Here is a 115,343-nt window from a genome sequence, read left to right on the forward strand (position 1 = left end):
AGCTCGGCGACACAGAACTCCGCGACCAGCGGGCAGCCTTCGCCGGCGATGGGTTCCTCGTGCTCGCAGCCGGGGACCGTGAACGCCGCCGCAGAGTGGATCGACTCGGGCGGGTGGAGGTCGGCCCACCGGGCGGCGAGGTCGAGCTGATCGGCGGCTGCGCGGTTCTCGGTGGCGCGGCGCTCGCGCAGGGCTGACAGCAGCTCGGAGGCGGTGAGGTCCTCGACCTCACCTACCTCCTGAACCTGCTGCAGCGTGTCGATCATGTGTTCGATCTTACGGAAGCCCACCGACAGTCGGCCACGACCGGAACGGGACCTGTGGAGAGGTTCGCAGGCGCCGGGTGAGGCTGCTCACCGCACCGTCGTTGCGGGTCCGCACACGGCGAACCGGCATACTCACGGTGCGATGACCACCACCGAATCCGAGACCCCCGCCGTCGAGACTCCCGCGCCGCTCCAGGTCGCGGTCGTCACGCTCGGTTGCGCGCGCAACGAGGTCGACTCCGAGGAGCTGGCCGGGCGCCTGGAGGCGGGTGGCTTCGTGCTGGTCGCCGACGCCGAGGACGCCGACACCGTGGTGGTCAACACCTGCGGTTTCGTCGAGGCGGCCAAGAAGGACTCCGTCGACACCCTGCTCCAGGCTGCGGACCTGAAGGTGGAGCACGGTGGCCGGGCGAAGGCTGTCGTCGCAGTCGGCTGCCTCGCCGAGCGCTACGGCAAGGACCTCGCCGAGTCGCTGCCCGAGGCCGATGCTGTGCTCGGCTTCGACGACTACCCCGACATCGCGGCCAAGCTGCGCGCGATCGTCGGAGGCGAGGTGCACCACCCGCACACGCCGTCCGACCGGCGCCGGTTGCTCCCGATCACGCCGACCGAGCGCGACGCCTCCACCATCTCGGTGCCGGGCCACCAGGTCGAGGTCGCGGACGTGACCGACATCGGTGCCGGCGCACCGGCGACCGGACCCCGTGCCGTACGCCGTCGCCTCGACGCCGGCCCGATGGCACCGCTCAAGCTCGCCAGCGGCTGCGACCGCCGATGCTCGTTCTGTGCGATCCCGAGCTTCCGCGGCTCGTTCGTCAGCCGTCGGCCGAGCGACGTCCTCCAGGAGGGCCAGTGGCTGGCCACGCAGGGCGTCAAGGAGCTCTTCCTCGTCAGCGAGAACTCCACGTCCTACGGCAAGGACCTCGGCGACCTGCGGCTCCTCGAGACGCTGTTGCCCGAGCTGTCCGGCATCGACGGCATCGAGCGCGTACGCGTCTCCTACCTCCAGCCCGCCGAGACGCGTCCAGGCCTGATCGAGGCCATCGCCGACACCCCCGGCGTCGTGCCCTACTTCGACCTGTCCTTCCAGCACGCGAGCGCCACGGTGCTGCGCCGGATGCGGCGCTTCGGCGACCCCGAGAGCTTCCTCGACCTGCTCGAGCGGATCCGGTCGCAGGCCCCACTGGCCGGCGTACGGTCCAACGTCATCGTCGGCTTCCCCGGCGAGACCGACGAGGACCTGCAGACCCTGTGCGACTTCCTCGAGGCCGCCCGGATGGACGTCACCGGCGTCTTCGGCTACTCCGACGAGGACGGCACCGAGGCCGCCGCCTTCGCCGACGACCTCAAGCTCGACGAGGACGAGATCCGCGCCCGCACCGAGCACGTGACCGCGCTCGTCGAGGAGCTCAACGCCCAGCGGGCCGAGGAGCGCGTCGGCGAGCAGGTGGTCGTGCTCGTGGAGTCCGTCGAGGACGGCACCGTCGAGGGGCGCGCCGCACACCAGGGGCCTGAGGTCGACGGTACGACGTCGCTCACCGGCGCCGGTGACGCTCGCGTCGGCGACCTGCTGGCTGCCACCGTCGTCGGGACCGACGGCGTCGACCTGATCGCGCGAGTGGACGGAGCGACCGGATGACCGACCCGATCAGCGAGCCGACCAGCACGGAGCCGCGCCAGGTCTCGAACTGGAACATCGCCAACGTGCTGACGGTGCTGCGCATCGCGATGGTGCCGCTCTTCGGCTGGGCGCTGCTGCACGACGGCGGCGACGACCCGCTCTGGCGCTGGGTGGCGTTCGCCCTGTTCGCCGTCGCGATGATCACCGACAAGATCGACGGCGACCTCGCCCGCAAGCACGACCTCATCACGGACTTCGGCAAGATCGCCGACCCGATCGCGGACAAGGCGATTACCGGCATGGCCTTCATCGGCCTCTCGCTCGTGGGCGACATCTGGTGGTGGGTCACGATCGTCGTGCTGCTGCGCGAGTGGGGCGTGACCCTGCTGCGGCTGTCGGTCCTCAAGTCGGTCGTCATCCCGGCCGCGATGAGCGGCAAGATCAAGACCGTTCTCCAGGCCTTCGCGCTCGCCGGTCTGACCTGGCCGCTGCCGCACGGCGACGCCCACGGCGGGGCCTTCGACTTCTGGCCCGGCCCGCTCGGCGAGGTGCTGTTCTACATCAGCCAGGTCGCGCTCGCCGCCGCCGTCGTCATGACGATGTGGTCCGGCTGGGAGTTCGTCCGAGAGGTCCGCAAGCAGCGTCCGCGCGTGGGCTGACCCCACGGAGAGTTCGCGGAGCGGCCACGCCGGGTTCACGGGGCAGGGGTGGGCACAGCGCGAGCCGTGGGTGATGATGCCTCGGTCACGTCCCCTGAACCCTCGGAGTTCACATGCGCTCATCCGCGCTCGCCTCGCGGCGTCGCAGAGGCCTGGCCAGCACACTGGTCGCCGCCCTCGTCGCCACCCCGCTCGCTGCCACCCTGGCCTCGCCCGCTGCAGCTGCGGCAGCCATCCCCATCGCCCAGGTCCAGGGCACAGGACCGGCGTCACCTCTCGTCGGCACCACCGTCACGACCCGTGGGATCGTCACCGCCGCGTACCCGAGCGGGGGCTTCTTCGGGTTCAACATCCAGACGCCCGGCACGGGCGCGGCGAACATCGACCTGGGAACCCACACGGCATCGGACGGCCTGTTCGTGCGGCAGACGACCGGCAGCGTCGCGACGACCCCGGGCACCTACGTCGAGGTCACGGGCACCGTGTCGGAGTTCGCCGGCGCGACCCAGGTCAACGTCGCGCCCGCCGGCATCACGGTGCTGGGCGACACCGTCCCGCCGGTGGTCACGACCACCACGGCGACCTGGCCCCGGTCTGCCGCCGCGAAGGAGTCGCTCGAAGGCATGCGATATCGCCCGACCGGCGACTTCACCGTGTCCAACACGTTCTCCACGAACAACTTCGGCGAGGTAGGACTCGCGCAGGGTTCCCAGCCGCTCATCCAGCGCACCGAGGTCGAGCTGCCTGGCCCGGCCGCGTCGAGCCCGACCGAGGCGGACAACCTGGCCCGGGGAGTCGTCCTGGACGACGGCGCCTCGACCAACTTCCTGGCCACGTCGACGAACCCGTCGGTGTGCGGCAGCCGCCCCACGCCGTGCCTGTCGAACGGCGCCCTCACGCCGCCGTACATCTCCACCACGGCGCCGGTGATCGTCGGCGCAAAGGCAACCTTCACCAGCGACGTGATCTTCACGGAGGGCGGCGTGCCCGCCTCGCCGACGTACCGCTTCCAGCCGCTGACGACCGTGGTCGGCCCCGGCAACGCCGGCGCTCCTGCGACGTTCGAGAACACCCGCACGGCTGCGCCCGACGAGGCCCTGATCAACGAGGTCGGCCGGGCCGACCTCAAGGTCGCGTCGTTCAACGTGCTCAACTACTTCACCACGCTGGGTGACGCGAACGACGACAACGTCGGCGATGGCGGATGCACCCCGTTCCGCGACCGCGACGGCGACGGCAATTCCGTCAACAGCGGCTGCGACCAGCGCGGCGCCTGGGATCCCCGGGACCTCGAGCGCCAGCAGTCCAAGATCGTCTCGGCGATCAACGCGCTCGACGCGGACGTCCTCGGGCTGATGGAGATCGAGAACTCCAGGACGCTCGGCGAGACGCCCGACGAGGCGACCAACACCCTGGTGGCCGCGCTCAACGCGCAGGCGGGTGCCGGCACCTGGGCGGCGAACCCGTCCTCGACGGATCTTCCGGCCGGCGGCATGGACGTCATCACCAACGCAGTCATCTACCAGCCGGCCAGTGTCGACCGTGTCGGCCGATCGCGCGCACTCGGCAACCTGAGCGACGCGGGGGAGGCGTTCGACAACGCGCGCGAGCCGCTGGGACAGGTCTTCAAGCCCGACGAGGGTGGGAAGCCCTTCCTGTTCGTGGTCAACCACTTCAAGTCGAAGGGGTCCGCTGGTCCCAACCCGGGCGACGCCGACGCGGGTGACGGCCAGGGCGCGTCCAACGGCTCGCGCAAGCTGCAGGCCGCCGCCCTGCGTGACTGGGTCGCGTCGCTGCAGGCCGCGATGGAGGTCGACTCGGTGGTCCTGGCCGGTGACTTCAACTCGTACGCCATGGAGGACCCGCTGCGGATCCTGTACAGCGCCGGCTACACCAACGTCGAGCAGGAGTTCGGCAACGGCGAGTACTCCTACTCGTTCTCAGGCCTGTCCGGTTCGCTGGACCACATCCTCGTCAACAGGTCGGCGTTGCGGCGCTCGACGGGTACCGACATCTGGAACATCAATGGCGGGGAGTCACTGGCGCTGGAGTACAGCCGGTTCAACTACCACGGCACCGACTTCCACGCGGCCGGGCCGTACCGCTCGTCCGACCACGACCCGGTCCTCCTCGGCCTCAGCCGACAGGGGTCGATCCCAGGACCCCGGAACCGGTAGGACGTACATCTGATCCACCGCGGAGCACGACGGCCCGGTCACCCCGCACGGGGTGGCCGGGCCGTTCACCCGTGCGAGGCACTCCCTCTGCCGCGAGGTAAAGGCCAAGGGTTAGGGTGACCCGACTCACACCACCCCCCTGACGAAAGGCCACTCGTGCCAGCTTCACGATCCGGTCGCCGACTTGCCGTCGCGACCTCGCTGACGGGGCTCCTCGCAGCCCCCCTTGCCGTCGTAGCCGTGGCTGCACCGGCGCAGGCAGCGACGTCTGTCGACGTCCAGATCCTCGCGACCAACGACTTCCACGGGCGACTCGCAGACCGCCCGACCGGCTCGAACAACCCCGAGCCGATCGAGATCGCGTCGGTCATGGCCGGTGCGGTGAAGCAGCTGCGCGGCGCGAACCCCAACACGATCTTCGCCGCCGGCGGCGACATGATCGGCGCCTCGACCTTCGAGTCGTTCATCCAGCACGACAAGCCCACCCTCGACGTGCTCAACGAGGCCGGGCTCGCCGTCTCGGCGGCAGGCAACCACGAGTTCGACGCCGGCTACGCCGACCTGGTGAACCGGGTCATGAAGCCCTACGACGCGACCAGCAACCCCGAGGGCGGCGCCACCTGGCAGTACCTCGCGGCCAACGTGCGCAAGCGCTCCGACAACTCCTACGCCCTGCCCGACGTCGCGGCCTCACCCGGCACCTCGGACGGCGGCACCTGGATGACGACCACTACCGGTGGCGTGGACGTCGGGTTCATCGGTGCGGTCACCGAGGACCTGCCGTCGCTCGTCAGCCCCGCCGGCATCGCCGACATCAAGGTCTCGAGCATCATCGCGGAGACCAACGCCGCTGCTGACGCCCTCAAGGCGCAGGGTGCAGACCTCGTTGTCATGCTGGTGCACGAGGGCGCCGCCACGCGCGACATCTCTTCGGCCACGGACGACTCGGCCTTCGGTCGGATCGTCAAGGGGGTGGACTCCGACGTCAACGCGATCGTCTCTGGTCACACCCACCTGTCGTACAACCACACCATCGGTGGACGCCCTGTCGTCTCCGCCGGTCAGTACGGTGCGAACCTCAACCAGCTCGTCTTCACCGTCACCGACCCCGACGACAACAACACCACCAACAACTCGACGGTGGCGGTCAAGTCGCAGACGACCTTGGCGCTCTTCGGTCCCGACCCGGACCGCAACGCCGACGGCAGCGTCAATGGTCCCAAGGCGACCCCGCCGCTCTACCCGGTCGACGCCAACACCAAGGCCATCGTTGACGCCGCCTTCGCCAAGGCAGACGTCCTCGGCGCCCGGGTGCTCGGCAAGATCGCCGGTCCCTTCAACCGCGCCAAGGTCGCGGACGGCTCCGAGAACCGAGGTGGCGAGTCCACCCTCGGCAACCTCGTCGCGGAGGTCCAGCGCTGGGCGACGTCCACGCCGGAGGCCGGCACCGCGCAGATCGCCTTCATGAACCCCGGCGGCCTCCGCGCCGACATGGCTGGTGCGGCCGGCGGCTACCCCGCCAACCTGACCTACAAGCAGGCCGCGGTCGTCCAGCCGTTCGCCAACACGCTGGTCAACATGAAGCTGACCGGCGCGCAGATCAAGACGGTGCTCGAGCAGCAGTGGCAGCGTGACGACAAGGGCGTCGTCCCGACGCGTCCGTTCCTCCGCCTGGGTGTCTCGGAGGGCTTCTTCGCTACCTACGACCCCACGAAGGCCGAGGGCAGCCGCGTCACCAGCATGTGGCTCAACGGCAAGGCCATCGAGCCCGCCACGGCGTACTCCGTGACGGTCAACTCGTTCCTGGCCAGCGGCGGCGACAACTTCCGCGGCTTCAGCACCGGCACGGGCAAGCGCGACACCGGCAAGGTGGACCTGCAGGCCATGGTCGACTACATGGCGAGCAAGGCTGCGACGACCCCGCTCGCGGTGAACAAGGAGCAGCGCCAGGTCGGCATCACGTGGCCGGCCGACGCGCCGCGCTTCTACCGGATCGGCCAGGACGTCAAGCTCTCGCTGTCCTCGCTGGCGATGACCTCGCCCGCCGACGCGCGTGACTCCGTGCTGAACATCAAGGTCGGCGACCGCACTCTCAACCCGACCCCGGTCGACAACACGCTCACCACGACGCCGTTCGACGAGGCCGGCACGAGCGCGGTGTCGGTCAAGCTGAAGGGCAAGACCCGTACGGGCAAGCAGCTGCTCACGTTCACCGGTCCCACGACCGGCACGACGTTCTCGCTGCCGATCGACGTGCGCAAGGCCAAGGGTGTCCTCGACGTCACCACCAAGCCCGGTCGCATCGTCCGGGGCGAGACCCGCACCAAGGTCAAGATCAAGGCGTCCGCGCTCGGCATCTCGAAGGTGACGGGCAAGATCAAGGTCAAGGTCGCCGGGCAGGTCTACAAGCTCAAGCTCACGAAGGGCAAGGCGGTCCTGCGTCTCGACGCATTCGCCAAGACCGGCAAGAAGAAGATCGTGGTGTCCTACCTGGGCAACCGCAAGATCCGCGGCACGAAGCAGGTCGTGAAGATCATGGTGCGCCGCGGCTGAGGCACACCTGAACAGCACACCCGGAGGCCCGGTCATCGTCCGCGATGACCGGGCCTCCGGCCGTGCGGGGGGCGTGGCCGGTCAGCGCAGCGCGAGCGCCGCCTGCACCAGCGTCAGGTGGCTGAACGCCTGGGGGAAGTTGCCGACCATCCGCCCGTGCGCAGGGTCGTACTCCTCGGACAGCAGGCCGACGTCGTTGGCCAGCCCGCACAGCCGGTCCATCAGCTCGGCGGCCTCGTCGCGGCGACCGGCGGCGGCGAGGGCCGAGACCAGCCAGAACGAGCAGGCCAGGAACGGGTGCTCGTCGCCGGCCAGGCCGTCGACGCCCGTCTCGGTGCGGTAGCGCAGGAGCAGGCCGTCGGACATGAGGTCGCCGGTGATGGCGTCGATGGTGCCGAGCACCCGCGGGTCGTCGCCGGGGAGGAAGCCGACGAGCGAAATCGTGAGCAGCGAGGCGTCCACCTCGCGGGTGTCGTAGTGCTGGGTGAAGGTGCTGCGTTCGGAGTCGAAGCCCTTGTCGAGGACCTCCTCGCGGACCCGGTCGCGCAGCTCGCGCCAGCGGTCGACCGGTCCCTCCAGGCCGTGGTCCTCGACGGCCTTGACGGCCCGGTCGAAGGCGACCCACACCATGACGCGGGAATGGGTGAAGTGCCGCTGCGGGCCGCGGATCTCCCAGAGCCCGTTGTCGGGCTCGTCCCAGTGGTCGGCGAGCTCCTCGACGAGCGCCCGCTGCAGCGACCAGGAATTGCGGGTCTCGTCGAGGCCGGCCTGCCGGGCCAGCTCGAGCGCGATCATCACCTCGCCGAGGACGTCGTTCTGCCGCTGCGAGACCGCGCCGTTGCCGATGCGGACGGGGCGGCTGTCGGCGTACCCCGGCAGGTGCTCCACCACCAGCTCGGGCAGCTGGCGTCCGCCGTCGACGGTGTACATGATCTGCAGGTCCGCGGGGTCGCCGGCCACGGCACGGAGCAGCCACTGACGCCAGTGGAAGGCCTCGTCCTCGTACCCCGCGCTCAGCAGCGACTCGAGGGTGAGAGCAGCGTCGCGGAGCCAGCAGAAGCGGTAGTCCCAGTTGCGCTCGCCGCCGAAGTCCTCGGGCAGGGACGTCGTCGGCGCCGCGACGATTCCGCCGGTCTCCTCGTGGGTCATCAGCAGGAGGGTGAGCAGGCTGCGGCGGACCATGTCGGCGTGCGGCACGTCGTCGGGGGACTGCGCCGACCACTCACGCTGGGCGTCAATGGTGGCGGCGATGCGCTCGTCGAAGCCGAGCGGCTCGGGGATGTCGCGCCACGAGCGGACCCAGGTCGTGGAGAAGGTGACCTCGTCTCCCTCGCTCATCTCGAACTCGTCGGTGTGGTGACCGCCGACGGCGCGGGGGAGGCGCGGACCACGCAGGATCAGCTTGTCGGGTCCGGCGACCGCCACGATGAGGTCGTTGCCGTGGGCGTGCTCGCGGGTCACCCACGGCCGGATCCGGCCGTAGTCGGTGCGCACCACCCAGTCGTGGCGGATCCGCACCGTGCCGCGCATGCAGGTGAGGCGGCGTACGACGTCCGCGCGCCCGTCGCCGGTGGGCATCAGGTCGAGCAGCACGACCTCGCCCCCGGCCGTGGTGAACGTCGTCTCGAGCAGCGCCGTGCCGTCGACGTACCTCCGGTTCGTGGACTCGACCTCGTCGGCCGGTGCCAGCAGCCACCGGCCGTTGTCCTCGGTGCCGAGCAGTGCGGCGAAGCAGGCAGGGGAGTCGAAGCGGGGCAGGCACAACCAGTCGATCGAACCGTCCTTGCCGACCAGCGCCGCGGTGCCTCGGTCGCCGATGAGCGCGTAGTCCTCGATGGGGAGTGCCATGCGGTTAGTCTCGCCGACGTGTGGTCAGAGGTGTCCGCGGCGCGCGTGCTCGACGCACTGGTCGCGCGCGGCGAGACCGTCGCGACTGCCGAGTCGCTGACGGGCGGGCTGCTGTCCTCCCTGCTGACCGACGTGCCCGGTGCGTCGCGCAGCTTCGTGGGCGGCGTGGTGTCGTACGCGACGCGGGTGAAGGTGTCGGTGCTCGACGTGCCACCCGACCTCGTCGAGCGGCACGGCGTGGTGTCGGAGGAGTGCGCGGTCGCGATGGCACGCGGCGTACGCGGACGGCTCGACGCCACCTGGGGCGTGGCCACGACGGGTGTCGCTGGACCGGACATGCAGGACGGACAGCCCGTCGGGACCGTGTGGGTGGCCGTGGCCGAACCTGATCACGTGGCGGCGCGGTTGCTGGCCCTCACCGGCGATCGGCGGGCGATCCGCGAGGCCACCTGCGAGGCCGCGCTGTCCCTCCTGCAGGACCTCCTGCGGGAAGAACCGGGCCTCGGGTAGCGTTGGGGCAGACGACTTCCTCGACAGAGCCCTCTCCCAGAGCAAGGACCTCGCGCATGGTGATCTTCCGACGACTGCTCGGCGACGTGCTGCGCAGCGCCCGGATGCAGCGCGGGATGACCCTGCGAGAGCTCTCGGCCGAGGCCCGGGTCAGCCTGGGCTACATCTCGGAGATCGAGCGGGGACAGAAGGAAGCGTCCTCCGAGCTGCTCGCGTCGCTGTGCGAGGCGATGGACCTGCCGCTCTCCGACGTGCTCCGTGACGTCGCCGACGCGGTAGCGATCGAGGAGCTGGCCATCGGCATCGTGGCGACCACGCCCATCTCGGCGGGACGCCCCAGCGGCGACGTCGTGGCCTCCGCCGCCTGAGCTATCTCTCCGGCTGGCAGCTGGGGCACCAGTAGGCCGCGCGCTCGCGGCCCGGCTCGCCGAGCATGGTCACCAGGATCGGCGTGCCGCAGCGGCGGCACGGCGAGGTGTCGCGGCGGTAGACCCACATGCGCTCGCGCTCGCGCAGGTTGCCGGTGGTGGACTGGATCGCACGGTCCTTGTTGAGCTCGAGCATCTGCTTCGCCCGTCGTACGAGCCGGGTGAGGTCGGGCACGCGGCCCACGCCCGTCGCGGGGTTGACCCCGCTGGTGAAGCAGAGCTCGGCCATGTACATGTTGCCGACACCCGCCAGGTTGCGCTGGTCGAGCAGCGCCTGCCCGACCGGGCGCGCGGGCTCGTCGCGGAGGTTGGCCAGCGCGCGGGCCTCGTCCCAGTCCGGCCCGAGCAGGTCGGGGCCGAGGTGGGCGACCAGGTCGGCCTCCGCGTCGCGGGGGACCAGCTCGACGATGCCGAGCTGGAAGCCGACCGCCCGCCGGCCCTCGATGCCGAGCAGCAGCCGGACTTGGCTGTCGGGCCGCCGCCACCGCTCGCCGTCCGGGTAGACGTGCCACGAGCCCTCCATCTTGAGGTGGGTGTGGATCGTCCAGGCGCGCTCGTGGTCGATGCGGGTGAGGATGTGCTTGCCGCGCGAGAGCGTACGGATGACGGTGCCGCCGGTCAGGTCGACCGTCGCGAAGGACGGCACGCGGAAGTCGGTGACGGTGAGCCTGTGCCCGGTCAGGGCACGGTCGAGCTTGGCTGCGGCTCGGTAGACGGTGTCGCCCTCAGGCACGCAGCCTCAGTCCCTTCGGTGAAGCGATGAAGCCGGCCGCCGACAGCGCCAGCCGGATCGGGGTCTCGCCGCCGCTGCCGATGAGCGCCTGGCCGTCGGCCTTCTCGACGGTGAGCCGGCCGAGCGCACCCCGGCGGGCGGCGTCGGCGAGCGCCGACATCGCAGGCGTCAGCACGTCCTGGTCCTCGGTCCAGGTGAGCAGGGTGCGCCCACCGCGCTCGACGTAGACCGTCAGCGCACCGTCGACCGTCACCACCAGGGCGCCCGCCTTGCGCCCGGGGCGGTGCCCGGCACGCTCGGCATCGGCCGGCTCGGGCCACGGCAGTGCGGCGCCGAACACGTTGGCGGGGTCAGTCGCGGCGAGCGCGACGACTGTCGGCTTGCCGCCGGTGGTGCTCTCCGGCTCGGCGAACGTACGGAGCCGGTCGATGGCGCCCGCGCTGCCGAACTGCGCGGCACCGAGGCCGTCGATGAAGTAGCCGCGTCGGCAGCGACCGGTGTCCTCGAAGGCGCTCAGCACCTTGTAGACACCCGCGAACCCACCGGCCACCCGCTCGCTGACCACGGCGCCGCGGGTCACCACGCCGTGCCGCTCGAGCAGGTGCTCGGCGCGGGCGTGGGCGCGGCGGGTCGGGTCACCGTCGCGCTCGGGCAGGACCGCCCACCGTCCGGCCGTCTCGGGCGGGCCGGTGCGTACGGGCATCCGGCCGCCGGTTGACCTGCCGAGCCGTGGCGGCGTACGACGGGTGCGGTGCGACGGCGTCCCGCTGCGGACCAGGGCGCGGAGGGGAGCGAGGGTGTCGTTGGTGACGAGGCCGCGCCAGACCAGCTCCCACAGGGCGCTGCTGAGCTCGGCATCAGTGGTGGAGCCGACCCGGTCGGAGAGCTGGCGGAAGAACCAGGCGCCACCGGGTTCGAGGGCGTCGAGCACGGCGCGGTGGAGGCCGCTCGGCTCGTCTGACTCGACCTCGGGGAGGGTGAGGTGGGCCTGGTCGGCGAGGTGGAGGCTGACCCAGCCGTCGCTGCCGGGGAGCGGCGCGTGGCCGACCCAGATGACCTCGCCCGAGGCGGTGAGCTCGTCGAGCATCGAGGGCTCGTAGTCGCGGACGCGGGAGGCGAGCACCAGCGGCTCCAGGGCGCTGGCGGGCACGGGACACCCCGCGAGCTGGTCGATCGCGGCAATGACGCCGTCGAGGCCCCGCAGGGCGCCGCCGACCTTCTGCCAGGCCGGCAGGAAGCGGGCGACTGCGTCGTGGGTGACCGGCTCGATCTCTTGGCGCAGCCGCGCGAGCGAGCGACGACGGAGCTTGCGGAGCACCTCGGCGTCGCACCACTCGGTGCCGGAGCCCGACGGGCGGAACTCGCCGTCGAGCACGCGGCCGCGGTGCGCGAGCCGCTGCAGGGTCTGGCGGGCGACGGCTTCGCCGAGACCGAGGCGGCTCGCGACCTCGGCGGTGGTGAACGGGCCGTGGCTGCGGGCGTAGCGGGACACGAGGTCGCCGAGCGGGTCCTCGGGCAGCTCGAGGAAGGCGTCGGGGGTGCCGACCGGGACGGGTACGCCGAGCCCGTCACGCAGCCGACCGATGTCCTCGATGGCGGTCCAGCGGTCCTCGCCGGCCATCCGCACGGGGAGCACCCGCCGGTCGAGCAGCGACAACCACTCGGCGACATCCGCGCCGTCGACGCTGCGCTCGGCGATCTCGGCGACCGACAGCGGTCCGACGAGGCGCAGCAGGTCGGCGACGCCCTCGGCGTTGCGGGCACGCCGGTCGGGCGCGAGCCACTGCAGTTCGGCCTCGACCTCGGCGAGCACCTCGGGGTCGAGCAGCTCGCGGAGCTCGGCGCGACCGAGCAGCTCGGCGAGCAGGCCCTGGTCGAGCGACAGCGCAGCTGCGCGACGCTCGGCGATGGGGGAGTCGCCCTCGTAGACGAACTGGGCGACATAGCCGAAGAGCAGGCTGCGGGCGAACGGGCTGGGCGAGGTGGTGGCGACGTCGACGACGGTGACCTCGCGACGCTGGACGCGGCCGAGCAGGGCGACGAGCGCGGGGAGGTCGTACACGTCCTGGAGGCACTCGCGCACGGCCTCGAGGACGATGGGGAAGGAGGGGTACTGCGCGGCGACCTGGAGCAGCTGCGCGCTGCGCTGGCGCTGCTGCCACAGCGGACTGCGCCGGCCGGGGTCGCGACGAGGGAGCAGCAGCGCGCGGGCGGCGCACTCGCGGAAGCGGCTGGCGAAGAGCGCCGACCCGCCGACCTCCTGCGTGACGAGCTGCTCGATCTCGTCGGGCTCGAAGACGATGACCTCGCCCGTGGGCGGCTCGGCGTCGGTGTCGGGGATCCGGATGACGATGCCGTCGTCGGAGGCCACGGCCTGGCCGTCGATGTCGTAGCGCTCCCGCATCCGCGCGTTGATCGCGAGCGCCCAGGGGGCGTGGACGGGGGTGCCGTAGGGGGAGTGGACGACGAGGCGCCAGTCGCCGAGCTCGTCGCGGAACCGCTCGACGACGATCTGGGTGTCGTGCGGGACGACCTGCGTCGCCTCGCGCTGCTCGGTGATGTAGGTGACGAGGTTGGTGGCGGCGTTGGCGTCGAGCCCGCGCTCGCGCACGCTCGCAATGGCCTTCGCCGGTGAAACCGCGGCGAGCTCGCGGGTGAAGGCTCCGACGGCGGCGCCGAGCTCGGCGGGCCGGCCGAGGGCGTCGCCCTTCCAGAACGGCAGCCGGCCGGGGATGCCTGGCGCGGGCGTGACGAGCACGCGATCGTGGGTGATGTCCTCGATACGCCAGCTGGTGGCGCCGAGGGCGAAGATGTCGCCGACGCGCGACTCGTAGACCATCTCCTCGTCGAGCTCGCCGACCCGGCTGGCCTTCTCGCCGACGAGGAAGACGCCGAAGAGCCCACGGTCGGGGATGGTTCCACCGCTGGTGACGGCGAGCCGCTGGGCGCCCGGACGGCCGCTGAGGGTGCCGGTGACGCGGTCCCAGACGATGCGCGGGCGCAGCTCGGCGAACTCGTCGCTGGGGTAGCGCCCGCTCAGCAGGTCGAGGGTGGCGTCGTAGGCGCCGCGGGGGAGCTGGGCGTACGACGCCGCGCGGGTCATCAGCGCGAACATCTCGTCGACGTCCCACTCGTCCATGGCGAGCATCGCCACGACCTGCTGGGCCAGAACGTCGAGGGGGTTGGCCGGGACGGAGAGCTTCTCGATCGCGCCGCTGCGCATCCGCTCGACCGACACGGCCGTCTGCGCCAGGTCGCCGCGGTGCTTGGGGAAGAGGACGCCACGACTCACCTCGCCCACCTGGTGACCGGCGCGGCCCACGCGCTGCAGGGCGCTGGCGACGCTCGGCGGCGACTCGATCTGGATGACCAGGTCGACCGCGCCCATGTCGATGCCGAGCTCGAGGCTGCTCGTCGCGACCACGGCGGGCAGGCGGCCGCGCTTGAGGTCGTCCTCGATGATCGCGCGCTGCTCCTTGGAGACCGAGCCGTGGTGGGCCTTGGCGATGATCGTCCCGGCGCCGCTGCTCTGCCCCGACTGGGCCATGATCTGCGCGGGTGGCTGCTGGGACTTCGGCCCCGAGTCCTGTGCGTCGCGCTCCTCGGCCCGCGTCGTGGCGATCTCGTTGAGCCGGGCGGTGAGGCGCTCCGCCAGGCGGCGGGAGTTGGCGAAGACGATCGTCGAGCGGTGCCGCTCGACGAGGTCGACCACGTGCTCCTCGACGTGGGGCCAGATGCTCGTCGACCGGCCGGGATCGCCCGACGTCTCGTCGTACTCCTCCGGCATCGTCATGTCCTCGACCGGCACCACCACCCGGAGGTCCCACTCCTTGGTGCTGGGCGGCGACACGATCTCGACCGGCTGCGCGCCACCGAGGAATCGCGCCACCTCGTCGAGGGGACGCACGGTCGCGCTGAGCCCGATGCGCTGCGCAGGCTTGTCGAGGAGCGAGTCGAGGCGCTCGAGGCTGATCGCTAGGTGCGCGCCGCGCTTCGTGCCGGCGACGGCGTGGACCTCGTCGATGATGACGGTGTCGACGCTGCGCAGCGTCTCGCGCGCCTGGCTGGTCAGCATCAGGAAGAGCGACTCGGGCGTGGTGATGAGGATGTCGGGCGGCGTGGTGCCGAGCTTGCGCCGGTCGGCCGGGCTGGTGTCGCCGGACCGCAGTCCCACCGTCACCTCGGGGACCGTGGTCTCGAGCCGCTCCGCAGTGTGGCGGATGCCGGTGAGGGGAGCGCGCAGGTTGCGCTCGACGTCGACGCCGAGCGCCTTGAGCGGGGAGATGTAGAGGACGCGGGTGCGCCGTGACTTGTCCTCGGGCTTCTCACTGCTCATGAGTCGGTCGATCGCGTGGAGGAAGGCGCTCAGCGTCTTGCCGCTGCCGGTGGGTGCGACGACCAGCGCGTTCTTGCCCTCGGCGATGCTCGTCCACGCGCCCTCCTGGGCCGGCGTGGCCTGCGCGAACGACGCCGTGAACCACTCCCGCGTGGGCGCGCTGAAGCGGTCGAGGGCGGACATGCTGTGCAGTCTGTCACCGAGGTGCGACATCGGGGCTCGCCCTGAAGGACGTCCGGCGTTCAGCGGAGTCGGACAAGGACCGATCAGTTGATGATCTCGCCGCGCTCGTCCGCGCGGAGGACCGCGATCCGGTCGCGCCACGCCTGCAGCGCCTCGGGACTGAGGCGCGTCCAGTCCTCGACCTCGGCAACCACCCGGAGCGGCTCGGTGCTGCGGTAGGACCGCGTGGGATTGCCGGGGAACTTCTTGTCGGTCACGTTCGGGTCGTTCTCGTACGCGCCGACCGGCTGGACCTCGTACACGCGCGGCTCTCGCTCGCCTGCGGCGAGCTCGGCGGCGAGGCCGGCGCCGTCGGCCAGGGCCGTGAAGTAGATGTGGTTCATCACCACCTCGGGCCGGTAGTTGGACCGGAAGCCCGCGGTGAGCAGCTCGCCGACCAGCAGGTCGGCCTTGGTGCCGTGGAAGAACGGTCCGTTGTCGAGCGCGTCACTCACCGTCCCAGCCTAGGACGGGCTTTGTGCGGTGTCTGTGGTTCGGATGCTGCACCACGGACACCGCACTAGCCGTCGACCCCGGACGCGCGGCGGTGCAGCTCCCGGAGCTCGTCCGCAAGCGAGGATGCCGGGCCTGCAACAGGAACGCCCGGGGCCACCTCGTTGATCGACAGCGCCAGCACCGGGCCGGCGGGGAGGCCCCAGCCCGACCTCCATGCAGACAGCTGTGCGGTCGAGGCGGCGTACACGATCCGACCCAGCCCCACCCACGCGTGCCCGGCCGAGCACATCGGGCAGTGCTCGCCGGACGTGTAGACGGTGCACGTCGGGCGTACGTCCTCCGCGACGTGGCCGGCGGCCCACCGGGCCAGCTCGAGCTCGGGGTGTCGGGTCTGGTCGCCCGCGCCGGTGGTGTTGCGCTCCTCGCGCAGCACGACGCCGGTGGGATCGACCAGCAGTGACCCGAACGGTTCGTCGCCGCCGTCGAGCGCCTCGCGGGCGAGGTCCACACACCGGCGCAGGTGGGTGAGGTCGTCGGGGGTGAGGAGGTCCATCCGCCGACAGTAGGGCGGTCGGCGACAAACCGGGAGGCGGCTGTCGTCGTCGCCGCCTACGCTCGCCCGCATGACTGACACGGGGGACAGGCAGGACGACGAGCTCCGGGGTGCACTCGGACGACTGGTGAAGCAGCTGCTCAAGGAGGAGCACGACGAGCAGCGAGGGACGCCGATGCTCCCGGTCCTCGACGCCCACTTCGGGCAGCCGGCCGATGACCTGCCCGTCGTGCAGGAGTCGGTCGACGCCCACCGCGTCGTCGACGTCGACCTCGCGCTCGCCGAGATCGCGGGCCGCGACCCCGAGAGCCGGCTGCTCGGGATCGGTGGCGGCGACCAGCGGCACCACAGCTCGCTGAGCGACCTGATGGCCCAGGCCGGGTGGGGGCGTTTCCGGCAGGGGCAGGTCGACCGGCTCAACCTCGCGACGGGTCCCGACACCGACCGGGCGACCGTGGCCTTCGGCCTGCACCTCTTCGCGTACGACGGCGCGCCGGTCGCCGTGCTGCAGCGTGCCGCCAACCCGCAGTTCGGCGGCCAGCCGCGGCTCGAGCTGCTCGCGCCGACGCCCGAGGTGGCAACGGCGCTCCTGACCGAGGTGCGCGAGCTCTCGCTTTCGCTCAGCGTGCTGCGCGGCCAGGTGATCACGTTCGCCGGGAACCCCTACGAGCACTCGCTGAGCGGCATCACGTTCGCCCGCCGCCCGGACCTGCCTGCTGACCGCGTGATCCTGCCCGAGGGCACCCTCGACCAGGTGCGGGCGCACGTCGTCGGTCTCGCCGAGCACCGTGAGCAGCTGCGGAGCAAGGGGCAGCACCTCAAGCGCGGCGTGCTGCTCTACGGGCCGCCCGGCACCGGGAAGACCCACACCGTCCGGCACCTCATCAGCGCCGTGCCCGGCACCACCGTCGTGATCCTCACCGGGATGCAGATGGGGTTCGTGGCCGCCGCGGCCCAGATCGCGCGCGCCCACCAGCCGGCCATCGTCGTGCTGGAGGACTGCGACCTCATCGCCGAGGACCGCGACCACGGCCACTTCGGAGGCGGGCCGTCGCCGCTGCTGTTCACGCTGCTCGACGCGATGGACGGCCTCGACGCGGACGCCGACGTCGTGTTCCTGCTGACGACCAACCGCGCGGAGGCGCTCGAGCGTGCCCTCGCCCAGCGGCCCGGCCGGGTCGACCTCGCGGTGGAGATCCCGCTGCCGGACGAGCCGGCCCGTCAGTCGCTGATCGCCCTCTACGCCACCGAGGTCGGCTTCTCGACCTCGGCCATCGCGGAGGCCGCGGCTGCCGCGGCGGGCACCACGGCGTCGTACGCCAAGGAGCTGGTGCGGCGGGCTGTGCTGATCGCGGCGATGGATGGTCGTGAGCCGGGCGACGAGGACCTGGCCGCTGCCACCGCGCAGCTCCAGGCGGATGGAGCCTCGCTCACGCGGGCGCTGCTCGGCACGACAGCCACGGACCGCTCCTAGGTCACCGCGGCCGGCGGGCGTCCACCGGGAACCCGAAGTCCGTGTGGACCCCGGGGCTGAACCCGACGTGATCGGGTGGCCGGTCGGCCAGTCCGGGCAGCCCGACGGAGGCCATCAGGCCGTCGTCGAGCGCGAGCACCTCGGCGTCGTGGACGGGCCACGGCTCGTGCTGGTTGGGGACGTAGAGCGTGCGACCGCCCCACCGCGTGTGCAGGCCCCACCGAGCGCTCAGGAAGTGGTCGAGCTCGGTGCTCTCGCGCGCCGCCCCGGCACGTACGACGACGTGGCTGGAGGCGCGTACGCCGGGCCAGCGCAGCCGGGCGTCGTAGGTGTGCTCGTCGCCCTGCACGCGGTAGCGCATCCGCGCCCAGCGGTACGGGACGCCGAACCCGGCTCGGGCGCCGGCGACCACCGCGGCGCGGTCGGTGTCGAGGCTGAGGAACACGATCCCGCGCCGGCCGGTGTCGTCGACGGAGTAGAGCCGCACGTTGGTCTCGAGGAAGGTCCCCGCCCACGGCACGGGGTGGCTGCGGCCGAACCCGGCGCCGACCATGCGGAACGGGATCAGGCCGACGTAAGTGCGCCCCTCGAAGGTGTCGGGTCGCACGCCCGGTGGCATCCGGTGCGCGACCAGAGCCGGGTCGACCGCCCAGTGCAGGAACGTCAGGTCGCGCCAGCCCTGGCTCATCAGCACGCGGCCCGACAGCTCTGGCGCAACGGACGACACGGGTTCGATCACTCGGCCAGCCTAGGCACGGCCCACACGTCGGGACGACGGCGAGCGATCGCCCCACCCAACCTAGGCTCGAGCCATGACGGAGTTCCAGGTGACGCGGTGGCGCGAGCTGCCGTCGATGGTGGCAGCGAGGTCGGGCGACGAGACCGCGAAGGTCCAGCTCGCGGCGAGGTTCCAGGAGGCCATCGACGAGGCCGCGATGCGGCTCGGCGACACCGGGTCGACCGACTACCTCGAGGGCTGGGAGCGATCGCCCTGGACCGAGGCCGACGGCTCACCAGCGGAGGTGCTCGACCGCGTGGCCGCCGAGCTCGACCGCGAGTGGCCCGCGGACCGGATCGCCGGCTACCTCGACGGGCTGTCCGGATGAACCGCCTCGCAGGGCTGCTCGGCGATCACAGGCCCGTGCTCCTCGACGGCGGCATGGGCACGCTGCTGCAGGACAGCGGTCTCGAGGACGGTGCTCCGGGTGAGCTCTGGAATCTGGAGAACCAGGAGGCCGTCCGCGCGGCACACACGGCGTACGCCGAGGCGGGCGCACGCGTCCTGACCACCAACACGTTCGGCGGGACGCGACCGCGCCTCGACATGCATGGCCTCGGCGACCGCCTCGCCGAGGTGAACCGGTCGGCCGCGCAGGTCGCGCGGTCGGTCGCCGACGAGCACGGCCTGCTCGTCGCGGGCGACCTCGGGCCGACCGGCGAGCTGCTGGCGCCGCTGGGCGTGCTCACCGGCGAGGAGGCGCAGGCGCTGTTCGCCGAGCAGCTGACCGCGCTGGTCGACGGTGGCATCGACCTCGTCCTGGTCGAGACGCTGAGCGACCTTGCCGAGGCGGACGCCGCGCTTGCAGCCGCGCGTGAGGTCGCACCCGACCTGCCGGTCGTGGTGACCCTGAGCTTCGACACCAACCTCCGCTCGATGATGGGCGTCCGGCCCGGCGACGCCGTCACCCACCTCGCAGCGGCCGGCGCCGACGCGGTCGGGGCCAACTGCGGTCGCGGCCCGGAGGAGATGGAGCTCATCGCCGCCGAGATGGTGGCCGCGCGACCCGACGGCCTGCTCCTGGTCGCCCAGTCCAACGCCGGCCTCCCGCAGGTGGTCGGCGACCACTTCGAGTACGACGCCAGCGCCGAGGACATGGCGGCCCACGCCGGTCGCCTCACGGACCTCGGCATCGACGTGGTCGGCGGGTGCTGCGGTTCGACGCCGGTCCACATCGCGGCGATGGCCGCCCTCCTCGGACGGGCCGGCGCACGACGCTGACCTCCCGGAGGGCTCAGGCCCGGGGATCGTCCAGCACGTCGCGCCACGAGTGCTGCGGGTCGAACCCGACCAGCTCGCGTGCCTTGTCGATGGCGTAGAAGGTCTCGTCGCGCCCCATCTCCCGGCGCACCTCGACCCCGTCGTAGAAGTGGTCGATGACCTCGGACGTCGTCGCGGCCACCGACATGTCGGCGTTCGCGACGTTGAAGACCTCGTAGCCCAGGCCGTCGGTCTCGAGGCAGCGCTGCACCATCTGGCCGAGGTCGCGCACGTCGATGTAGGCGAACAGGTTGCGCCGCCGCAGCGACGGGTCCTCGAGGAACGGCGGGAACAGCTCGGCGTACTCGTGCGGCTCGATGACGTTGTTGATCCGCAGGCCGTAGATGTCGGCGCCCGACCGCGCATGGAACGACCTGGCCGTCACCTCGCCCGCGACCTTCGACATCGCGTACGAGTCCTCCGGGACCGTCGGGTGCTCCTCGTCGACGGGCACGTAGAGCGGCTTTCGCTCACCCTGGGCGAAGCAGACGCCGTACGTCGTCTCCGAGCTCGCGAAGATGACCTTGCGGATGCCGAGCCGGGTCGTGGCCTCGAGGACGTGGTAGGTGCTGAGCGTGTTGGTCGCGTAGGTCGCGGCGTCCGGCTGCCGGAGGATCGCCGGGATCGCGGCGAAGTGCACGACCGCGTCGTACGTCGGCTTCTGCGGCAGGTCGAGCTCCTCGAACGTCGCCAGGCCGGCGAGGGCGGAGTAGACCTCGCCGGCATCGGTGAGGTCCACCCGGAGGTCGGCCACGTCGGGGTGGTCGAGGGGCACCAGGTCGGCGTTGGTGACCTGGTGGCCCTGCTGGGCGAGGAAGGGAGCGACGTGCTTGCCGGCCTTGCCGCTGCCGCCGGTGAAGAAGATGCGCATGGTCCCTTCCTACCGGGCCGGTCCTCATCCGGTGTTGGCGACGGCGCGCACGATGGAGGCATGAAGTCAGCACCCCTCGTCCTCGCCGGACTCGTCGCGGCACTCGCGGCCGGGTGTGCCGACAGCGCCTCGTCCGGAGCGCTGGGCGAGGTCACGAGCGAGGGTGAGGACGCGTGGCCCTTCGTCGTCGAGGAGGTCGACCGCTTCGACGAGCCCTGGGCGATGGCGTTCCTGCCGGACGGCGACCTGCTGGTCACCGAGCGCAGCGGCACCCTCCACCTGCGCGACGCCGACAGCGGCGAGCGGGTCGAGGTCGCCGGCACGCCGACAGTGGTGGACAGCGGGCAGGCCGGTCTCGGCGACGTCCTGCCGGGCCCGACGTACGCCGACGACGGGACGATCTACCTGAGCTGGGCCGAGGAGGGCGCCGGCGGGACGGGGGCTGCCGTCGGCCGGGCACGCCTGGCGACCGACGGGGGCGAGCCGAGGTTGGAGGACCTGGAGGTCATCTGGCGCCAGACGCCGAAGACCGGCGGCGACGGGCACCTGAGCCACCGGCTTGCGCTCTCACCCGACGGCGAGCACCTCTTCGTGTCCTCCGGCGACCGGCAGCAGGGAGCGCCTGCGCAGGACACCAGCAACACCCTGGGCACGATCGTGCGACTCACCCTCGACGGCGACCCCGCTCCCGGCAACCCGCTGGCGGACCGGGGCGGGGTCACGGCGGAGATCTGGAGCTGGGGCCACCGCAACCCGCTGGGCCTCGAGTTCGCGCCCGACGGGACGCTCTGGTCCTCCGAGATGGGTCCCGAGGGTGGCGACGAGCTGAACCTGGTCGAGGCCGGGTCCAACTACGGGTGGCCGGAGGTGTCGAACGGCAGCGACTACGGCGGCGGCGAGATCCCCGACCACTCCGAGGGCGACGGCTATGCCGCACCGGCGATGTCGTGGAACCCGAGCATCTCCCCGGGGAGCCTGATGGTCTACGGCGGCGACCGCTTCGCCGACTGGCAGGGCGACGCGTTCCTCGGTGCGCTGTCCGGCGAGGCGCTGGTCCGGGTCGACCTCGACGGGACGAGCGCCGGCGAGGCCGAGGTCTACGACCTGGGTGAGCGGATCCGGTCCGTGGAGGAGGGACCCGACGGAGCGATCTGGCTCCTCGAGGACGAGGGCTCCGGCCGCCTGCTGCGCCTCACACCTGCGGCCGAGTCGTCCTGAGGCACCGAGCGCCACGTGCAAAGGGTTCGTCGGTCGGCGCCGCACTGATCTAGTGTCGGCCGACGTGACGGAATCCATGATCTCGGCGCGGGGACTGCGCAAGTCGTTCGGGGACTTCGAGGCGGTGAAGGGCATCGACGTCGAGGTCCGCAAGGGCGAGGCCTTCGGCTTCCTCGGCCCCAACGGCGCCGGCAAGTCGAGCACGATGCGGATGATCGCGTCGGTCAGCCCGGTGACATCCGGTGAGCTGCGGATCTTCGGCATGGACCCGGCCACCGACGGACCGGCGATCCGCGGGCGTCTCGGCGTCTGCCCGCAGGAGGACACGCTCGACAACGAGCTCAACGTCTTCGACAACCTCTACATCTACGGCCGCTACTTCGGCATCGACCGCGCCACCTGCCGCGACCGCGCCACCGAGCTGCTCGAGTTCGCGCAGATCACCGAGAAGGCGAAGTCCAAGGTCGAGGACCTCTCCGGCGGCATGAAGCGGCGCCTCACGATCGCCCGCAGCCTGATCAACAACCCCGACCTCCTGCTGCTCGACGAGCCGACCACCGGCCTCGACCCGCAGGCCCGCCACGTCCTGTGGGACCAGCTCTTCCGCCTGAAGCAGGCCGGCGTGACGCTCGTGATCACCACCCACTACATGGACGAGGCCGAGCAGCTCTGCGACCGTCTCGTCGTGATGGACAAGGGCCTCATCGCGGCCGAGGGCTCGCCGCGCGAGCTCATCGACGCGCACTCGACCCGCGAGGTCGCCGAGCTGCGCTTCGGAGTCGGCGAGCACGAGGGCCTGGCCGGCAAGGTCGAGGACCTCGGCGAGCGCGTCGAGGTGCTCCCCGACCGGCTGCTCGTCTACTCCGACCACGGCGAGGAGGTCGTCACGGCGGTCCTCGACCGCGGCCTCCAGCCGATCGCGACGCTCGTCCGCCGCTCCACCCTCGAGGACGTCTTCCTGCGCCTCACCGGCCGGAGCCTGGCCGACTGATGGCAACCGACACCAGCCCCGTCACGTCGCGGCCCGCCGGCACCCTGTCGGCGTACGAGGGGTTCACGCGGCAGTACGACTACTGGCTCACCGTCTACAAGCGCACCTGGCGCGGGGGAGTGGTGAGCTCGTTCGCCACCCCGCTGTTCTACGTCGTCGCGATGGGCGTGCTGCTCGGCGGCTTCATCGACGCCGACCCGGAGCGGCTCGAGGGGGCGGCGTCCTACCTCGCCTTCGTCGTGCCCGGCCTCGTCGCGGCGCATGCGATGACGATCGCGGTCAGCGAGTCGACGTACCCCGTGATGGGCGCGATCAAGTGGCACAAGACGTTCTACGCCCAGCTCGCGACGCCGCTCGCGGTGCGCGACCTGGTCAACGCGTTCCTGGGGTTCGTGCTGTTCCGGGTCGCGTCGGCATGCGCGGTCTTCATGCTCGTGCTGGCGCCCTTCGGCGTCTTCGAGAGCTGGTGGGGACCGTTCCTCGCGTGGGTCTCGCAGGTGCTGGTCGGGATGGCCTTCGCGACGCTGACCTTCGGCTACTCAGCGCGGCTGAAGTCCGAGGAGGGCTTCGGCGTTCTGTTCCGCCTCGGCGTGCTGCCGCTCACGCTGTTCTCCGGGGCGTTCTTCCCGATCACCAACCTCGGGCCGGTGCTGGAGTGGGTCGCCCGGCTGACCCCGCTGTGGCACGGCGTCTCCCTGTCGCGGATGCTCTGCCTCGACACGGTCGACTGGCCGCTCGCCGCGCTCAACGCGGGCGTCCTGGTCGTGCTCTCCGTCGTCGGCTGGCGCTGGGCCGTCACCGGCCTCGAGAAGCGGCTGGAGTCCTGACATGGCCCTCGTGACCGCAATCCCGGCGCCCCTGACGCCGGTGCACGCCGCCCGCGTGCTGGTGCTGCGCAACTTCGTCGTCTACAAGTCCGCCTGGAAGCTCTTCCTGACGGGCTTCCTCGAGCCGGTGCTCTACCTCTTCTCCATCGGCATCGGCGTGGGCCAGCTGATCGACTCGTTCGAGTTCCACGGCGAGCAGGTGCCGTACGCCGCATTCGTCGCACCGGCGATGCTTGCCACCTCGGCCTTCAACGGTGCGCTCCTCGACAGCACGTTCAACGTGTTCTTCAAGCTCAAGTACGAAAAGCTCTACGACCAGATGCTCGCCACCCCGCTGACCACCGGCGACATCGCGCGCGGGGAGATCACGTGGGGCCTGCTCCGCGGCTCGGTCTACTCCGCCGCCTTCCTCGTCGTGATGCTGGCGATGGGGCTGGTCGACTCGTGGTGGGCGGTGCTGGCGCTGCCGGCGGCCATCCTCATCGCGTTCGCCTTCTCTGCGGTCTGCATGGCGCTGACGACATGGATGACGAGCTGGCAGGACTTCGACAAGATCACGCTCGCCCAGATGCCGCTCTTCCTGTTCTCGGCGACGTTCTTCCCGGTCGAGGCGTTCGGCGACGGCGTCCTGCGCTGGATCGTCGAGGCCACTCCGCTCTACCGAGGCGTCGTGCTGTGCCGCGAGCTCACGACGGGTGTCGTGACCTGGGAGTCGGCGGTCTCGGTCGTCTACCTCGTCGTGATGGGCATCGTCGGCCTGCTCGTCGTACGCCGTCGTCTGGATGCGCTGCTGCTCACCTGACCCTCTGGTCAGGAAGTCCCGCCGGACCTAGGTTGCTGGGCATGGACTCCTACGCACAGGGCGACGCCGCACCGGCACTGCTGGAGGAGACGATCGGCGCCAGCCTCGCGCGGACAGTGGCGGCGTACGCCGACCGCGAGGCGCTCGTCGAGTGCGCGAGCGGTCGTCGGTGGACGTGGGCCGAGCTCGACCGCGACGTCGACGACGTCGCGCGCGGTCTGATCGGGGCCGGTATCGAGAAGGGTGACCGCGTCGGCATCTGGGGCCCGAACAGCGCCGAGTGGACGCTCGTCCAGCTCGCGACCGCGAAGATCGGCGCGATCCTGGTCAACGTCAACCCGTCCTACCGCACCCACGAGTTCGCCTACGTCGTGAACCAGAGCGGGATGCGGTTGCTGGTGAGCGCGACGACGTTCAAGACCAGCGACTACCGCGCGATGATCGCGGACACGGCCGAGCAGAACGCGAGCCTGGAGCGCGTCGTCCACCTCGACGACGCGCACAGCTGGGCGGGGCTGCTGGCTGCCGGGGAGGGCGTCGGCCCGGACGACCTGCAAACGCGCGCGGCGTCGCTCGACCCCCACGATCCGATCAACATCCAGTACACGTCGGGCACGACAGGCTTCCCCAAGGGAGCCACCCTGAGCCACCGCAACATCCTCAACAACGGCTACCTCGTGGGCGAGACCTGCCGCTACACCGAGGCCGACCGGGTCTGCATCCCGGTGCCCTTCTACCACTGCTTCGGCATGGTGATGGGCAACCTCGCGTGCACCACCCACGGCGCGACGATGATCATCCCGGCGCCGGGCTTCGACCCGTCCCTCACGCTCCGTGCGGTCTCCGACGAGAGGTGCACGTCGCTCTACGGCGTGCCCACGATGTTCATCGCCGAGTGGGCACTGCCGGACCTGTCGGCGTACGACCTCGGCACCGTGCGCACCGGCATCATGGCCGGCTCGCCGTGCCCCGAGGAGATGATGAAGAAGCTCATCGACGCGGGCATCGACGAGATGACGATCGCGTACGGCATGACCGAGACGTCGCCCGTCTCGACGCAGACCCGCACCGACGACTCGCTCGAGCGCAAGGTCGGCACGGTGGGGCGCGTCGCCCCGCACCTCGAGGTCAGGATCGTCGATCCCGTCACCGGGGACACGCTGCCGCGGGGCGAGGCGGGGGAGTTCTGCACCCGCGGCTACTCCGTGATGCTCGGGTACTGGCAGGACGAGGAGAAGACGCGCGAGGCCATCGACGCCGACGGCTGGATGCACACCGGCGACCTCGGCGTGATGGACGACGACGGCTACCTCCGGATCACCGGACGCATCAAGGACATGGTCATCCGCGGCGGGGAGAACATCTATCCCCGCGAGATCGAGGAGTTCCTCTACACCCACCCCGACATCGAGGACGTTCAGGTCGTGGGCGTCCCCGACGACAAGTACGGCGAGGAGCTGTGCGCGTGGCTGCGGATGCGGCCGGGCACCCAGCCGCTCGACACCGACGCCGTACGCGCCTTCGCCAACGGCAAGCTGGCGCACTACAAGATCCCGCGCTACGTCATGGTCGTCGAGGAGTTCCCGATGACCGTGACCGGCAAGGTGCGCAAGGTCGAGATCCGCGAGGTCTCGACGCGCGAGCTCGGCCTCGCCTAGGTCGCTCGCTCACCTCGGACCAGCGCCGGTCGCGTGCCAGGTGGTCCCGTCATTGCCTCCCTCAGCTCGAGTCGTGCGCGGCTCATCCGGCTCTTCACGGTGCCGTTCGGGATGCCGAGCATGAACGCGGCCTCGCGAGTGGTCAGTCCGTCGAGGACCCTGGCCTGGACCACGGCGCGCAGCTCGGGCGAGAGGCGCTCCAGTGCGACGCCGACAGTGCTGTACTGCACCCGCGCCAACACCTCCTCCTCCGCGGACGCTGCGTCGGAGCTGCGCAGGGTGACCAGGAGATCGACGACGTCCCTGCGCGGCTGGAGTCGGTGCAGGAGCGACCGGATCGCGATGCCCCACAGCCAGGCGCCCACCTCGCCCTCGGCCCGCCACCCCGGGTTGCGCCACACGGCCAGGAAGGTGTCGGACACCGCCTCGTCCACGATCGAGGTGTCGGCGCACCGGTGCGTCAGGCGTGCTGTCAACCACGGCCCGTGACGGAGGAAGAGCTCATGGAGTGCGCCCCAGTCCTCAGCGCGCACGCCGACGACCAGCTCGGCATCGCTCGCCTGCGCCCATCCGCCGTCAGTCTCCATGGCCTGCACGTCCTCTTGTGCCCACGACCCCCGCGGTGTCCCACCATGATCCTCGTCCGGACGGACCGGTCTGGACCGGCGAACCGTCGGGAGGTCGGCGAGGCACAACTGATGAGGCCCCGTCCGGGACCAGTCCGGAGACATCCCCATGACCAGACTCATGATCGGCGCCGTGATCGGCGCAGGAGTTCTCGCGGCAGTGCCCGCGATCGCGATCGCCGGCAACGTCCTCGTCGACCACGGACGGGGACCCACGGTGGTCCACGACGTCGCGTATGCGGGTGTCCGCACCCAGGTGCACTCCTGGGCGCGCGACGGTGGCACCGACGTGCGCCTCATGGTGCGTGGCCTGCCCGCCAACCGCCCCTTCGGTGCACACGTCCACGTGACCCCCTGCGGCACCGACCCGCTGGCGTCAGGAGGCCACTACCAGCACGGCACGACGGGCACCCTGGCCGAACGTGAGGTGTGGCTGGACTTCACCACGGACGAGGAGGGCAACGGCGTGGGTTCGACCCACATTTCGTGGCTCATCGCCGCCGGCACCGCGGGCTCCGTGGTGATCCACGCCAACCCGACCAACACGACGACCGGTGCGGCAGGCCCCAGACAGGTGTGCACGAACGTGCCGTTCGGGGAGTAGCCCGCGGCTCAGCCGAGGACCTTCTGCAGCCAGGTGAGGTCGATCCACCGGTCGAACTTGCGCCCGGCGCCCCGCATGGTGCCCACCACCTCGAAGCCGCAGGCGCGGTGCAGGGCGAGGCTCGCGTCATTGGGCAGGGCGACGCCGGCCACGACGAGGTGCACACCGTCGTCGACCAGCAGCGCCAGGAGGGTTTCGTACAGGGCCCGGCCGGTGCCGAGTCCCTGGTGATCGGGCGCGACGTAGACGCCTGTCTCGCGGGTGTGGAGGTAGGCCGGCCTGGGCCGGTAGGGAGCCGAGCTCGCATAGCCGACGACGGTGCCGCGGTGCTCGGCGACGAGGAAGTGCTCGCCGGGCCCGTCCGCGGCCAGCTTGTCCCGCCACAGCTCCATCGGGCGCGGCTCGAGGTCGAAGGTGGCGTGGCCCTCGAGCGCCTCACGGGCATAGATCTGGGAGAGCTCGAGCAGGTCGGCAGGAACCGCGCGACGGATGTCCATTCCCCCATTGTCCCCGGCTGACCGGCTGGTTGGATGTCGGGCATGAGCATCACTCCCGACACCAAGGACTGGACCTGGGTGCTCGAGCGCCCGTGCGTGGAGTGCGGCTTCGACCCCGCCGCGCAGGGACTGGACGACCTGCCGCGGTTGGTCCACGACACCGCGATGACGTGGTCGGAGGTGCTGGCGCGCGGTGACGTCGGCGAGCGGCCTGCGCCGGACGTGTGGTCGCCCCTGGAGTACGGCTGTCACGTCCGCGACGTGCACGTCCTGTTCGCCCAGCGGCTCCGGCTGATGCTCGACGAGGACGAGCCGACCTTCGCCAACTGGGACCAGGACGCCACCGCCGTCAAGAGCGACTACGGGAATCAGGACGCCACGGAGGTGGCGATCGAGCTGATTGAGGCGGCGGGCAGCGTCGCCGGGATCTACGCCGCCGTCACCGACGCGACGCGCGGTCGCCGCGGCCTGCGCTCCAACGGCGATGTCTTCTCCGTCGAGTCCCTCGGCAGCTACCACCTGCACGACGTCGTCCACCACCTCCACGACGTCGGGGCGGGCGATGGGTGACGCCTCCGACGAGACCGTCCGCGCGTACGACCTCGACGCGGTGGCGTACGCCGGCCGCACGCAGGTGTCGGACGGCGTCCGCGCCGACCTCGAGGAGCTCGCCGCCGTCCTCGGCGCGGGGGCGCGGGTGCTGGAGATCGGGTCCGGCGGCGGCCGCGACGCGCTGCTGATGGAGGCGCTCGGGCTGCACGTGCGACGCACCGACATCACACCCGGCTTCGTCACGCTACTGCGGGAGCAGGGACATGCCTGCGACCTGCTCGACCCGCTCGTCGACGACCTGTCCTCGCCGGACGGCCCGTACGACGGGGTGTGGGCGAACGCCTCCCTGCTGCATGTCCGGCGCGGCGACCTGCCCGTGGTCCTCCGACGGCTCGCCGGCGTGACGCAGCCCGGCGGCGTGCTCCGGATCTCGGTCAAGGAGGGTGACGGCGACGGCTGGTCGACCCACGGCACCGTCCGCAACCCGCGCCACTTCACCTACTGGCGGGCAGCCGCGCTCGAGGAGGTCGTCGCCGGTGCCGGGTGGTCGGCCGTGCCTGTCCGGTCCGGACTGGAGGGTACGCAGGGGGAGACCTGGCTCGAGCTGTCAGCGGCTCGTGATGAGGTGTCCCGGTGAGGCACACGGAGTTCTGGTCGCGGCTCGACCACGCGCTGGGCCTCGCCTACTCCCGCACGTGGGCCGAGGTCACGGTCGTCCGCGACCTCGACGGGCGTACGACCCGGGAGGCGCTCGACGCCGGCGTCCCGCCGAAGCAGGTCTGGGCGGCCGTGTGGCGACAGCTCGAGCTCCCGGACACCGAGAGGTGAGCCACCGGGTCGACGCCGGCCTCGACCTCGAGGCCGTCCAGCGCCACACGGTCCGCACCCTCGTGGTCTCGCAGGCTGTCGGCGCCGTCGGGGTGACCATCGGCGTCGCGACCGCATCGCTCCTGGCGCGCGACATCTCCGGCAGCGAGACGATGGCCGGGCTGGCGCAGACCTTCCAGGTGCTCGGCACTGCCGGGGCGGCGTACGGACTGGCGCGGATGATGCGCCGCCGCGGCCGGCGCGTCGGCCTGGTCACCGGCTACCTCATGGGTGCGGCCGGTGCCGTGCTCGCCGTGGTGGCCGGCGTCGTCGACTCGATGCTGGTGCTGCTCGCGGGTGCGCTGCTGCTGGGCGCGACCACCGCGGTCAACAGTGCGTCGCGCTACGCCGCCACCGACCTCGCGACCGAGGAGCACCGTGCGCGGGCGCTCTCGGTGGTCGTGTGGGCCACGACGATCGGCGCCGTCGCCGGCCCTAACCTCGTCGGTGTTGGCGGCTCGACCGCCCGGCGGCTCGGGATCCCCGAGCTCACCGGCGGCTTCGCCATCGGCGCCGTCGTGCTCGTCCTGGCCGCCGGCTGGGTCTGGGTGCGGCTGCGCCCCGACCCGCTGCTCGTGGCGCAGGCGTCGGCCGGTGTGACGCCGACCGAGGGCGTCGAACCGCGCGGCCGGTCGTGGGGGCGCTTCGTCGAGGTCGTCTGCGACGTGCCGGAGGTCGGCGCTGCCGTCGTCGCGATGGCGTGCGCCCACGCGGCGATGGTGACCGTGATGATCATGACGCCGCTCCACATGGAGCACGGCGGAGCCCACCTCGAGGTCATCGGGTTCGTCATCTCGATCCACGTGCTCGGCATGTTCGCCTTCTCGCCGGTGGTCGGATGGGCCGCGGACCGGTTCGGTCGCTCGAGCGTGCTGGTGACCGGGGGAGTGGTGCTGCTGGTCTCGCTGGCGCTGTGCGGCCTGTCGCCCGAGGGCTCGTCGTGGCAGATCTTCACGGGCCTCTTCCTGCTGGGGCTGGGCTGGTCGTGCGCGACGGTGGCCGCCTCGACCGTGATCGCCGACCGCACACCGATCGACGCGCGCACCGACGTGCAGGGCACCTCGGACATGGCGATGTCGCTGACCGCCGCGGGCGGCGGAGCGCTGGCCGGCGTGATCGTCGGGAGCGTGGGCTACCCCGCGCTCGCCGCGTTCGCCGCCCTACTGGCCGGCACCGTGGTGGTCGCCGGGCGCGTCACCCGCCGGCACTCCTGAACACGCCGCGACACGCCGCGTTCGAACGCCTGCATCGAACACCTGTTCGGGCTACTGTGCGTCCACAGGTACGACGCCGGGCGAGGTTCTCCACAGCATCAGACGGTCCTGATCAGGGACTGTCAGTGGCTCGCCCTAGCGTCGCAGACGTACCGACACAACGACGAGAGAACGGGACACAGCAATGGCTGGAGCAGACCGCGAGAAGGCCCTCGATGCCGCGCTCGCACAGGTGGAGAAGCAGTTCGGCAAGGGTTCGGTCATGCGACTGGGCGACGAGACGCGTGCCCCGCTCGAGGTGATCCCCACGGGGTCGATCGCCCTCGACGTGGCCCTCGGCCTGGGCGGCCTGCCGCGCGGTCGGGTCGTGGAGATCTACGGTCCGGAGTCCTCCGGAAAGACGACGGTCGCCCTCCACGCGGTGGCCAGCGCCCAGGCGGCCGGCGGCATCGTCGCCTTCATCGACGCCGAGCACGCGCTCGACCCCGACTACGCCAAGGCGCTTGGGTGCGACACCGACGCCCTCCTCGTCTCGCAGCCCGACTCGGGGGAGCAGGCGCTCGAGATCGCCGACATGCTGATCCGCTCCGGCGCCCTGTCGCTGATCGTCATCGACTCCGTCGCGGCGCTGGTGCCCCGTGCCGAGATCGAGGGCGAGATGGGCGACAGCCACGTCGGCCTCCAGGCCCGGCTGATGAGCCAGGCGCTCCGCAAGATGACCGGTGCGCTCAACAACTCCGGCACGACCGCCATCTTCATCAACCAGCTGCGCGAGAAGATCGGCGTGATGTTCGGCTCGCCCGAGACGACGACCGGTGGTCGTGCGCTGAAGTTCTACTCCTCGGTGCGCCTCGACGTGCGTCGCATCGAGACGCTCAAGGACGGCACCGACATGGTCGGTAACCGCACCCGCGTCAAGGTCGTGAAGAACAAGGTCGCCCCGCCGTTCAAGCAGGCCGAGTTCGACATCATGTACGGCAAGGGCATCAGCCGCGAGGGCGGCCTGATCGACGTCGGCGTCGAGGCGGGCATCATTCGCAAGGCCGGCGCCTGGTACACCTACGAGGGCGACCAGCTCGGCCAGGGCAAGGAGAACTCGCGCACCTTCCTCAAGGACAACCCCGACCTCGCCAACGAGATCGAGAAGCTGATCCTGGAGAAGCTGGGCGTCACTCCGGCCGTCGACAAGCCCGCCGACGACCTGAGCGACGAGCCCATCGGGGTCAACGACTTCTGATGTCGGAGTCACGGCCTGCCCCTGACTGGGCCGGTGACGTCAGCCTCGGCGTGAAGGCGTGGGTGGGGGAGTCCCCACCCACGCCCTCCGAGGAGCGGCCGTTCGGCGAGCGTCGCAGCAAGGGGCGCGGTCGCAAGGGTGGTCGCGGTCGCACCAAGACCTGGGCCGAGCGCGAGGCGGCCCGGGCGGCGGCCGCGCAGGCCCGTACGGCCGAGGTGCAGGCCGACCCCGAGGGCGTGGGCCGCACGATCCTGCTCGACTCGCTGACCGGTCAAGCGCGCACCCGCAAGGAGCTCGCCGACAAGCTGGCCCAGCGCGACGTGCCCGACGAGGTCGCCGCCGAGCTGCTCGACCGGTTCACCGAGGTCGGCCTGATCGACGACTCGGCCTATGCCCGGCAGTGGGTGGAGAGCCGACACCGCAGTCGCGGGCTCGCGCCGCGGGCGCTCGCGCAGGAGCTGCGTCGCAAGGGTGTGGGCGACGAGGAGGCCAAGGAGGCCCTCGAGCAGATCGACGAGGACGACCAGCGCTCGGCAGCCCGCGCGCTCGTCGACAAGAAGCTCCGCTCGATGGCCGGCCTCGACCGGCAGGTCGCCACGCGGCGGCTCGCCGGGCTGCTGGCCCGCAAGGGCTACGGCGCCGGCCTGGCGTTCTCGGTGGTCCGGGAGGCGCTCGCGGAGCTCGACGACGGCGACGACGACCTCGAGCCACCGCTCGAGTTCTGACCACCCCCTTCCGTGGCGCGACCCGCCTCTGCTGGGATGAGTACGTGACCCACGAGCGCGAAATCCTGACCTACGAGCTGTTCGGCACCGCCACCCGGGAGCTGGCACAGGAGGTGGCCGACTCGGGCTTCGAGCCCGACATGATCCTCGCCATCGCCCGCGGCGGCCTCGCGCTGGGCATGGGCCTCGGCTACGCCCTGGGCGTGAAGAACCTGTCGGTCATCAACGTCGAGTTCTACACCGGCGTCGACCAGCGGCTCGAGGTGCCGATCATGCTGCCGCCGACGCCGGCGCGGGTCGACCTCTCCGGTCTCAAGGTCCTCATCGCCGACGACGTGGCCGACACCGGCCGCACGCTCGAGCTCGTGCACGAGTTCTGCGAGGGGCACGTGGCGGAGGCCCGCACCGTGGTGATCTACGAGAAGCCGCAGTCCGTGATCACCCCCGACTACTCCTGGCGGTCGACCGAGCAGTGGATCGACTTCCCCTGGTCGGTGCTGCCGCCCGTCGTGCCGGGCGCCCTCGCCCACTGAGGTCGGGCGACGGTGGAGCCCGAACGGGTCGTCGTACGGCATGGCGGACGCGAGCACGCCGGGGTCGTCGCACCCGGTGAGTCGTGGTCCGCGGCCGCTCACCGGGCGGCCGCCTCGATCCCGGGCCGACTGACCGTCGACGACCTGTCGGGTCCGGTCAAGCGCTTCGCCATCGACAGCGACCAGCGGATCGACCTGCGCGCCATGACGCGCGGCGACCTTCCCGCATTGACGCGGTGGCTCGGGGAGCCGCACGTGCGCCGGTGGTGGAACTCGGACGGTGAGCCGACGAGGGAGCGGGTCGAGAGGACGTACGGGCCGCGTGTCGACGGGACGACCCCGACCCGGATGTGGGTCGTCGACGTCAACGGCCGGTCGGTCGGCTTCGTGCAGGACTACCGGATCGGCGACTACCCGGACTTCGCCCTGCTGGCGCCGGACCCGGATGCGGTGGGGCTGGACTACGCGATCGGCGAGCCCGGGTGGGTGGGACGCCAGCTCGGTGCCCGCGTGCTGTGGGCATGGGCGGTCCGGGCACGGCAGCGCTTCCCGGACGTCACGGCGTGCTTCGCTGCGCCCGACCACCGCAACCAGGCGTCACTGCGCGTCCTCGCCAAGGCCGGCTTCGAACAGGGGACGTGGTTCGACGAGCCGCAGCGCGACGGGACGACAGCGACCGTGATCGGGTGCACGCTCGACGTACGACGCGTGCTCGGCTGAGCCCGGACAGAGGCCCCTGCGCCATGATGGGCCCATGACGACCTCCGCGATCGCCGAAGCCCTGCGCCTGCACCCCGGACCGGTCGACCTGGCCTCCATCGAGACCGACGCAGCGCCGGGTTTCGACGGCAAGAAGGCCGACGGCCAGACCGCACTGGCTGACCTGGGGTCCGAGCTGTCCGACCTGCAGGAGCGGCTGTGGGCCGAGCGCACCGCCGGCAGCGAGCGTCGTGTGCTGGTCGTCCTGCAGGGCATGGACACCAGTGGCAAGGGCGGCGTACTGCGCCACACCATCGGTCTCGTCGACCCTCAGGGCGTGCGAATCACCAGCTTCAAGGCACCGACCGACGAGGAGCGCGCCCACGACTTCCTGTGGCGGATCGAGAAGGGCCTTCCGCCGGCCGGCTACATCGGCGTCTTCGACCGCTCGCACTACGAAGACGTCCTGATCGCCAGGGTGCGCGGCTTCGCCGAGCCCGACGAGATCGAGCGCCGCTACGGCGCGATCAACGAGTTCGAGGCACGCCTCGTCGACGAGGGTGTCTCGATCATCAAGTGCATGCTCCACATCAGTGCCGACGAGCAGAAGGCCCGGCTCGCGGAGCGGCTCGCCAATCCGGACAAGCACTGGAAGTACAACCCCTGCGACATCGACGAGCGCGCGTTCTGGCCCGCCTACCGCGAGGCGTACGAGACCGCTCTCGAGCGCACGAGCACGCAGATCGCCCCGTGGCACGTCGTGCCGTCGGACAAGAAGTGGTTCCGCAACCTCGCCGTCGGACAGCTGCTCCTCGACACCCTTCGCGGACTCGACCTGCAGTGGCCGGCCGCCGACTTCGACGTCGAGGCCGAGACCGCCCGGTTGATCGGGGAGGCACCCGTCCAGTGACCGCCAGCCCACTCCCCGCCGTCACTGTCACGCGTTACGTCACCCCGCTGCGCGAGGGCGGCAGCCTGCCCGGCGTCGTCGAGGGCGACGACCTCGGGACGTACGTCTGCAAGTTCCGCGGTGCCGGTCAGGGCGCGAAGGTGCTGGTCGCCGAGGTCGTCGTCAGCGGCCTCGCCACCCGCCTCGGTCTGCGCACGCCGCGCCTCGTGGAGCTCGACCTCGACCCCGAGCTGGCGAGGTACGAGGCCGACGAGGAGGTGCAGGACCTGCTCAACGCCAGCGTCGGCGCCAACCTCGGAATCGACTTCCTGCCGGGATCGTTCGGGGTCGACGGCCAGATCAGCGTCGCGGACGACGAGGGCGCGCGGGTGCTCTGGCTCGATGCCTTCACGGCCAACGTCGACCGCTCGTGGCGCAACCCCAACCTGCTGCTGTGGCACGGCGACCTCTGGGTCATCGACCACGGTGCCTCGCTCTACTTCCACCACGGCTGGCGCTCCGGCGTGACCGATCCGGCGAAGTTCGCGGACCAGCCGTGGGATGTCTCCGGCCACGTCTTCGAGACCTGCGCCGGCCGGGCCCGCGAGCTCGACGGGGAGATCGCCGCCGGGCTCGACCGCGCGGCCTTCGAGGAGATCCTCGCCGCGGTGCCCGACGTCTGGCTCGAGCCGGTGCCGGGCGCGGCAGAGTCCGGTGACCTGGGGCCCGACGCCCTGCGGTCGGCGTACGTCGACTTCCTCGTCGCGCGGCTCGGCACCCGCCAGTGGCTGCCGGAGGCCCCGTCGTGAGCACCCGCCTCGCCTACCAGTACGTCGTGCTCCGCTGCGTGCCTCGACCGGACCGCGAGGAGTTCCTCAACGTCGGCGTCGTCCTGCACTGCCAGGCCGCCGACTACCTCGACGTCGTGTGCCACGTCGACGCCGAGCGACTGCACGCGCTGCACTCGGGGATCGACGTCGACCAGGTGCGCGAGGCGCTGTCCTTCGTCGAGCTCGTGTGCCGCGGTGACGAGCGCGCCGGCGAGGCCGCCCGTCAGTCGCTCGGGCAGCGGTTCGGCTTCCTCAAGGCACCACGCAGCACCGTCCTCCAGCCCGGCCCGGTGCACGGCGGCGTCACCCACGACCCGGCCCGCCAGCTCGAGCACCTGCGCGAGCGCCTGGTGGGCTGAGGCCACCCGCGATGACGTACGTCGGCGCCGTCCGCGCGGCACTGGCCGGTGCCGGCGACCCGGTGCGCGCCGCCCAGCAGCAGGCGTACATGAAGTCCGACCTGCCCTACGCCGGGCTCACAGCTCCCGAGCTGAAGGCGCTGCTTACGCCCCTGCTCGCGGAGCACCGCTTCATCGACCGCGCCCAGTGGGAGTCGGCGGCGCTGGAGCTGTTCGAGGACGCCGCCCACCGGGAGGAGTGGTACGCCGCGGTCGCCCTCCTTCGCCACCACGCCCACTGCCAGTGGGTCGACCCCGACCTGCTGCCGCTGCTGGAGCAGCTGGTGCGGATTGCCGCCTGGTGGGACGTCGTCGACGAGGTCGCGTCGCACCTGGTCGGTCAGGTGCTGCTCGACCACCGGGTCGAGGTCACGCCGGTGATGGACGCGTGGTCCCTCGTCGACGACAGCCTCTGGGTGCGGCGTACGGCGATGCTGTCCCAGCTCCGGCACGCGGAACAGACCGACACCGACCTGCTCGAGCGGGTGCTGGTCGCCAACCTCGACGACACGGCGTACGGCAAGGACTTCTTCGTCCGCAAGGCGCTCGGCTGGGCGCTGCGCCAGCACGCAAGGACGGATCCGGCGTGGGTCCGGACCTTCGTCGGGACCCACGCCGACCGGTTGAGCGGGTTGTCACGCCGCGAGGCGCTGAAGCATCAAACAGGAACCAGCTCCACCGCGCCGACGGCGTAGCGGGCGAGGATCGCGCGAGCCACTGCGGGGTGCGCGCCCAGCGGGTCGGACACGGCGACGGCTCCGGCCTCGAGCGCGAGCTCGCCGGCGCGGTCGGGCAGCCGTCCCGGCGCGAGGAAGAACGACGCGACCGCGATGTGGCGCTTCCCCTCCGCGCGGAGCGCCCGGACGGCCTCGCCGGTGGCGGGGGGCGTCGCGGAGGCGAAGGCGGCGGTGACGGGCAGGCGGTGGCGAGCCGCCCAGGTTCGGGCGATGCGGGCGACCGACTGGTTGGCCAGCGGGTCGGAGGACCCGGCGGCTGCCAGCACGAGGGCGTCGAGCTCGCGTACGCGGGCAGCCTTGAGGGCGTCGCGCAGGCGCACGTCGAGCACCTCGAGGAAGGCGGCCTCCATGCCGAGGATCCGGCTGGCCTGGATCTTGAGGCCCTCGTGGCGCGCCATGGCGCTCGCGATGACCTCAGGGACGTCGACCTTGGCGTGGTAGGCCTCGGTGAGGAGCAGGGGGACGACGACGATCTCGTCGAAGCCGGCCTTGACCAGGCGGTCGACGACCGTGTCGAACGACGGCTTGGCGAGGTCGAGGAACGCCGTCTCGACGCGGAGGTCGGGGCGCATGCCCTTGACCTCGGCGACGAGCGACTTGATCGTCGCGGCCGAACGTGGGTCCCGGCTTCCGTGGGCCAGGGCAACCAGAGCAGGAGCAGCCATCAGGGGTGCCTCCGATCGTGCGTAGTGGTGCGGTTCTTGCGGGTGGGTGCGACGACGTTGTCGCTGGACTGTGGGTGACTCATGCGTGGATCCCGCATTCCGTCTTGGTGGTGCCGGCCCAGCGACCGCTGCGCGGGTCGTCGCCGGGGGCGACGCGGCGGGTGCAGGGCCAGCACCCGATGCTGGGGTAGCCGTCGTGCACGAGTGGGTTGACCAGCACACCGTTGTCGGCGATGTAGGTGTCGACCTGCTCGTCGCTCCAGCGGGCCAGCGGCGAGACCTTGACCTTGCCCTTGCGGGCGTCCCAGCCGACGACAGGCGCGATGACCCGGTTGTGGGTCTCGGCCCGGCGCAGGCCGGTGGCCCAGGCGTCGTACTCGGCGAGGGTGTCGGCGAGGGGCTTGACCTTGCGGAGCGCGCAGCACAGGTCGGGGTCGGTCTTGTAGAGGTCCTTGCCGTACTGCTCGTCCTGCTCGGCGACGGTCAGGGACGTGCTGACGGTGCGCAGGTTGACCGGCAGCGTTGCCGCGACGGCGTCCCGGGTGCCGATGGTCTCGATGAAGTGGTAGCCGGTGTCGAGGAAGACGACGTCGATCCCAGGGGCGACCTTCGACGCGAGGTGGGCGAGGACGGCGTCGCCCATCGACGAGGTGATCGCGAACCGGTTGCCGAAGGTGGCGACGGCCCACTGGATGATGACCTCGGCGGGGGCGAGCTCGAGCTCGGCGCCGACGTGGGAGACGAGCTCGCGCAGCTCCTCCGGCGTACGCCCCTCGGTGTGGGTGCCCTTGAAGTCGCGGGCCGCGCGGGTCGAGAGGCTCATGTCTGGCCTCCGAGTGCCGGACGCGGGATCATCCCGGTCATCTGGACGGTGAAGGCGCGCAGGCACGAGCGGCACTCCCAGGCCCCTGCGCCCTCGCGCGGGAACAGGTTCTCGTCCCCGCAGTAGGGGCAGTGGAAGGGCGTGGCGCGCTCGCTCATCAGGCCACCGGCTCCCCGCGGAGCAGGACCTCGTCAGCCCGGGTCACCCAGGCGGCGAACGGCTCGCCGTCGGTGCGGTCGGAGAGGTACGCCGAGACGACGGCGGTGACGTAGTCGTCGAGGCCGGCGCTGGTCACCTTGTGCGCGCGCAGCTTGCGACCCAAGGCGGGGTTCAGCCCGAGCGCGCCACCGAGGTGGACCTGGAAGCCCTCGACCTGGTTGCCGTCGGCATCCAGGACGAGCTGGCCCTTGAGCCCGATGTCGGCAACCTGCGTACGGGCGCAGGCGTTGGGGCAGCCGTTGACGTTGACCGAGATCTGGGCGTCGAGGTCGGGGAAGCGCTTCTCCAGCTCGGTCACCAGGGCACGCGCACGCTCCTTGGTGTCGACGATCGCGAGCTTGCAGAACTCGATGCCGGTGCAGGCCATCGTCGAGCGACGCCAGTTGCTGGGCCGCGCGGTGAGGCCGATCGTCTCGAGGTCGTCGGCGAAGGCCGCGGTGTCCTCGGCCGCGACGCCGATCACCACGAGCTTCTGGTACGCCGTGAGGCGGGCGCCGCTGGCGCCGTACTTCTCGACGAGGTCGCCGAGCGACGAGAGCGTGGTGCCGTCGATGCGGCCCACGACCGGCGCGGCGCCGACGTAGAAGCGGCCGTCCTTCTGCTCGTGGATGCCGATGTGGTCGCCCTGCGTGAGCGGCGCCTCGGGGGAGGGGTTGTCGACGAGGGCGCGGTGGAGGTACTCGTTCTCCAGCACCTCGCGGAACTTCTCCTTGCCCCAGTCGGCGAGCAGGAACTTGAGTCGCGCCTTGGAGCGCAGCCGGCGGTAGCCGTAGTCGCGGAAGATGCCCGCGACGCCCTCCCACGCGTCGGCCACCTCGTCGAGGGGGATCCACACGCCGAGCTTGTGGGCCAGCATCGGGTTCGTGGACAGGCCGCCGCCGACCCACAGGTCGAGGCCGGGGCCGTGCTCGGGGTGGACGGTGCCGACGAAGGAGACGTCGTTGACCTCGGGCGCCACGTCGTGGCTGGGGTGCCCGGTCAGCGCGGTCTTGAACTTGCGCGGCAGGTTCGAGAAGTCGGGGTTGCCCAGCGCCCGGCGCTTGATCTCCTCGAGCGCCGAGCTGCCGTCGATGATCTCGTCCTTGGCGATGCCGGCGACGGGGGAGCCGAGGAACGGCCGCGGGCTGTCACCGCACGCCTCCAGGGTGGTGAGCCCGACCGCCTCGAGGCGCTCCCAGATCGCCGGGACGCTTTCGATCTCGACCCAGTGGTACTGGATGTTGTTGCGGTCGGTGATGTCGGCGGTGTTGCGGGCGTACGCCGTCGACACCTCGCCGAGCGCCCGCAGGGCGGCGCCGTCGAGGATCTGGCCGTCGGTGCGGATCCGCATCATGAAGTAGCGGTCGTCGAGCTCCTCCTCCTCGAGCTGGGCGGTCTTGCCGCCGTCGAAGCCCGGGGCGCGCTGCGTGTAGAGGCCCATCCAGCGGAAGCGGCCGCGGAGGTCGGCGGGGTCGATCGAGTCGAAGCCGCGGCGCGAGTAGGTGTAGAGGATGCGGTCCCGCACGTTGAGCGGGTCGTCGTCCTTCTTGGACTGCTCGTTCTTGTTGAGCGGCTCGGTGTAGCCGAGCGCCCACTGACCCTCCGCGCGCTTGGGGCGCGGGATGTCGGTGCTCTGGGCAGCCTGGGGCTTGAACCGGAGGTCGGGCATGATCAGGAAATTCCTGTTCGCTGAGGAGTGCCGCGCGCGTCGTTGAGCGCGGAAGGGGGCTTCTGGGGGCGGCGGTTCAGCGATGCCAACAGGTCGCGCTGCCCACGCGCATGAGGTCGACGTGACGTCGGACCACAAGGTGTGCGTGGGTGGAAGCGGTGACCATGTCAAGAAGTCTCAGGGAGTGGACACCCGTTCCACAAGGCGAAATCTCTCATGGTGAGACGCGACTCCACGATGTGAGATCGCGCCGCTCGCTCAGGCGTGTGGGAAGGGTCGAGTGCGGCCCAGGTCACAGTGCCGGCAGCTGGCGTACCACCAGACGTACGCGGTCGTGTCCCGCCGCGGACGAGGCCCTGACCCGGACGGTGCTCCGGCCGGCATTAACACCTGGCAGCGCCGTCACGCGGACCTCGAGACGAAGGCTCTCGCCGGGATCGAGGACGGGGGCACGCCAGCCTCGACCGCTGATTGCCCGGGTGCGGGCCCGGCCGCGGTGGACGTACGCGACCTCGACGGTGCCCTCCGCGAGCGAGGACGGGGCCGTGAGCAGGAAGCGCCCCGGAGCGTTACCCACGTTGCGCACCCGGACGTACGCCCGGGTGGTGCGTCCGGCGCGCACCGCGGCGCGTGCCGTCTGGGCGGTCGGGGCGAGGTCGCCGGCACCGACCCACGGGCCGCGCGGCACTCGCAGGGAGAGGTCGGGCGAGGCGGGGCGGGGCGCAGGTGCCGGGGCGGCAGGCGGCGCGGTCGTCGGTGGCGCGGTGGTCGGGGCAGCGGCCACCGTGTACGAGCGGGTGACAGTCGTCGTACGTCCGGCGCCGTCGCGGGCGGTGACCGACCAGGTGCGGGTGCCGGCAGTGGTGGTGTCCAGGCGTCGGCCGGCCGGACCGTCGCAGGCCTGCAGCGTCGAGCCGCCACGGTCGGTGCACGAGAACGTGACGGGCACAGTGTTGCCCTGCGCGACAGTGGTGCCGTCCGCGAGGCCGTCCAGGGTGACCGCCGGGTCGATGCGGTCCGGGACCGTCACGAGCTGGGCCCGATAGCTCGTGTAGCGCTCGCTCTCGGTTGCCGTGTCCTTCAGCTCCCACACCGGGGCGTCGTCTGCCGACACCTCGTTGGCGAGGGTGAGCCGCGAGGGCGCCCAGGCGATCAGCACGTTGCCGTTCGACAGCTTGAAGGCCCCGCCGGCGAACCCGCTGAAGCGGTCCCTGGCGCCGTACTGCCTCGCCACCGTCGCCGTGCCCGCGACCTCGTCGATGTCCCACTCGACGACGCGCGTGCTCGAACGGTCGACGAGCGCGCCCCCCGGATCGTCCTGGTCGACGCAGCGGGCGCCGAACAGGACGTTGCCGCCGTTGTCGAACATCAGCACGTTGCCGTTCGGCAGCAGCGTCGCCGTGTGCTGGGCGCACGGACCGTCCTCACCCGGAGCGAACGAGAACGAGCTGTCGCGCCCGCCGAGCTTCCAGACCACGTCGTACTTCTGGGTCCCGGGACGATCGGCACCCGCGATGCGCCAGACCGACCCGAAGTGGCGGAAGGACGCGACCACGTCACCGTTCGCCTGCACGTCGATGGAGTTGATGTGGGCGTAGTCCGGGTTGGCCTGGTTGGCCACGGTCGTCTCGTCGGCGTACGCCGCGGTGCTCCAGTCGAAGAGGACCGTGCCGTCGGCAGCGACGTGCTGGATGACGGAGTCGATCTTGCTGGTGATTTCGTTGGGCTCGTAACCGACCAGCCACACGGACCCGTCAGGCATCAGCAGGCCGTCGTGGTTGTCGGTGTCCACCCGCCCCACCGTCTCGCGACGGGCCACCTCCTGCATCTGGTCGCCGAGCTCGACGAGCGCCGTACCGGTCCTGCTGGCTGTGGAGGTGGGGCGGTGGACGGTGAGCGCGCCGCTGGGCGACTGCTTGAGGTCGGTGGACGTGCCGTCGGTGATGCGCCGGGTGTACGTCGGGACGCCTTGCCGGTCGACGATCGCCTCGAAACGGGGGGCGGTCCCGCCGTCGAAGCGGTTGAGCGTCAGGGCGACGAGCCCGGGCGCGACCGCTCCCGACACCGTCCCCGCCAACCGCGGGAACCCCTGCGGCAGGACGTACAACGCGTGGCGGCCACTGCCCGAGCCGTCGTCGACGAAGACCGAGATCTCGTCGCCGGGGGCCAGCCCGGTGAAGAGCCGAGCGCCGTCGGCGTCGGGCACGCCGTCGAAGGCGACGGCCTCGGCGCCGACGACGGCCACCTGCACGCTGCCGTCAGCGGCGGGGCTCACGGCGTAGCGCGGGATCGCGGGGGCGAAGGCGGGCCACATGGACGCACCCGCGCCGACGCCGATGGTCGCCCCCGGTGCTGCGACGCCCTGGGCCGTGCCGGTCAGGACCGGCAGCGAGGTCGCAGCCAGGGCCGCCGTCGCGAATGTCATCCACAGCCTGGTGCGCACGCCTGCTCCTCGGGGTCGGTGGCACACGATAGGTGCCCCGAGACGGTGTCGGGGGCGCAACACGGTCCCTCTAGGCTGTCCGCCATGACGGACTCCCTCATCAGCAGCGCGTACTCCCAGGCCCTCGAGGTCATCGCGTCGGTCGAGCCGCGCATCGCCGAGGCCACCCGCCAGGAGCTCACCGACCAGCGGGGTTCGCTCAAGCTGATCGCCTCCGAGAACTACGCCTCGCCGGCGGTCCTGCTGACGATGGGCACCTGGTTCAGCGACAAGTACGCCGAGGGCACCGTCGGCCACCGCTTCTACGCCGGCTGCCAGAACGTCGACACCGTCGAGGCGCTCGCCGCCGAGCACGCGCGCGAGCTGTTCGGCGCGCCGTACGCCTATGTCCAGCCGCACTCGGGGATCGACGCCAACCTCGTCGCCTTCTGGTCGATCCTGGCCAACCGGGTCGAGACGCCCTACCTGCAGAAGTTGCAGGCCAAGAACGTCAACGAGCTCACCGAGGCCGACTGGGAGACGCTGCGCCACGAGTTCGGCAACCAGCGCCTCCTCGGCATGTCGCTCGACGCCGGCGGCCACCTCACCCATGGCTTCCGCCCCAACATCAGCGGCAAGATGTTCCACCAGCAGCAGTACGGCACGGATCCGGAGACCGGACTGCTCGACTACGACGTGGTGGCCGCCAAGGCGCGCGAGTTCAAGCCGCTCGTGCTGGTCGCGGGCTACTCCGCCTATCCGCGTCGGGTGAACTTCGCGAAGATGCGCGAGATCGCCGACGAGGTCGGCGCGGTCCTGATGGTCGACATGGCGCACTTCGCCGGTCTGGTCGCGGGCAAGGTGTTCACCGGCGACGAGGACCCCGTCCCGCACGCCCACATCACCACCACGACGACGCACAAGTCGCTGCGCGGCCCGCGTGGCGGGATGGTCCTGGCGCAGGAGGAGTTCGCGGCCGACGTCGACCGCGGGTGCCCGATGGTGCTCGGTGGCCCGCTGTCGCACGTGATGGCGGCCAAGGCCGTCGCGTTCGCCGAGGCCCGCCAGCCGTCGTTCCAGACGTACGCGCAGAAGGTCGCCGACAACGCCAAGTCGCTCGCCGAGGGCTTCCTGACGCGCGGCGCGAACCTGGTCACCGGCGGCACCGACAACCACATCGTCCTGGTCGACGTGTCGGGCTTCGGGCTCACCGGTCGGCAGGCCGAGTCCGCCCTCCTCGACGCCGGCGTGGTCACCAACCGCAACTCCGTCCCGGCCGACCCCAACGGTGCGTGGTACACCTCCGGCGTCCGGCTCGGCACCCCGGCGCTCACCACCCGCGGCTTCGGCCACGACGAGTTCGACACCGTCGCGGAGCTCATCGTCGACGTGCTGAGCAACACCCAGGCAGGCACGACCAAGGCCGGCGACCCCAGCGAGGCGTCGTACGTCCTGGGCGACGGAGTCGCCGACCGCGTCACGTCACGCTCGGCCGAGATGCTCGACAAGCACCCGCTCTACCCAGGTCTCGTCCTGAGCTGAGTCACGCGCCGGGCGTGGGGAACCGCACGTGAGCGGGGTCGATGTTGACCTGCCAGCTCCGGTAGCCCAGCCAGACCCAGGTGGCGAAGTGTGCCGCCCCGACGACGAAGGCGCCGACGGCGGTCGGCGCGCCACCCCACGGCCAGAGCACGAACGCGGTGATGCCGGCTGCGACGAGGGTGTTGACCACGACGATGAACATCGCGGAGCTCGCCAGCACCTGGCTCGCACTGCGTCGATGGACGCCCATGTCGTAGGTCTGCCCGATCCCCGCCTCGTCGTCGTGCAGGCCGGTGATGAAGTAGGGCGCGAGGCTGGGGTCGATGTCGATGTACGCCGCCCGCAGCCGGTTCATCCCCTTGATGAACATGTAGTCCTCCTGGCTCGCGTTGTGGACGCGGAACGACGTGAGCGTCCCGGCGACCAGCAGTGTCAGCCCCAGGAGGATCGCCAGGAGCCGGAACGTGGAGGAGTACGACATCGCCTGGCCGGCCAGGGCGAGGAACAGCAGCGAGGCGGAGGTGAACATCAGCTGCGACGTGATCCGCCCCATCACCTCGCTCCACGTCTGGCTGCGCACCGCCAGCAGGCCCCAGTGCTCGGTGGCGAGGATCTGGGCGCGCACCCCCGGAGGTGCGGGCTCGACCGGTGGCTGGCTCATGAGTAACGGTAGACCCGCACCGCTCCCGGACGGCAAGGTCTTTCAGCCCGGATCGGCACCGGTCCAGACATAGCCGACCTCGGGCCGTCCGGTCCCTCCATAGCGGGGCGCGCGGGTGACCCGGCCCTCGTCGGCGAGGTGCTCGAGGTAGCGGCGGGCCGTGACTCGGGAGACGCCGACCTGCTCGCCGGCCTCGCCGGCGGACAGGCCCTCGGGACGGCCGCGCAGGGCCACGACAACGGCGCGCAGGGAGTCCAGGCTCATCCCCTTGGGCAGCGTGTCGCCCGTCGGCCGCGTACGCAGGGCGCCGAAGAGCTGGTCGACATCGTCCTGCACCACGTCGGCGGGGGAGCGCTCGAGCTGCGCGCGGAACTCGGCGTACTGCTCGAGCTTGCCGCGGAAGGCGGCGAAGGTGAACGGCTTGAGGAGGTAGAGCACCACGCCCTGCGAGACCGCCCGGCGCACCACCTCGGTGTCGCGGGCGGACGTCACCGCGATGACGTCGACCTGCCGTCCCTCGGCCCGCAGTCGTTGCAGCAGGCCGAGCCCGTGGCCGTCGGGGAGGTGCATGTCGAGCAGGATCAGGTCGACCGCACTGTCGCGGTCGAGCAACCGCACCGCCTCACCGGCCGACCTGGCGACCCCGGCCAGCTCGAACCCGGGCATCCGCCCGACGTACGTCGCGTGCGCCTCGGCCGCCACCTCCTCGTCCTCGACGACGAGCACCCGGACGCTCACGACGCGCCACCGTGCGCGGGCTGCGGACTGCGTACGCCGACCACGAACCGCGCGCCGCCGAGCGGGGAGTCGGTGACCTCGAGCGTGCCGCCGTTGCGGGAGACGACCTGGGCGACCATCGCCAGGCCGAGCCCGCGGCCGTGCTGGGCCTTGCTCGACCAGCCGCGCTCGAGCACGTGGGGGCGGTCCTCGGCTGCGATCCCCGACCCCGAGTCGTCGACCTCGACGTGCAGGCTGTCGGCGTCGCCACGCAGGCTGACCCGCACCCGCTGGGGCGTGGTCGCCCGGGTCTCGGCAACGGCGTCGAAGGCGTTGTCGACCAGGTTGCCGACGAGGGTCACCAGGTCGCGGCCGTCCACGGGGAGGTCGGCGGGCAGGCCGCCCGCGATCTCCAGGTCGATGCCGCGCTCGGCCGCCTGCGCGGTCTTGCCGAGCAGCAGCGCCGCCAGCACGGGCTCGTCGACGGCCGAGACGAGCTCGTCGGCGAGGCCCTGCGCCACCTCCAGCTCGGAGGTGGCGAACGCGACGGCCTGCTCGGTGCGGCCCATCTCCACCAGGGACACGATCGTGTGGAGCCGGTTGGCGGCCTCGTGGTTCTGTGCGCGGAGCGACTCGGTGAGCCCGCGGACCAGGTCGAGCTCGCCCGTGACGGCCTGCAGCTCGGTGCGGTCGCGGACGGTGACGACCGCGCCGACCTCGTCCTGGTTCCAGTAGGCGGGCGAGGTGCTGAGGACGAGCACCTGCTGGCCGAGCACGTACGTCTGGTCGGCCACGGCCGAGCGCTGCTCCACGGCGGCGACCAGCCCGGGTGGCAGGCCGAGCTCGTCGAGCAGGCGCCCCTCGACGTCGTCGGGCAGGGCGAGCAGCCGTACGGCCTCGTCGTTGACGAGCTGGACCCGGCGGTCCGCGTCGACGAGCAGCAGGCCCTCGCGGACCGCGCCCAGGACGGCCCGGTAGTACTCGTACATCCGGGTGATCTCGCGCTCGCCGAGCCCGTGCGTCTGGCGGCGCAGCCGACGGGAGATGAGCCAGGCGCCCAGCAGTCCGGCGAGGAGGGTCGCGCCTGCCGCGAGGCTGATGCCCGGCAGGTCGCGGACGAGCTGGCGGTCGAGCCGGTCGACCTTGATGCCGACCGCGACCAGGGCCACGACCTCGCCGCCGTCGACGACGGGCACGACTGCGCGTACGGACGGCCCGAGCGTGCCGACGTACTCCTCGGTGAAGACCTCACCCTGCGGCGCACCGCCGAGCCCGCCGACGAAGGCCCGGCCGATCTGTTCGACGTCCGGGTGCGTGTAGCGCGTGCGGTCGGTGTCCATGACCACCACGAAGTCGGTGCCGGTGTCGCGGCGGACCTCCTCGGCGAACGGCTGCAGCCGCTCGGTGGGGTCGGCCTCGCCCACCTCCCGACGTACGAACGGGGAGTCCGCCACCGAGCGCGCCACCCCGGTCGCCTGGGCCCGCGCGCTCTCGCGCGAGTCGTTGCGTGCGTCCCACGCAGCCAGCGCGACCGCGGTCACGACGAGCACGACGACCACGCCCACCTGCAGCAGCAGGATCTGGCGGGCGACCGGACTCTCGCTCGCAGCCCGTCGTCGCATGCGGGCATTGTGCCCGCACCCGCGCGGGTGTGCCACGGGGTCCAGCGGGGGCGTGAACTCAACGCACACAAGGGTGACCGCCGTCACAGCGGGTCGCAGGATGTGACGGCGGGCACAGGCCCGGCTCAACCCATCCAGCAGCACCGGAGTCGGAGGAACGATGAGCACAACCACCCCAGGGACGACGGTCACACGCGACCGCACCCACTACCTCTACATCGCCGTCATCATCGCGGTGGTCCTCGGCGCCGTCACCGGCCTCGTGTTCCCCGACTTCGCGGTGGGCCTCAAGTGGATCGGCACGACGTTCGTCGCGCTGATCAAGATGATGATCCAGCCGGTCATCTTCTGCACCCTCGTCATCGGCGTCGGCTCCGTACGCAGCGCGGCGAGCGTCGGCAAGGTCGGCGGGCTCGCGCTCGCCTACTTCCTGTCGATGTCCACCGTCGCGCTCGCGATCGGCATGGTCGTCGGCAACCTGCTCGACCCGGGCAAGGGCCTCAACCTCTCCGACGAGGTCGCGGGCGTCGGCCAGGAGCAGGCCGCTGAGGGCCACGGCTCGACCACCGAGTTCATCACCGGCATCGTGCCCGACTCGCTCCTCTCGTCACTGACCTCGGGCGAGGTGCTCCAGACCCTGCTCGTCGCGCTGCTGGTCGGCTTCGCGCTGCAGGCCATGGGTCGCGCCGGCGAGCCGATCCTCATCGGCATCGGCCACCTGCAGCGCCTGGTCTTCCGGGTGCTCGCGATGATCATGTGGGCCGCCCCGGTCGGCGCCTTCGCCGCCATCGCCGCGGTGGTCGGCGAGACCGGCGTCGACGCCCTCAAGAGCCTCGCGACGATCATGATCGCGTTCTACCTCACCTGCGCGGTCTTCGTCTTCGGCGTCCTCGGCCTGATCCTCAAGCTGGTGACCGGCGTCAACATCCTGCGCCTCTTCAAGTACCTCGGCCGCGAGTTCCTGCTGATCGTCTCGACCTCGTCGTCCGAGTCGGCCCTGCCGCGCCTGATCGCCAAGATGAACCACGCCGGTGTCGAGAAGACCACCGTCGGCGTCGTCGTGCCGACGGGCTACTCCTTCAACCTGGACGGCACCGCGATCTACCTGACGATGGCGTCGATCTTCATCGCCGACGCGCTCGACAAGCCGCTGAGCATCGGCGAGCAGGTCTCGCTCCTGCTCTTCATGATCATCGCCTCCAAGGGTGCCGCCGGTGTCACCGGCGCCGGCCTGGCCACGCTCGCCGGCGGACTGTCGTCGCACCGGCCCGAGCTCCTCGACGGTGTCGGCCTGATCGTCGGGATCGACCGCTTCATGTCGGAGGCCCGCGCGGTCACCAACTTCGCCGGCAACTCGGTCGCCACGCTCCTCGTCGCGCAGTGGACCGGCACCATCGACCACGCCCAGCTCGAGCGGGTGCTGTCGGGGGAGGACCGCTTCGACGAGGCCACCATGGTCGACGACCACGACACCTCGCCGCCGCCTGCCTCGCCTGCGGAGGAGATGGCCAGCACCCGCTGACCGACCAACGGACCGAAGCCCTGGACCGACTGACTGCTCACGCCTGAGCAGCCGGCTGGCCCAGGGCTTTGGTCCGTCGGTCCGTCGCCTCGACGAGGACGGACCGCACCCACTCGGCGTCGTGCATGACGTCCTCCCACGCGAACCGCAGCAGCAGCCAGCCGTTCGCCCCGAGCAGGTCGTAGCGTCGGGCGTCACGCCGAAGCGCCGCCCGGTCGCCGTGCCACTCGAACGAGTCCGCCTCGAGGACGATGCGGAGGGTCCGGTCCGCGAGGTCGGGTCGTACGTCGAGCGCGAGCGCCCCGCGGAGGCGGACCTGCGGCTCCACGCTGAGACCGGGCACATCCAGGGCGATGGCCCGCAGCACCGACTCGAAGGGGTTCGCCGCCCGATGGTCCGCGTGCTGCGCGACCCGTCGAAGGCGCGCGGAGCCCGGTCCGCGCGCCTCCGCCGCCAGTGACCGCAGGCGACTCGCCGGGAAGCCGTCACGCAGGGCGGAGTCTGCGATGGCGAGCGCCTCGTCGAACGGCAGTCTCCGACCGCACATCTCGAGGGTCGTGGCGGCGTTGGTAGCGAGGCCCTCGACGTCGCCGTTGCCCAGGTCGATCCACCTGACGTCCATGAGCGCTCGGGTGTCGTCATCGAGCCGGCGGTCCTTCGGCAGAGCGATCTGCGGCAGGGGTGGAACCACCTTGACCTTCCACCCGTGGGCCAGCGCCGCCGAGACCAGGCAGACGTGCCCCGCCACCTTGAGCGCGAGCTCGGTGCCCTGGTGGAGCTCCCGTACGGCGTACCGGCCCCGCGCGACGCGTACGAGGACGCCGGTCGCGAGCGCCTCGTCGAGCGCCCGCCGCGAAGTGAGGCGGACGACGAGCTGGCGCGAGGCGACTCCGCCGAGGACCGGCATCAGCCGAGCGATCTCCATCTGCCCACTGTCGCCCGCCGAGGCAGAGGCGCGCTCTCGTCGTCCACAGGTCCGACCAACGGACCGAACGTCCCGGCAGCGGTGGCTGCCCCGCCGGCGCGGACCGAGGTAGCTGCCGTTCGGTCCGTTGGCCGGTCAGACCAGGGAGCGGTAGAGGTCGACCGTACGGGCTGCGATGGCGTCCCAGCTGAAGGACTCGATGGCGCGCTGGCGCCCCGCCACGCCGTACGCCCGTGCGCGGTCGGGGTCGCTCACCGCGTCGGTGAGGGCGGCGCCGAGGTCGGCGACGTAGCGGTCGGGGTCGAGCGGGGTGCCCGTGCCGTCGGTGGCCTGGTCGATCGGCACCAGCCAGCCGGTCTCGCCGTGGACGACGACCTCGGGGATGCCACCGGTGGCGGTGGCGACGACGGCGGTCTCGCAGGCCATCGCCTCGAGATTGACGATGCCGAGCGGCTCGTAGATCGACGGACAGGCGAAGACCGTCGCGGCGGTGAGCAGCGCGACGACGTCGGGGCGGGGGAGCATCTCGGCGATCCAGACGACGCCGGAGCGGGTCGCGGCGAGGTCCTCGACCAGCCCGCGCACCTCGGCCTCGATCTCGGGGGTGTCGGGAGCGCCGGCGCACAGCACGAGCTGCACGTCCGGCGGCAGAGCTGCAGCCGCGCGGAGGAAGAGCGGCAGGCCCTTCTGGCGGGTGATCCGGCCGACGAAGATCACGCTCGGGCGGTCGGGGTCGAGGCCGAGCTCGCGGACGCGGTCGGGGTTGGCGATCGGGGACCACTGCGTGGTGTCGATGCCGTTGTGCACGACGTGGACGCGGGCGGGGTCGACCGCCGGATAGCTGCGCAGCACGTCGTCGCGCATCGCGGCGCTCACCGCCACGATCCCGGCGGCACCCTCGTACGCCGAGCGCTCCGCCCAGCTCGACAGGGCGTAGCCGCCACCGAGCTGCTCGGCCTTCCACGGCCGCATCGGCTCGAGGGAGTGGGCGCTGACGACGTGGGGGATGCCGTGCATCAGCCCGGCGAGGTGGCCGGCCATGTTGGCGTACCAGGTATGGGAGTGCACGAGGTCGGCACCGGCGCAGTCGTCGACCATCGCGAGGTCGACGCCGAGCGTACGGATGGCCGGGTTGGCGCCCGCGAGCGACGCCGGTTCGGCGTACGCCGTGGTGCCGGGCTCGGAGCGCGGCGCGCCGAAGCAGCGCACCCGCGCGTCCATGTCGGGGAGGACCCGCAGGGCGCGGACCAGCTCGGCGACGTGGACTCCGGCACCGCCGTAGACCTCCGGTGGGTACTCCTTGCTGAGGACGTCGATGCGCATGGGCCGACCGTAGTACGACAACCAGATCCGTAGGGAGGTCGACCGCGCCCCCGCGGACCACTAGTTTCGTCGCATGGCCATCACGCCCCCGCGCAAGAAGGTCCTCGCAGTCGTCCTGGCAGGCGGTGAGGGCAAGCGTCTGATGCCGCTCACGGCCGACCGGGCCAAACCGGCGGTGCCGTTCGGAGGGATCTACCGCCTGATCGACTTCGCGCTGTCGAACGTCGTGAACTCCGGCTACCTCAAGGTCGTCGTGCTCACGCAGTACAAGTCGCACAGCCTCGACCGCCACGTCACCACGACCTGGCGGATGTCGAACCTGCTGGGCAACTACGTCACCCCGGTGCCGGCGCAGCAGCGCGTGGGCAAGCGGTGGTACCTCGGCAGCGCCGACGCGATCTACCAGTCGCTCAACCTGCTCACCGACGAGCAGCCCGACATCGTCGTGGTGGTGGGCGCCGACCACGTCTACCGGATGGACTTCTCGCAGATGGTCGCCGACCACGTCGAGTCCGGCGCCGGCTGCACGGTCGCGGCGATCCGCCAGCCGATCAGCCTGGCCGACCAGTTCGGCGTCATCGACGTCGACCCGTCGAATCCCCAGAAGATCCGCGCCTTCCTCGAGAAGCCCACCGACCCGGTCGGCCTGCCCGACTCGCCGAACGAGGTGCTCGCGAGCATGGGCAACTACGTCTTCACCGCCGACGCCCTCGTCGACGCCGTCACCCGCGACGCCGACCGCGAGCAGTCCAAGCACGACATGGGCGGCGACATCGTGCCGTGGTTCGTCGACACGTCGGAGTCGGCCGTCTACGACTACAAGGACAATGAGGTCCCGGGATCGACGGACCGCGACCGCGGCTACTGGCGCGACGTCGGCACGATGCGCTCCTACTACGACGCGCACAAGGACCTCGTCTCGCCGCTGCCGGTCTTCAACCTCTACAACAACGCGTGGCCGATCTACACCAGCTACGGCCCGCACCCGCCGGCCAAGCTGGTCGAGGGCGCGAGCGGCGCCGGGGTGTCGACCTTCAACTCGATCCTGTCCCCCGGCGTCGTGATCACCGGCGGCACGGTGAACCAGTCCGTGCTCTCGCCCGCCGTCTGGGTCAAGGACGGCGCCGAGGTGTCCGACTCGGTCCTGATGGACGGCGTCCAGATCGGTGAGGGCGCCGTGGTGCGCAACGCGATCCTCGACAAGGGCGTCATCGTGCCGCCCGGTGCGCGCATCGGCGTCGACCACGAGGAGGACCGCGCCCGCGGCTTCGTCGTGGACGAGGGCCTGACCGTGCTGGCCAAGCAGCAGAAGGTCGAGAGCTAGGAGTCCAGCGCCTCGCGCTGCTCGACCAGGAAGGCCCTTTCGACGTCGTTGCGGCACGCCGCGATCGCCTGGTCGTACGCCGCCCGCGCGGCGTCCGTGTCCCCCGAGCGCGCCAGCAGCTCGGCGCGGACCGCGGCCGGCCGGTGGCTGGACGGGATCTCCAGTCCCTCGAGCGCAGCCAGGCCCGCCGCGGCACCGCGGTCCTCCGCGACCGCGACGGCGCGCGCCAGCCGGGCGGACGGCGACGGCGTGACGCGCAGCAGCAGGTCGTAGAGCTCGACGATCCGGTCCCACCTGGCGTCGGCCGCGGTCGGGGCGGTGGCGTGCTCGACCGCGATCCGCGCCTGGAGAACGTACGACGCCGCCAACTGGGTGAGCGGTCCGGAGAGGGCCGGCGCGCCGAGCAGCCGGATGGCCTCGGCGACCTCGTCGTGGTGCCAGCGGGTGCGGTCCTGGTCGGCGAGGAGCACCAGCCGGCCGTCCCACACCCGGGCGTCGCGCCGGGAGTGCTGGAGCAGCATGAGGGCGAGCAGCGCCACCAGCGCGGGCTCGTCGGGGCGCAGGCCGAGGACGACGCGCGCCAGCCGGATCGCCTCGCCGGACAGGTCGGCGCGCAGCAGGTCGGGCCCGGTGCCGGGGGCGTAGCCGGCGGTGAAGGCGAGGTAGGCGGTCTGCGCGACGAGGTCGAGCCGCTCCGTCAGGACCGAGGCATCCGGAACCGCGAACGGGATGCCGGCACCGACGATGCGCTTCTTGGCGCGCGTGATGCGGGCGGCCATCGTCGGCGCGGGCACCAGGAACAGCCGGGCGATGTCGGGCGTCGGGACGCCGAGCACGAGCCGCAGGCTGAGCGCGCTGGCCGACTCGGGCGCCAGGGCGGGGTGCGCGCACATGAGCACCAGCCGGAGGACGTCGTCCTCGACGAGGCTGCCGGTGTCGGCCATGGTGCGCCCTCCTGGCTGGCGGAGGTCGACATCGGTGACGAGCACCGGCAGCTTGCGGCGCGCCACCTCCTCGGTGCGGAGCCGGTCGAGCACCCGCCGCCGCGCGGCGGTCATCAGCCAGGCGGCCGGGTTGTCGGGGGCACCGTCGACGGGCCACGTGCGGCTGGCGGACTCCACCGCGTCGCCGAGGGCGTCCTCGACGAGGTCGAGCCGGCGGAACTGCGACAGGAGCAGGGCCACGAGCCGGCCCCACTCCTGTCGTACGACCCGCTCGAGGTCGTCCAGGTCGTCGCTCAGAGCGTCACGTCGACGGTCGGGTGGATCTGGATGTCGTACGGCGGCAGCACCTTCATGAGCTCCACCAGCACGTCGAGGTCGGGCGACTCGACGAGGTAGAACCCGCCCATCCCCTCGATCACCTCGGCGTAGGGGCCGTCGGTCAGTGCGACCCTGCCCGACGTCGTACGCATCACGGTGGCGTCGCGCGGGTCGCTCAGCGCCTCGCCGGCGAGGATCTCGACGCCGTCGCGTGCGGCGCAGGCCTCGGAGAACGCGCCGAACTTCGCCATCGCGGCCGCCTGCTCGTCCTCGGTCTGGTCGGGCCAGGGCTTCTCCGCGCCGTCGCCGATCAGCAGCACCAGGTACTTCACGACGCCACCTCCCCGCTCGAACCGTCTCCGGTGATCTTGCGGTGGACCTCGACGGCGTCGCCCGTGGCGGACAGGATCTTGCAGACGTCCATCAGGTCGTCGAGGTCGTCGGTGCGGACCTCGTAGTAGCCACCCAGCTGCTCGGCGGTCTCGGTCCACGGACCGTCGGTGACGGTGTCGGAGTGGGGCGCCAGCGACTTCGCCTCCGACGCGCGCGGCAGCTCGGCGCCACCGACGATGGTGTGGCCGCGTCGCTCGAGCTCCTCGGTGAAGTGCCCGTGCACGGCATAGGTCGCCTTCTTGTCCTCCTCCGGCGTGTCCCACCACGCTTCGGTGTCGCCCAGCAGCAGCACGATGTAGTCGGTCATCTCAGGTCTCCTCACTCGGCCAGACGTCGGAGCTCGATGTGCTCGCCGCGCGCCGCGAACCGCTTGCAGGCGGCCCGCAGGCCGTCCTCGTCCTCGCTATCGATCAGGTAGAACCCCACCACCTGCTCAGCGGTCTCGCTGAAAGGCCCGTCGGTCACGAGCGCAGCGCCACTGCCGTCGGGACGCATGGACGTCGCCTGCGCGGACGGCTCCAGCGGACTCACCGTGACGAGGGTGTGCCCCCCGGCGCTGAGGTCCTCGTGGAACTGCACGTGGGAGGCATGGCCCTTCTCGTGCTCCTCGGGAGGCAGGTCCGCCCACTCGGCCTCGGGTGCGGGCAGCAGGATCAGGTAGCGGCTCATCGCGTCGGTGTGCTCCTCGTTCGTCGCGGGCCGCAGGTTGCGGCCTCACCACTCTGACGGACCGAGCGTGCCCGATTCGACACCCGGCCCGCACCTTTCTCGACGGGAGTTGCGCAACCCACCAAGATGGGGCCATGGCGATCCACGAGAGAGCAGGACAGCCCGCCCGCCCCGAGGACCTGGTGGACGTCTCCCACCTCGTCACGGCCTACTTCGACCTGGAGCCCGACCCCGACGACGTCGCGCAGCAGGTCGCCTTCGGCACGAGCGGTCACCGCGGCACGTCCCTCACCACCTCCTTCAACGAGATCCACATCGCCGCGACGACCCAGGCGATCTGCGACTACCGCAAGGACCAGGGCTACGACGGGCCGCTCTTCATCGGCCGCGACACCCACGCCCTCTCCGAGCCGGCCTGGGCCACGGCGCTCGAGGTCCTCGTTGCCAACGACGTCACCGTACTGGTCGACGACCGCGACGGCTTCACGCCGACCCCCGCGGTCAGCCACGCGATCATTCGCGCCAACCAGGGGCGTACGACGGGCGCGGGTCTCGCCGACGGGATCGTGGTCACCCCGTCGCACAACCCGCCGCAGGACGGCGGCTTCAAGTACAACCCGCCCCACGGTGGGCCGGCCGACTCCGACGCGACGACCGTGATCGCCGCCCGCGCCAACGAGCTGATCCGCGGCAACATCGAGGGCGTACGACGGGTGACCTTCGCGAAGGCGCGCGCGGCCGTCGGCTCGTACGACTTCCTCGGCACCTACGTCGACGACCTGCCGCAGGTGCTCGACCTCGACGTGATCCGGGACGCCGGGGTGCGCATCGGCGCCGACCCGCTCGGCGGGGCGAGCGTGGCCTACTGGGGCGAGATCGCCGAGCGGCACCGGCTCGACCTGACGGTGGTCAACCCGCTGGCCGACCCGACGTGGCGCTTCATGACGCTCGACTGGGACGGCAAGATCCGGATGGACTGCTCCTCGCCCTATGCGATGGCGTCCCTGGTCGGACGCAAGGACGAGTACGACATCGCCACTGGCAACGACGCCGACGCCGACCGGCACGGCATCGTCACGCCGGACGCCGGCCTGATGAACCCCAACCACTTCCTCGCCGTCGCCATCGGCTATCTCTTCGGGGGCGCCCGCCCCGGGTGGCCGGACTCCGCGCGGATCGGCAAGACCCTCGTCTCGAGCTCGATGATCGACCGGGTGGCCGCGTCGATCGGCAAGCCGCTCGTCGAGGTGCCGGTCGGCTTCAAGTGGTTCGTGCCCGGCCTGATGGACGGCTCGTTCGGCTTCGGCGGCGAGGAGTCGGCGGGCGCGTCGTTCCTGCGCCGCGACGGCTCCACCTGGACGACCGACAAGGACGGGCTCCTGCTGGCGCTCCTGGCCAGCGAGATCCTCGGCGCCACCGGCAAGACACCGAGCGAGCACTACGCCGAGCTGGTCGCGCAGCACGGTGACCCGGCGTACGCCCGCATCGACGCACCGGCCACCCGCGAGGAGAAGGCCAAGCTCGGCGCGCTCTCGCCCGACGACGTCACCGCGACGACGCTCGCGGGGGAGGCCATCACCGGCAAGCTCACCGAGGCGCCCGGCAACGGCGCGAAGATCGGTGGCCTCAAGGTGACCACCGAGTCGGCCTGGTTCGCGGCGCGACCGAGCGGCACCGAGGACGTCTACAAGATCTACGCGGAGTCGTTCCGCGGACCCGAGCACCTCGCCCAGGTGCAGGACGAGGCGCGAGAGGTCGTCAGTACGGCTTTGCGGTGAGGAAGTGGTACTCGCCGCGCGACGGGGCGGGCACCGTGACCGGTCCGGCCTCGATCGGGCCACTGGCCCCTCCGTGGGCGCGGGGGGCGCCCGCGTCGCCGAAGTCGGCGTCCATCTGGGCGCGGGAGAACTCCACCGCCGTCACGTGGTCGAGCCGCACGAGGAACTGCGACTGGGCGCCGTCGAGGATGGCGCCGAGGCCGTCGCAGCCGAGGACGCGGCCCTCCATCCAGGTGCCCTCGACAAGCACCTTCACGTCGGCGCCGGTGTCCTGGGCGTGACGCAGCAGCGTGCCCACGCTGAACATGGTGCTGGACATCTTCGTCATGGCGTACCCCCACAGGTATCGGTCACGCAGCCCCCACAGCCGCAGTGAGCAGAACGTACGTCCCGCCCCCGACACCGGATGGCCGATGACCCGAGCACGACCGAGGCCTTCGACGAAACTTGATGATTCGCGAGGCTTTACGCCACCACTGGTACAGACCGGTCCACGATCGCCCGCAGCGACCCGCTCGTCAGCATCCCGAACGTGCCGCCGTACGTCGTCCCGAACCGGCTCCCGCAGAAGGCGTCGGCCACCTCGGGCGGCGCGAAGCGCACCAGCAGCGAGCCCTGCAGGCAGGCGGCCATCCGGCCGGCCAGCATCCGGGCGCCGGACTCGAGCGCCCCGGTGTCGCCGAGGAGCGCGAGCGTGTCGTCGACGGCGCGGTCCAGCCGGCTGTCCGCACCGCGGGCCGCGCCCACCTCGGTGATCCACGCCTGCAGCACCTCCGGCTCGCGGCCGAGGGCGCGCAGCACGTCGAGGGCGTTGACGTTGCCCGAGCCCTCCCAGATCGAGTTCAGCGGCGACTCGCGGAACATCAGCGGCAGGCCCGACTCCTCGACGTAGCCGTTGCCGCCGAGGCACTCCAGCGCCTCGGCCACCATCGCGGGGGTGCGCTTGCAGACCCAGAACTTCGCGAGCGGGAGAGCGATCCGGCGCAGCGCCACCTCGTGGGCGTCGCCCGGCCGGTCGACCGCCGCGGCCAGCCGCATGGCGAGGGCGGTGGCGGCCTCGGACTCGATCGCGAGGTCGGCGACGACGTTCAGCATGAGGGGCTTGTCGACGAGCAGCCCGCCGAAGGCCGAGCGGTGGGCGACGTGCCAGGACGCCTCGGCCAGCGCGTGGCGCATGAGCGCTGCCGAGCCGAGGACGCAGTCGAGCCGCGTCGCGGCCACCATCTCGATGATCGTGCGCACCCCCCGACCCTCGTCGCCCAGTCGTTGCGCGAGGGTGCCGTCGAGCTCGAGCTCGCTGGAGGCGTTGGACCGGTTGCCGAGCTTGTCCTTGAGCCGCACCACGTCGATCCGGTTGCGGGTGCCGTCGGCCAGCACCCGCGGCACGACGAAGCACGACAGCCCGCCCTCGGCCTGGGCCAGCACGAGGAAGAGGTCGTTCATCGGGGCGGAGGTGAACCACTTGTGGCCGTGCAGCGCGTACCAGCCGTCCTCGTCCGTGCGCACCGCCCGCGTCTGGTTGGCCCGGACGTCGGAGCCGCCCTGCTTCTCGGTCATCCCCATGCCGGCCAGGGCACCGCTCTTCTCGGACCGTGGTCGCACGCCCGGGTCGTACGAGCGGGCCGCGAGCAGCGGTGTCCACTCCTTCGCGATCGCGTCGTCGGCCCGCAGCGCCGGCACGGCGGCGTACGTCATCGAGATCGGGCAACCGTGCCCCGGCTCGGTCTGCGACCACGCGAAGAAGCCGGCCGCGCGCTTGAGGTGCGCGTACGGGTCGCCGGCCTCCTGCTGCTCCCAGGGTGCGGCCTGCAGGCCGTGGCCGACCGCGCGCTCCATCAGCCAGTGCCACGACGGGTGGAACTCGACCTCGTCGATCCGGTTGCCGAAGCGGTCGTACGTCGTCAGCTCGGGGTGGTGGCGGTTGGCGAGCACGCCGTGCTCGCGCGCCTCCTCGGTGCCGGCCTCCGCACCGAGCGGGACGAGCTCCTCGACGAGCTCCGGCGAGCCGTGGCGGGCGACCGCCTCGGTGAGCGCGACGTCGGAGGTGACGACGTTGTGGCCCACGAGCGCCGGCGCCTGGTTGGTGGCCACACGGGGGTCAACGGGCTGGGTGAGGTCCGTCATGCGCACACCGTAGGCGGATCGCCGCCGGGATTCGCGTCGAGGGGGGCACCAGTCGCTAGCGTGACGGCATGGTCGAGGCGCGCGAGGAGAACCCTGCCCCGCACCGGCTCGAGGTCATCGCCCGACGCTGGGGCGAGCACCTGTGGCGGGTCATCGTCACGACGGTCGGCTCGTGCCTGCGGCACCGGGTCACCGGCCTCGCCGCAGAGGCGGCCTTCTTCGCCGTGCTGTCCGTGCCGCCGTTGGTCTTCGCGCTCGCGGGGGCGGTCGGCTTCGTCAGCGAGAGCTTCACCGACACGCAGGTCGACGACATCCGCAACGCGGTGCTGGAGGTGTCGCGCCAGGCGCTCACCGAGAAGGCGGTCAACAGCATCATCCGGCCGACCATCGACACCGTCCTCGACGGCGGTCGCTACGACGTGATCTCGATCGGCTTCATCCTCGCGCTGTGGTCGGGCTCGCGCGCCCTCAACGTCTTCGTCGACACCATCACGATCATGCACGGCCTCGGGGGCCATCGCGGGATCGTGGCCACCCGCGCACTGTCGTTCGTCCTCTACGTGATGGCGATGGTCACCGGAGCGCTGAGCATCCCGCTCGTGGTGGCGGGACCCACGCTGGTCGACCGGGTGCTGCCCGCCCGGCTCGACTTCGTCAACGCCCTCTACTGGCCGCTGGTCCTGGCGCTCTGCATCTGCTTCCTCGCCACGCTCTACCACGTGTCCGTGCCAGTGCGGACGAAGTGGCGGTTCAACCTGCCCGGCGCGACGTTCTCGCTGTTCTGCTGGGTCGCCGGGTCCTACCTCCTGCGCTGGGTGCTGACGGTGACCGCCGCCGAGTCGCGATCGATCTACGGCCCGCTGGCCGCCCCCATCGCCGTCCTCCTCTGGCTCTACCTCCTGGCCCTGGCCGTGCTGATCGGCGCGGCGGTCAACGCCGCCTTCGACACGGTGTTCCCGCAGAACAGCACGACGCGCGCGCGGCTCGAGCTGGTGCAGCGCCTGCGCGAGCGGATCAGCGTGCGAGACTCCTGATCGTGCGCCCCGAGACCGACCACCCCAGCGTGGGGCGGGTGTCCCTGCCGGACCGGCAGCGGTCACCGTGGTGGGAGCTCGGCCGCCGGGTGCTGGCCGCTGTGGGGATCCTGGTCGGCACGGTCCTGCTGGTCTACTTCGACCGCGAGGGCTACCGCGACAACGCCCACCCGGGCCGCGACCTGACGCTGCTCGACGCGTTCTACTACACGACCGTCACGCTCAGCACGACCGGCTACGGCGACATCGCCCCGGCCGACCCGCAGGCGAGGCTGATCAACGCCATCGTCATCACACCGGCCCGCATCGCCTTCCTGGTCCTGCTGATCGGCACCACCCTGGAGGTCCTCGCCTCCCAGGGACGCGAGATGTTCCGGGTCGCCCGGTGGAGGAAGAAGATGGACCAGCACGTCGTCGTCGTCGGCTACGGCACCAAGGGCCGCAGCGCGATCGAGACCCTCGTCAGCAACGGCTACGACCGTGCCTCGATCGTCGTGGTCGACCCGGACCAGGTCGCCATGGACGAGGCCAACCGCGACCAGCTCGTCGGCATCGCCGGCGACGCCACCCGCCGTGGCGTGCTGCGCCAGGCCGGTGTCGAGAAGGCCACCCACGTCATCATCACCACCGACCGTGACGACTCCAACGTGCTCGTCACGCTGACCGTCCGCCAGCTCAACCCCGACGCCTGGATCGTCGCCGCGGTGCGCGAGCACGAGAACGTCCCGCTCATGCGCCAGTCCGGCGCCAACTCGGTCATCACCTCCTCCGACGCCGTCGGCCGGCTGCTCGGCCTCTCGTCGATGTCGCCGACGCTCGGCTCGGTGATGGAGGACCTGATGACGTACGGCGAGGGGCTCGAGGTCGCCGAGCGCGACCTGCTCGTCAACGAGGTCGGCAAGCAGCCCCAGCGGCTGCCCGACCAGGTCATCGCCGTCGTACGCGACGAGAAGGTCTACCGCTACTTCGACCCGGTGGTCTCGCTCCTCGCCCGCGGCGACCGGCTGATCGTCGTACGTCCCGCCAAGGAGCTGCCGTGGGCGCCGCGTCCCGGCACGCACGGCGAAGAGCTCGCCGACGAGGACGACTAGGGCGTGAGCTCGTGATCGCCTCCCACGCGCACCGCTTCGTCTTCGTGAAGACCCGTAAGACGGCCGGGACCAGCCTGGAGATCGCCCTCTCGCGCCACTGCGGTCCCGACGACATCGTCACGCGGATCAGCCCGGCCGACGAGGAGCTGCGCGCGGCCGCCGGGGGAGTGCCCCCGCAGCACGACCAGACCGAGCCCAGCTCGTATGCCCACATGGGCGCGCGCCGGGTGATCCAGGTGATCGGCCGGGAGACCTGGGACGACTACTTCACGTTCGCCGTCGAGCGGAACCCGTACGACGTGGTGGCGTCGTCGTGGCGCTACAGCTCCCGCAAGCCGACCTTCACCAAGACCTTCGCCGAGTTCGTGCGCACCCCCCGCCGCCTCGACCGGCTCGCGCTCAACGAGCGCCTCTACCGCATGGGCGGGAAGGTGATCGTGGACCGCGTCTACCTCTACGAGGAGCTGCCGGCTGCGGTCGCCGACATCTCGGCCCGCCTCGGCCTGGCCCTCGACCTGCCCCACGCCAAGCAGGGGAGTGGCCCGCACTACCGCGAGCTCTACGGCCCCGGCGACGCCGAGATCGTGGCCCAGCGGTTCTCCCGCACCATCCGGGAGTTCGGCTACGAGTTCTGAGGCCTGCTTGCATGAGTCCCCGCTTCAGCGGTGACTCCCGCACCTCTGGGCCGTTGCAACGGCCGAACCGCGGCAGGCTCGGCCCACCCGTGGTGCCCGAGGGGCTGAGGGGCCCGGCTGCCGGGGGCGCGTCCGCCGCAGTCAGCGCTCGCGGTGCCCGAGCCGGCCGGAGATCAGCGCTGCCGCGGCGAGGAGGCTCGGGAGCAGCTCGTCCATCCGCTCGTCGGGCAGGCGCTCTGACGGAGCGGTGATCGACAGCACCGCGGCCAGGTCGTCGAGGGCGCCGCGCACCGGGACGGACAGCGTGTGGACGCCCTCGATGGTCTCCTCGAAGGCCCGCGCATGGCCCGTACGGCGGACGTCCGCCACCTGCCGGCGCAGCTCGTCGGGCGCGGGCGGGTTCACCGGCTCGATGTCGGTCTGCTCGCGGTCGTCGAGGACGCGGAGGATCTCGTCGTCGGAACGCTCGGCGAGCAGCACCTTGGCGGGCGCACCGAACCAGAGGGGGAGCGGGCGACCGACGTCGAAGCGGGCGCTGAGCCGGCGCTGGGGCTCGACCTGCTCGACGTGGATCAGCCGGTCGGCGTGTCCCACGGAGAGCCCCACGGTCTCGGCGACCTCGGTCACCAGGTCGGTCATCGGACCGATCGAGGCCGCGTGGAGGCTGAGCCCACGCTGGTACGCCGATCCGAGGGCGAGCGTGCGCGGGCCGAGGCCGTAGCGCCGCGTCGCGGGATCGCGCATCGCGAGGTCCACCGCCTCGAGCTCCACCAGGATGCGCTGGACCGCCGACTTGGACAGCCCGGTCCGTTCGGCGATGCCACGCACGCTGGGCGGGACGGTGTCGGTGGCCAAGGTGTCGAGGACGGCGACCGCGCGGCGGAGCAGTCCGCGCTCCTCGGTGGCGTCCGGGGTCGGTGACAGGGTCACGCGCGCACTCCTCGGGTGGGTGGCAGGGGATGGCAGGCACTGCTTGACACGGGCCGGGAGGCACCCGAACACTGTGCGGCAGTGTCCCATCAGTGGGAGCACTGTCCCATCAAACGGGACACCGCGCAAGCAGGGAGATGACATGTCACAGTCGGGTACGACGGCGGCCGCCGGGCCCGGGGCCTCGCACGACCAGGCCCAGATCCGACGGGTGGCCGGTGCGAGCCTGCTCGGCTCCGTCGTCGAGTGGTACGACTTCTTCCTGTACGGGACGATGGCCGCACTGGTCTTCAACAGCCAGTTCTTCCCGACGGTCGACCCGCTGGTCGGGTCGATGCTCTCGTTCGCGACCTTCGCTGCCGGCTTCGTCACGCGACCGCTCGGTGGCTTCATCTTCGGCCACTTCGGCGACCGCATCGGGCGCAAGCGGATGCTCGTGCTGACGATGCTGATCATGGGCGTGTCGACCTTCGCGATGGGCCTGCTGCCCAACTACGCGGCGATCGGCGTGGCCGCGCCCATGCTGCTGCTGGCCCTCCGGATGCTGCAGGGCATCGGCCTGGGAGGCGAGTGGGGCGGTGCGGTGCTGCTGTGCGTGGAGCACGCACCGGAGGGCAAGCGCGGGTGGTACTCCTCCTGGCCGCAGCTCGGCGTGCCGATCGGCCTGCTGACCTCCACCCTCGCGGTGACCGCGGTGACGCAGCTGCCCGAGGCCGACTTCCAGTCGTGGGGCTGGCGCATCCCGTTCCTCGTCTCCATCGTCCTGGTCGCTGTGGGACTGGTGATCCGGCTCAAGATCGACGAGCCGCCGGCGTTCAAGGAGATCGAGGAGGCCGACGCCAAGGCCGCGCTGCCGCTGGTCGAGGTGTTCCGCAACCACTCGAAGGTCACGCTGCTGGCCATGGGCGCCCGCGTCAGCGAGAGCGTCACCTTCAACATCTACAACGCGTTCCTCGTCACCTACACCGTGACCGTGCTTGGCCTCGAAGCATCTGTCGTCCTCGACGCCCTGCTGGTCGCCTCCGTCGTCGGCTTCGGCGCGATCCTGGTGGCCGGCCGGGTCTCGGACCGCATCGGGCGCCGTCCCGTGTTCGCCACCGGTGCGGCGCTCGCGCTGGTCAGCGCGGTGCCGATCTTCGCCCTCGTGAACACCGAGAACCCTGCGCTGATCACCCTCGGCGTCGTCGTCGGCTGGGGCCTCGCGGCGTGCATCATGTTCGGTCCCGAGGGTGCGATGTTCGCCGAGGTCTTCCCGACCCGCGTGCGCTACTCCGGCATGAGTGCGGTCTACCAGATCGGCGTCATCCCGACCGGTGCCGTCGCACCCCTCATCGGCACGTCGCTCGTGAGCGCGTGGAGCGGCTCGGTGTGGCCGGTCGCCGTCTACGTGATGGCGATGGCGCTGATCTCGCTCGTCTCGGTGTTCTTCCTCCCGGAGACCCACCGGCGCGACCTGCGCGACACGACGTCGTACGACTCCGCGCGCGAGACCGTGGGCGCCGGTCGATGAGCCCTCGCGAGGGGCGGCCCGACGTCCTGCTGATCCTGGCCGACGACATGGGCTTCTCCGACATCGCCTGCTACGGCGGCGAGGTGCGTACGCCCTCCCTGGACCGGCTCGCCGCGGGCGGCGTACGGATGACGCAGTTCTACAACACCGCGCGCTGCAGCCCGTCCCGCGCCTCGCTGCTGACGGGCCTGCACCCCCACCAGGTGGGGATCGGCATCCTCAACTTCGACGACGCCCCCGACGGCTACCCGGGCAACCTCAGCGAGGAGTGCGCCACGGTCGCCGAGGTGTGCCGCGACGCGGGCTACGCGACGTACCTCTCGGGCAAGTGGCACCTCGCCGTCGACATGGACACCCCCAACCCGGCGTGGCCCACTCGCCGGGGCTTCGACCGCTTCTTCGGCACGCTCGAGGGTGCCGGGTCGTTCTACCGCCCGCGCACGCTCGTGCGGCAGGAGACCAACATCGAGGACGAGGCGGAGCAGCCGGGCTGGTTCTACACCGACGCCATCTCCGACACCGCCGTCGAGTTCCTGGCCGAGCACGACGAGGAGCGCGGCGACGACCCGTTCTTCCTGTTCCTGGCCTACACGGCCCCGCACTGGCCGCTCCACGCGCACGACGAGGACATCGCGACGTACGCCGGTCGCTTCGACGCGGGCTGGGACCAGCTCCGCGAGGAGCGGCTCGAGCGGCTCGTGAAGGAGGGGATCATCGACGCGGCCTGGCCGCTGACCCCGCGCGACGAGCGGGTGCCCGCCTGGGAGGAGGTCGTCGACCGCGAGTGGGAGGCCTCCCGCATGGCGACGTACGCCGCCCAGGTGGACCGGATGGACCAGGGGATCGGGCGGGTGCTCGACCAGCTCGAGGCGTCGGGCCGCCTCGACAACACGCTCGTCGTGTTCCTGTCCGACAACGGTGGCTGCGCGGAGGAGATGCCCCCCGGTGACGGGGCCCGCGAGTTCGTCACCGCGTTCGTGCCGCTGGAGGACACGACCCGCGAGGGCGAAGCTGTCGTGCCGGGCAACGACCCCGCGCTGCGGCCGGGCCCAGAGTCGACGTACATGTCGTACGGGCGCTCGTGGGCGAACCTGTCCAACACGCCGTTCCGGGAGTACAAGCACTGGGTCCACGAGGGCGGGATCTCCACGCCCTTCATCGCCCACTGGCCGGTCGGCCTGCCGACCGACGGGTCGCTGTGCACGGTGCCGAGCCAGCTCGTCGACGTGCTGCCGACCATCGCCGAGGCAGCCGGCGCCCGCTACCCGGCCCAGCGCAACGGTGCGACGATCCCGGACGTCGAGGGCGTCAGCCTCCTCACCGCGCTGCGCGGAGAGGGAGTGGACGTCGAGCGCGACCTGTTCTGGGAGCACGAGGGCAACTGCGCAGTACGGCGCGGCCGGTGGAAGCTGGTCAGGAAGCACCGCAGCGACTGGGAGCTCTACGACATCGAGGCGGACCGCACCGAGCTCGAGGACCTCGCGGCCGAGCAGCCCGACCTCGTGACCACGCTCGCCGACACCTGGCAGGCCTGGGCCGACCGCTGCGGCGTCCTCCCGCGTGAGCGCGTCCTCGAGATGTACGCCGCGCGCGGGCACGGCCTGCCCGAGGAGTAGGCGGCCCTGGGCCGGGGCGACCACCACGGGGGTGTGGTTGCACCGGTCGGGGAACCGTCGGGTCGCGCGGGACGCGCATTGCGGACCCGAGCGTTCCCCACGACGACGAAGGCCCCGCATCTCTGCGGGGCCGTCGTGGTGGTGGGCGATACTGGGTTTGAATCTTATTCCGGCGCATGCGGCGATCCTGGACAAGAGTGGACAGAAGGGCTCTGACCTGCGGAAACAACGCCCTGTATCGCTCGAACGCGTGGACAGAAGCACGCACAATCTGACATCCTTGTTGCACGTTGTTGCACGAAATAGGGAGCGGACATGCCACGCAGGCGCGCATTCGGTGCCATCAGGAAGCTTCCCAGCAAGCGCCACCAGGCCTCCTACCTCGGCCCCGACACCATCCGGCACAAGGCCCCGGTCACGTTCGAGACGGCCGAGGATGCCGAGGCGTGGCTCACCGATCGACGCCGCGAGATCAAGAACGAGGACTGGACACCGCCGACGACGAAGGCGCCACTCACATTCGGGGAGCACGCCGAGCGCTGGCTCACGCACCGCCAGTTGAAGCCGCGCACGCGCTACCACTATCGCAAGATCCTCGACGCGCGGATCTTGCCGACGTTCGGCGACGTCGCCCTGAAGCACGTCACGGCCGACCTGATCGACGACTGGCACTACCGGATGGGCGACACGACCCCGACCGCCAACGCGCACGCGTACGGCCTCATGAGGACGATCCTCAGCGACGCCGTGCAACGCCGACTGATCCAATTCAACCCCTGCCACATCCGGGGCGCGGGCAACACCAAGCGCGTCAAGCAGATCGGCCCGGCCAGTCTGCCCGAGCTCGAGGCCCTTACTCTGGCGATGCCCGAGCGCTACCGGCTCATGATCCTTCTGGCCGCATGGTGCGGACTCCGCTTCGGTGAGATCACCGAACTACGCCGCCACGACTTCGACCTGACCAACGGCGTCGTGAAGATCCGCCGAGCCGTCGTCCGCGTCAACGGTGAGGTCATCATCGGCACACCGAAGTCCGCCGCAGGTACGCGCGACGTCTCGATCCCGCCGCACCTGCTCCCCATCGTGAAGGCACACCTTGCCGACACCATCACCGGAGGCCGCGAGGGTCTCCTCTTCCCTGCCTCTGGCGACCCGACGAAGCACCTGGCCCCCGCCACGCTCTACCGGGTCTTCTACAAAGCACGCGAAGAAGCCGGCAGGCCCGACCTCCGGTTCCACGACCTCCGCCACACCGGCGCCGTCCTGGCGGCCAGCACAGGCGCCACACTGGCCGAACTGATGGCCCGCCTCGGCCACTCCACCGCCGGCGCAGCGTTGAGGTACCAGCACGCCGCAAAAGACCGCGACAAGGTGATCGCCCAGGCGCTATCTGAACTGGTGGCGAAAACTCACGATTGAGAGCGGCGGCGTCGACGAAAGTGTCCGGCACGGTCTGAGCCTCCGCGGCCAAAGCATCTCGTCGGAGCGGGTTGGGCAGAGTGATCTTGCGTCAGCAAGGTCAAGAGCAGGCCAAAACAGCGCAGGTAGGTCCTCGCTGCATCGGAAGTCGACGCCCACGGGCGCGCCGCCCAACGAGATCGAGTCGACCGGTGAGTGCTGTAGGTCGCTCGGGCTAAACAGGTCTTGATCATCTTTCGCACTCGATCGAAACTTGCTGATTCCTTGACATTGCATGCGCCGCGTTCCACGATGAGACATCGGCGCGACTGGGTTGGGAAGACCACCCAAGGAAATCGGGGGCTCAAGTGTTGAAGATCATTTCAGTTGGACTAGTTGGTGCGTTCCTGGCGGCCACCCTTCCTTCCTCCAGCAGCAATGCGTCTAACTCGGAGTACGCTGCAAAGACAATGTCTGCTGAGACTGACTTGCCGCACGCGGACGTGGGCGCTTATATGGAACTATTCAACGTGCCTGAGAGCGCCGCGCTTGAACAGCTTGCGGCGCAACAGGCCCTGAGCCAAGTCTCCATGTCTAGCGGTGACAACTTTGCAGGTTTCGAGATTATTAGGGGTGCAGAATTTGTCATTAACGCCTATGTGACGGCGCCCCCATCGCCCGAGTTCAGCGCGCGACTCGAACAAGCGGGCCTATCGCACCTGGTAAAGTTTGAGTACGTCGATGCCAGCCTCGCTCGGCTGCAAAAACTACAGGACTCCATTCGTCTGATCGGTGGGCGCTCCGTAAGCACAGTTCTGGATGTTCAGAAGAACCGGGTTGAAGTGGCGCTTGCATCACACGACCTGCGCAGGGCAATTGCTGAACGCCTCGTAAAAGAGGATCAGGATGACGTCATCTTTTTGGAGGCGCCCGCGGCTCCGGACGATCCAACCGTAGGCGGCGGCGGGGCGACAAGCACGTGCACCGCAGGATTTGTGGTCGTGAAGAGCTCCACTGGCAATCGGGGTGTATCGACAGCTGGACACTGTCCCGATGCCCAAAGTTACAAGAATGTCGCGCTTAACTTCAAAGGCGAAGCCTATGGGGGGACGAGCGACATTCAGTGGCATGACTCGGGCGCGCTGACTTGGCAGAACCGCGTAGAAGATGGCGTGAATGACTCCACCCCCTTCTTCCGCAATATCACGTCACGCGAAGCAACCAGCAGTATCGCGCTTGGAAACTTCTACTGCAAAACAGGATCATTCACCGGATACCTCTGCGGTACGGTATCGGCCGTCAATTACTGTCCTAGCTACGGCGGCTTGAGTTGTGACTTTTTCCTTCTGTCGGGTTCGTCGGATATGTCTGCGGATGGTGACAGCGGTGGCCCGGTTTACGTCAACGAGAAGGCGGTTGGAACAACGTCTGGGCGACGAACGGCCGACGGCCATCCATATCCTGCAATTATCGGTCCTCAAGCCACCTTTTCGAAGCTAGGTTTGGTCGTAGCCATAAGCTAGGAGTGGTCCAAGTGCGACGGTTTTATGCAACTTTGCAAAGCGTTATTCTCGGCATATGCGTGGTCGGTTGCGCAAACGACGACAAGCCCTTTTCAGGGGATCCGAACAGCCCTGTATTGGTGAACGTCGCGGCGGGGAATGGCGACGGTGCCTCGGCTAGGATACAAGGGACGGTGGGATTCCGCGAAGGATGTTTCTTCGTCGACGATCGCCCCACAATCTGGCCAGTGGGCACAGAGTGGAGCGAGTCGCGGAAAATCATATCTCTGCCTGGTGGTACTGAAATTGCGCTGGGTCAGTACGTTGAAGGTGGCGGGCAATATTTATCGCCCGATAAACTCGAGGCAGAGTTCGGTGAGATCTTGAGTCACAGAGTTCGCGGGTGCACTGGGGGCAAAGCGGAGGTCGTGGTCTTCAATAATGATGGCGCTATAACTGCGCGACCCAACTAAAGTTGGTGCCAGCCTGGAGCTCTTTGGCTGATTTGCATTCCTTGAGACAGCCCTGCGAGTCCTACCTGAGGCAAGCGCGCCCGGGCGTGGTATGTGCCGAGCGGATGGTCGCGCCGGCAGCGCCACCCGATGTTAGGACCGTGCACCACGAGCCTGCCACAGCATTCAGATAGACTGGCTCATCAAAGTTTTCGGTGTACGCGAGTGGCGAGGCGGGTCGTGTCCAAGGTCGTGGTAGACGAAGGGGGCACCGCGTGATCCGGTGGTTGCACTCTTGGCAGTGAGTGCGGCGGGTGTCAGGTCCTCCTGTTCGGTGGTGGTCTCGTAGGTAGTGATGAGGGGATTCGGAAGCGGGCGAGGACGTCGAGTCCGAGGTAGCGGCGCGCCCTTCGATCCAGTCGTCGTGCTGCTCGGCCAGGACGGCGCCGATGAGCCAATTCGCGGAGTTTCTCTCAGGGAAGACCTGACTCGGCTCACGCTAGTGCGCACGTCAGTTGATCTCCTGACGGTAAAAGATGCAGCGACATAAGGCGTCCCCCAAGGCATCCGCCTCTGAAGTCGGGTTTGCTCCAGAACTGTGCCTTGACGGAGTTACCGCGATCGGCGTGGACGAGCATTTGTGGCGACACACCGACGCGGGGCCAAGTACGTCACCGTGATCATGGACCTCATCGGCATCGCGACGGTACCGGCCCCGCTCGGTTGTCGGACGTGGTCGAGGGTCGCCGCAGGCTGGACAGGACGTCAAAGGAACGAGTCGACGAAGTGCTGGTCTACTTCCAACGCTCCGGCGCCAGCAACGTACCGACCGAGGCCCCAACGGGCTCGAACACTCCGCTGTTCCGCGGCCCGCCATCTTGTGCCACAGAGGTCACACATTCCGCATGAGGTAGTTCTGAGCACGATCGCGCTACCCCTAGTGACTTCTTTTGACGGAAAAGCGCGAGTCGTGCATGCGTTGCTCAGTACTGAGGCATGAAGCCTTCAGTATTGAGCGGCACGCATGCTACGAAGGTCCGTAGATCGGTCCGCCCCTTGGGGCGGGCCGAGTGTCATTTCAAGGCTATGTGACGAGTGCTGACGGGCGGTGACGAGACGTGCACGGTGGGGTGAAGTTCTACCGGGGGTCTGCGTCCGCCGCGCGCTCCTACGTCGAGGCGGACCGTTCGCGGGTCGATGACTACTACCTGGCTGAGGGAACCGGGGTGGCCGAGCGATATGTCGCCATGTCTCCGCCGGGGGAGGGGGGACCCGGGGTTTCCGCAGTTCAGGAAGGGGGGACGCTCGATGGCGACGCCTACGAACGCTGGGTCGCCGGCTACGACGTCGAGACCGGTACGGCCAAGGGGCGGCTTCGCGACGACGCGCACGCACTGCGGTTCGTCGAGGTCGTCGTCAACGGGCCGAAGTCGTGGTCGCTCGCCGCCGCACTCCACCCCGAGATCGCGGCGGCGTACGACGCGGCGATGGATCGCGCGGCTGGCGAGGTGATCGTGTGGGTGGCCGAGCACGCCACCACCCGGGTCGGGCCACGTGGCCGGCAGGTGCAGGTGCCGGTCGAGAAGCTCGAGGCCGCAGTGGTGCGGCACTACACCTCACGGTCAGGTGACCCGCACCGTCACCTGCACGTGCAGATCAACGCACGGGTCTTCGCGCGCTGGGCGTGGCGTGGTCTGCACTCGGTCGGTGTCGTGGACAGCGTCGAGGCGCTCAACGGGATCGGGCACGCGGCCGTGATGTGCGACCCCGATTTCCGGACCGCCCTCGCTGCGAAGGGGTACACGCTCGGCGACGACGGTGAGATCGAGCAGCTCGCGCCTTACGCCGGACGGTTCAGCCAACGTGCCGCGCAGATCGGTCGCAACGTCGACCGGTACGAGGCCGCCTGGCGTGCCGAGCACCCCGGCACCGAGCCGGGGCCAAAGTTGCGCCAGACGTGGGACCGACGCGCGTGGGCCGACGCACGACCCGACAAGGTCGTGCCCCGCAGGGGCGCTGACCTCGTCGTCGCATGGAACCGAGAGCTGCGCGACCTCGGCTTCAGCCCACCGACGCCACCGACCATCTCGCCGACCAACGCGACTACACAGCTGGGTCTGCAGATCGGACGGATCAACCGCGACGCCGCCGCGGACCTGGTGCTGATCCGGCTCGGCGCGAAGCGGTCGGCGTGGAACGTGCCTGACATCCGCGGTGAGGTCGAACGACTGGTCGCCTCCGTCGGCGTGGTCGCGGAACGGGCGGTGCGGCACGAGCTGGTCGAAGACATCGCCGAGCGTGCCCAGACGCGGTGTGTGCCGTTGCTGGAGCGCGACGACGCCCCCGAGCACGTCCGCAGCCTGACCTCCGCGCGGGTCCTCGCGGTCGAGGCCGACCTCGTCGACGCCATCGCCGCACGCTCGGCGCGGCCGGTGACCGTCGCCGCCGGGCTCCGCGGCGTCGACCACCTCGACCCCGCGCAGCGACGTGTCGTCGCCGCCCTGGCCAGCGACACCAGTCTGCTCGTCATCGAAGGCGCCGCCGGCACCGGGAAGACCACGACCCTCGCCGCCGCACGCCACCTACTCGACGCGTACGACCGTCGACTCGTGGTCGTCACTCCGACTCTCAAGGCGGCCCAAGCGGCACGGCAGCAGGTCGGCGCCGATGCGTTTTCCGCCGCTTGGCTCGTCCATCAACACGGGTACCGATGGGATGTGGACGGCCACTGGTCACAGAGAGACGCTGCACCTGAGGCTCGCGCCCGCCTGCTTCCCGGCGACGTCCTCCTCGTCGACGAGGCCGGCATGCTCGACCAGGACACCGCCCGCGCGCTGTTCGCCATCGCCGACCGAGCCCACGCAACCGTCGCGCTTCTCGGTGACCGCCACCAGCTCCCAGCAGTAGGTCGTGGCGGCGTCCTCGACCTCGCCACACGGTGGGTTTCACCCACAGCTCACCTGGAGCTGCAGTCGGTCCACCGGTTCAGCGATCCCGCGTACGCCGACCTCAGCCTCCTTATGCGTACTGGTGAGTGCTCTGGTGAGGTCTTCGACAAGCTTCACGAGCGCGGGCAGATCGTCGTCCACGCCAGCGACGTGGAACGCACCGCCGCATTGGCCATCATCAGCGCCGACGGTGTCGACGGTGTCGATGCCGGCGACCAGCTGATCATCGCCGACACCCGCGACCAGGTGAGTGCCCTCAACGCAGCCATCCGTGACCGCCGGCACGACTCGGGCGCACGACTTGGTGAGCGATCTGGTGAGCGGACTGGTGAGCCGACCACCCGCCGTGGTGAGCGGATCGGTCTCAGAGACCGAGTCGCGACTCGACGCAACGACCGCGACCTGGGCGTCGCGAACCGTGACACCTGGACCGTGGCCGGAATCGGGGAGGACGGCAGCCTGCTCGTGGTCGGCAGCGCCGGCCAACGCGCGCTTCCTGCCGAGTACGTCCGCGAGCACGTCGAGCTCGCCTTCACCACCACCGCCTACGGAGCACAGGGCGAGACCGTCGACTCCGCCCACTTCGCGCTCGGCGAGACGACCGGCGCCGCCTCGGCGTACGTCGCCATGACCCGCGGCCGCCACGACAACACCGCCCACCTCGTCGCCGAATCCGTCGACGACGCCCGCAGCCAATGGGTCGAGGTCTTCAGCCGCGACCGCGCCGACCTCGGACCACGTCACGCCGCACAGAGGGCCGCCGACGACATCGAGCGGTACGGACCGAACGCGCAGCCTGGCGTCGCGGGACTGCAGGCCGCGGCGCTGCGGGACGGCCGACGTCGGCCACCGCAACCGATGCCTACCTCCGCACCGACCTCCCACGGAATCGGTCGCTGACCAACTTTCTCGCGTCGAGTGATCGTCCGGACAGGTCTGGAGGACATAGGAGACCAGGAGAGGCGCCAGTCTCGACAGCAGCGGTCACAGATGTCCGACCTGCCCAGCGCGGTGGTGCTTCTCCATACAGAGGTCGCCGAAGCGGTCGGCGGCCACGACGAAAGGCCACGCGATGACACCCATCGGTATCCCGGACGACTGGGACGACAACAATCTGATCCTGTTCGAGGAGTTCTGCGACCTCATCCGCACACCCCAGCGCACCGTCCGCGACTGGCGCCAACGCGGCGTCGGCCCCAGGTGGACCCGCTTCCAAGGCGTCGGCCGGCTCTACATCACCGTCGCCGAGGCGCGGCGCTTCCTCGCCTCCGCCACGGCCACGCGGGTGGAGGTGCGTTCCGATGGCTGAGCGACGCGCCATCCCTGTCTACCTCAGCCTCGAGGAAGCGGCGGAGGCCATGTCGGTCTCGGTCAAGACGATCCGGCGCTGGATCGCCGCCGGCATGCTCCCGGCCTACCGTTGTGGCAAGCGCGCCATCCGGATCAAGCTCGAGGACCTGGAGTCCGCTCCACGAGAGATTCCAACCACGCGTCTCTAAGTGCCGTCAGCCCATGGTCACCTGCAGCGGCCGAGGCGGATCGGCTATTGGGGAATCGCGGGACGGGACTGCGTACTTCCGTGGCCTGATGGGCCGACTGACTTCGTTGGCGGACGAGGAGCGCCGCAGGCCCGACGTGACTCTAGGAGGCGGCCTGCGCGCGCTCGATGTCGACGATCAGGCTGTCGAGGGTGCGGGTCTTGATGGGCGGGTCGCCCGGGGCGACGTAGTCCTTGTTGATCCGGTCGCGAAGAATCAACGCCCTGTGGAGTCGCTCGAGTTCGGACGTCGATCGCCAGCCGGCGGGCTGCTCCATCATGCGACCCATCTCGGCGTCGCGGCTGTGAAGGTAGTGGTCGCGAGGGTCGAGCAGCGGGCCGCGAACATCATTGCCGCACTTCGCGATTCGGCAGCCGATCCGGAGCCGGAGGTCGGAGTGCTCAAGCAGTTTCTTGGCCAGGTTTGGCGTGGCCGTAAAGGCCAGAGCGGGGAGGTACACGCCAGCACCGCCCCCCTGCCTCAGGCGGTTGCCGTCCTCATCGAGGCGCTCCGCGGGAGGGTTCTTTCGGCGGTTGACCTGGGTCTTGTGGTTGACGTGCTCGAGCATGCCCACGCCGACGGAGTAGGCAGAGGCGTGGCCGAGGGCCACCGCCACCTGACCGAGGTTGCCCGAGTGGCCCAGGGTGACGTGAAGGCCGGCGTCGGTGAACGCCTGAGCGATCGCGAACCCGTTGGCAATCTTCGTCAGGCTCTCGTCTTCCCCGCCGAAGGGAGACAGTTGGAGTTCGATCTGTCGGACGCCCGCTGAGACATACATGTCTGCCGAGTCCGCGGCGTTTGCGCGGGCGTAGCCGTGCTTGATGACCAGGACCGCGCGGACCGGGCGGTCGGCCTGGCGAACGGTCGCCTCGGCGAGGTCGACGTTGAGAGCGGCACTGTGAGCGGACTCGACGTAGAAGTGGGGCGCCGTCAGGTGCGTGACGCCTTCGGGGTGGGTCGCGATGGTGTGCTCGACGAGGGCGCTGCGCGCGGAGAGCGAGGTCGCCAGTTCCGCGACGTCGAAGCGCCGGCCAGCCCACATTGGGAACTTCTCGAGCTCGTATCCCTCGTAGGACAGTAGCTCGGTGGCCGGGTCCCAGAACACGTCCACCCCTGCGGCGGCGGCTGCCTCAGCCGCGTAGCGCTGACGCGTGGTCGCCTTGGGATCGAGCACGATCGCGCTCGTGGCGGCAGTGCTGCGGGACAGGAAGTCCTCGACGACCTTCTGGTCGTTGTAGCCCAGTCTGAACTGGAGACTCATCGGCGTGCCTCTCGTGCGGGGGTCTTGACGTAGGTGCCATACTAGCGACAGAAACCCGACATAGTAAGGACAACAATTATGGGGCGTGTCGGAGCAGGTGCGCTTGCGGAGAAGGTATCCGGAGCCATGGACACTCTTGGGCTCACAGACGACGAGGTCGGCTCAATCGTCGACGCGTCCGGCCGATCGGTCGCGCGCTGGGCCGCTGGTGAGGTCGTGCCACAGCGACTCAACAAGGAGCGGCTCCTCGAGCTGGCGTACGTAGCCAACGCTCTCAGCGAGGTGCTGCCACGTGATCACGCGAACATGTGGCTGTTCACCCCGCACCGCTCGCTGAACCATGAGAAGCCGGCGACCCTCATCCACGAGGGAAGGTACAAAGAGGTCCTGGATCTCATCGAGGCGATTGCCGATGGGGTGTTCGCTTGACGGCGGCCCTCAACGAGGAACTTGTCGAGGCGATCGACGCCATCGGCACGACGGTCTGGTCGGGGGAGACCTTCCGGTACACCAATGCCAGAAGAGAGCCACTCTCCGGGGAGGGAGCTCGCCGGTTCGGGGCTCGCTACAACCCCAGGGAACTCTTCCCGGTCGTCTACCTGGCCCAGCCGGTCCAGGCGTGCATGCGTGAACTCGAGCGGGCGGTGGCCAACCAGCACCTCACCGTGGAGCACCTACTACGCAGCGCGCCGCAGGTGCTTCACACGATCGATCTCACGGAAATTGACGTCCTTGACCCCACGCAGGCCGACACACAGGCCGCCCTTGGTCTCGAGAACTCCGACTTCACTGGAGACTGGGGACCATGCCAGGAGGTCGGGCACGCCGCCTGGTTCCTGGGATTCCACGGCGTGCTCGCTCCCTCTGCCGTAGGCGACGGCGTCACACTCGCGCTGTTCGACCACAACACGCCACCTAGCCGGATCCACCTCAAGTCCACCGAGCCGCTCACCCTCGACATCTACCGCTCCCTGGCGTCCAAGTAGGAAGACCGCCGCGTCAGCGGTACGTAGCCGAGGGGAGGGGCTACATCGAGTGGTGATGACGGCCGCGCGCATCATGCTTGTTGCACGTATGTTGCACGAGAGGCCCTCTTCCGGATGGAAAAGGGCCTCTGACCTGCATGTTTACTGGTGGGCGATACTGGGTTTGAACCAGTGACCTCTTCCGTGTCAAGGAAGCGCGCTACCGCTGCGCCAATCGCCCGGGTCTTGAGTTGTCGTGCTGAGGTGCTGGCATGCGAGGTGGGTACGGGATTTGAACCCGTGTACACGGATTTGCAGTCCGTTGCCTCGCCTCTCGGCCAACCCACCGTGGAGGTTCCGTCTTCACGGAGGAGACCTTCCGAGCGGACAACGAGACTCGAACTCGCGACCTCAACCTTGGCAAGGTTGCGCTCTACCAACTGAGCTATGTCCGCCTGCATTTCAGGCCGTTCGACCGGCCTCAAGTGCGAGTGGAACAGTAGTACATGGCTTGCACGGCACCAAAATCGACCCCCGGTCCAGCGTGTTCCCCGGCCTCTAGAGTGACGCCATGCGTGCATGGCTCAACGGCGACCTGATGGCAGATCCGACCCAGGCTGCGGTGGCGGTCACCGACCACGGGTTCACCGTCGGTGACGGGGTGTTCGAGGCGGTCAAGACCGTCCACGGTCGTCCCTTCGCGCTCACCCGGCACCTCGAGCGGCTCGAGCGCAGCGCCGCCGGTCTCGGGCTGCCCGTCCCCGACCTCGACGACGTACGCCGCGGGGTCGAGGCAGTGCTGGAGGGGGAGGGCGAGGACGCCCCGATGGGACGCCTCAGGATCACGTACACGGCAGGACCGCACCCGATGGGCTCTGGCCGGGGCGGAGGCCCGCCCACGCTGGTCGTGGCCTGGAGCGAGATCCACCCTGCCGCCGCCGAGACCACGGTCGTCACCGTGCCGTGGACCCGCAACAAGCACGGCGCCACCGCAGGCCTGAAGACGACCTCGTACGCCGAGAACGTGATCGCGCTTGCGCACGCCGTCGAGCGGGGTGGCAGCGAGGCGGTCTTCGCCAACACGGCCGGCAACCTCTGCGAGGGCACCGGCACCAACGTCTTCTACGTCGTCGACGGCGAGCTGCGCACCCCGAGCCTCGCGTCGGGCTGCCTGGCCGGCGTGACGCGCGGGCTCGTGGTCGAGTGGTGCGGCGCACGCGAGGTCGACGAGCCGCTGTCGGAGGTCCTGGCCGTGGCCAGCGAGGCGTTCCTCGCCTCCACGACGAGGGACGTGCAGGCGATCTCGCGCTGGGACGACCGCGACCTGCCCGCCCCCGGTCCGGTCACCCGCCAGTGCGCGGAGACCTGGGCCGCCCGCGAGGCTGAGACGATGGAGCCATGAGCACCCCGGACTCGTCTCTCGACAAGGCGCTACACGCCCGGCTCCGGCACACCGCCGAGGGTCTCGTCCCGGTCGTGGTGCAGCAGCAGGGCTCCGGCGAGGTGCTGATGCTGGCCTGGGTCGACGACGAGGCGCTCGCCCGCACGATCGACACCGGCCGGGCGACGTACTGGTCGCGCTCGCGCCGGGAGTACTGGGTCAAGGGCGACACGTCCGGCCACGTGCAGTGGCTCAAGGAGATCCGACTCGACTGCGACGGCGACACCCTGCTCTTCGTGGTCGACCAGGTGGGCGCGGCCTGCCACACCGGCGACCACACCTGCTTCGACGCCGGCGTGGTGCACCGCGTCGATGGCTGAGCCGGACAAGCGACGCCGCACCTTCGGGCCTGTCGTCCTGGTGGGGCTCGCCGCAGCGGGACTCGCTGCGGTGGCGGGCACGAAGCCGTGGGCGAGCGGCACCTCGGGGACGATCGACAGCACCGACGACGCCGCGTCCACCCTGGGCTCGGCGTCACCGCTCGCGACGGCCGCCGAGTCCCCGCTCGCCGGTGCGCTCGCCCTCGTCGTCCTGGCGTGCTGGGGCGTGCTGCTGGTCACCCGCGGGCGCTTCCGCAGGGCGATCGCGGTGCTGGCCCTCGTCACCGCCGTCGGTCTCGCGATCGTGACGGTCGAGGGGCTGTGGAGCGTCCCCCGCAAGCTCACCGACGCGCTCTTCGAGCTGTCGGGCACGGACACCGCCAGCGCCGGCATCACCGGGTGGTACGTCGCGGCGGTCGTCGCAGCCGCGCTGTGCCTCGTGACCACGCTCGCCGCCGTCCGGTTCGTGCGCCACTGGCCCGAGATGGGCACCAGGTACGACGCCCCGGCGGGCACCCGGACGCCCACGGACGACGCCGCGGGCGAGCCGCCGACGGAGAACATCGACATCTGGAAGGCCCTCGACCAGGGTCGCGACCCGACCGCCTAGACTCCCCGCAGCACTCGCTGAACGGACGAAGGAGCACCCACGATGGCTGCAGGTCACGGCAACACCCCCGCTGCGTGGACCGCGGTGGGAGTCGCGATGCTCGGGTTCGTCGTCGGCAGCATCGCCCTGCTCCAGACGCCCGCGCAGATGACGCTCCTGTGGATCGGCATCATCATCGCCGTGATCGCGTTCCCGCTGTTCCTGGTGCTGTCCCGGCTCGGGTTCAACACGTCCGACCACTGAGCCCGGACCGGGCCCGACCACACGTCCGGCCACTGGGCACCGCCCCCGGCCCGGCTGGTGTCGGGTGAGAGGCTGAGCGCATGCCTGCGACCGGTTCCGTGCTCGACGACATCGTCGCCGGCGTGCGAGAGGACCTCGCGCGCCGCGAGGCCGCGCTCCCGCTCAACGACCTTCTGGCGCACCTCGCGGACGCACCCGCGCCGCGCGACCCGATGCCGCACTTCCGTGCCCGCGGGTCGAGCGTCATCGCCGAGGTGAAGCGCCGCAGCCCCAGCAAGGGCGACCTGGCCGACATCCCCGACCCGGCGGCCCTCGCGACGGCGTACGCCCGAGGCGGCGCAGCCGCCATCTCGGTGCTCACCGAGGAGCGCCGTTTCGGCGGCAGCCTCGACGATCTCCGCGCCGTACGGGCCGCGGTCGACACGCCGATCCTGCGCAAGGACTTCATCGTCGAGACCTACCAGCTCGTCGAGGCCCGTGCCGCCGGTGCTGACCTCGCCCTGCTGATCGTCGCTGCCCTCGATGACGACACCCTGCGCCGCCTCCACGACGAGGCCTCCGAGCTCGGTCTCACCGTGCTGGTCGAGGTCCACGACGAGGCCGAGGCCGAGCGCGCCCAGGCCCTCGACGCCGAGCTGATCGGCGTCAACAGCCGCAACCTCAAGACCCTCGAGGTCGACCCCGACGTCTTCGGCCGCCTCGCGCCGCAGATCCACGCCGACATCGTCAAGGTCGCCGAGAGCGGCATCACCGGCGTCGACGACGTACGCCGCTTCGTCGGCGAGGGCGCCGGCGTGGTGCTGGTCGGCGAGGCGCTGGTCAGGGACGGCGACCCCGAGACAGCTGTTCGATCGATGACAGGAGTGACTGCCCGGTGAGCCAGCAGCAGACCGCGTACGGCGCGGACGAGCGTGGGTACTTCGGCGAGACGTGGGGTGGGCGCTTCATGCCCGAGGCCCTCGTCGCCGCCCTCGACGAGCTGACCGATGCCTGGCAGGAGGCGATGGCCGACGAGGCGTTCGTCGGGGAGTTCGAGCGGATCCTGCGCGACTACGCCGGCACGCCGAGCCGGCTCTACCACGCCGAGCGGCTCTCCGCGGCCGTCGGCGCCCGCGTGCTGCTCAAGCGCGAGGACCTCAACCACACCGGTGCGCACAAGATCCGCAACGTGATGGGGCAGGCGCTCCTCACCAAGCGCATGGGCAAGAGCCGGGTGATCGCGGAGACCGGTGCCGGTCAGCACGGCGTGGCCAGCGCAACGGCGGCTGCCTACTTCGACCTCGACTGCACCGTCTACATGGGCGCCGTCGACACCCGCCGCCAGGCACTCAACGTCGCCCGCATGCAGCTGCTCGGCGCCAAGGTGATCCCCGTCGAGTCGGGCAGCGCGACCCTCAAGGATGCGATCAACGAGGCGCTCCGCGACTGGGTCGCCAGCGTCGACCACACCGCCTACCTCTTCGGCACGGCCGCCGGACCGCACCCCTTCCCGAGCATGGTCCGCGACTTCTGCCGCGGCATCGGTGACGAGGCGCGGGCGCAGTGCCTCGACCAGTACGGCGTCCTGCCGGACGCGATCGCGGCCTGCGTCGGCGGCGGCTCCAACGCCATCGGCCTCTTCACCGCGTTCCTCGAGGACGAGGGCGTGGAGATCCACGGCTTCGAGCCCGGCGGCGACGGCGTGGAGACCGGTCGGCACGCGGCCACGATCCACGCCGGCGAGGCCGGCGTGCTCCACGGCGCCCGCACCTACGTCCTCCAGGACGAGGACGGCCAGACCGTCGAGTCCCACTCGATCTCCGCCGGCCTCGACTACCCCGGCGTCGGCCCGCAGCACGCGTGGCTCGCGGCCAACGGGCGGGCGACCTACACGCCCGTGACCGACGCCCAGGCGATGGAGGCGATGGCGATGCTCAGCCGTACGGAGGGCATCATCCCGGCGATCGAGTCCGCGCACGCCGTGTACGGAGCGCTCGACGTGGCGCGCCGGCTCGGTGCGCAGAAGGGCCCGGACGCGACGGTGATCATCAACCTCAGCGGACGCGGCGACAAGGACATGGGCACCGCGATCGAGTGGTTCGGTCTCGGCGACGCCGAGTCGGAGGCCGAAGCCGTCATCGCGACCGAGCCTGGCGAGGAGGCCTGATGCCGTCGACCAGTGCGGCGTTCGCACAGGCCCGCGCCGAGGACCGCGCCGCCCTGATCGGCTACCTCCCGGCCGGCTACCCCAGTGTCGACGGGTCCATCCGGGCCATGCAGGTGATGGTCGAGGCCGGGTGCGACGCGATCGAGATCGGCCTGCCCTACAGCGACCCGGTGATGGACGGACCGACGATCCAGGCGGCCGCGCAGGCGGCGCTGGACGGGGGAGTCCGTACGGCCGACGTGCTGCGCGTGGTCGAAGCGGTGGCCGCCACCGGTGTCCCGACGCTCGTCATGACCTACTGGAACCCGATCGAGCGCTACGGCGTCGAGCGCTGGGCCGCCGACCTCGCCGCTGCCGGGGGAGCGGGCATGATCACGCCCGACATCACCCCCGACCACGGCTCGGCGTGGGTCGACGCAGCCGACGCGCACGACCTCGACAAGGTCTTCCTGGTCGCTCCGAGCTCCACCGACGACCGCATCGCGATGACGGCCGTGGCCAGCCGCGGGTTCGTGTACGCCGCCGCGGTCATGGGCGTCACCGGCGCGCGCGACGCCTCCTCCGACCTCGCCGGGCCACTCGTGGCGCGGGTGCGCGCGAGCGGAGACATCCCCGTCGCGGTGGGCATCGGCGTCAGCAACGGTGACCAGGCCGCCGATGTGGCGGCGTACGCCGACGGTGTCATCGTCGGGTCCGCCTTCGTACGGGCGCTCCTCGACCACCCCGACGACGAGGCGGCCGGTCTCGACGCCCTGCGCGCCCTGACCACCGACCTCGCCGAGGGCGTCCGCCGTGGCACGAGGTAGGTCCGGGAAGCGAGGACTCGTCGCGGCGGTCCTGCTCGGATCGATGGGTCTGCTCGCCGGCTGCGGTGGCAGTGGTGGCACGTCGTCGGCCGACTTCACCGGGACGCTCCTTGCCCCGGAGCCGTTCAAGGTCTCCTCGACCCCTCTGGTCGACACTGAGGGCGCGGCGTACAGCCTCACCGAGGACACCGACAAGGACCTCACCCTGGTCTTCTTCGGCTACACGCACTGCCCCGACATCTGCGGCCAGGTGATGGCCACGCTCGCCGGCACGCTCGCCCGCCTCGACGACGAGCAGAAGGAGCGGCTCGACGTCGTCTTCGTGACGACCGACCCGGCGCGCGACGACGCGGCCACGGTGCAGGCGTACGTCGAGGCGTTCGACCCCAGCATCATCGGCCTCACCGGAGACCTCGACGACATCGTCGAGGTCGGCCGCAGCATGGCCGTCGGTGTCGACGCGGGGAAGAAGCTGCCCAGCGGCGGCTACGAGGTCACCCACGGCACGCAGGTCCTGGCGATCGACTCCTCCGACGAGACGCCCGCCTACTGGAAGGCCGACGTCTCGCAGGCCCAGCTGGCCCACGACGTCACCGCCATTCTCGACGGAGAGCTCGACGAAGGATGATGTCTCCCATGCTTTCCATGCTCGTCCATCAGCCGCTGGTGACGCTCCTGTCCATCCCGAGCCCGTCCCAGGGCGTGTGGCACCTCGGCCCCGTGCCGATCCGCGGCTACGCGCTCTGCATCATCGTCGGCATCGTCCTCGCGATCTGGATCGGCGAGCGGCGCTGGATCGCCCGCGGCGGGGAGCCCGGCGAGGTCAGCGACCTCGCCATCTGGGGCGTCCCGTTCGGTCTCGTCGGCGGACGGCTCTACCACGTCATCACCGACTGGCACCTCTACTTCGGCGAGGACAAGAACCCGGTCACGGCCCTGTACGTCTGGCGCGGCGGCCTGGGCATCTGGGGTGCGATCGCCCTGGGGGCGCTCGGCATCTGGATAGGTGCCCGGCTGCGCGGCATCAAGCTGCTGCCGCTCCTCGACGCGATCGCTCCCGGCGTTCTGGTGGCGCAGGCGATGGGCCGCTGGGGCAACTGGTTCAACCAGGAGCTCTACGGCCGCCCCACCGACCTGCCGTGGGGCCTCGAGATCGACCCGGCGCTGGACGACGGGGTGCGCTCCCAGTTCGGCCCGGACGTGCTGTTCCACCCGACCTTCCTCTACGAGTGCCTCTGGAACCTGGCCGCCTTCGCGGTCCTGATCTGGCTCGACCGGCGCTACAAGCTCGGCCACGGGCAGATCGCGGCGCTCTACGTCATGCTCTACACCGCCGGCCGCGGCTGGATCGAGTACCTGCGCATCGACAGCGTCCAGATGGACGACGTGCTGGGTCTGCGGCTCAACGTGTGGACCTCCATCGTGCTCTTCGTCCTCGCTTCCGCCTTCCTCCTGTGGTCCCGGCGCCGGCACCCGGGGCGCGAGGAGTCCGTACGCACGAGGCCGCTCGAGGACGACGAGGAGGGGCGCGAGCCGGAGGACGCCGAGGACCGGGAGACCGCCGGTCCCACGGCCTGAAACACCGCTCCCCGGCGGCTTTCGCCGGTGATAGGTTCCGTCTTGCTCGGGCCAACGTCGTCCCCAGCGGTACCGCCCACCCCCCAGCCCGACCGGGACACGTGCTCGGAGTGCTGAGACGACGACGGGAGAACCAGTGTCCTCGACGCACGCGTTCCCGCCGCACTTCCCTGCTGCGCAGGGCCTCTACGACCCGCGCTACGAGAAGGACGCCTGTGGCGTCGCGATGGTGGCCACCCTGACCGGTGAGGCCAGCCACGACATCGTGGCCAAGGCGCTCACCGCCCTGCGCAACCTCGACCACCGTGGCGCGGCCGGCGCGGAGGTCAACTCCGGCGACGGCGCCGGCATCCTCATGCAGGTGCCCGACGCGTTCCTGCGCGAGGTCACGCGGGAGCTCGGCTTCGAGCTGCCCGCGCCCCGCTCGTACGCGGTCGGCACCGCGTTCCTGCCCGGTGACGCCGACGCGGTCGCCGCGACCCGGCGCCGGATCGAGGAGATCGCCGACGAGGAGGGCCTCGCCGTCCTCGGGTGGCGCGAGGTCCCGGTCGACGACTCGACGCTCGGTGCCACCGCGCGCAGCGTGATGCCGTCCTTCGCCCAGGTCTTCGTGGCCGGCAAGGGCTCGCGCGTCAGCGGGATGGCCCTGGAGCGGCTGGCGTTCTGCCTGCGCAAGCGCGCCGAGTCGGACACCGACGTCTACTTCCCGTCGCTGTCGTCGCGCACCCTGGCCTACAAGGGGATGCTCACCACCGACCAGCTCGACCAGGTCTTCCCCGACCTCACCGACGAGCGCGTGGCCTCCGCGATGGCGGTGGTCCACTCGCGCTTCTCGACCAACACGTTCCCGAGCTGGCCGCTCGCCCACCCGTTCCGGTTCATCGCCCACAACGGCGAGATCAACACCGTGATGGGCAACCGCAACTGGATGCGGGCGCGCGAGGCGCTGCTGGAGAGCGACCTGATCCCGGGCGACCTCGAGCGGCTCTTCCCGATCTGCACGCCGGGCGCGTCCGACTCCGCGTCGTTCGACGAGGTCCTCGAGCTGCTGCACCTCGCCGGGCGATCGCTGCCCCATGCGGTGCTGATGATGATCCCCGAGGCGTGGGAGAACCACCGCGAGATGGACGCCCAGCGACGGGCGTTCTACGAGTTCCACTCCACCTTGATGGAGCCGTGGGACGGACCGGCCTGCGTCGTCTTCACCGACGGCACCCAGATCGGCGCCGTGCTCGACCGCAACGGCCTGCGCCCGTCGCGCTACTGGGTCACCGACGACGGCCTCGTGGTGCTGGCGTCCGAGGTCGGCGTGCTCGACCTCGACCCCGCCACCATGGTGCGCAAGGGCCGTCTCCAGCCGGGCCGGATGTTCCTCGTCGACACCGAGGAGCACCGCATCATCGAGGACGAGGAGGTCAAGAGCCAGCTCGCCGCGGAGCACCCGTACGACGAGTGGCTGCACGCCGGCCTCATCCACCTCGACGACATCGACGACCTCGAGCACATCGTGCACACGCACGCCTCGGTGACCCGTCGCCAGCAGATCTTCGGCTACACCGAGGAGGAGCTGCGCGTCCTGCTGAGCCCGATGGCCAACACCGGCGGCGAGGCCCTGGGCTCGATGGGCACCGACACGCCGATCGCCGCGCTCAGCGAGAAGCCGCGGCTGCTCTTCGACTACTTCTCCCAGCTGTTCGCCCAGGTGACGAACCCGCCGCTCGACGCGATCCGTGAGGAGCTGGTCACCTCGCTCGCCGGCTCCATCGGGCCCGAGGCCAACCTGCTCGAGCCGACGCCCGCGTCGTGCCGCCAGATCGTGCTGCCGTTCCCGGTGTTCTCCAACGACGACCTGGCCAAGATCCGCCACATCAACCGCAACGGCGACATGCCGGGCTTCCAGGTCCACATCGTGCGTGGTCTCTACGAGGTCGCCGGGGGAGGGGAGGCGCTTGCCGCCCGCCTCGACGAGCTCTGCGCCGAGGTGTCGACCGCGATCGCGGACGGCGCGCGCGTCATCGTGCTGTCCGACCGACACGCGACCGCCGACCTGGCACCGATCCCGTCGCTGCTGCTCACCGGCGCGGTCCACCACCACCTGGTGCGCGAGAAGACCCGCACCCAGGTCGGGCTCCTGGTCGAGGCCGGCGACGTCCGCGAGGTGCACCACGTCGCGCTGCTCGTCGGCTACGGCGCGGCAGCGGTCAACCCCTACCTCGCCATGGAGTCGGTCGAGGACCTCGCCCGCGAGGCCTACTACGTGAAGGTCGACCCGGAGAAGGCCGTGGCCAACCTCATCAAGGCGCTCGGCAAGGGCGTGCTCAAGGTGATGTCCAAGATGGGCGTCTCGACGGTCGCGTCCTACACCGGCGCCAAGATCTTCGAGTCCGTCGGGCTCTCACAGTCCGTCATCGACCGATACTTCACCGGTACGGCGTCCAAGCTCGGCGGCATCGAGCTCGGCACGATCGCCGAGGAGGTCGCGCGGCGGCACGCGATGGCGTACCCCCGGGGTGGGATCTCCCCGGCCCACCGCGAGCTCACCATCGGTGGCGAGTACCAGTGGCGCCGCGAGGGCGAGCCGCACCTGTTCGACCCCGAGACCGTGTTCCGGCTCCAGCACGCCACCCGCACCCGGAGCTACGACATCTTCAAGCAGTACACCGACCGGGTGAACCAGCAGTCGCAGCGGTTGATGACGCTGCGCGGGCTCTTCACGTTCAAGGACGGCGTACGCGAGCCGATCGACATCGACGAGGTCGAGCCGGTCTCGGAGATCGTGAAGCGCTTCTCCACCGGGGCCATGTCCTACGGCTCCATCAGCAAGGAGGCGCACGAGACCCTCGCGATCGCGATGAACCGGCTGGGCGCCAAGTCCAACACCGGCGAGGGCGGCGAGGACGCCGACCGGTTGTACGACCCGGAGCGCCGCTCGTCGATCAAGCAGGTCGCGTCGGGACGCTTCGGCGTGACGTCGGAGTACCTCACCAACGCCGACGACATCCAGATCAAGATGGCGCAGGGCGCCAAGCCCGGCGAGGGCGGCCAGCTCCCGGGCCACAAGGTCTATCCGTGGGTGGCCAAGACGCGGTACTCGACCCCGGGCGTGGGCCTGATCAGCCCTCCGCCGCACCACGACATCTACTCCATCGAGGACCTCGCCCAGCTGATCCACGACCTCAAGAACGCCAACCCGTCCGCACGGGTGCACGTGAAGCTGGTGTCCGAGGTCGGCATCGGCACGGTCGCCGCCGGCGTCTCCAAGGCGCATGCCGACGTGGTGCTCGTGTCCGGGCACGACGGCGGCACCGGCGCCTCGCCGCTGACCTCCCTCAAGCACGCCGGCGGTCCGTGGGAGCTCGGCCTCGCCGAGACCCAGCAGACCCTGCTGCTCAACGGCCTGCGCGACCGGATCGTGGTGCAGGCCGACGGCCAGCTCAAGACCGGGCGCGACGTGATCATCGCGGCGCTGCTCGGCGCCGAGGAGTTCGGCTTCGCCACGGCACCTCTGGTCGTCAGCGGCTGCATCATGATGCGGGTCTGCCACCTCGACACCTGCCCGGTGGGCGTGGCGACGCAGAACCCGGTGCTCCGCGAGCGCTACAGCGGCCAGGCCGACCACGTCGTGAACTTCTTCGAGTTCATCGGCCAGGAGGTACGCGAGCTACTCGCCCAGCTCGGCTTCCGCACCGTGGCCGAGGCGGTCGGCCAGGTCGGGACGCTCGACGTGGCCGAGGCCGTCGACCACTGGAAGGCCGGCGGACTCGACCTGACGCCGATCCTCCACCAGGCCTCTCGCCACGGGGAGTTCGGCCAGTTCGAGCACCAGGACCTGCGCAACACCAAGTCGCAGGACCACGGGCTCGAGAAGGCGCTCGACAACGAGCTCATCGCCATCGCCGCCCCGGCGCTGGAGTCGGGCGAGCCCGTACGCGCCCAGGTCGCGGTCCGCAACGTGAACCGTACGGTCGGCACGATGCTCGGCCACGAGGTCACCAAGCGCTACCGCGGTGAGGGCCTGCCCGAGGGCACCATCGACATCACGCTGACCGGCTCGGCCGGCCAGTCGTTCGGCGCCTTCGTGCCGCGCGGCATCACGCTGCGCCTCGAGGGCGACGCCAACGACTACGTCGGCAAGGGCCTGTCCGGTGGCCGCCTGATCGTGCGCCCCGACCGGGCGGCGACCTTCGCGGCCAGCGTGCAGATCATCGCCGGCAACACCATCGGCTACGGCGCCACGTCGGGCCAGCTCTTCCTGAGCGGCCGGGCGGGGGAGCGGTTCTGCGTACGCAACAGTGGCGCGAGCGCGGTCGTCGAAGGCGTGGGCGACCACGGCTGCGAGTACATGACCGGCGGCATCGTCGTCGTGCTCGGCCCGACCGGGCGCAACTTCGCTGCCGGCATGTCCGGTGGCTACGCCATGGTGCTCGACCTCGACGAGGCGCGGGTCAACCCCGAGCTCGTCGAGTTGGCGCCGGTGACCGGCAAGGCCGCCGACGAGCTCAGGTCGCTGGTCGAGCAACATGCCGAGGAGACCGGTTCCGAGGTCGCGGCGGCGCTGCTGGCCGACTGGGACACGTCGCTGGGTCGCTTCACCGAGGTGATGCCCCGCGACTACAAGCGCGTGCTCGAGGCCCGGGAGGAGGCCCTCCAGGAGGGCCTCGACGAGGACCAGGCCGCGGCTCGCATCATGGAGGTGCTGCATGGCTGATCCGAAGGGTTTCCTCAAGCACGGCCGCGAGGTCGCCTCGCGACGCGAGATCGCCGAGCGGGTCAACGACTGGGACGAGGTCTATCCCGACGGCATCGGGCGCGCCCTGCTGCCGATCATCAGCACGCAGGCCGGCCGCTGCATGGACTGCGGCATCCCGTTCTGCCACCAGGGCTGCCCGCTGGGCAACATCATCCCGGAGTGGAACGACCTCGTCTGGCGTGACGACTGGGACGGCGCGATGGACCGGCTCCACGCGACCAACAACTTCCCGGAGTTCACCGGCCGGCTGTGCCCGGCGCCGTGCGAGACCGCGTGCGTCCTCGGCATCAACCAGGACCCGGTGACCATCAAGAACGTCGAGGTCTCGATCATCGACCGCGCCTGGGGCTCCGGCTACGTCCGTCCCCAGCCGCCGGAGTGGCTGTCGGGCAAGACGGTCGCGGTGATCGGCTCCGGCCCGGCCGGCCTCGCCGCCGCCCAGCAGCTCACCCGCGCCGGCCACACCGTCGCGGTCTACGAGCGGGCCGACAAGATCGGCGGCCTGCTGCGCTACGGCATCCCTGAGTTCAAGATGGAGAAGAAGCACCTCGACCGGCGCCTCGACCAGATGCGCCGCGAGGGCACCGTCTTCCGGGCCGGCGTCGACGTCGGGGGAGACCTCACCGGTCCGCAGCTGCTCGCGCGCTACGACGCCGTCGTGCTCGCGATGGGGGCGACCGACGCCCGCGACCTGCCCGTCACCGGCCGGGAGCTCGGTGGGATCCACCAGGCGATGGAGTTCCTGCCGCAGTCCAACCGCGCGTCGCTGGGCGAGGCGCCCACCTCCGACGGGTCCGACCAGATCGTGGCCACGGACAAGGACGTGGTGATCATCGGCGGCGGTGACACTGGTGCCGACTGCCTGGGCACCTCGATCCGCCAGGGAGCGCGATCGATCACGCAGCTGGAGATCATGCCCCAGCCTGGCGAGGACCGGCCCACGGGCCAGCCCTGGCCGACGTACCCCATGACCTTCCGGGTCTCCTCGGCCCACGAGGAGGGCGGCGACCGCGTGTACGCCGTCTCGACGCAGGAGTTCGTCGGCGATGCCGACGGCCACGTGGCGGCCCTGCGGCTCGTCGAGGTCGACGCGAAGTTCCAGCCGGTCGAGGGCACCGAGCGCGAGATCCCGGCCCAGCTGGTGCTGCTCGCCATGGGCTTCGTCGGTCCCGAGCGGAGCCGTCTCGAAGGGCCCGGCCTCATCGACCAGCTCGAGGTCGAGCTCGACGCGCGCGGCAACGTCAAGCGCGACGAGTCGTACGCCGCCTCCGTGCCGGGCGTGTACGTCGCCGGCGACGTCGGTCGCGGCCAGTCGCTCATCGTGTGGGCCATCGCGGAGGGTCGCAGCGCGGCCGCCGCGGTCGACGCCTACCTCACCGGCTCGACGGCGCTCCACGCGCCGATCAAGCCGCATGAGCGCCCGCTGGTCGTCTGATCGCCCGCCCGCCGCTGTAACGCCGGGTTACTGCTTGTACCCACCCCCTTGCTCGGGGGTGGGTACAGCTGCCAACCCGGCGTTACAGCGTGTCCAGCAGGCGGAGCACCCTTGCTTGGAACGATCCAACCTCCGCTAGGCTGAGGCACGTGCGTAGAGCAAAGATCGTCTGCACCCTGGGCCCCGCCGTGAACACCCCGGAGGGGATCCGAGCCCTCGTCGAGGCAGGCATGGACGTCGCCCGCCTCAACATGAGCCACGGCGCGTACGCCGACCACGAGGCGGTGTACCGGCTGGTCCGTCAGGCCTCCGACGACACCGGCCACGCGATCGGCATCTTCGCCGACCTCCAGGGTCCGAAGATCCGCCTGGAGACCTTCGGCGACGGACCGGTGAAGCTCAAGAAGGGCGCCACCTTCACCATCACCACACGCGACGTGGTCGGCGACGTCGACCAGTGCGGTACGACCTACAAGGGCCTGCCGGGCGACGTGAAGCCGGGCGACCCGCTGCTCATCGACGACGGCAAGGTGCGGCTCAAGGTGACGTCGGTCGACGACACCGACGTGGTGACCGAGGTGATCGTCCCCGGCAAGGTCTCCAACAACAAGGGCATCAACCTCCCCGGTGTTGCGGTCTCCGTGCCGGCGCTGTCGGAGAAGGACACCGACGACCTCCGCTGGGCCCTGCGGCTCGGCGTCGACTTCATCGCGCTGAGCTTCGTGCGCAGCGCGACGGACGCGGCCGACGTACGCGCGATCATGACCGAGGAGGACATCTTCGTCCCGGTCATCGCCAAGATCGAGAAGCCCCAGGCGATCGACAACATCGACGAGATCGTCGACGCGTTCGACGGCGTCATGGTCGCCCGCGGTGACCTCGGCGTGGAGTGCCCGCTCGAGGACGTCCCGATCCACCAGAAGCTCATCATCGACAAGGCGCGTCGCAACGCGAAGCCGGTGATCGTGGCGACCCAGATGCTCGAGTCGATGATCACCGCCCCGGCGCCGACGCGTGCCGAGGCCAGCGACGTCGCCAACGCCGTCCTCGACGGCGCGGACGCCGTGATGCTCTCGGGCGAGACGAGCGTGGGGGAGTACCCCATCGTCGCCGTCGAGACGATGGCCCGGATCGTGCAGTCCACCGAGGAGCACGGCCTGAGCCACATGGCTGCGGTGGAGTGGCAGCCCCACACCCGCGGCGGCATCATCGCCAAGGCCGCGGCCGAGGTGGCCGAGCGCGTCGAGGCCAAGTACGTCGTCGCCTTCACCGTTAGCGGCGACTCGGCCAAGCGGCTGTCCCGCTATCGCGGTCCGATCCCCGTCCTGGCCTTCACGCCCGCGTCGCGCACGCGCTCCCAGCTCGCGCTGACGTGGGGTGTCGAGACCTTCCTCGGCGCCCACGTCGAGCACACCGACGAGATGGTGCGGCAGGTCGACGAGGCGCTGCTCGACATCGGCCGGGTCAAGGAGGGCGACCTCGTCGTCATCATCGCCGGCAGCCCGCCCGGCATCCCCGGCTCGACCAACGCACTTCGCATCCACCGGATGGGCGACGCCATCAACGGCGCCGCTCCGGCCTACCGCCGCGTCTGATCTGACCGGGCGCGCGCCCTCCGGCCGGCGGTGGTGGAGCCACATTCCGCGCTGCCCGAACGTGGGTGGATCACCGCTCCGAGGCCCACACGCCGGTGTACGCCACCGGGCGGTGGCTGAGCGACATTCTCGGCCGTCGGAGTGTGGCTGGACCACCGCTCGACGGGGCTTGCGGAGTGCCCCGGGTGAGATTCGAACTCACACTGAATGCCTTTTGAGAGCATCGACTCTGCCGTTGGTCTACCGGGGCCAAACGAGTGCAAACCGTACCCGACTAGCCTTGTCGCCGTGACGCAGCCTGCCGAGACCAGCCCCGCCCCCGATGGCGTACGCCGTGTGGTGATCGCGGAGGACGAGGCCCTCATCCGGATGGACCTCGCCGAGATGTTGGAGGAGGAGGGGTACGACGTCGTCGGCCAGGCCGGCGACGGCCAGAAGGCCATCGAGCTCGCGCGCGACCTGCGCCCCGACCTCGTCATCCTCGACGTAAAGATGCCGGTCCTCGACGGCATCGCCGCCGCGGAGACCATCGCCGGCGAGCGGATCGCGCCAGTGGTGATCCTGACCGCCTTTTCGCAGCGCGACCTGGTCGCCCGGGCCCGCGACGCCGGTGCCATGGCGTACCTCGTCAAGCCGTTCCAGCGGGGTGACCTGGTGCCTGCGATCGAGATGGCGGTGAGCCGCTACGCCGAGATCGCCGTCCTCGAGCGCGAGGTGAGCGACCTCCAGGAGTCACTGGCCACCCGCAAGTCGGTCGACCGCGCCAAGGGCGCTCTCCAGGAGGCGCTCGGACTCAGCGAGACCGACGCGTTCCGCTGGATCCAGAAGACCGCGATGGACCTCCGCCTGTCGATGAAGCAGGTCGCCGACGGCGTGGTCGAGCACGGTGTGGCCGGGCTCGGCGAGGGCGCCGCCGACGCCTCGCCGGACGGGCCCTCATAGCACCGCAGGTCTCGGTTTCATTGCCGGTGTAGACCGCTTGGTCACGAAACGGCAACGGCGTGCGACTCGGGGGCCTCAATCGTGTCCCAGCCCACATACAGGGTGTTAGGTTCCCGGCACGAGGCTGCCGAGGTGGACAGCCCTTATGAACTACGGAGGGTCCATGATCCGCTCTACCAAGACGTGGCAGGCAGTCGCGTTGACGGCAGTGGCCGGCCTGGCGCTCAGCGCCTGTGGCACCACGGACACTGGCGGCAGTGCAGGTGGCGACGAAGGTGGCGCCGACTGCAACTTCAAGATCGCCGCCATGGGTGCCCTGTCGGGCCCCAACGCCAGCATCGTCGTCCCGTCGGTCGACGGCGCACAGCTCGCCCTCGACCAGTGGGACGGGGGCGACTGCGAGGTCACCCTCGAGCGCTTCGACACCGAGGGTGACCCGGCCAAGGCCACGCCCGTCGCGACGCAGATCGCCGGCGACGAGTCCTTCATCGGTGTCATCGGTGGTGCGTTCTCCGGTGAGACCCGCGCCACCAAGACCATCTACCAGGATGGTGGCATCCCGATGATCTCCCAGTCGGCCACCGCGACCGACCTGACGCAGGACGACCCGGTCGAGGTGTTCCACCGCCTCGTGCCGTACGACGACTACCAGGGCGCGGCGATCGCCAAGTACCTCCTCGACGAGGTCGGCGCCACGAAGGTCTTCGTCGTCGACAACTCCGAGGCCTACGGCGAGCCGCTGGCAGACCGTGTCGAGGAGACCCTCGGCGATTCGATGGTTGCCCGCGACAAGACCGAGGTCGGCCAGACCGACTTCGCGCCGACGATCTCCAAGATGGAGACGGCCGAGCCCGACGCCATCATGTACGGCGGCTACATCGCCGAGGCGGCCCCGCTGCTGAAGCAGATCCGCGACGCGGGCATCGACGCTCCGTTCATCGGTGGTGACGGCCTCTACGGTGCCGACTTCGGCAACGCGGTCGGCGAGGCCGGCGAGGGCGCGGTCGTCATGTGCCCGTGTGCTCCGATCGAGGGCGACAGCACCTTCGCTGCCGACTTCGAGGAGGCCTACGGCGGTGCCCCCGGCGCCTACGCGGCCGAGGGCTTCGACGCCATGACGATCTTCCTCAAGGCTCTCGAGGACGGCGCCCGTACGCGTGCCGAGGTCCAGGAGTTCGTCAGCGGCTACACCGGTGACGGCCTCAGCAAGTCCATCGCCTTCGACGAGAACGGCGATGTCCCGCAGGACCAGGTCTCCTACTGGGCCTACAAGAACGAGGGTGGCACGCTGACGCCCGAGGTCGAGGTCAAGCCCGAGGGCTGATCGAGACACCAGCTAGACCACCGCGGGGGCGGCCGTCAACCGGCCGCCCCCGCTCCATGGCCCCGTTCGGGGCTCTGTCTGGGAGGGTCCTGAGTGGACTTCGACGCCCTGATCAGCGGGTTGGACCGTCACACGTTGGACGGCATCACCCGCGGATCCATCTACGCACTCGTCGCGCTCGGCTACACCATGGTGTACGGCGTGATGAAGCTCATCAACTTCGCCCACTCTGAAGTGTTCATGGTGGGCACCTGGACCGTCCTCGGGGTCTACACCGTGCTCGGCGTGACTGCCGGAGCGGGCATCGGGATGGTCATCGCGGCCACCCTGCTCGCCCTGCTCGCCGCCATGCTGGCCTCCGCAGGCACCGCGCTCGCCGTCGAGCGGATCGCCTACCGGCCGCTGCGCAAGAAGGGCGCCCCGCCCCTCATCTTCCTCATCACCGGCATCGGCTGCTCCCTGGTGCTGGTCGAGATCTTCGGCCAGGTGCTGCGCGTCGTCTTCGGACGCCCCTTCGGCCGCGTCACCGTCAACATCCCCTCCGTGCTCGAGACCAAGACGGTGTTCACCATCCCGGGTCTCGACCTGGCGGTGAGCAACACCCGCATCCTCATCATCGTCGGCGCCATCGTGATGATGCTGGCGCTCGACACGTTCGTGAACAAGAGCCGGCTCGGCCGAGGCGTACGCGCCGTCGCGCAGGACGCCGACACCGCGTCGCTCATGGGCGTCAACCGCGAACGCGTGATCATGCTGGTCTTCGTCCTGGGTGGTGCGATGGCCGGTGTGGCCGCGCTGCTCTACACGGTCCAGTACGACATCACGAAGTTCGACATCGGATTCATCATCGGGCTCAAGGCCTTCACCGCAGCCGTCCTGGGTGGCATCGGCAACCTGCGCGGCGCCCTCGTGGGCGGTCTCTTCCTCGGGATCGTCGAGGTCTACGCGTCGGCGATCTGGGACTCGAGCTGGACCAACGTCTACGCGTTCGTGGTCCTCGTCGTCATCCTGATGTTCCGTCCCACCGGCCTGCTGGGTGAGTCCCTCGGAAAGGCACGAGCATGAGCCAGATCACCGACGCCTATCGCGGCCTCAAGCTCGGCGAGCGCTGGGACCACGCCCCCAAGCCGGTCCGCTGGTTCGTCATGCTGCTGGTGGTCGCCTTCGCGTTCTACCTGCCCTACCTCAACATCCTGCCGTTCGCCTACATCCGCACCGACCTCACCTCGAGCGGGTCGGACTGGGCGAGCGTGCTGTTCCTGATCGTCGTCTACATGATCGTGGCCGTCGGCCTCAACGTCGTGATCGGCCTGGCCGGACTGCTCGACCTCGGCTACGTCGGCTTCTACGCCCTCGGCGCGTACTCGATCGCGCTGTTCGGATCGACCAACTCGCCCGTGGTCGAGGCCATGCAGAGCAAGTTCGGGCTGTCGGAGGAGTGGGCGGTCCCGTTCGTCGTCTGCATCCCCATCGCCATCACGATGTCGCTGATCGCCGGCGTCTTCCTCGGCGCGCCGACCCTGCGGCTTCGAGGTGACTACCTCGCCATCGTGACGCTCGGCTTCGGCGAGATCATCCGCATCACCGCGCGCAACCTGGACGGGGTCACCAACGGTGCCGCCGGCATCACCCAGGTGCCGGTCCCGCCCGGACCCGAGAGTGACGGCCGGGCGTTCTTCAACACGATCGACGCCGAGCGCTGGTACTGGCTCGCGCTCGCCATCCTCATCCTCATCATCTTCCTGGCTCGCCGACTCGAGAACAGCCGGGTCGGTCGGGCGTGGCTCGCGATCCGTGAGGACGAGGACGCCGCCTCCGTGATGGGCGTGGCGGGCTTCAAGTTCAAGCTCTGGGCCTTCGCCATCGGCGCGACGCTCGGTGGCCTGGCCGGGTTGTTGTTCGGCTCCAAGCAGCAGTACGTCGAGCCCAACGCGTTCATGGTCCAGCTGTCGTTCCTCTTCGTGGCCATGGTGGTCATCGGCGGGTCCGGCAACATCTACGGTGCGCTCACGGGCGCCTTCCTGCTCACCTATCTCCCTGAGCGGTTCCGCGACCTCGTCGACTGGCGTCCCTTCGCCTTCGGTGTCGCGCTCGTGCTGGTGATGATCCTGCGCCCGCAGGGACTGGTGCCCAGCAGACGCAGAGCCAGGGAGTTCGACGATCGACGAGAAGAAGCCAAGGAGGCTGCTGCCGATGTCTGAGCAGACCCACGCAGAGAGCAGCACCGACACGGACGTCGTGCTGGAGGACACCTCCAACCACGACCAAATCGCGATCGAGACGTCCGGTGAGGTGGGCGAGGTCCTGCTCGAGCTGGACCACGTCACCCTCCGCTTCGGCGGCGTCGTGGCCCTCAACGACGTGAACTTCCAGATCCGCCGGGGCGAGATCCTCGGGCTGATCGGGCCCAACGGTGCCGGCAAGACGACCGCGTTCAACGCGATGACGGGGGTCTACACCCCGACCGAGGGCGCGATCCGCTTCAAGGGCAAGGAGATCGCGGGCATCAAGCCGCACACGATCAACCACCTCGGCATCGCGCGTACGTTCCAGAACATCCGGCTCTTCCCGGAGATGTCGGCGATGGAGAACGTGATGGTGGGCTGCGACGCCCGCCACAAGACGAGTGTCGTCGGCGTGCTCTTCCGGACCTACCGCGTGCGGCCCTCCGAGGAGGAGCTGCCCGAGTCGGGCATCCGCCGCAGCCTCGCCAAGGTGTTCGGCATCAGCCGCCACACGCTGGAGGAGCGAGCCGGTCGTCGTCGGTCGATGGAGCTGCTGCGCTTCGTCGGCATCGCCGACCGGGCGCACGAGCTGGCACGCAACCTGCCCTACGGCTACCAGCGTCGCCTCGAGATCGCGCGTGCCCTGGCCACCGAGCCGGAGCTGATCTGCCTCGACGAGCCGGCTGCCGGCTTCAACCCCGCGGAGAAGGAGGACCTCATGGGTCTCATCCGCCGCATCCGCGACCTCGGCCACACGGTCCTGGTCATCGAGCACGACATGAAGCTGGTCCTCGGCGTCACCGACCGCATCGTCGTGCTCGAGTTCGGCCAGAAGATCGCGGAGGGCAGCCCCGAAGAGGTCGCCCGCAACCCGAAGGTCATCGCCGCCTACCTGGGAGAGCCCGACGATGCTGCTTGAGATGAAGGATGCCGTGCTCAGCTACGGCAAGATCGAGGCCCTCCACGGGATCAGCGTGCAGGTCAAGGAGGGCGAGGTCGTCTCGCTGATCGGTGCCAACGGTGCCGGCAAGACCTCGACCATGCGTGCCCTGTCGGGCGTACGCGGGCTGTCCGCCGGCTCGGTGACCTTCAACGGCGAGGACGTCACGAAGCTGCGCGCCGACCAGCGGCTGCGCAAGGGCCTCGTGCTGTGCCCCGAGGGGCGCGGCATCTTCCCGGGCATGACGGTGACCGAGAACCTCAACATGGGCGCGTACACCCGCAAGGACAAGGCGGCCATCGAGGAGGACTACGACCGGGTCTTCGACCTGTTCCCGCGCCTGCTCGAGCGCAAGAAGCAGATCGCCGGCACCATGTCCGGTGGCGAGCAGCAGATGCTGGCCATCGGTCGCGCCCTCATGTCGCGCCCCAAGCTGCTGATGCTCGACGAGCCGTCGATGGGCCTGGCGCCCATGCTGATCCAGCAGATCTTCGACATCATCACCGAGATCTCGCAGCAGGGCACGACGATCCTGGTCGTCGAGCAGAACGCCAAGCAGGCGCTCACGCGCAGCGATCGCGCCTACGTCCTCGAGACCGGCAACATCGTCAAGACGGGCACCGGCGCCGAGCTTCTCGACGATCCGTCGGTGCGCGAGGCGTACCTCGGCGTAGCCTGATCGCAGTGCCGGGCGATAGGGTCGCCCGGGTGTGGTGCCGTGAAGGGACGGCAGGGGGCCACGGTCCGTGCACGAGGAAGTGGTGGGTCGATGAGCCGTACTCCGGTGACCGTACGTGCAGCAGAGCCCTCTGACGCGGCTTCGCTGCGTGAGCTGTGGGGCGACATCCTCCGCCGCGGCGGGCTCGACGAGCAGCTCGCCGACGTGTCGGTCGTGATCGCCACGGCGCACGAGCGTGACGACCACTGCATCGCGGTCGCCGAGATCGACGGCGAGGTCGCCGGCGCCGTCTACCTCGAGGCCACGACGTTCACGCCGCTCAACCTCGAGCCGGCGGTGCTCGCCGTATCGCCGCACGTCTTCCAGCGGTTCCGCCGCAAGGGCGTGGGCAGTGCGCTGATGGAGGCTGCCTGTCGCTTCGCCGAGCAGCACGGGATCACCCACGTGCAGACGGCCGCAGCGGCCGAGGCACGCGACGCCAACCGCTTCATGGCGCGGCTGTCGTTCGCCCCGCAGGCGATGCTGCGCGCGTCGACCACCAGCGCCGTACGCGCTCGGCTGCCGCAGTCGCGGCAGGTGACGCATGCCGTGTCGAGCCGTCAGCGCATCGACCGGGTGCTCGCCGCGCGGCGGGTCCGGCGCGAGCGCGTCCCCGGCTGACAGCGGTCAGACAGGATCGGTGTACGTGACCGGCGTGCCGGTCGTACGGGCGTACGCGATCTCCCGGCTCGTGGACTCGCCGACGTAGCCGCCGGGGTTGACCACCAGGACCCGGTCGGCCAGGTCGATCTTGCGCAGGTGCAGGTCGTCCAGCACGGCCTTCTGCTCGGGCGTGACCACCTCGTCCGCCTCACCCGGGGCGACGACGATGACGCCCGCGAAGGTCAGGTCGCGGTTCGCGGCGCGCATCTCGTCGGTGAACCGGGTGGAGCCGCAGATGCAGACGATCTCGGGTCGCTCGGGCACGCCTCAGCCCTTCGGCGCGTCGAGCAGCGCGCAGGTGATGCGTGAGGTGCAGACCCTCCGACCCTGCTCGTCGCTGATGACGATGTCGTACGCCGTCGACGACCGGCCCAGGTGGATCGCGGTCGCGACGCCGGTGACGGTGCCCGTCGTGGCCGACCGGTGGTGGGTGGCGTTGATGTCCACGCCCACGGCGATCTTCGCGGGGTAGGCGTGGATCGCCGACCCGATCGAGCCGAGCGTCTCTGCCAGCACGACCGACGCTCCGCCGTGGAGGAGGCCGAAGGGCTGGGTGTTGCCCTCGACCGGCATGGTCGCCACCACCCGTTCGGCGGCGACCTCGACGAGCTGTATGCCCATCTTGTCGTTGAGTCGTCCGTTGCCCTCCGGCATGAAGTCGAGCAGCTCCTCGATGCTCAGGCCGGCCAGTGTCTGTGGGGTCGTCATGGCGCCCATTCTGCTGTCGGTGGCGGTGGATAGAGTCGGCGGGTGCCCCAGGAAAGTGTCACCGCGCGTGAGCAGTCCCGTCCCCGCCTCCTCCTGCTCGACGGCCACTCGCTGGCCTATCGCGCGTTCTTTGCGCTGCCGGTGGAGAACTTCGCGACGGCGACCGGCCAGCACACCAACGCGGTCTACGGCTTCACCTCGATGCTGGTCAACGTGCTGCGCGACGAGGTCCCCACGCACGTGGCGGTGGCCTTCGACAAGTCGCGCCAGACCTTCCGGCTCGAGCAGTACAGCGAGTACAAGGCCAAGCGCAACAAGACGCCCGACGAGTTCAGCAGCCAGCTGCCGCTGATCCGCCGGGTGCTCGACGCACTGTCCATCCAGCACCTCGACGTCGCCGGCTTCGAGGCCGACGACATCATCGCCACCCTCGTCACCGAGGCCCTGGCCGACGGGATGGAGGTGCTGATCCTCACCGGTGACCGCGACTCCATCCAGCTCGTCACCGACAGCTCGACCGTGCTCTACCCGATGCAGGGCGTGAGCAACCTCGCCCGCCTCACGCCGGCGGCCGTCGAGGAGAAGTACGGCGTCCCTCCGCACCGCTATCCCGAGCTGGCGGCGATCGTCGGCGAGACGTCCGACAACCTGCCCGGCGTGCCCGGGGTCGGCCCGGGCTTCGCGGCGCGGTGGATCAACCAGTTCGACGGCCTCGACAACGTCATCGCCCGCGCCGACGAGATCACCGGCAAGAAGGGCGAGGCGCTGCGCGATCACCTCGGCGACGTGATCCGCAACCGCCAGCTCAACGCGCTCGTGCGCGACATGTCGCTCCCGTTGCACCCGGGCGACTTCGACCGCCGCCCCTGGGACCGCACCGCCGGCCTCGAGCTCCTCGACGAGCTGGAGTTCCGCGGCGAGCTGCGTGGCCGGCTGCTCGACACCATCGACCCGGCGCCCGTCGACGAGCTGACCGCCGAAGCGGGATTCGAGCTCGACGGCGTACGCCTGGCGCCCGGTGAGGTGGCCGCCTGGCTCGAGGAGCACGCGCCTGCGGGGGAGCGGGTCGGCGTCGCGGTCACCGGCACCTGGCGCGCGGGCACCGGCGAGGTGGTGGCGATCGCCGTCGCGGCCGACGACGGCAGTGCCGCGTGGGTCGATGTCGCCGACATCGGGCCCGACGACGACGCGGCCGTGGCCGTGTGGCTCGCCGACCCCGCACGACCCAAGGCGCTCCACGACGCCAACGGCCCGAGCCTGGCGCTCGCCGCGCGCGGCTGGGAGCTGTCCGGCCTCGCCGTCGACACCGCACTCGCGGCCTACCTCGTGCAGCCCGACCAGCGCTCGTACGACCTGGCCGACCTGACCCTGCGCTACCTCAGGCGCGAGCTGCGCCAGGACACGACCGACGCCGACCAGCTCACCCTCGACGCCCTGGACGACACCACCGCCAGCGACGCGGCGATGCTCACGGCACGTGCGGTGCTCGATCTCGCCAACGCCCTCGACGGAGCGGTCGAGGAGCACGGCGGCACCGGTCTGCTGCGCGACGTCGAGCTCCCGCTGATCGGCACGCTGGTGCGGATGGAGCAGGTCGGCATCGCCGTCGACACCGACTACCTCGAGGGCCTCGAGTCCGACTTCGGCGACCAGGTCCGCACCGCGGCCACCGACGCGTACGACGTCATCGGCAAGGAGATCAACCTCGGGTCGCCGAAGCAGCTGCAGGTCGTGCTGTTCGACGAGCTCGACATGCCCAAGACCAAGCGCACCAAGACCGGCTACACCACCGACGCCGACGCCCTCCAGGTGCTGTTCGAGAAGACCGAGCACCCGTTCCTCCAGCACCTGCTGCGCCACCGCGACGTCATCCGGCTGCGGCAGACGGTCGAGGGCCTGCTCAAGACCGTGGCCTCCGACGGCCGGATCCACACGACGTACAACCAGATCATCGCCGCCACGGGCCGTCTCTCCAGCACGGACCCCAACCTCCAGAACATCCCGATCCGCACCGAGGCCGGGCGCCGGATCCGCGAGGCGTTCGTGGTCGGTGAGGGCAACGAGTCGCTGCTGACGGCCGACTACAGCCAGATCGAGATGCGGATCATGGCCCACCTGTCCGAGGACGCCCTGCTCATCGAGGCGTTCCGCTCGGGTCAGGACTTCCACTCCATCACTGCCGCCCGGGTGTTCGAGGTCGACGCCGCCGACGTCAGCGTGGAGCAGCGAGCCAAGATCAAGGCGATGAACTACGGCCTCGCCTACGGCCTGTCCGCGTTCGGGCTCTCGCAGCAGCTCCGCATCAGCACCGGCGAGGCGGCGGGGCTGATGGAGGAGTACTTCGAGACGTTCGGCGGCGTACGCGACTACCTCGGCGGCATCGTCGACGAGGCCCGCAAGTCGGGGTTCACCGAGACCATCCTGGGCCGTCGGCGCTACCTGCCCGACCTCACCAGCGACAACCGCCAGCGCCGCGACACGGCCGAGCGGATGGCGCTCAACGCACCGATCCAGGGATCGGCCGCCGACCTGGTCAAGGTCGCGATGCTGGGCGTGGAGCGGGCGCTGGCCGAGCAGGGGCTGCGCTCGCGGATGCTGCTCCAGGTGCACGACGAGCTCGTGTTCGAGGTCGCGCCCGGCGAGGGCGAGGCGCTCGCCGAGCTGGTCCGCAGGGAGATGGGCGGCGCGGCCGACCTCGCGGTGCCGCTCGACGTGTCGATCGGCACGGGTCGCAGCTGGCACGACGCGGCTCACTGAGCCGGCGAGTCCTCCCGAAGCTTGACGAAGCTGATGACCAGGAGCGCCGCCAGCAGCACGGCCTCGACGCCGAGCACCACGACGAGCAGCCCCGGCACGGTGGACACCATCGTCGAAGCGAGGCCGGCGACCGCCACGAACCCGACCCACACCAGTGCCATCGACAGCACGCCGCGGTGGGCGAGCACCGAGTAGACCAGCAGCTGGAGCAGGGACATGCACATGCCGAGCAGGGCGAACGCCCACAGCAGCCCGCGAACCTCGTCGTAGTCCTGGCCGCCGGCGAAGGCAAGCGCGATGTCCGGGAGCAGTGCGGCGCCGAGCACGCACGCCGCGCCCGAGCCGCCGACGAGCGCCATGCTCCGCAGGAGCGCGCCCGCGTGGCTCGGGCTGGCCGACATCGACGGGAAGGCGATGACGACGACGAACTGCGGCAGGAACATCACCGCCCGCGTCACGATCAGGCCGGCTGCGTACAGGCCCGAGTCATGTGCATCGAGGACGGACCGCCCGACCAGCATGTCGATGTTGGTCAGGGCGAAGTAGGCGAACAACGCCTGTGAATTCACCACCGACTCCTTGATGACCGGCAGCAGGGTGCCCCGCTCGGTGGTCGCGCCCGACTCGCGGCGGTGGCGCAGCACCACGAAGCCGTAGAGGACGGGGGCGTAGAAGCCGAGGGTGACGCCCAGGAACGCCATGAACTCGGTGGGCTGCCACAGGATCAGGGCCAGTCCGATCACCAGGCGCGGGACGCCCGAGAGGACGTAGAGGATGGCGAGCTCCCGCCAGCGCCTCTCGCCCTGGAGGATGCCCGCCTGGGCGCCCGTCATGGTCATCGCGGCGGCGGCGACGCCGACCAGCAGGGCCGACGGCAGGCTGGAGAGGTCGAGCAGGCGGTTGACCAGCGGCGCCCCGAGGAGGAGCAGGCCGCCCACCAGCAGTGACGCGCGCAACGAGACGCGGAGGATCTCGCCCTCGATCCGCCCGACCTGCGACGGGTCGGCGCTGATCCGGCGGGCAGCGGTGGCCTGCAGTCCCAGCATGACGACGCTGAGGATCAGCACCAGGTTCATCAGAGCGAAGAAGGCGCCGTAGGCGACCGGCCCGATCACGCGTGCGGTCGTCATCGTGAAGGCGTACGTCGCGACGTTCATCGTCATCATCGCCACGGCGATCTGACCGCTGCCGCCCAGGAGGCGGCCCACGCCGCCGCTGGTGCGCCCGGCGCCGGACGCGCGGCGCGCCAGACCGCGCCCACCTGTGGTCATGCGGCACACCCTAGGGTGCTGGCGTGCAGGATCGGACGTGGGGCGCGGCGGCTCGCTGGCTTCCGACGTGCTGGGCGCTGGTCCTCGCGGTCCTCATGCTGGGCGGCGCGCTGGGCCGGGGATTCGTCCTGACGTACGACATGGTCTGGGTCCCCGACCTCTCGCTCGGCCTGGACGCGCTCGGCCTCGGCACCGCGCTGCCGAGGGCGGTCCCGTCCGACGCGGTGGTGGCCGTGCTCGACGAGGTCGTCCCGGGCGAGGTCCTGCAGAAGCTCGTGCTGCTCGGTGCCCTCGTGTCCGCCGGCTCCGGCGCGGCCGCGCTGTGTGGTCGCGGAACCGTGGCGCGCCTGGTGGCAGCGACCGTGTTCGTGTGGAACCCCTTCGTCGTGGAACGGCTGGCGATCGGCCACTGGCCCGTGCTCGTCGGCTACGGGGTGCTGCCGTGGGTCCTGCTGGCCGGTGCGACGTGGAGGAGGACAGGCTGGCTGCCGGCGCGCCTGGCGGTGCTGCTGCTGGTCGGGAGCCTGAGTGCCACGACCGGGCTGGTGACGGCCGTCGCCGTTGTCGCCGCCGCGGCCGAGCGGTCCCGCCGCCGGTGGGTGGGGCTGGCGGTCCTCGTGGGGGCGGCGAATGCCCCGTGGGTGGCCTCGGGGTTGCTGCACGCGGGGGAGGCCACCTCCAGCGCGGTCGGTGCCGACGTCTTCGCGCCGAGCAGCCGGGAGGGCCTGCTGCCCGCGCCACTGCACTTCCTCACGCTCGGAGGAGTGTGGAACGCCGAGTCGGTGCCGGGTTCCCGCACCGGCGTGCTCGCCGTCGGCCTGACGATCCTGCTCGTGCTGTTGGCCGCGGTCGCCCTGCGACGCGGATGGTCGAGCGTCCCTGTGCTGCTGCGGACGCCACTGCTCGTCTGCTGGTCGGTCGGGATGGTCCTAGTGGTCGCGACCTGGGCACTCCCGGACGCAACCGGTCGGCTCGCCGGCACCGTCCCCGGGGGCGGGCTGCTGCGGGACGGTGCGCGCATGCTCGCCCTCGCGGCGCCCCTGACCGCGGTGCTCGCAGGCCGCGGGGCCGACGCGGTGGTGCGGGTCTTCCCCGACACGGCGTCCCGCACGATGGTCGCCCTCGGCTGTGTCCTGGCGCCTGTCGCGCTGATGCCGGACGCTGCCCTCGGCCTGTCGGGCCGCCTGGCCGCCGTCGACTACACCGCGTCGTACGAGGGGGCGGTCGAGGCGCTGGCCACGCTTCCTCCGGGGGACGTCGTCCTGCTGCCGTTCCAGAGCTACCGGGCGCCGTCGTGGAACGGCGGCCGGCCCGTGCTCGACCCCCTGGGTCGCTACCTCGGCAGGCACGTGGTCGTCGAGGACCAGCTCGTGGTGGACGGCGAGACCCTGGCGGGGGAGGACCCGAGGGCTGCCGAGGTCCGGGACGGCCTCGCCGCCCCGACGCCGGAGGCGCGGGCGGAGGCACTGCGTGCCGCGGGCGTACGCCTCGTGGTGGTCGAGGACGTGGACCGGGTCGAGGTGCCCGAGGTCGCGGGCGACACCGTCGGGGAGTACGGCGAGCTGCGCGTCGTCGACGTGGGTCCCGGCGCTGCACCACCGCAGCCCACGGGTGCCTGGGTGACTGCCATGGCTGTCGCGTGGGCTGCCTGGGCGAGCCTCCTGCTCGTGGGGATGGTCCGCCTGCGCCGCGCCCGCCGCTCGAACTTTGCACAATGATTGCGTTGCGCTGGCTACCGACTGGTACCTTTCGGGGCGTACCCAGAGGAGGGACTCGGATTCATGAACAATCTCGTCACCCCGGTCGTCAGCTGCGTCGTCGGCGGAGTCCTCGCGGTTGCCACGCTCATGGGCGTCATCGCGAACCAGACCAGCGCCCCGGAGCAGTCCCCGGGCACGATCGATTCTCCCGAGTTCAGCTACGGCGCCACCATCGAGTGACGGCTCCGGCCTGATCGACCTGAGCCGTCAGGCTCATTCCTCGTCGGGGTCCTGAGCGTCGACCCGCTCGCCCCGCAGCACCGCTGCCAGGACGTGGGCGAACGACTCCTGCGCGTGCTCCCAGGTGAACTGGTGGCTCATCTCGAAGGCCCCGTCCCCGAGCTGCTCGCGCCGTCCGGCGTCCTCGAGCAACGTGCCCAGCGCGTCGGTGAGCGCCCGGGCGTCGTCGACGAGGAGTCCTGACCGTCCGTTCGCGATCGACTCGCGGGTCCCGCCCGCCGAGGCGTACGCCACGGTCGGGGTGCGGTGCATGCCCGCCTCGCCGACCACGAGCCCCCAGCCCTCCTTCAACGACGGCAGGGCGAGCACCCAGCTCGTCTCGAAGAGCTCGTGCTTGCGCACCTCGTCCACGTGTCCCTCGAACTGGACCGTGGAGCCAGCGCCACGCTCCTGCGCGTAGCGGTGCAGCTCGGCGTCCCACCACCCGCCGCCCACCACGTGCAGCCGCAGGTCGGGGTGGCGCTCGCGCAGGTCGAGGGCGGCGTCGATCGCGTGCTCCACCTGCTTGTGCGGGACGAGCCGACCGACCACCGCGATGCTGGGATGGGCCGACTTCCCCGCGCCCGTGCCGACGACCGGGTCGGTGCCGTTGTGCACCACGGCGATCCGCTCGCGGTCGACGCGGAGGACGGTCAGCTCATCGCGCGTTGCCCGGGAGACCGCGACGTACTGGCACGACCGGTAGAGCCGGGGCGCCACCCGGTGCTCGATCGCCCATCCGACCTTGCCGGCGAGCCCGGGGTAGACGACCGGCCACTGCTCGCGGTGCACGTGGTGCACCAGCACCACCACCGGCGCCCGGGTGGCGGCGCGGGTCATGAAGGGCATCCCGTTCTGGACGTCGACGACGAGGTCGACGTGGCCGAGTCGGCCGCGCGCGAGTGCTGCGAAGCCGGACTGGTAGACGGTCAGCTTGGAGCCCCGGCGGACGAATCGCACGCCGTTGACGACCTCCTCCGGAGGCGCCGCGGCATGGGCAGCGCAGAAGACGGTGACCTGGGCGCCGCGCGCCACAAGGCCCTCTGCCATCTTCTCGAGGTAGCGCTCTGCGCCACCTCCCTCGGGGTTGTGGGTGTCGCGCCAGCTGAAGAAGGCGACGTGCTTCCCGGCAAGGTCGTGCGTGTCGGACATAGGGGCACACCGTACAGCTACTGCGGGGTAGGGTCGGCGCCGTGCCGAGCCCGACCGTCCCATCCGAGGTGTCGTCTGCCTCCTCCGGACAGCGGCGCTGGCGGGCCGACCTGCGTCGTTCCGTCCACCTCCTGCGGGAGTTCCGCTTCGAGCAACCGGACCCCGCGCGCTTCTACACCGCCCTGGCGCGCGACTCCGCGGCGCAGGTGGCGCAGTACGTCGACCTCCGCGGTGCGCGGCTCGTGGACGTCGGCGGCGGCCCGGGCTACTTCCGTGACGAGTTCGTCCGCGCGGGCGCCGACTACTTCTCCGTTGATGTCGATGCGCACGACGTGACCGAGGCGCGGGGACACCGGGTGGTCGGCAGCGGCATGCAGCTTCCGTTCCGGACCGGGTCGTTCGACCTCGCCTACTCCTCCAACGTCCTCGAGCACGTCTCCGACCCCTGGCAGATGGCCGAGGAGATGCTCCGCGTGGTGCAGCCCGGGGGAGTGGTGTTCATCAGCTACACCGTCTGGTTCGGGCCGTGGGGCGGCCACGAGACAGCGCCGTGGCACCTGGTCAGTGGCGCCTTTGCCCGACGGCGCTACCGGCGCACGCACGGGCGCGAGCCGAAGAACCGCTTCGGCGAGTCGCTCTTCGCGGTCACGGTCGCCGACGGCCTGCGCTGGTCCGGGTCGCAGCAGCACGGCGAGGTCCTCGACATCACTGCTCGCTACAACCCTCGCTGGGCGCACGTGCTCCTCCGCATCCCGATCCTGCGGGAGGTGACGACGTGGAATCTGGTGATCGTCCTGCGCCGTCGCTGACCACCTTCAGGCTGAGGCTCGTCGCGGGGTGCGTGGCGCTGCTGGCGCTCGCCTTCGCCCAGCTTCCGGGGTACCTGCTCTTCGACACCAAGTTCGACCTGGTCGTCGACCCGTGGCACTACCTGTCCCGCGCCCTGCACATGTGGGACTCGAACGGCGCGATCGGTCAGCTCCAGAACCAGGCCTACGGCTACCTGTGGCCGATGGGACCGTTCTTCGGGGTCGGCCAACTCCTCGACATCCCCGGTTGGGCGCTGCAGAGGCTCTTCATGGCGCTGGTCATGTGCGTCGCGTTCACCGGTGCGGCCAAGGTCTGCAAGGCCCTCGGCGTGCGCTCCGACGTGGCCTGCCTCGTGGCCGGCTTCGCGTACGCGCTGTCGCCGCGGATGGTCACGACGGTCGGCACCATCTCGATCGAGTCGTGGCCGTCGGCCCTCGCGCCGTGGGTGCTGCTGCCGCTCATCAAGGGCGCCGCAGAGGGATCGCCGCGCCGGGCCGCGGCGCTGTCCGCGCTGGCGGTCGGCATGGTCGGCGGGGTCAACGCGACGGCCAGCTTCGGCGTGATCCCGGTCGCCGCGATCTGGTTGCTGACCCGGCAGCCCGGCCCCCGCAGGCGCGCGCTGATGGTGTGGTGGGTGCTCTTCACGGCCTTGGCCACGCTCTGGTGGCTCGGGCCGCTGTTCTTCCTCGGGTTCTACAGCCCGCCGTTCCTCGATTTCATCGAGGCGTCGGCGCTGACCACCACTCCCACGTCCCTGTTCGACGCGCTGCGCGGGGTCTCGCACTGGGTCCCCTACATCGACGCCCGGTGGCAGGCGGGGCGCGACCTCATCAGCGTGCCGACCCTGATCCTCAACAGCGGCATCCTGCTGATGCTCGGCATCGCGGGCATGGCGCACCGCCGGAACCCGCACCGGGTCTTCCTCGTCCTGAGCCTCCTCCTCGGACTGTTCATGGTCGGCCTGGGACACACGGGTGCACTGCAGGGCTGGTTCGCCGGGCCGTTGCAGTCCGCCCTCGACGGGCCGCTCGCCGCGGCCCGCAACGTCCACAAGTTCGACCCGGTGGTCCGGTTGCCGATGGTGCTCGGCATCGCGTTCCTGCTCGAGGCACTCACCGCGCGCGAGTACTGGGCCCGGACGCGCTCCGGTGCGCTCCGCCCCCTGACGTACGCCAGCCTCTCCGTGCTGGCGGTCATCGCCGTGGCGGGCGCGGCTGCGCCCGCGGTCCAGGGCCGGATGGCGCCGCTCGGCGCGATCAACGAGGTCCCGGGCTACTGGGAGGAGGCGGGTGCCTGGCTGGACGGGCAGGGCGACGAGGCCGTCGCACTGATGTCACCGGGCGTGGGGGTGGCCCAGTTCGTGTGGGGCACGCCCAACGACGAGCCCCTGGAGTTCCTCGTCGAGGAGGGACGGTTCGGGGTGCGCTCGAACATCCCGTTCGTCCCCCCGGGCAACATCCGCTACCTGGACGCGGTCGAGGAACGCCTCGCGCAGGGCCGGCCGTCAGCGGGGCTCGCGCCCTACCTCGCTCGCGCGGGTGTGCGGTTCCTCGTCGTGCGCAACGACGTGATCAAGGCTCCCGACATCCCGGACACCGTGCTGCTCCACCAGGCGCTCGAGCAGTCACCGGGGATCGTGCGCCAGAAGGGCTTCGGCCCGAACCTCGGTTCCGAGCCCTACCTCCTCACCGGTGAGGACCGGAACGTGATCAACGGCGGGTGGCAGACCAACTACCAGGCCATCGAGATCTTCGAGGTCACCACGGGCGGGCCGGGGGCCGTCGCCGCCGACACCCTGCCCGTGGTGGTCGGCGGACCCGAGTCCCTGCTGTCCCTGGCCGACGCCGGCCTGCTGGACGAGCAGCCGACGGTGCTGGCCACCGATGCCGACGCCGGTGCTGCACCGACGGGACCGGTCATCCTCACCGACGGCTACCGGGACCGCGAGCGCTACTACGGCCAGCTCCACGACGGCTACTCCGCCACCACGCTGCCGGAGGACCCGCGGCGTTCGTCCAACGCGGTCAAGGACCTGTACGTCAATGCGGGCGACGACCGCTGGCGGACACGTGCGACCACGCTCGGCGCTGCCAGCGTGACGTCGTCCTCGGCGATGTCGGACTCCTCCGCGCCCGGAGGCGCCCGACCGGGGGAGTCGGCCTTCGCGGCGATCGACGGTGACCTCGACACGGCGTGGGCCTCCCAGCCGGGAGCCACTCGGAGGCCGAGCTGGACGCTTGCGCTCGACGAGCCGCAGGAGATCGACTCCGTGGAGCTGGACGCGGGGAACGATGCGCCCGAGAGCCAGACGCTGCGCGTCGTCACGCAGGCAGGCAGCACCCAGGAGTTCAGCCTCGGCGCCGGCGACTCCCGCACCGTCGCGCTTCCTCCGGGAGAGACCCGGTGGCTCCGGTTGGAGACGTCCGGCCAGGCAACCGGACTGCAGGCGAGGATCGCCGAGATCCGCGTGCCGGGCGTGACGGCGCGCAAGGAGCTCGTGCTCCCGACGGTGCCCGACGCCTGGGGCAGTCCAGAGGCCGTGCTCCTGGAGGCCGCGCTCGATGCACGTACGGGATGTGTCGACGTCGATCTCTCGGTGCGGTGCCAGGAGGGGCGCGACAGGACGGGCGAGGAGGAGACCGGGTTCGCCCGGCGCTTCGAGCTCCCGGAGGCGGCCACCTACCGGGCGCAGCTGTGGGTACGCCCCGGACGTGGCCGTCCGGTCGAGGAGGAGCTGCTGCGCGACTTCCCGGTCTCCGTGACGTCGTCCAGCCAGGCTGTCCCCGACGCCCGGGCCTCGGGCTTCGCCGCCCTCGACGGAAACGACGGCACCACCTGGCTGGCGTCGCGGAGCGACGGTGCCCCCACGCTCGAGGCACGGTGGGTCGGACGCACCCTGGTCCGCGGCATCGACCTCACCGTCAGCCCGGACGCCGCAGCCCGCGCGCCCCGGCGGGTGCTGGTGTCCTGGCGTGGCGGCTCGACGGAGGTCGAGCTCGACGCCGACGGCCGCGCGCGGTTCGATCCGGTGCGTACGGACTTCGTCTCGATCCGGATCCTCACCAGCGACCTGACCTCGAGCATCGGCTTCGACAAGTCAGTGACCAGCCTCGCTGCCGGCATCAGCGACCTGACGATCCTCGGTGCCCCGTTCACCTCGCTGACGCCGAGCGCCACTGCTCGGTTGCTGCCGTGCGGCTCCGGACCGGACGTGGTGGTCGACGGCGTCGAGCACCCGACGCGGCTCACCGTCTCCCCGGCCCAGGTCTACGACGGTGACGAGGTGCCCGCAACGCTGTGCGGGGGCGCGTCGCTCCCGCTCGCCGCCGGGGAGCACCAGGTGACCGTCGACAACACCGACGTCTTCACGGCCACGCGCATGACGCTCGTCTCCCCGGACTACCGCCCGGGCACGTCGACCGCCGTCCCGTGGGAGAGCTCGGACGCCGACTCGCGCACCGCGGAGCCGCCCGCCGGCGCCGACGTGCTCGCCTTCCGGGAGAACGGCAACCACGGGTGGCGCGGAGCCCAGGACGGAGAGGACCTGACCGCAGTCCGCATCGACGGGTGGCAGCAGGGCTGGCTCCTCGACGAGACCGCCAGCGGTCCCGTGACCGAGACGTACGGTCCGGAGCGGCTGTACCGATCCGGCCTGCTGGTCGGCGCCCTCACGCTCATCGGACTGCTGGCCCTCGTGCTCTTCTGGTGGCGCAGGCCCCCGTCGAGCCCCGCTGCTCCCGTCGGCACCCGGATCCTCTCGGGAGGGACCTGGACGATCCTGACGACGGTGTCCCTGGGCCTCATCGCAGGCTGGCCGGGCGCGGTCCTGGCGCTGACGGGAGTGCTGGCCGTCCGACGCTGGGGGGCGCCGGGCGACGCCTGGTCATGGACGGCCGGGCTCCTCGTCCTGGGCGCCGCGGTCTACTACGCGTTCCACGCCTGGGGTGCGGCCGACGGCTGGGGAGGGACCCGGCTGCTGCCTCAGCTCGCGGTGCTGCTGGCAATGGTCCTGGTGGTGTCCTCGGCCGCGCGACCGAGCGAACGCAGCCGCATCGCGGGCAGCTCGACGAAGCGGTAGAGGAGCTCGGCGAGCGGCAGCGTGATGAGCAGCGTCAAGCCCACCACCTGGGGTCCGTTGGTGCCGACGAACAGCTCGTAGGGGGTCACCCACATCACGAAGTGGAGCACGACCAGGTGCAGGCAGAACACGCTGTACGAGATGTGGCCGAGGTGGCGCAGGAGCGGCCGTGACATCAGGTGCGTGTAGCGGGAGTCCGGGGCGTTGAAGGCGCCGGACGTGACGAGCACCGCGCCGATGGCGGCGTAGAGGACCTGCTTGGTCAGCGCCTCGGCCTCGGTGGGCGGTGCCAGCATCGTGGGTCCGCCGAGCGGGGTGGCCGCCACCACGAGCAGGCCCAGGGCCAGGGTCCAGCACACACCGGGGGACCGCCCCAGCGAGGCGAGCGCCTGGGTGACGGCTCCCGCACGCCCGTTCTGGTGGAGCAGGTGCGCCCACGCGAGCGCGATGCCGGCGCCGAACCACAGGAGGTAGCTCGGCAACCAGTTGCCCGGGACGCCCGTGGCCAGGCCGTCCTGCACGCGCTGCTGCAGGGCGAGTGTCCACAGCACGTTCACCGCACACATCGCGCCGACGACGGACAGCACCCGCCGGGTCCGCGGCCGCGCCCCGGACCGCCCGGTCGCGAGCAGCATCAGCACCGGCAGCGCGAGGTAGAAGGAGACCTCCGTCGCCAGGCTCCACATCTGGGTGAGCCCGGGTCGGTAGGTGTCGGTGGCGTAGATGTCGCCCATCAGCAGGACCGTCGCCCAGTCCGTGAACGTGGCGTCGGAGTTGTCCTCGATGAACACCATGGCCAGGAGCACGGCGACGACGTACGCCGGGTAGATGCGCAGGAACCGCTTCCAGAAGTAGCGCCCGGTCGGTTCGGCCGGCTCGCGGTTCCACGCCCGGCTGAGGTAGTGGTGGGACAGGAGGAACCCGGACAGCACGAAGAAGATGGCCACGCCGACGTCGAGCCTGGCGAGGACGGAGCCGAGGACGCCGTGGCGTACGTAGTCGCCGGTCCAGAAGGTGGCGTGCGTGACGACCACAGCCAGTGCGCCGACCGCGCGCAGGGGGTCGAGCACGGCGAACACAGGCGTGAACGCGCGGCCTCCCACGCCCGACACGCTCGGGGCCGTCCGGACTAGCTCGTCTCGTCCCACGCCTGCACCTTTCCCACTGCCACCTTGTCGACGCACAAGCCTAGGGCGGAGTCCCCGGTGTCGAGGACGACCTCGTCGATCGGTCCCTCGCCCCGCGCGATGTACTGGTGCAGGCCCTCGATGACCGGGACCTCGACCTCCATGTCGCCGAACGTCCCGGTGACCACGCCGTCCTCGCTCGCCAGGTAGTCGATCGCGATCCACCAGCCCGCCTCGAGCGGATCGGCGTCATCGGTGGTCTCGAGCGCGATGGCCCCTGCCCCGCCCTTCACCGCGTAGCCGCACCCCTCGATCGGTCCCGGGAGGGACACGACTCCCGGGACAACCTCGGCACGCCGGGGGACTCCCCGGTCGTCGATGATCTGCAGGTCGTTGCCCGAGGTGGACGCGTGCACGGCAGGCAGCGGACGGAAGACCCGGGACACGTAGTTGTCGGGGAACCTCAGGGGGCTGACCACATCTTCCGGGACCCACACGTCCACGACGTGCAGGTCGCGCAGGCCCGCGGCCTCCGCGACGTTGCGCGTGTATACCTTCGCCACGTAGTCGTCGTGCCACAGCGCGACGTAGCGGGTGGTGCTCAGGCCGGCTCCGGCCAGCAGGACCAGACAGACCGTGAGACGCCCGACGAGCATTCGCCTGCCACGGTCGTCGTGCGGGACGGCCAGGGTCCGGGGCGAGTCCACCGGGCGACGGGCGTCGAGCAGCAGCAGACCGAGCGTCAGCACGATGACCGGCGTGGCGTCGGCGAGGTAGCGCAGCTCGAGGGCCGCCACCGGGCCGACGACCGAGGCCCGGCCCACGCCCAGCAGCGCGAAGATGGCCACCAGGTAGCCGGCGAGGATGAGCAGGGCCCGCCAGCGCGCGCCACCGCGCTGGTGCAGCCAGTACGCCGTCAGCGCGAAGAGGCTCCAGGTCGCTGTCACGGCCCACGAGGGCGGGTCCACCAGCCCGGCGGGCGCGATGGGGTTCCACCACTGCCAGGGCCCACCGACGAGCGCCGGTCCGAGGCTGAGCCTGAAGAAGTTGTCGGCGAGCGCGCCCCACTCGAGGTCGTAGCCCTCGAGCGGGCTCTCGACGGTGGTGACGTAGAGCGCGGTGTACGCAGCGCCGAGGGTCACGAGTGCGACCCAGAGGGGAGCGTACGCACGCAGCGTGCGCGTGGCGCTCTCGCGGATCCTCGCCGAGAGCGCGGTGGTCGGGGGCGTGGAGTCCTCGGCGCGCGGGGCGAAGAACAGGAACGCGACGGCGGCCACGACGGGGAGGATCAGCGCGGCCTTGACGTAGAAGGTCATGCCCAGCAGGACGCTCGCCAGGGTGAGGCAGAGCCACAGCAGGCGTCGGGTGCGGACGTACCGCACGGCACACGAGATGGCGAGGAAGAAGGCCGCGTGCAGGGGGACCTGGTTGATGGCAGCGGCCCACCACATGTACGCCGTCAGGGTGAGCGGCGACGCGAGGTAGACGAGCAGCAGCGGGATGATCGCCCACCGCCGGCCGAACACCGTCACCAGCATGAGCAGGCAGGCCGCGGACGCCAGCGCCTGGGCCGCGACGAGGATCCCCGCGGCGGCCGTCCAGTCCTGGGGTCCGGAGTTGGTCATCACCCACGCGCTGAGGATCCCGCCCGGCATCAGCTGGCTGTCGTGCGGCGTGAAGAGCTCGGTGAACGTGAGGGGGACGTCGTAGAGGCGCGCCATCAGGTTGAAGTCGTCGCCGATGAACCAGCTCCCGGCGCTCGCCCAGGCGCGGACGGCGACCTGAACGGCGACCAGTGCCACGCCGACCAGCACCACCGGATGGGTCAGCCACCTGAGCGGCGCGGAAGCGTGGGTCCCCCTGCTGCTCGCCGTCACGCGGGCACCTTATCCGGCGGTTCGAGCCGGGTCGGCGTCCAGCGCCAGAGCATCACCCGGCACGCGGTTCGGGTTCACCGACGTGCACGTCGGTGACGCAGACTGAGCCCTCGGCGTCGTCCGGCATGCTCATCAGGACGGTGTCGGCGACCTCGCCGTCGAACTGGACGGCGCGCGTCTGCATGCCCGACGGCAGGGTGAGCTCGACGTCGGTCGAGCCCAGCTCGACGAGGAGAGTGCCGCCCGTGTCCGAGTACGCGGTCAGCTCGAGACCCCAGCCCCAGTGGAAGAGCGCCGCCGACATGGGCACCGACGCCGGTCGCCCGGGCTCGACGTAGTAGCCGCACCCGTCGTCCGACCCCGCGGTCGACGTGCTCAGCCGGCTGATGCCGATGGGCTGCAGCATGCCGTCCTCGTCGGGCTGGTAGATCTGGTCGGCCGGTTCCCGGAAGGCGACCCGGTCGTCCAGCGGGCGCAGCATCCGCGACAGCAGGGCCCACTCGTTCCAGAAGCCCGTCTGGAGGACGGTCTGTGGTGCGTAGCCGTCCCACAGGACCACGGGGGACTCATCGGGGACGCGGAGGATCTCGCTGCGCAGGTTCTCGGTCCAGAGGCGCCCGGGGTGGGTGCCGATGCGATGGACGGCGAGCACGTTGCCCACGGCGAGCGACACGAGCGAGACACCCGCGAGCCCGACCAGCACGGCCCGTCCCGACACCGGAAGGCGTTCCGGGAGCCCGATGCGGTCACGCCTCGGGCGGGTGAGGGCCAGCACGAACGCAAGCACCACCACCGAGAACGCATCGACCGTGTAGCGCTCGTCGTTGACGGCCAGGCTGCCGAGGTTGACGAAGCGCGAGCTGAACAGCACGAGTGCCCACGAGACGAGGACGTACGCGGCGGCGACCGTGAACGGCGCCCACGACTGACGTCGCGTGACCACGAGCACCAGCACGGACAGAGCCAGCACCAGTGACGTCACCACTTGGACGACGGGCGCCGCCTCGGAGAACGGCTGCGACCCGCCCGGCATCGACCCCCAGGGTCCGCCGAGAGTGGCGGGCGCGAGGAGGTTGCCCAGGCCGCTCCACACGAAGTCCAGCGCCTCCCTCACGGACGGGGGACTGCTGAGGTTGACGCCCAGCTCGTCCTGGTCGGTGCTCCCACGACCCAGGAAGAGGTAGAGGGCGACGTACGCGAGGGCGACCGCGCCGAGTGCGGCGAGCGTGACCAGGTGCCGGCGTACGCGCTCGACGATCCGTCCTCCGCCGGCGCACACCAGGACCATCGCGAACGGCGCGACGAGGAGGACTGCCTTCTCCCAGAAGAAGAGGGCGACGACGAGGACACAGACGAGGTGGACGGTCGCGCGACGCGACGGCGCGCGCGCCATCCCCGCCGCCACCAGCACGCCCCACGCCAGGCACGCCTGGAGGGGCACCACCTGGAGCGCCGAGGCCCACCACAGCGTCGGCCGGAGGAACAAAGGCGACAGCGAGAGCAGCGCGAGCGGGACGAGCACCCACCGCAGCTCGCCCGCGACACGGGCCAGCGCGCGACCCCACAGGAGGACGACCGCTCCCGACGCCACGGCGGTGAGCAGGATCGGTACGCCGTAGTCGAGGGGGGCCAGCCGGGTCACGATCCACATCACGAGGAACTCGCCGGGCATGAAGTGCCCGTGGTACATCTGCAGCATGTAGTCGGGCAGCGACATCGTCGCCGCGTTCGACACGTAGACCCAGTCGTCGTCCTGCCACGACCAGCGCGCCACCGTCCAGCCACGCCACACCAGGGTGACGGCCGCGATCATCCAGACTCCGCGTCGGTACGGCGTGGCGAACGCGGCGCTGAGGAATGTCACGGCCGCGATGCTAGTCAACGCATCTCTCCTGCGCGTTCGCTATCCGCCGCACCTACTTGCTGGTAGCCTGCGGCGACTTCATTGATCCTTGGGAGGACTGCTCGTGCGTAAGGTGATCGCTGGGCTCTTGCTCGGTCTGGGTTCGTTCCTCCTGGTCGCTGCCCTCACGGTGGTGGTCTGGGGCGCCGACGCCGTCAAGAAGACGCCCCTCGACACGGACTCGGTGACCAGCCTGTCCGGCACCGCCGACAAGCTCAACCCGGCGACGGGCGAGGTGGAGTCGCTGCAGGTCAAGGCCGCGAGCGTGACGCAGGCCGATGCCGAGCTGTCCGACGACGACGTCGTCGTGTTCGTGAACACGTCCTGCCTCGTGATCGACGAGGGCGACGTCCCCCAGTGCGTCGACGACTCCGACGACCGTCTCGTGAGCGCGAGCAGCGACGTGTTCGCCACCGACCGCCACACTGCCGAGGCCGTCAACGACGAGCAGTACGTCCCGCCGAGCGCCGGCGAGAAGTCCGGGCTCATCAACAAGTGGCCCTTCGACGCCAAGAAGGAGGACTACTCCTACTGGGACGGCCTGCTCGGCGAGGCAGTCGACGCCGCCTACGACGGCACCGAGACCATCGACGGCCTCGAGACCTATCGCTACCACGTGCTGATCGAGGAAGTCCCGGCAGTCGTGATCAGCGACATCGACGGCATCTACTCCCAGGACAAGTACCTCTGGATCGACCCGACGACGGGCGCGATCATCAAGCAGACCCAGCACGAGGTCCGCGCGCTCGAGGACGGCTCGACCCTCCTCGACATGGA

General features: G+C 70.6%; 103 protein-coding genes, 4 tRNA genes and 2 pseudogenes (1 of these 109 running past the window's edge). 69 read left to right on the plus strand and 40 right to left on the minus strand.

Annotated elements, in window-relative coordinates; all coding sequences use genetic code 11:
* Positions 1–266, minus strand: a pseudogene (locus tag EUA94_RS11130) (hypothetical protein); the annotation flags it as partial.
* Between the two features lie 142 nt (positions 267–408).
* On the opposite strand from EUA94_RS11130, the gene rimO reads away from it, so the two are divergent.
* From rimO to EUA94_RS11150, 4 genes are all read left to right on the plus strand, one after another.
* Complete coding sequence (gene rimO, locus EUA94_RS11135; RefSeq protein WP_129426957.1) at positions 409–1,905, plus strand: 30S ribosomal protein S12 methylthiotransferase RimO; 1,497 nt, start codon at positions 409–411, stop codon at positions 1,903–1,905.
* Complete coding sequence (gene pgsA / locus EUA94_RS11140) at positions 1,902–2,546, plus strand: CDP-diacylglycerol--glycerol-3-phosphate 3-phosphatidyltransferase (RefSeq protein ID WP_129426958.1); 645 nt, start codon at positions 1,902–1,904, stop codon at positions 2,544–2,546. Before rimO ends, pgsA begins: the two co-directional genes overlap by 4 nt.
* A gap of 113 nt (positions 2,547–2,659) precedes the next feature.
* Positions 2,660–4,723, plus strand: coding sequence for an ExeM/NucH family extracellular endonuclease (locus EUA94_RS11145; protein WP_129426959.1), 2,064 nt, complete (start codon positions 2,660–2,662; stop codon positions 4,721–4,723).
* Between the two features lie 240 nt (positions 4,724–4,963).
* The gene (locus EUA94_RS11150) at positions 4,964–7,276 is read left to right on the plus strand and encodes a bifunctional metallophosphatase/5'-nucleotidase (RefSeq protein WP_207210506.1); all 2,313 of its coding nucleotides are present in this window, start codon (positions 4,964–4,966) and stop codon (positions 7,274–7,276) included.
* Between the two features lie 81 nt (positions 7,277–7,357).
* On the opposite strand, the gene EUA94_RS11155 is transcribed toward EUA94_RS11150, so the two are convergent.
* The gene (locus tag EUA94_RS11155) at positions 7,358–9,124 is read right to left on the minus strand and encodes a glycoside hydrolase family 15 protein (RefSeq protein WP_129426961.1); all 1,767 of its coding nucleotides are present in this window, start codon (positions 9,122–9,124) and stop codon (positions 7,358–7,360) included.
* 18 nt (positions 9,125–9,142) lie between these two features.
* Here EUA94_RS11155 and EUA94_RS11160 point away from each other — a divergent pair, with 18 nt between their 5' ends.
* Positions 9,143–9,634 (plus strand): CinA family protein, encoded by a 492-nt coding sequence (locus EUA94_RS11160; protein ID WP_129426962.1) that lies wholly within the window; start codon positions 9,143–9,145, stop codon positions 9,632–9,634.
* A gap of 56 nt (positions 9,635–9,690) precedes the next feature.
* Positions 9,691–10,002 (plus strand): helix-turn-helix domain-containing protein, encoded by a 312-nt coding sequence (locus tag EUA94_RS11165; protein ID WP_129426963.1) that lies wholly within the window; start codon positions 9,691–9,693, stop codon positions 10,000–10,002.
* Position 10,003: 1 nt separating this feature from the next.
* Here EUA94_RS11165 and EUA94_RS11170 read toward each other — a convergent pair whose 3' ends face one another.
* The 4 genes from EUA94_RS11170 to EUA94_RS11185 all read right to left on the minus strand — a co-directional run bounded on the left by EUA94_RS11170 (position 10,004) and on the right by EUA94_RS11185 (position 16,362).
* Complete coding sequence (locus EUA94_RS11170; protein ID WP_129426964.1) at positions 10,004–10,795, minus strand: DNA-formamidopyrimidine glycosylase family protein; 792 nt, start codon at positions 10,793–10,795, stop codon at positions 10,004–10,006.
* Positions 10,788–15,314 carry an ATP-dependent helicase gene (locus EUA94_RS11175; protein ID WP_129426965.1) on the minus strand — a complete coding sequence of 1,509 codons (4,527 nt, stop codon included), beginning with the start codon at positions 15,312–15,314 and terminating at the stop codon, positions 10,788–10,790. The genes EUA94_RS11170 and EUA94_RS11175 overlap by 8 nt, the downstream gene beginning before the upstream one ends.
* An 83-nt stretch (positions 15,315–15,397) precedes the next feature.
* The gene (gene arr / locus EUA94_RS11180; protein WP_129426966.1) at positions 15,398–15,808 is read right to left on the minus strand and encodes an NAD(+)--rifampin ADP-ribosyltransferase; all 411 of its coding nucleotides are present in this window, start codon (positions 15,806–15,808) and stop codon (positions 15,398–15,400) included.
* Between the two features lie 65 nt (positions 15,809–15,873).
* Entirely contained in the window at positions 15,874–16,362 is a 489-nt protein-coding gene (locus EUA94_RS11185) for a nucleoside deaminase (protein ID WP_129426967.1), read from the minus strand.
* Between the two features lie 70 nt (positions 16,363–16,432).
* Here EUA94_RS11185 and EUA94_RS11190 point away from each other — a divergent pair, with 70 nt between their 5' ends.
* Complete coding sequence (locus EUA94_RS11190) at positions 16,433–17,836, plus strand: AAA family ATPase (protein WP_129426968.1); 1,404 nt, start codon at positions 16,433–16,435, stop codon at positions 17,834–17,836.
* A gap of 1 nt (position 17,837) precedes the next feature.
* Here EUA94_RS11190 and EUA94_RS11195 read toward each other — a convergent pair whose 3' ends face one another.
* The gene (locus EUA94_RS11195; RefSeq protein WP_242494809.1) at positions 17,838–18,575 is read right to left on the minus strand and encodes a YqjF family protein; all 738 of its coding nucleotides are present in this window, start codon (positions 18,573–18,575) and stop codon (positions 17,838–17,840) included.
* Between the two features lie 73 nt (positions 18,576–18,648).
* Here EUA94_RS11195 and EUA94_RS11200 point away from each other — a divergent pair, with 73 nt between their 5' ends.
* The gene (locus EUA94_RS11200; RefSeq protein WP_129426969.1) at positions 18,649–18,942 is read left to right on the plus strand and encodes a virulence factor; all 294 of its coding nucleotides are present in this window, start codon (positions 18,649–18,651) and stop codon (positions 18,940–18,942) included.
* Entirely contained in the window at positions 18,939–19,835 is an 897-nt protein-coding gene (locus EUA94_RS11205) for a homocysteine S-methyltransferase family protein (protein ID WP_129426970.1), read from the plus strand. Before EUA94_RS11200 ends, EUA94_RS11205 begins: the two co-directional genes overlap by 4 nt.
* Positions 19,836–19,848: 13 nt before the next feature.
* On the opposite strand, the gene EUA94_RS11210 is transcribed toward EUA94_RS11205, so the two are convergent.
* Entirely contained in the window at positions 19,849–20,745 is an 897-nt protein-coding gene (locus tag EUA94_RS11210) for an NAD-dependent epimerase/dehydratase family protein (protein WP_129426971.1), read from the minus strand.
* Positions 20,746–20,805: 60 nt separating this feature from the next.
* Between EUA94_RS11210 and EUA94_RS11215 the strand changes: the two genes are divergently transcribed.
* From EUA94_RS11215 to EUA94_RS11235, 5 genes are all read left to right on the plus strand, one after another.
* Positions 20,806–21,963, plus strand: coding sequence for a PQQ-dependent sugar dehydrogenase (locus EUA94_RS11215; RefSeq protein ID WP_129426972.1), 1,158 nt, complete (start codon positions 20,806–20,808; stop codon positions 21,961–21,963).
* 64 nt (positions 21,964–22,027) lie between these two features.
* On the plus strand, positions 22,028–22,954 hold the full coding sequence (locus EUA94_RS11220; RefSeq protein WP_242494810.1) for an ABC transporter ATP-binding protein: 927 nt from the start codon (positions 22,028–22,030) through the stop codon (positions 22,952–22,954).
* A complete protein-coding gene (locus EUA94_RS11225; protein WP_129426973.1) occupies positions 22,954–23,781 on the plus strand; it encodes an ABC transporter permease in 828 nt (275 codons plus the stop codon). Before EUA94_RS11220 ends, EUA94_RS11225 begins: the two co-directional genes overlap by 1 nt.
* Before the next feature lies 1 nt (position 23,782).
* Positions 23,783–24,583, plus strand: coding sequence for an ABC transporter permease (locus EUA94_RS11230; RefSeq protein WP_129426974.1), 801 nt, complete (start codon positions 23,783–23,785; stop codon positions 24,581–24,583).
* 41 nt (positions 24,584–24,624) lie between these two features.
* Positions 24,625–26,241 (plus strand): AMP-binding protein, encoded by a 1,617-nt coding sequence (locus tag EUA94_RS11235; RefSeq protein WP_129426975.1) that lies wholly within the window; start codon positions 24,625–24,627, stop codon positions 26,239–26,241.
* Here the strand turns inward: EUA94_RS11235 and EUA94_RS11240 are convergent.
* Positions 26,238–26,828: an RNA polymerase sigma factor gene (locus EUA94_RS11240; RefSeq protein ID WP_129426976.1), complete on the minus strand. Its 591-nt coding sequence runs from the start codon at positions 26,826–26,828 to the stop codon at positions 26,238–26,240. The two genes, EUA94_RS11235 and EUA94_RS11240, sit on opposite strands and share 4 nt — an antisense overlap.
* 148 nt (positions 26,829–26,976) lie before the next feature.
* On the opposite strand from EUA94_RS11240, the gene EUA94_RS11245 reads away from it, so the two are divergent.
* Complete coding sequence (locus EUA94_RS11245; protein WP_129426977.1) at positions 26,977–27,471, plus strand: superoxide dismutase family protein; 495 nt, start codon at positions 26,977–26,979, stop codon at positions 27,469–27,471.
* An 8-nt stretch (positions 27,472–27,479) separates the two neighbouring features.
* Here the strand turns inward: EUA94_RS11245 and EUA94_RS11250 are convergent, their stop codons facing one another.
* Positions 27,480–27,968 carry a GNAT family N-acetyltransferase gene (locus EUA94_RS11250; protein WP_129426978.1) on the minus strand — a complete coding sequence of 163 codons (489 nt, stop codon included), beginning with the start codon at positions 27,966–27,968 and terminating at the stop codon, positions 27,480–27,482.
* 42 nt (positions 27,969–28,010) lie between these two features.
* On the opposite strand from EUA94_RS11250, the gene EUA94_RS11255 reads away from it, so the two are divergent.
* The 12 genes from EUA94_RS11255 to EUA94_RS11310 all read left to right on the plus strand — a co-directional run bounded on the left by EUA94_RS11255 (position 28,011) and on the right by EUA94_RS11310 (position 36,607).
* Positions 28,011–28,538: a DinB family protein gene (locus EUA94_RS11255; protein ID WP_129426979.1), complete on the plus strand. Its 528-nt coding sequence runs from the start codon at positions 28,011–28,013 to the stop codon at positions 28,536–28,538.
* Positions 28,531–29,157, plus strand: a complete 627-nt coding sequence (locus EUA94_RS11260) for a class I SAM-dependent methyltransferase (protein WP_129426980.1) — start codon at positions 28,531–28,533, stop codon at positions 29,155–29,157. Before EUA94_RS11255 ends, EUA94_RS11260 begins: the two co-directional genes overlap by 8 nt.
* Positions 29,154–29,348, plus strand: coding sequence for a DUF3046 domain-containing protein (locus tag EUA94_RS11265; RefSeq protein WP_129426981.1), 195 nt, complete (start codon positions 29,154–29,156; stop codon positions 29,346–29,348). Before EUA94_RS11260 ends, EUA94_RS11265 begins: the two co-directional genes overlap by 4 nt.
* Positions 29,345–30,601: an MFS transporter gene (locus EUA94_RS11270; protein WP_129426982.1), complete on the plus strand. Its 1,257-nt coding sequence runs from the start codon at positions 29,345–29,347 to the stop codon at positions 30,599–30,601. Before EUA94_RS11265 ends, EUA94_RS11270 begins: the two co-directional genes overlap by 4 nt.
* Positions 30,602–30,785: 184 nt before the next feature.
* The gene (recA, locus tag EUA94_RS11275) at positions 30,786–31,838 is read left to right on the plus strand and encodes a recombinase RecA (RefSeq protein ID WP_129426983.1); all 1,053 of its coding nucleotides are present in this window, start codon (positions 30,786–30,788) and stop codon (positions 31,836–31,838) included.
* Positions 31,838–32,563 (plus strand): regulatory protein RecX, encoded by a 726-nt coding sequence (locus EUA94_RS11280; RefSeq protein WP_129426984.1) that lies wholly within the window; start codon positions 31,838–31,840, stop codon positions 32,561–32,563. Before recA ends, EUA94_RS11280 begins: the two co-directional genes overlap by 1 nt.
* Positions 32,564–32,607: 44 nt before the next feature.
* Positions 32,608–33,096, plus strand: a complete 489-nt coding sequence (locus EUA94_RS11285) for a phosphoribosyltransferase (protein ID WP_129426985.1) — start codon at positions 32,608–32,610, stop codon at positions 33,094–33,096.
* 12 nt (positions 33,097–33,108) lie between these two features.
* Positions 33,109–33,816, plus strand: coding sequence for a GNAT family N-acetyltransferase (locus tag EUA94_RS11290; RefSeq protein WP_129426986.1), 708 nt, complete (start codon positions 33,109–33,111; stop codon positions 33,814–33,816).
* Between the two features lie 34 nt (positions 33,817–33,850).
* A complete protein-coding gene (locus EUA94_RS11295; protein ID WP_129426987.1) occupies positions 33,851–34,705 on the plus strand; it encodes a polyphosphate kinase 2 family protein in 855 nt (284 codons plus the stop codon).
* Positions 34,702–35,493, plus strand: a complete 792-nt coding sequence (locus tag EUA94_RS11300) for a HipA family kinase (protein ID WP_129426988.1) — start codon at positions 34,702–34,704, stop codon at positions 35,491–35,493. Before EUA94_RS11295 ends, EUA94_RS11300 begins: the two co-directional genes overlap by 4 nt.
* Entirely contained in the window at positions 35,490–35,873 is a 384-nt protein-coding gene (locus tag EUA94_RS11305) for a DUF3037 domain-containing protein (protein ID WP_129426989.1), read from the plus strand. The genes EUA94_RS11300 and EUA94_RS11305 overlap by 4 nt, the downstream gene beginning before the upstream one ends.
* Before the next feature lie 11 nt (positions 35,874–35,884).
* A complete protein-coding gene (locus EUA94_RS11310) occupies positions 35,885–36,607 on the plus strand; it encodes a DNA alkylation repair protein (protein ID WP_129426990.1) in 723 nt (240 codons plus the stop codon).
* Here EUA94_RS11310 and EUA94_RS11315 read toward each other — a convergent pair.
* The 6 genes from EUA94_RS11315 to EUA94_RS11335 form a co-directional block, all read right to left on the minus strand.
* Positions 36,571–37,314: a sirohydrochlorin chelatase gene (locus EUA94_RS11315; RefSeq protein ID WP_129426991.1), complete on the minus strand. Its 744-nt coding sequence runs from the start codon at positions 37,312–37,314 to the stop codon at positions 36,571–36,573. The two genes, EUA94_RS11310 and EUA94_RS11315, sit on opposite strands and share 37 nt — an antisense overlap.
* A gap of 79 nt (positions 37,315–37,393) precedes the next feature.
* Positions 37,394–38,137 (minus strand): phosphoadenylyl-sulfate reductase, encoded by a 744-nt coding sequence (locus EUA94_RS11320; protein ID WP_129426992.1) that lies wholly within the window; start codon positions 38,135–38,137, stop codon positions 37,394–37,396.
* Positions 38,134–38,295: an Insertion element protein gene (locus EUA94_RS11325; protein WP_129426993.1), complete on the minus strand. Its 162-nt coding sequence runs from the start codon at positions 38,293–38,295 to the stop codon at positions 38,134–38,136. Before EUA94_RS11325 ends, EUA94_RS11320 begins: the two co-directional genes overlap by 4 nt.
* The gene (locus EUA94_RS11330; protein ID WP_129426994.1) at positions 38,295–40,004 is read right to left on the minus strand and encodes a nitrite/sulfite reductase; all 1,710 of its coding nucleotides are present in this window, start codon (positions 40,002–40,004) and stop codon (positions 38,295–38,297) included. Before EUA94_RS11330 ends, EUA94_RS11325 begins: the two co-directional genes overlap by 1 nt.
* A 76-nt stretch (positions 40,005–40,080) precedes the next feature.
* Positions 40,081–40,170, minus strand: coding sequence for a putative leader peptide (locus EUA94_RS23125; RefSeq protein ID WP_363321295.1), 90 nt, complete (start codon positions 40,168–40,170; stop codon positions 40,081–40,083).
* A gap of 126 nt (positions 40,171–40,296) precedes the next feature.
* The gene (locus EUA94_RS11335; protein WP_129426995.1) at positions 40,297–42,447 is read right to left on the minus strand and encodes an aryl-sulfate sulfotransferase; all 2,151 of its coding nucleotides are present in this window, start codon (positions 42,445–42,447) and stop codon (positions 40,297–40,299) included.
* Positions 42,448–42,531: 84 nt separating this feature from the next.
* On the opposite strand from EUA94_RS11335, the gene EUA94_RS11340 reads away from it, so the two are divergent.
* Positions 42,532–43,968 (plus strand): glycine hydroxymethyltransferase, encoded by a 1,437-nt coding sequence (locus tag EUA94_RS11340; protein ID WP_129426996.1) that lies wholly within the window; start codon positions 42,532–42,534, stop codon positions 43,966–43,968.
* 1 nt (position 43,969) lies between these two features.
* Here EUA94_RS11340 and EUA94_RS11345 read toward each other — a convergent pair whose 3' ends face one another.
* From EUA94_RS11345 to EUA94_RS11355, 3 genes are read right to left on the minus strand one after another with little or no spacing between them, the layout of a single operon-like run.
* Positions 43,970–44,629, minus strand: a complete 660-nt coding sequence (locus EUA94_RS11345) for a hypothetical protein (RefSeq protein ID WP_129426997.1) — start codon at positions 44,627–44,629, stop codon at positions 43,970–43,972.
* 42 nt (positions 44,630–44,671) lie between these two features.
* On the minus strand, positions 44,672–45,367 hold the full coding sequence (locus tag EUA94_RS11350; protein ID WP_129426998.1) for a response regulator: 696 nt from the start codon (positions 45,365–45,367) through the stop codon (positions 44,672–44,674).
* Positions 45,364–46,968, minus strand: a complete 1,605-nt coding sequence (locus EUA94_RS11355) for a sensor histidine kinase (protein WP_129426999.1) — start codon at positions 46,966–46,968, stop codon at positions 45,364–45,366. Before EUA94_RS11355 ends, EUA94_RS11350 begins: the two co-directional genes overlap by 4 nt.
* Before the next feature lie 160 nt (positions 46,969–47,128).
* On the opposite strand from EUA94_RS11355, the gene EUA94_RS11360 reads away from it, so the two are divergent.
* The gene (locus EUA94_RS11360; RefSeq protein WP_129427000.1) at positions 47,129–48,490 is read left to right on the plus strand and encodes a cation:dicarboxylate symporter family transporter; all 1,362 of its coding nucleotides are present in this window, start codon (positions 47,129–47,131) and stop codon (positions 48,488–48,490) included.
* A gap of 37 nt (positions 48,491–48,527) precedes the next feature.
* Here the strand turns inward: EUA94_RS11360 and EUA94_RS11365 are convergent, their stop codons facing one another.
* Positions 48,528–49,415 (minus strand): DUF559 domain-containing protein, encoded by an 888-nt coding sequence (locus EUA94_RS11365; protein WP_129427001.1) that lies wholly within the window; start codon positions 49,413–49,415, stop codon positions 48,528–48,530.
* Between the two features lie 135 nt (positions 49,416–49,550).
* Complete coding sequence (gene glgA / locus EUA94_RS11370; protein WP_129427002.1) at positions 49,551–50,738, minus strand: glycogen synthase; 1,188 nt, start codon at positions 50,736–50,738, stop codon at positions 49,551–49,553.
* A gap of 79 nt (positions 50,739–50,817) precedes the next feature.
* Between glgA and glgC the strand changes: the two genes are divergently transcribed.
* On the plus strand, positions 50,818–52,062 hold the full coding sequence (gene glgC / locus EUA94_RS11375) for a glucose-1-phosphate adenylyltransferase (RefSeq protein ID WP_422879898.1): 1,245 nt from the start codon (positions 50,818–50,820) through the stop codon (positions 52,060–52,062).
* On the opposite strand, the gene EUA94_RS11380 is transcribed toward glgC, so the two are convergent.
* From EUA94_RS11380 to EUA94_RS11395, 4 genes are read right to left on the minus strand one after another with little or no spacing between them, the layout of a single operon-like run.
* Positions 52,059–53,246, minus strand: a complete 1,188-nt coding sequence (locus tag EUA94_RS11380; protein WP_242494811.1) for an RNA polymerase sigma factor — start codon at positions 53,244–53,246, stop codon at positions 52,059–52,061. The genes glgC and EUA94_RS11380 overlap by 4 nt on opposite strands.
* 53 nt (positions 53,247–53,299) lie before the next feature.
* On the minus strand, positions 53,300–53,656 hold the full coding sequence (locus EUA94_RS11385; protein ID WP_129427005.1) for a YciI family protein: 357 nt from the start codon (positions 53,654–53,656) through the stop codon (positions 53,300–53,302).
* The gene (locus EUA94_RS11390; protein WP_129427006.1) at positions 53,653–54,024 is read right to left on the minus strand and encodes a YciI family protein; all 372 of its coding nucleotides are present in this window, start codon (positions 54,022–54,024) and stop codon (positions 53,653–53,655) included. The genes EUA94_RS11385 and EUA94_RS11390 overlap by 4 nt, the downstream gene beginning before the upstream one ends.
* 11 nt (positions 54,025–54,035) lie before the next feature.
* Positions 54,036–54,386: a YciI family protein gene (locus EUA94_RS11395; protein ID WP_129427007.1), complete on the minus strand. Its 351-nt coding sequence runs from the start codon at positions 54,384–54,386 to the stop codon at positions 54,036–54,038.
* Positions 54,387–54,520: 134 nt separating this feature from the next.
* Between EUA94_RS11395 and pgm the strand changes: the two genes are divergently transcribed.
* A complete protein-coding gene (gene pgm / locus EUA94_RS11400) occupies positions 54,521–56,164 on the plus strand; it encodes a phosphoglucomutase (alpha-D-glucose-1,6-bisphosphate-dependent) (RefSeq protein ID WP_129427008.1) in 1,644 nt (547 codons plus the stop codon).
* Here the strand turns inward: pgm and EUA94_RS11405 are convergent.
* Together EUA94_RS11405 and EUA94_RS11410 are read right to left on the minus strand one after the other, a co-directional pair.
* Positions 56,145–56,492, minus strand: coding sequence for a hypothetical protein (locus EUA94_RS11405; RefSeq protein ID WP_129427009.1), 348 nt, complete (start codon positions 56,490–56,492; stop codon positions 56,145–56,147). The genes pgm and EUA94_RS11405 overlap by 20 nt on opposite strands.
* A 137-nt stretch (positions 56,493–56,629) precedes the next feature.
* On the minus strand, positions 56,630–58,288 hold the full coding sequence (locus tag EUA94_RS11410) for an acyl-CoA dehydrogenase family protein (protein ID WP_129427010.1): 1,659 nt from the start codon (positions 58,286–58,288) through the stop codon (positions 56,630–56,632).
* Between the two features lie 68 nt (positions 58,289–58,356).
* Between EUA94_RS11410 and EUA94_RS11415 the strand changes: the two genes are divergently transcribed.
* Genes EUA94_RS11415 through EUA94_RS11425 form a run of 3 tightly spaced genes read left to right on the plus strand, consistent with a single transcriptional unit; the run spans position 58,357 to position 61,048 of the window.
* Positions 58,357–59,322 carry a YihY/virulence factor BrkB family protein gene (locus tag EUA94_RS11415; protein ID WP_129427011.1) on the plus strand — a complete coding sequence of 322 codons (966 nt, stop codon included), beginning with the start codon at positions 58,357–58,359 and terminating at the stop codon, positions 59,320–59,322.
* Between the two features lie 2 nt (positions 59,323–59,324).
* Complete coding sequence (locus tag EUA94_RS11420; protein ID WP_242494812.1) at positions 59,325–60,413, plus strand: potassium channel family protein; 1,089 nt, start codon at positions 59,325–59,327, stop codon at positions 60,411–60,413.
* 11 nt (positions 60,414–60,424) lie between these two features.
* Entirely contained in the window at positions 60,425–61,048 is a 624-nt protein-coding gene (locus EUA94_RS11425; RefSeq protein ID WP_129427012.1) for a hypothetical protein, read from the plus strand.
* A 141-nt stretch (positions 61,049–61,189) separates the two neighbouring features.
* On the opposite strand, the gene EUA94_RS11430 is transcribed toward EUA94_RS11425, so the two are convergent.
* Complete coding sequence (locus EUA94_RS11430; RefSeq protein ID WP_165356862.1) at positions 61,190–61,978, minus strand: IclR family transcriptional regulator; 789 nt, start codon at positions 61,976–61,978, stop codon at positions 61,190–61,192.
* A gap of 142 nt (positions 61,979–62,120) precedes the next feature.
* On the opposite strand from EUA94_RS11430, the gene EUA94_RS11435 reads away from it, so the two are divergent.
* From EUA94_RS11435 to EUA94_RS11475, 8 genes and pseudogenes are all read left to right on the plus strand, one after another.
* The gene (locus EUA94_RS11435) at positions 62,121–63,488 is read left to right on the plus strand and encodes an MFS transporter (protein WP_165356863.1); all 1,368 of its coding nucleotides are present in this window, start codon (positions 62,121–62,123) and stop codon (positions 63,486–63,488) included.
* Positions 63,485–65,104 carry an arylsulfatase gene (locus EUA94_RS11440; RefSeq protein WP_129427015.1) on the plus strand — a complete coding sequence of 540 codons (1,620 nt, stop codon included), beginning with the start codon at positions 63,485–63,487 and terminating at the stop codon, positions 65,102–65,104. The genes EUA94_RS11435 and EUA94_RS11440 overlap by 4 nt, the downstream gene beginning before the upstream one ends.
* A 315-nt stretch (positions 65,105–65,419) precedes the next feature.
* Positions 65,420–66,523 carry a tyrosine-type recombinase/integrase gene (locus EUA94_RS11445; protein ID WP_129427016.1) on the plus strand — a complete coding sequence of 368 codons (1,104 nt, stop codon included), beginning with the start codon at positions 65,420–65,422 and terminating at the stop codon, positions 66,521–66,523.
* Between the two features lie 347 nt (positions 66,524–66,870).
* A complete protein-coding gene (locus EUA94_RS11450; RefSeq protein ID WP_129427017.1) occupies positions 66,871–68,025 on the plus strand; it encodes a chymotrypsin family serine protease in 1,155 nt (384 codons plus the stop codon).
* A 1,036-nt stretch (positions 68,026–69,061) separates the two neighbouring features.
* Positions 69,062–69,209 (plus strand): annotated as a pseudogene (locus tag EUA94_RS11460) (ISL3 family transposase); the annotation flags it as partial.
* Positions 69,210–69,586: 377 nt separating this feature from the next.
* Positions 69,587–72,304, plus strand: a complete 2,718-nt coding sequence (gene mobF, locus EUA94_RS11465) for a MobF family relaxase (protein WP_207210507.1) — start codon at positions 69,587–69,589, stop codon at positions 72,302–72,304.
* Positions 72,305–72,476: 172 nt separating this feature from the next.
* Positions 72,477–72,713 carry a hypothetical protein gene (locus tag EUA94_RS11470; protein WP_129427019.1) on the plus strand — a complete coding sequence of 79 codons (237 nt, stop codon included), beginning with the start codon at positions 72,477–72,479 and terminating at the stop codon, positions 72,711–72,713.
* The gene (locus EUA94_RS11475; protein WP_129427020.1) at positions 72,706–72,903 is read left to right on the plus strand and encodes a helix-turn-helix domain-containing protein; all 198 of its coding nucleotides are present in this window, start codon (positions 72,706–72,708) and stop codon (positions 72,901–72,903) included. Before EUA94_RS11470 ends, EUA94_RS11475 begins: the two co-directional genes overlap by 8 nt.
* Before the next feature lie 142 nt (positions 72,904–73,045).
* On the opposite strand, the gene EUA94_RS11480 is transcribed toward EUA94_RS11475, so the two are convergent.
* On the minus strand, positions 73,046–74,203 hold the full coding sequence (locus tag EUA94_RS11480) for a hypothetical protein (RefSeq protein WP_129427021.1): 1,158 nt from the start codon (positions 74,201–74,203) through the stop codon (positions 73,046–73,048).
* Positions 74,204–74,329: 126 nt separating this feature from the next.
* On the opposite strand from EUA94_RS11480, the gene EUA94_RS11485 reads away from it, so the two are divergent.
* Both EUA94_RS11485 and EUA94_RS11490 read left to right on the plus strand, forming a co-directional pair.
* Positions 74,330–74,632, plus strand: coding sequence for an antitoxin Xre/MbcA/ParS toxin-binding domain-containing protein (locus tag EUA94_RS11485; protein WP_207210508.1), 303 nt, complete (start codon positions 74,330–74,332; stop codon positions 74,630–74,632).
* Positions 74,629–75,189 carry an RES family NAD+ phosphorylase gene (locus tag EUA94_RS11490; protein WP_129427023.1) on the plus strand — a complete coding sequence of 187 codons (561 nt, stop codon included), beginning with the start codon at positions 74,629–74,631 and terminating at the stop codon, positions 75,187–75,189. Before EUA94_RS11485 ends, EUA94_RS11490 begins: the two co-directional genes overlap by 4 nt.
* Positions 75,190–75,334: 145 nt before the next feature.
* Here EUA94_RS11490 and EUA94_RS11495 read toward each other — a convergent pair.
* The 3 genes from EUA94_RS11495 to EUA94_RS11505 all read right to left on the minus strand — a co-directional run bounded on the left by EUA94_RS11495 (position 75,335) and on the right by EUA94_RS11505 (position 75,623).
* Positions 75,335–75,409: transfer RNA gene (locus EUA94_RS11495), tRNA-Val, on the minus strand.
* Positions 75,410–75,445: 36 nt separating this feature from the next.
* Positions 75,446–75,516, minus strand: a tRNA-Cys gene (locus EUA94_RS11500).
* A 34-nt stretch (positions 75,517–75,550) separates the two neighbouring features.
* Positions 75,551–75,623: transfer RNA gene (locus EUA94_RS11505), tRNA-Gly, on the minus strand.
* 116 nt (positions 75,624–75,739) lie between these two features.
* Here EUA94_RS11505 and EUA94_RS11510 point away from each other — a divergent pair.
* From EUA94_RS11510 to pyk, 12 genes are all read left to right on the plus strand, one after another.
* Positions 75,740–76,570: an aminotransferase class IV gene (locus EUA94_RS11510; RefSeq protein ID WP_129427024.1), complete on the plus strand. Its 831-nt coding sequence runs from the start codon at positions 75,740–75,742 to the stop codon at positions 76,568–76,570.
* Positions 76,567–76,929, plus strand: coding sequence for a phosphoribosyl-AMP cyclohydrolase (gene hisI / locus EUA94_RS11515; protein ID WP_129427025.1), 363 nt, complete (start codon positions 76,567–76,569; stop codon positions 76,927–76,929). Before EUA94_RS11510 ends, hisI begins: the two co-directional genes overlap by 4 nt.
* Positions 76,922–77,539 (plus strand): Trp biosynthesis-associated membrane protein, encoded by a 618-nt coding sequence (locus tag EUA94_RS11520; protein WP_129427026.1) that lies wholly within the window; start codon positions 76,922–76,924, stop codon positions 77,537–77,539. The genes hisI and EUA94_RS11520 overlap by 8 nt, the downstream gene beginning before the upstream one ends.
* 42 nt (positions 77,540–77,581) lie before the next feature.
* Positions 77,582–77,782, plus strand: a complete 201-nt coding sequence (locus tag EUA94_RS11525) for an HGxxPAAW family protein (RefSeq protein WP_129427027.1) — start codon at positions 77,582–77,584, stop codon at positions 77,780–77,782.
* A gap of 80 nt (positions 77,783–77,862) precedes the next feature.
* Positions 77,863–78,660: an indole-3-glycerol phosphate synthase TrpC gene (gene trpC, locus EUA94_RS11530; RefSeq protein WP_129427028.1), complete on the plus strand. Its 798-nt coding sequence runs from the start codon at positions 77,863–77,865 to the stop codon at positions 78,658–78,660.
* A complete protein-coding gene (gene trpB, locus EUA94_RS11535) occupies positions 78,657–79,928 on the plus strand; it encodes a tryptophan synthase subunit beta (RefSeq protein WP_129427029.1) in 1,272 nt (423 codons plus the stop codon). The genes trpC and trpB overlap by 4 nt, the downstream gene beginning before the upstream one ends.
* Entirely contained in the window at positions 79,928–80,734 is an 807-nt protein-coding gene (gene trpA, locus EUA94_RS11540) for a tryptophan synthase subunit alpha (RefSeq protein ID WP_129427030.1), read from the plus strand. Before trpB ends, trpA begins: the two co-directional genes overlap by 1 nt.
* A complete protein-coding gene (locus EUA94_RS11545; RefSeq protein ID WP_242494813.1) occupies positions 80,721–81,362 on the plus strand; it encodes an SCO family protein in 642 nt (213 codons plus the stop codon). The genes trpA and EUA94_RS11545 overlap by 14 nt, the downstream gene beginning before the upstream one ends.
* Positions 81,363–81,370: 8 nt before the next feature.
* Entirely contained in the window at positions 81,371–82,312 is a 942-nt protein-coding gene (lgt, locus tag EUA94_RS11550) for a prolipoprotein diacylglyceryl transferase (protein ID WP_207210509.1), read from the plus strand.
* Between the two features lie 136 nt (positions 82,313–82,448).
* The gene (gltB, locus tag EUA94_RS11555; RefSeq protein WP_129427031.1) at positions 82,449–87,020 is read left to right on the plus strand and encodes a glutamate synthase large subunit; all 4,572 of its coding nucleotides are present in this window, start codon (positions 82,449–82,451) and stop codon (positions 87,018–87,020) included.
* On the plus strand, positions 87,013–88,497 hold the full coding sequence (locus tag EUA94_RS11560) for a glutamate synthase subunit beta (RefSeq protein WP_129427032.1): 1,485 nt from the start codon (positions 87,013–87,015) through the stop codon (positions 88,495–88,497). The genes gltB and EUA94_RS11560 overlap by 8 nt, the downstream gene beginning before the upstream one ends.
* Positions 88,498–88,646: 149 nt before the next feature.
* The gene (gene pyk, locus EUA94_RS11565; RefSeq protein ID WP_129427033.1) at positions 88,647–90,092 is read left to right on the plus strand and encodes a pyruvate kinase; all 1,446 of its coding nucleotides are present in this window, start codon (positions 88,647–88,649) and stop codon (positions 90,090–90,092) included.
* Between the two features lie 177 nt (positions 90,093–90,269).
* Here the strand turns inward: pyk and EUA94_RS11570 are convergent.
* A tRNA-Leu gene (locus EUA94_RS11570) sits at positions 90,270–90,342 on the minus strand.
* Positions 90,343–90,380: 38 nt separating this feature from the next.
* On the opposite strand from EUA94_RS11570, the gene EUA94_RS11575 reads away from it, so the two are divergent.
* The 7 genes from EUA94_RS11575 to EUA94_RS11605 all read left to right on the plus strand — a co-directional run bounded on the left by EUA94_RS11575 (position 90,381) and on the right by EUA94_RS11605 (position 96,862).
* A complete protein-coding gene (locus EUA94_RS11575; protein ID WP_277986102.1) occupies positions 90,381–91,034 on the plus strand; it encodes an ANTAR domain-containing response regulator in 654 nt (217 codons plus the stop codon).
* Positions 91,035–91,197: 163 nt separating this feature from the next.
* Positions 91,198–92,358 carry a branched-chain amino acid ABC transporter substrate-binding protein gene (locus EUA94_RS11580; RefSeq protein ID WP_129427034.1) on the plus strand — a complete coding sequence of 387 codons (1,161 nt, stop codon included), beginning with the start codon at positions 91,198–91,200 and terminating at the stop codon, positions 92,356–92,358.
* A 93-nt stretch (positions 92,359–92,451) separates the two neighbouring features.
* Positions 92,452–93,423, plus strand: a complete 972-nt coding sequence (locus EUA94_RS11585) for a branched-chain amino acid ABC transporter permease (RefSeq protein ID WP_129427035.1) — start codon at positions 92,452–92,454, stop codon at positions 93,421–93,423.
* Positions 93,420–94,559, plus strand: coding sequence for a branched-chain amino acid ABC transporter permease (locus tag EUA94_RS11590; RefSeq protein ID WP_129427036.1), 1,140 nt, complete (start codon positions 93,420–93,422; stop codon positions 94,557–94,559). The genes EUA94_RS11585 and EUA94_RS11590 overlap by 4 nt, the downstream gene beginning before the upstream one ends.
* Complete coding sequence (locus EUA94_RS11595) at positions 94,552–95,502, plus strand: ABC transporter ATP-binding protein (protein WP_129427037.1); 951 nt, start codon at positions 94,552–94,554, stop codon at positions 95,500–95,502. The genes EUA94_RS11590 and EUA94_RS11595 overlap by 8 nt, the downstream gene beginning before the upstream one ends.
* Entirely contained in the window at positions 95,492–96,202 is a 711-nt protein-coding gene (locus tag EUA94_RS11600; RefSeq protein ID WP_129427038.1) for an ABC transporter ATP-binding protein, read from the plus strand. Before EUA94_RS11595 ends, EUA94_RS11600 begins: the two co-directional genes overlap by 11 nt.
* A gap of 90 nt (positions 96,203–96,292) precedes the next feature.
* A complete protein-coding gene (locus tag EUA94_RS11605; protein WP_129427039.1) occupies positions 96,293–96,862 on the plus strand; it encodes a GNAT family N-acetyltransferase in 570 nt (189 codons plus the stop codon).
* 6 nt (positions 96,863–96,868) lie between these two features.
* Here the strand turns inward: EUA94_RS11605 and EUA94_RS11610 are convergent, their stop codons facing one another.
* Both EUA94_RS11610 and EUA94_RS11615 read right to left on the minus strand, forming a co-directional pair.
* Entirely contained in the window at positions 96,869–97,168 is a 300-nt protein-coding gene (locus tag EUA94_RS11610; protein ID WP_129427040.1) for a hypothetical protein, read from the minus strand.
* Positions 97,169–97,171: 3 nt separating this feature from the next.
* A complete protein-coding gene (locus EUA94_RS11615; RefSeq protein ID WP_207210510.1) occupies positions 97,172–97,612 on the minus strand; it encodes a hotdog fold thioesterase in 441 nt (146 codons plus the stop codon).
* 42 nt (positions 97,613–97,654) lie between these two features.
* On the opposite strand from EUA94_RS11615, the gene polA reads away from it, so the two are divergent.
* Positions 97,655–100,369, plus strand: a complete 2,715-nt coding sequence (polA, locus tag EUA94_RS11620) for a DNA polymerase I (RefSeq protein WP_129427042.1) — start codon at positions 97,655–97,657, stop codon at positions 100,367–100,369.
* On the opposite strand, the gene EUA94_RS11625 is transcribed toward polA, so the two are convergent.
* Entirely contained in the window at positions 100,363–101,640 is a 1,278-nt protein-coding gene (locus EUA94_RS11625; RefSeq protein WP_242494814.1) for a lipopolysaccharide biosynthesis protein, read from the minus strand. The genes polA and EUA94_RS11625 overlap by 7 nt on opposite strands.
* 23 nt (positions 101,641–101,663) lie before the next feature.
* Here EUA94_RS11625 and EUA94_RS11630 point away from each other — a divergent pair, with 23 nt between their 5' ends.
* Positions 101,664–103,358: an MmpA family trehalose lipid delivery protein gene (locus EUA94_RS11630; RefSeq protein ID WP_129427043.1), complete on the plus strand. Its 1,695-nt coding sequence runs from the start codon at positions 101,664–101,666 to the stop codon at positions 103,356–103,358.
* Positions 103,359–103,421: 63 nt separating this feature from the next.
* Positions 103,422–103,580: a hypothetical protein gene (locus EUA94_RS22140; RefSeq protein ID WP_165356864.1), complete on the plus strand. Its 159-nt coding sequence runs from the start codon at positions 103,422–103,424 to the stop codon at positions 103,578–103,580.
* 33 nt (positions 103,581–103,613) lie between these two features.
* Here the strand turns inward: EUA94_RS22140 and EUA94_RS11635 are convergent, their stop codons facing one another.
* Positions 103,614–104,771, minus strand: coding sequence for a glycosyltransferase family 4 protein (locus tag EUA94_RS11635; RefSeq protein ID WP_165356865.1), 1,158 nt, complete (start codon positions 104,769–104,771; stop codon positions 103,614–103,616).
* Positions 104,772–104,812: 41 nt separating this feature from the next.
* On the opposite strand from EUA94_RS11635, the gene EUA94_RS11640 reads away from it, so the two are divergent.
* Together EUA94_RS11640 and EUA94_RS11645 are read left to right on the plus strand one after the other, a co-directional pair.
* Positions 104,813–105,580: a class I SAM-dependent methyltransferase gene (locus EUA94_RS11640; RefSeq protein WP_242494815.1), complete on the plus strand. Its 768-nt coding sequence runs from the start codon at positions 104,813–104,815 to the stop codon at positions 105,578–105,580.
* On the plus strand, positions 105,547–109,659 hold the full coding sequence (locus EUA94_RS11645; protein ID WP_165356866.1) for an alpha-(1->3)-arabinofuranosyltransferase domain-containing protein: 4,113 nt from the start codon (positions 105,547–105,549) through the stop codon (positions 109,657–109,659). The genes EUA94_RS11640 and EUA94_RS11645 overlap by 34 nt, the downstream gene beginning before the upstream one ends.
* Here the strand turns inward: EUA94_RS11645 and EUA94_RS11650 are convergent.
* The 3 genes from EUA94_RS11650 to EUA94_RS11655 are packed head-to-tail and all read right to left on the minus strand — an operon-like array spanning position 109,563 to position 114,527.
* Entirely contained in the window at positions 109,563–110,762 is a 1,200-nt protein-coding gene (locus EUA94_RS11650; RefSeq protein ID WP_165356867.1) for an acyltransferase family protein, read from the minus strand. The two genes, EUA94_RS11645 and EUA94_RS11650, sit on opposite strands and share 97 nt — an antisense overlap.
* Positions 110,763–110,788: 26 nt before the next feature.
* Positions 110,789–112,663, minus strand: a complete 1,875-nt coding sequence (locus tag EUA94_RS22145; RefSeq protein WP_165356868.1) for a hypothetical protein — start codon at positions 112,661–112,663, stop codon at positions 110,789–110,791.
* A 52-nt stretch (positions 112,664–112,715) separates the two neighbouring features.
* Positions 112,716–114,527 carry a hypothetical protein gene (locus EUA94_RS11655; protein ID WP_129427047.1) on the minus strand — a complete coding sequence of 604 codons (1,812 nt, stop codon included), beginning with the start codon at positions 114,525–114,527 and terminating at the stop codon, positions 112,716–112,718.
* Positions 114,528–114,630: 103 nt separating this feature from the next.
* Between EUA94_RS11655 and pgfA the strand changes: the two genes are divergently transcribed.
* Positions 114,631–115,343, plus strand: the 5' portion of a protein-coding gene (pgfA, locus tag EUA94_RS11660; RefSeq protein WP_165356869.1) for a cell envelope lipid trafficking protein PgfA. Its footprint extends 187 nt past the window's final position; 713 of the gene's 900 nt are visible here — the first part of the coding sequence; the start codon lies at positions 114,631–114,633; the stop codon falls past the right edge of the window.

This window comes from Nocardioides zhouii, from assembly GCF_004137345.1.
GTDB lineage: Bacteria > Actinomycetota > Actinomycetes > Propionibacteriales > Nocardioidaceae > Nocardioides > Nocardioides zhouii.

Coding starts and splice junctions, on each gene's coding strand:
- rimO (WP_129426957.1), top strand. CDS start 409: ATGACCACCACCGAATCCGAGACCCCCGCCGTCGAGACTCCCGCGCCG.
- pgsA (WP_129426958.1), top strand. CDS start 1,902: ATGACCGACCCGATCAGCGAGCCGACCAGCACGGAGCCGCGCCAGGTC.
- EUA94_RS11145 (WP_129426959.1), top strand. CDS start 2,660: ATGCGCTCATCCGCGCTCGCCTCGCGGCGTCGCAGAGGCCTGGCCAGC.
- EUA94_RS11155 (WP_129426961.1), bottom strand. CDS start 9,124: ATGGCACTCCCCATCGAGGACTACGCGCTCATCGGCGACCGAGGCACC.
- EUA94_RS11165 (WP_129426963.1), top strand. CDS start 9,691: ATGGTGATCTTCCGACGACTGCTCGGCGACGTGCTGCGCAGCGCCCGG.
- EUA94_RS11175 (WP_129426965.1), bottom strand. CDS start 15,314: ATGTCCGCCCTCGACCGCTTCAGCGCGCCCACGCGGGAGTGGTTCACG.
- EUA94_RS11185 (WP_129426967.1), bottom strand. CDS start 16,362: ATGGACCTCCTCACCCCCGACGACCTCACCCACCTGCGCCGGTGTGTG.
- EUA94_RS11190 (WP_129426968.1), top strand. CDS start 16,433: ATGACTGACACGGGGGACAGGCAGGACGACGAGCTCCGGGGTGCACTC.
- EUA94_RS11200 (WP_129426969.1), top strand. CDS start 18,649: ATGACGGAGTTCCAGGTGACGCGGTGGCGCGAGCTGCCGTCGATGGTG.
- EUA94_RS11205 (WP_129426970.1), top strand. CDS start 18,939: ATGAACCGCCTCGCAGGGCTGCTCGGCGATCACAGGCCCGTGCTCCTC.
- EUA94_RS11210 (WP_129426971.1), bottom strand. CDS start 20,745: ATGCGCATCTTCTTCACCGGCGGCAGCGGCAAGGCCGGCAAGCACGTC.
- EUA94_RS11215 (WP_129426972.1), top strand. CDS start 20,806: ATGAAGTCAGCACCCCTCGTCCTCGCCGGACTCGTCGCGGCACTCGCG.
- EUA94_RS11225 (WP_129426973.1), top strand. CDS start 22,954: ATGGCAACCGACACCAGCCCCGTCACGTCGCGGCCCGCCGGCACCCTG.
- EUA94_RS11230 (WP_129426974.1), top strand. CDS start 23,783: ATGGCCCTCGTGACCGCAATCCCGGCGCCCCTGACGCCGGTGCACGCC.
- EUA94_RS11235 (WP_129426975.1), top strand. CDS start 24,625: ATGGACTCCTACGCACAGGGCGACGCCGCACCGGCACTGCTGGAGGAG.
- EUA94_RS11240 (WP_129426976.1), bottom strand. CDS start 26,828: ATGGAGACTGACGGCGGATGGGCGCAGGCGAGCGATGCCGAGCTGGTC.
- EUA94_RS11245 (WP_129426977.1), top strand. CDS start 26,977: ATGACCAGACTCATGATCGGCGCCGTGATCGGCGCAGGAGTTCTCGCG.
- EUA94_RS11250 (WP_129426978.1), bottom strand. CDS start 27,968: ATGGACATCCGTCGCGCGGTTCCTGCCGACCTGCTCGAGCTCTCCCAG.
- EUA94_RS11255 (WP_129426979.1), top strand. CDS start 28,011: ATGAGCATCACTCCCGACACCAAGGACTGGACCTGGGTGCTCGAGCGC.
- EUA94_RS11260 (WP_129426980.1), top strand. CDS start 28,531: ATGGGTGACGCCTCCGACGAGACCGTCCGCGCGTACGACCTCGACGCG.
- recA (WP_129426983.1), top strand. CDS start 30,786: ATGGCTGGAGCAGACCGCGAGAAGGCCCTCGATGCCGCGCTCGCACAG.
- EUA94_RS11280 (WP_129426984.1), top strand. CDS start 31,838: ATGTCGGAGTCACGGCCTGCCCCTGACTGGGCCGGTGACGTCAGCCTC.
- EUA94_RS11295 (WP_129426987.1), top strand. CDS start 33,851: ATGACGACCTCCGCGATCGCCGAAGCCCTGCGCCTGCACCCCGGACCG.
- EUA94_RS11310 (WP_129426990.1), top strand. CDS start 35,885: ATGACGTACGTCGGCGCCGTCCGCGCGGCACTGGCCGGTGCCGGCGAC.
- EUA94_RS11315 (WP_129426991.1), bottom strand. CDS start 37,314: ATGGCTGCTCCTGCTCTGGTTGCCCTGGCCCACGGAAGCCGGGACCCA.
- EUA94_RS11320 (WP_129426992.1), bottom strand. CDS start 38,137: ATGAGCCTCTCGACCCGCGCGGCCCGCGACTTCAAGGGCACCCACACC.
- EUA94_RS11325 (WP_129426993.1), bottom strand. CDS start 38,295: ATGAGCGAGCGCGCCACGCCCTTCCACTGCCCCTACTGCGGGGACGAG.
- EUA94_RS11330 (WP_129426994.1), bottom strand. CDS start 40,004: ATGCCCGACCTCCGGTTCAAGCCCCAGGCTGCCCAGAGCACCGACATC.
- EUA94_RS23125 (WP_363321295.1), bottom strand. CDS start 40,170: ATGGTCACCGCTTCCACCCACGCACACCTTGTGGTCCGACGTCACGTC.
- EUA94_RS11340 (WP_129426996.1), top strand. CDS start 42,532: ATGACGGACTCCCTCATCAGCAGCGCGTACTCCCAGGCCCTCGAGGTC.
- EUA94_RS11345 (WP_129426997.1), bottom strand. CDS start 44,629: ATGAGCCAGCCACCGGTCGAGCCCGCACCTCCGGGGGTGCGCGCCCAG.
- EUA94_RS11355 (WP_129426999.1), bottom strand. CDS start 46,968: ATGCGACGACGGGCTGCGAGCGAGAGTCCGGTCGCCCGCCAGATCCTG.
- EUA94_RS11360 (WP_129427000.1), top strand. CDS start 47,129: ATGAGCACAACCACCCCAGGGACGACGGTCACACGCGACCGCACCCAC.
- EUA94_RS11365 (WP_129427001.1), bottom strand. CDS start 49,415: ATGGAGATCGCTCGGCTGATGCCGGTCCTCGGCGGAGTCGCCTCGCGC.
- glgA (WP_129427002.1), bottom strand. CDS start 50,738: ATGCGCATCGACGTCCTCAGCAAGGAGTACCCACCGGAGGTCTACGGC.
- EUA94_RS11390 (WP_129427006.1), bottom strand. CDS start 54,024: ATGACCGACTACATCGTGCTGCTGCTGGGCGACACCGAAGCGTGGTGG.
- EUA94_RS11395 (WP_129427007.1), bottom strand. CDS start 54,386: ATGAGCCGCTACCTGATCCTGCTGCCCGCACCCGAGGCCGAGTGGGCG.
- pgm (WP_129427008.1), top strand. CDS start 54,521: ATGGCGATCCACGAGAGAGCAGGACAGCCCGCCCGCCCCGAGGACCTG.
- EUA94_RS11405 (WP_129427009.1), bottom strand. CDS start 56,492: ATGACGAAGATGTCCAGCACCATGTTCAGCGTGGGCACGCTGCTGCGT.
- EUA94_RS11410 (WP_129427010.1), bottom strand. CDS start 58,288: ATGACGGACCTCACCCAGCCCGTTGACCCCCGTGTGGCCACCAACCAG.
- EUA94_RS11415 (WP_129427011.1), top strand. CDS start 58,357: ATGGTCGAGGCGCGCGAGGAGAACCCTGCCCCGCACCGGCTCGAGGTC.
- EUA94_RS11435 (WP_165356863.1), top strand. CDS start 62,121: ATGTCACAGTCGGGTACGACGGCGGCCGCCGGGCCCGGGGCCTCGCAC.
- EUA94_RS11440 (WP_129427015.1), top strand. CDS start 63,485: ATGAGCCCTCGCGAGGGGCGGCCCGACGTCCTGCTGATCCTGGCCGAC.
- EUA94_RS11445 (WP_129427016.1), top strand. CDS start 65,420: ATGCCACGCAGGCGCGCATTCGGTGCCATCAGGAAGCTTCCCAGCAAG.
- EUA94_RS11470 (WP_129427019.1), top strand. CDS start 72,477: ATGACACCCATCGGTATCCCGGACGACTGGGACGACAACAATCTGATC.
- EUA94_RS11475 (WP_129427020.1), top strand. CDS start 72,706: ATGGCTGAGCGACGCGCCATCCCTGTCTACCTCAGCCTCGAGGAAGCG.
- EUA94_RS11480 (WP_129427021.1), bottom strand. CDS start 74,203: ATGAGTCTCCAGTTCAGACTGGGCTACAACGACCAGAAGGTCGTCGAG.
- EUA94_RS11485 (WP_207210508.1), top strand. CDS start 74,330: ATGGACACTCTTGGGCTCACAGACGACGAGGTCGGCTCAATCGTCGAC.
- EUA94_RS11510 (WP_129427024.1), top strand. CDS start 75,740: ATGCGTGCATGGCTCAACGGCGACCTGATGGCAGATCCGACCCAGGCT.
- hisI (WP_129427025.1), top strand. CDS start 76,567: ATGAGCACCCCGGACTCGTCTCTCGACAAGGCGCTACACGCCCGGCTC.
- EUA94_RS11520 (WP_129427026.1), top strand. CDS start 76,922: ATGGCTGAGCCGGACAAGCGACGCCGCACCTTCGGGCCTGTCGTCCTG.
- EUA94_RS11525 (WP_129427027.1), top strand. CDS start 77,582: ATGGCTGCAGGTCACGGCAACACCCCCGCTGCGTGGACCGCGGTGGGA.
- trpC (WP_129427028.1), top strand. CDS start 77,863: ATGCCTGCGACCGGTTCCGTGCTCGACGACATCGTCGCCGGCGTGCGA.
- trpA (WP_129427030.1), top strand. CDS start 79,928: ATGCCGTCGACCAGTGCGGCGTTCGCACAGGCCCGCGCCGAGGACCGC.
- lgt (WP_207210509.1), top strand. CDS start 81,371: ATGCTTTCCATGCTCGTCCATCAGCCGCTGGTGACGCTCCTGTCCATC.
- EUA94_RS11560 (WP_129427032.1), top strand. CDS start 87,013: ATGGCTGATCCGAAGGGTTTCCTCAAGCACGGCCGCGAGGTCGCCTCG.
- EUA94_RS11580 (WP_129427034.1), top strand. CDS start 91,198: ATGATCCGCTCTACCAAGACGTGGCAGGCAGTCGCGTTGACGGCAGTG.
- EUA94_RS11590 (WP_129427036.1), top strand. CDS start 93,420: ATGAGCCAGATCACCGACGCCTATCGCGGCCTCAAGCTCGGCGAGCGC.
- EUA94_RS11595 (WP_129427037.1), top strand. CDS start 94,552: ATGTCTGAGCAGACCCACGCAGAGAGCAGCACCGACACGGACGTCGTG.
- EUA94_RS11600 (WP_129427038.1), top strand. CDS start 95,492: ATGCTGCTTGAGATGAAGGATGCCGTGCTCAGCTACGGCAAGATCGAG.
- EUA94_RS11605 (WP_129427039.1), top strand. CDS start 96,293: ATGAGCCGTACTCCGGTGACCGTACGTGCAGCAGAGCCCTCTGACGCG.
- EUA94_RS11615 (WP_207210510.1), bottom strand. CDS start 97,612: ATGACGACCCCACAGACACTGGCCGGCCTGAGCATCGAGGAGCTGCTC.
- EUA94_RS11625 (WP_242494814.1), bottom strand. CDS start 101,640: ATGACCACAGGTGGGCGCGGTCTGGCGCGCCGCGCGTCCGGCGCCGGG.
- EUA94_RS22140 (WP_165356864.1), top strand. CDS start 103,422: ATGAACAATCTCGTCACCCCGGTCGTCAGCTGCGTCGTCGGCGGAGTC.
- EUA94_RS11635 (WP_165356865.1), bottom strand. CDS start 104,771: ATGTCCGACACGCACGACCTTGCCGGGAAGCACGTCGCCTTCTTCAGC.